Annotated in this window: 91 protein-coding genes, 1 other RNA gene and 2 pseudogenes (2 of these 94 cut by a window edge); 48 read left to right on the top strand and 46 right to left on the bottom strand. The window is 56.7% G+C overall.

Features of this window, described 5'->3' with window-relative positions; genetic code table 11:
- On the bottom strand, window positions 1–3,140 hold the 5' portion of the coding sequence (locus ACP7EE_RS13130) for an RHS repeat-associated core domain-containing protein (RefSeq protein WP_426234838.1). Its footprint begins 1,648 nt before the window's first position; 3,140 of the gene's 4,788 nt are visible here — the first part of the coding sequence; its start codon is at window positions 3,138–3,140; the stop codon falls past the left edge of the window.
- A 249-nt stretch (window positions 3,141–3,389) separates the two neighbouring features.
- On the opposite strand from ACP7EE_RS13130, the gene ACP7EE_RS13125 reads away from it, so the two are divergent.
- Window positions 3,390–4,085 carry an HAD-IA family hydrolase gene (locus ACP7EE_RS13125; RefSeq protein WP_426234907.1) on the top strand — a complete coding sequence of 232 codons (696 nt, stop codon included), beginning with the start codon at window positions 3,390–3,392 and terminating at the stop codon, window positions 4,083–4,085.
- A gap of 76 nt (window positions 4,086–4,161) precedes the next feature.
- Here ACP7EE_RS13125 and ACP7EE_RS13120 read toward each other — a convergent pair whose 3' ends face one another.
- Window positions 4,162–4,908, bottom strand: coding sequence for a 3-oxoacyl-ACP reductase family protein (locus tag ACP7EE_RS13120; protein WP_420648828.1), 747 nt, complete (start codon window positions 4,906–4,908; stop codon window positions 4,162–4,164).
- A 126-nt stretch (window positions 4,909–5,034) separates the two neighbouring features.
- Here ACP7EE_RS13120 and ACP7EE_RS13115 point away from each other — a divergent pair, with 126 nt between their 5' ends.
- The gene (locus ACP7EE_RS13115; protein ID WP_426234837.1) at window positions 5,035–5,958 is read left to right on the top strand and encodes a LysR family transcriptional regulator; all 924 of its coding nucleotides are present in this window, start codon (window positions 5,035–5,037) and stop codon (window positions 5,956–5,958) included.
- Between the two features lie 24 nt (window positions 5,959–5,982).
- Here the strand turns inward: ACP7EE_RS13115 and ACP7EE_RS13110 are convergent, their stop codons facing one another.
- Entirely contained in the window at window positions 5,983–6,723 is a 741-nt protein-coding gene (locus ACP7EE_RS13110) for a phosphoadenylyl-sulfate reductase (RefSeq protein ID WP_426234836.1), read from the bottom strand.
- A 162-nt stretch (window positions 6,724–6,885) separates the two neighbouring features.
- Here ACP7EE_RS13110 and thrH point away from each other — a divergent pair, with 162 nt between their 5' ends.
- Window positions 6,886–7,503, top strand: coding sequence for a bifunctional phosphoserine phosphatase/homoserine phosphotransferase ThrH (gene thrH, locus ACP7EE_RS13105; RefSeq protein ID WP_420648825.1), 618 nt, complete (start codon window positions 6,886–6,888; stop codon window positions 7,501–7,503).
- 101 nt (window positions 7,504–7,604) lie between these two features.
- On the opposite strand, the gene pabB is transcribed toward thrH, so the two are convergent.
- From pabB to ACP7EE_RS13085, 4 genes are read right to left on the bottom strand one after another with little or no spacing between them, the layout of a single operon-like run.
- Window positions 7,605–8,948, bottom strand: a complete 1,344-nt coding sequence (gene pabB / locus ACP7EE_RS13100; protein ID WP_426234835.1) for an aminodeoxychorismate synthase component I — start codon at window positions 8,946–8,948, stop codon at window positions 7,605–7,607.
- A gap of 8 nt (window positions 8,949–8,956) precedes the next feature.
- A complete protein-coding gene (locus tag ACP7EE_RS13095; RefSeq protein ID WP_420648823.1) occupies window positions 8,957–9,943 on the bottom strand; it encodes an alpha-L-glutamate ligase-like protein in 987 nt (328 codons plus the stop codon).
- The gene (locus tag ACP7EE_RS13090; protein WP_426234834.1) at window positions 9,943–11,478 is read right to left on the bottom strand and encodes an inactive transglutaminase family protein; all 1,536 of its coding nucleotides are present in this window, start codon (window positions 11,476–11,478) and stop codon (window positions 9,943–9,945) included. Before ACP7EE_RS13090 ends, ACP7EE_RS13095 begins: the two co-directional genes overlap by 1 nt.
- Before the next feature lie 5 nt (window positions 11,479–11,483).
- Entirely contained in the window at window positions 11,484–12,020 is a 537-nt protein-coding gene (locus ACP7EE_RS13085) for an ATP-dependent zinc protease (protein ID WP_426234833.1), read from the bottom strand.
- Between the two features lie 292 nt (window positions 12,021–12,312).
- On the opposite strand from ACP7EE_RS13085, the gene ACP7EE_RS13080 reads away from it, so the two are divergent.
- From ACP7EE_RS13080 to prpD, 6 genes and pseudogenes are all read left to right on the top strand, one after another.
- The gene (locus tag ACP7EE_RS13080; protein WP_426205204.1) at window positions 12,313–13,032 is read left to right on the top strand and encodes a GntR family transcriptional regulator; all 720 of its coding nucleotides are present in this window, start codon (window positions 12,313–12,315) and stop codon (window positions 13,030–13,032) included.
- Window positions 13,029–13,919 (top strand): methylisocitrate lyase, encoded by an 891-nt coding sequence (gene prpB, locus ACP7EE_RS13075; protein WP_426234832.1) that lies wholly within the window; start codon window positions 13,029–13,031, stop codon window positions 13,917–13,919. Before ACP7EE_RS13080 ends, prpB begins: the two co-directional genes overlap by 4 nt.
- 42 nt (window positions 13,920–13,961) lie before the next feature.
- Window positions 13,962–15,089 carry a bifunctional 2-methylcitrate synthase/citrate synthase gene (prpC, locus tag ACP7EE_RS13070; RefSeq protein WP_426234831.1) on the top strand — a complete coding sequence of 376 codons (1,128 nt, stop codon included), beginning with the start codon at window positions 13,962–13,964 and terminating at the stop codon, window positions 15,087–15,089.
- A gap of 207 nt (window positions 15,090–15,296) precedes the next feature.
- Complete coding sequence (gene acnD, locus ACP7EE_RS13065) at window positions 15,297–17,891, top strand: Fe/S-dependent 2-methylisocitrate dehydratase AcnD (RefSeq protein ID WP_426234830.1); 2,595 nt, start codon at window positions 15,297–15,299, stop codon at window positions 17,889–17,891.
- Window positions 17,892–17,947: 56 nt separating this feature from the next.
- Window positions 17,948–19,138 (top strand): 2-methylaconitate cis-trans isomerase PrpF, encoded by a 1,191-nt coding sequence (prpF, locus tag ACP7EE_RS13060; protein WP_426234829.1) that lies wholly within the window; start codon window positions 17,948–17,950, stop codon window positions 19,136–19,138.
- 125 nt (window positions 19,139–19,263) lie between these two features.
- A pseudogene (gene prpD, locus ACP7EE_RS13055) lies at window positions 19,264–19,479 on the top strand (2-methylcitrate dehydratase); the annotation flags it as partial.
- A 134-nt stretch (window positions 19,480–19,613) separates the two neighbouring features.
- Here prpD and ppsR read toward each other — a convergent pair.
- Window positions 19,614–20,432, bottom strand: coding sequence for a posphoenolpyruvate synthetase regulatory kinase/phosphorylase PpsR (ppsR, locus tag ACP7EE_RS13050; RefSeq protein ID WP_007951980.1), 819 nt, complete (start codon window positions 20,430–20,432; stop codon window positions 19,614–19,616).
- Window positions 20,433–20,606: 174 nt separating this feature from the next.
- Here ppsR and ppsA point away from each other — a divergent pair, with 174 nt between their 5' ends.
- The 8 genes from ppsA (at window position 20,607) to ACP7EE_RS13010 (ending at window position 28,733) form a co-directional block, all read left to right on the top strand.
- Complete coding sequence (ppsA, locus tag ACP7EE_RS13045) at window positions 20,607–22,982, top strand: phosphoenolpyruvate synthase (RefSeq protein ID WP_426234828.1); 2,376 nt, start codon at window positions 20,607–20,609, stop codon at window positions 22,980–22,982.
- A 94-nt stretch (window positions 22,983–23,076) separates the two neighbouring features.
- Window positions 23,077–24,066, top strand: coding sequence for an alpha/beta fold hydrolase (locus ACP7EE_RS13040; RefSeq protein WP_426234827.1), 990 nt, complete (start codon window positions 23,077–23,079; stop codon window positions 24,064–24,066).
- Between the two features lie 192 nt (window positions 24,067–24,258).
- Window positions 24,259–24,750, top strand: coding sequence for a ribonuclease E activity regulator RraA (rraA, locus tag ACP7EE_RS13035; RefSeq protein WP_426234826.1), 492 nt, complete (start codon window positions 24,259–24,261; stop codon window positions 24,748–24,750).
- Between the two features lie 25 nt (window positions 24,751–24,775).
- Entirely contained in the window at window positions 24,776–25,771 is a 996-nt protein-coding gene (locus tag ACP7EE_RS13030) for a zinc transporter ZntB (protein WP_426234825.1), read from the top strand.
- A 63-nt stretch (window positions 25,772–25,834) separates the two neighbouring features.
- Window positions 25,835–26,083: a CrfX protein gene (locus ACP7EE_RS13025; RefSeq protein ID WP_426234824.1), complete on the top strand. Its 249-nt coding sequence runs from the start codon at window positions 25,835–25,837 to the stop codon at window positions 26,081–26,083.
- Window positions 26,084–26,085: 2 nt separating this feature from the next.
- The gene (locus ACP7EE_RS13020) at window positions 26,086–26,910 is read left to right on the top strand and encodes a mechanosensitive ion channel family protein (RefSeq protein WP_007916401.1); all 825 of its coding nucleotides are present in this window, start codon (window positions 26,086–26,088) and stop codon (window positions 26,908–26,910) included.
- A 90-nt stretch (window positions 26,911–27,000) separates the two neighbouring features.
- Window positions 27,001–27,591 carry an RNA polymerase sigma factor SigX gene (gene sigX / locus ACP7EE_RS13015; RefSeq protein WP_420648811.1) on the top strand — a complete coding sequence of 197 codons (591 nt, stop codon included), beginning with the start codon at window positions 27,001–27,003 and terminating at the stop codon, window positions 27,589–27,591.
- Between the two features lie 107 nt (window positions 27,592–27,698).
- Complete coding sequence (locus ACP7EE_RS13010) at window positions 27,699–28,733, top strand: OmpA family protein (RefSeq protein ID WP_420648810.1); 1,035 nt, start codon at window positions 27,699–27,701, stop codon at window positions 28,731–28,733.
- 73 nt (window positions 28,734–28,806) lie between these two features.
- Here the strand turns inward: ACP7EE_RS13010 and cobA are convergent, their stop codons facing one another.
- The 8 genes from cobA to ACP7EE_RS12970 form a co-directional block, all read right to left on the bottom strand.
- On the bottom strand, window positions 28,807–29,586 hold the full coding sequence (gene cobA / locus ACP7EE_RS13005) for a uroporphyrinogen-III C-methyltransferase (RefSeq protein WP_426234823.1): 780 nt from the start codon (window positions 29,584–29,586) through the stop codon (window positions 28,807–28,809).
- 12 nt (window positions 29,587–29,598) lie between these two features.
- Window positions 29,599–32,313, bottom strand: coding sequence for a molybdopterin-dependent oxidoreductase (locus ACP7EE_RS13000; RefSeq protein WP_426234822.1), 2,715 nt, complete (start codon window positions 32,311–32,313; stop codon window positions 29,599–29,601).
- Complete coding sequence (nirD, locus tag ACP7EE_RS12995) at window positions 32,313–32,630, bottom strand: nitrite reductase small subunit NirD (protein WP_426234821.1); 318 nt, start codon at window positions 32,628–32,630, stop codon at window positions 32,313–32,315. Before nirD ends, ACP7EE_RS13000 begins: the two co-directional genes overlap by 1 nt.
- Window positions 32,627–35,080, bottom strand: coding sequence for a nitrite reductase large subunit NirB (gene nirB, locus ACP7EE_RS12990; RefSeq protein WP_426234820.1), 2,454 nt, complete (start codon window positions 35,078–35,080; stop codon window positions 32,627–32,629). Before nirB ends, nirD begins: the two co-directional genes overlap by 4 nt.
- 299 nt (window positions 35,081–35,379) lie before the next feature.
- The gene (locus ACP7EE_RS12985) at window positions 35,380–37,053 is read right to left on the bottom strand and encodes a protein kinase domain-containing protein (protein WP_426234819.1); all 1,674 of its coding nucleotides are present in this window, start codon (window positions 37,051–37,053) and stop codon (window positions 35,380–35,382) included.
- 7 nt (window positions 37,054–37,060) lie between these two features.
- A complete protein-coding gene (locus ACP7EE_RS12980) occupies window positions 37,061–38,272 on the bottom strand; it encodes a nitrate/nitrite transporter (RefSeq protein WP_426234818.1) in 1,212 nt (403 codons plus the stop codon).
- Window positions 38,273–38,587: 315 nt separating this feature from the next.
- A complete protein-coding gene (locus ACP7EE_RS12975) occupies window positions 38,588–39,163 on the bottom strand; it encodes an ANTAR domain-containing response regulator (RefSeq protein WP_420648804.1) in 576 nt (191 codons plus the stop codon).
- Window positions 39,164–39,178: 15 nt separating this feature from the next.
- The gene (locus ACP7EE_RS12970) at window positions 39,179–40,390 is read right to left on the bottom strand and encodes a CmpA/NrtA family ABC transporter substrate-binding protein (protein WP_426234817.1); all 1,212 of its coding nucleotides are present in this window, start codon (window positions 40,388–40,390) and stop codon (window positions 39,179–39,181) included.
- A gap of 143 nt (window positions 40,391–40,533) precedes the next feature.
- Between ACP7EE_RS12970 and ACP7EE_RS12965 the strand changes: the two genes are divergently transcribed.
- Window positions 40,534–41,562: a quinone-dependent dihydroorotate dehydrogenase gene (locus ACP7EE_RS12965; protein ID WP_426205120.1), complete on the top strand. Its 1,029-nt coding sequence runs from the start codon at window positions 40,534–40,536 to the stop codon at window positions 41,560–41,562.
- 285 nt (window positions 41,563–41,847) lie between these two features.
- On the opposite strand, the gene rmf is transcribed toward ACP7EE_RS12965, so the two are convergent.
- Complete coding sequence (gene rmf / locus ACP7EE_RS12960) at window positions 41,848–42,063, bottom strand: ribosome modulation factor (RefSeq protein WP_003223300.1); 216 nt, start codon at window positions 42,061–42,063, stop codon at window positions 41,848–41,850.
- A 533-nt stretch (window positions 42,064–42,596) separates the two neighbouring features.
- Here rmf and rlmKL point away from each other — a divergent pair.
- A complete protein-coding gene (gene rlmKL, locus ACP7EE_RS12955; RefSeq protein ID WP_426234816.1) occupies window positions 42,597–44,867 on the top strand; it encodes a bifunctional 23S rRNA (guanine(2069)-N(7))-methyltransferase RlmK/23S rRNA (guanine(2445)-N(2))-methyltransferase RlmL in 2,271 nt (756 codons plus the stop codon).
- A gap of 145 nt (window positions 44,868–45,012) precedes the next feature.
- Window positions 45,013–47,397 carry a sensor domain-containing diguanylate cyclase gene (locus tag ACP7EE_RS12950; protein WP_426234815.1) on the top strand — a complete coding sequence of 795 codons (2,385 nt, stop codon included), beginning with the start codon at window positions 45,013–45,015 and terminating at the stop codon, window positions 47,395–47,397.
- Between the two features lie 127 nt (window positions 47,398–47,524).
- On the opposite strand, the gene dacB is transcribed toward ACP7EE_RS12950, so the two are convergent.
- Both dacB and ACP7EE_RS12940 read right to left on the bottom strand, forming a co-directional pair.
- The gene (gene dacB, locus ACP7EE_RS12945; protein ID WP_426234814.1) at window positions 47,525–48,985 is read right to left on the bottom strand and encodes a D-alanyl-D-alanine carboxypeptidase/D-alanyl-D-alanine endopeptidase; all 1,461 of its coding nucleotides are present in this window, start codon (window positions 48,983–48,985) and stop codon (window positions 47,525–47,527) included.
- Between the two features lie 880 nt (window positions 48,986–49,865).
- Window positions 49,866–50,210: a YggL family protein gene (locus tag ACP7EE_RS12940; RefSeq protein WP_258696764.1), complete on the bottom strand. Its 345-nt coding sequence runs from the start codon at window positions 50,208–50,210 to the stop codon at window positions 49,866–49,868.
- Window positions 50,211–50,523: 313 nt separating this feature from the next.
- Here ACP7EE_RS12940 and ACP7EE_RS12935 point away from each other — a divergent pair, with 313 nt between their 5' ends.
- Window positions 50,524–51,066, top strand: a complete 543-nt coding sequence (locus tag ACP7EE_RS12935; protein WP_426234813.1) for a hypothetical protein — start codon at window positions 50,524–50,526, stop codon at window positions 51,064–51,066.
- Window positions 51,067–51,133: 67 nt separating this feature from the next.
- Here ACP7EE_RS12935 and ACP7EE_RS12930 read toward each other — a convergent pair whose 3' ends face one another.
- Complete coding sequence (locus ACP7EE_RS12930; RefSeq protein WP_426234812.1) at window positions 51,134–51,652, bottom strand: hypothetical protein; 519 nt, start codon at window positions 51,650–51,652, stop codon at window positions 51,134–51,136.
- Between the two features lie 176 nt (window positions 51,653–51,828).
- On the opposite strand from ACP7EE_RS12930, the gene ACP7EE_RS12925 reads away from it, so the two are divergent.
- Window positions 51,829–52,791, top strand: a complete 963-nt coding sequence (locus tag ACP7EE_RS12925; protein ID WP_426234811.1) for a hypothetical protein — start codon at window positions 51,829–51,831, stop codon at window positions 52,789–52,791.
- Here ACP7EE_RS12925 and ACP7EE_RS12920 read toward each other — a convergent pair.
- The 3 genes and pseudogenes from ACP7EE_RS12920 to ACP7EE_RS12910 all read right to left on the bottom strand — a co-directional run bounded on the left by ACP7EE_RS12920 (window position 52,765) and on the right by ACP7EE_RS12910 (window position 54,641).
- Window positions 52,765–53,087 (bottom strand): annotated as a pseudogene (locus ACP7EE_RS12920) (epoxide hydrolase N-terminal domain-containing protein). The gene ACP7EE_RS12925 and the pseudogene ACP7EE_RS12920 sit on opposite strands and share 27 nt — an antisense overlap.
- Window positions 53,088–53,684: 597 nt before the next feature.
- Complete coding sequence (locus ACP7EE_RS12915) at window positions 53,685–54,038, bottom strand: hypothetical protein (RefSeq protein ID WP_426234810.1); 354 nt, start codon at window positions 54,036–54,038, stop codon at window positions 53,685–53,687.
- A 147-nt stretch (window positions 54,039–54,185) separates the two neighbouring features.
- On the bottom strand, window positions 54,186–54,641 hold the full coding sequence (locus ACP7EE_RS12910; RefSeq protein WP_426234809.1) for a helix-turn-helix domain-containing protein: 456 nt from the start codon (window positions 54,639–54,641) through the stop codon (window positions 54,186–54,188).
- Between the two features lie 174 nt (window positions 54,642–54,815).
- Here ACP7EE_RS12910 and ACP7EE_RS12905 point away from each other — a divergent pair, with 174 nt between their 5' ends.
- From ACP7EE_RS12905 to ACP7EE_RS12890, 4 genes are all read left to right on the top strand, one after another.
- Window positions 54,816–55,547, top strand: a complete 732-nt coding sequence (locus ACP7EE_RS12905; RefSeq protein ID WP_426234906.1) for a metallophosphoesterase family protein — start codon at window positions 54,816–54,818, stop codon at window positions 55,545–55,547.
- Window positions 55,548–55,674: 127 nt separating this feature from the next.
- The gene (locus ACP7EE_RS12900; protein ID WP_426234808.1) at window positions 55,675–55,983 is read left to right on the top strand and encodes a hypothetical protein; all 309 of its coding nucleotides are present in this window, start codon (window positions 55,675–55,677) and stop codon (window positions 55,981–55,983) included.
- Between the two features lie 119 nt (window positions 55,984–56,102).
- Window positions 56,103–56,543, top strand: a complete 441-nt coding sequence (locus tag ACP7EE_RS12895) for a DUF6957 family protein (protein ID WP_426234807.1) — start codon at window positions 56,103–56,105, stop codon at window positions 56,541–56,543.
- Complete coding sequence (locus ACP7EE_RS12890; protein ID WP_426234806.1) at window positions 56,536–56,913, top strand: hypothetical protein; 378 nt, start codon at window positions 56,536–56,538, stop codon at window positions 56,911–56,913. Before ACP7EE_RS12895 ends, ACP7EE_RS12890 begins: the two co-directional genes overlap by 8 nt.
- Window positions 56,914–57,161: 248 nt before the next feature.
- Here the strand turns inward: ACP7EE_RS12890 and ACP7EE_RS12885 are convergent, their stop codons facing one another.
- From ACP7EE_RS12885 to ACP7EE_RS12870, 4 genes are read right to left on the bottom strand one after another with little or no spacing between them, the layout of a single operon-like run.
- Window positions 57,162–57,695 (bottom strand): SH3 domain-containing protein, encoded by a 534-nt coding sequence (locus tag ACP7EE_RS12885; RefSeq protein ID WP_426234805.1) that lies wholly within the window; start codon window positions 57,693–57,695, stop codon window positions 57,162–57,164.
- A gap of 59 nt (window positions 57,696–57,754) precedes the next feature.
- The gene (locus ACP7EE_RS12880; protein WP_426234804.1) at window positions 57,755–58,231 is read right to left on the bottom strand and encodes a hypothetical protein; all 477 of its coding nucleotides are present in this window, start codon (window positions 58,229–58,231) and stop codon (window positions 57,755–57,757) included.
- Window positions 58,228–58,437 (bottom strand): hypothetical protein, encoded by a 210-nt coding sequence (locus tag ACP7EE_RS12875; protein WP_426234803.1) that lies wholly within the window; start codon window positions 58,435–58,437, stop codon window positions 58,228–58,230. The genes ACP7EE_RS12880 and ACP7EE_RS12875 overlap by 4 nt, the downstream gene beginning before the upstream one ends.
- 51 nt (window positions 58,438–58,488) lie before the next feature.
- Window positions 58,489–59,550, bottom strand: a complete 1,062-nt coding sequence (locus ACP7EE_RS12870) for an SDR family oxidoreductase (RefSeq protein WP_426234802.1) — start codon at window positions 59,548–59,550, stop codon at window positions 58,489–58,491.
- 444 nt (window positions 59,551–59,994) lie between these two features.
- Between ACP7EE_RS12870 and ACP7EE_RS12865 the strand changes: the two genes are divergently transcribed.
- The 4 genes from ACP7EE_RS12865 (at window position 59,995) to ACP7EE_RS12850 (ending at window position 65,471) form a co-directional block, all read left to right on the top strand.
- Window positions 59,995–61,545 (top strand): TIGR04141 family sporadically distributed protein, encoded by a 1,551-nt coding sequence (locus tag ACP7EE_RS12865; protein WP_426234801.1) that lies wholly within the window; start codon window positions 59,995–59,997, stop codon window positions 61,543–61,545.
- Between the two features lie 592 nt (window positions 61,546–62,137).
- Window positions 62,138–63,658 carry a recombinase family protein gene (locus ACP7EE_RS12860; protein ID WP_426234800.1) on the top strand — a complete coding sequence of 507 codons (1,521 nt, stop codon included), beginning with the start codon at window positions 62,138–62,140 and terminating at the stop codon, window positions 63,656–63,658.
- Between the two features lie 29 nt (window positions 63,659–63,687).
- On the top strand, window positions 63,688–64,566 hold the full coding sequence (locus ACP7EE_RS12855; protein ID WP_426234905.1) for a ParB/RepB/Spo0J family partition protein: 879 nt from the start codon (window positions 63,688–63,690) through the stop codon (window positions 64,564–64,566).
- Window positions 64,566–65,471 carry a plasmid partitioning protein RepB C-terminal domain-containing protein gene (locus ACP7EE_RS12850; RefSeq protein ID WP_065614949.1) on the top strand — a complete coding sequence of 302 codons (906 nt, stop codon included), beginning with the start codon at window positions 64,566–64,568 and terminating at the stop codon, window positions 65,469–65,471. The genes ACP7EE_RS12855 and ACP7EE_RS12850 overlap by 1 nt, the downstream gene beginning before the upstream one ends.
- A 502-nt stretch (window positions 65,472–65,973) precedes the next feature.
- Here ACP7EE_RS12850 and ACP7EE_RS12845 read toward each other — a convergent pair.
- From ACP7EE_RS12845 to ACP7EE_RS12815, 7 genes are all read right to left on the bottom strand, one after another.
- Window positions 65,974–66,153, bottom strand: coding sequence for a hypothetical protein (locus ACP7EE_RS12845; protein WP_426234799.1), 180 nt, complete (start codon window positions 66,151–66,153; stop codon window positions 65,974–65,976).
- Between the two features lie 24 nt (window positions 66,154–66,177).
- Window positions 66,178–66,399, bottom strand: coding sequence for an antitoxin Xre/MbcA/ParS toxin-binding domain-containing protein (locus ACP7EE_RS12840; protein WP_426234798.1), 222 nt, complete (start codon window positions 66,397–66,399; stop codon window positions 66,178–66,180).
- 399 nt (window positions 66,400–66,798) lie between these two features.
- The gene (locus ACP7EE_RS12835; protein ID WP_426234797.1) at window positions 66,799–67,152 is read right to left on the bottom strand and encodes a hypothetical protein; all 354 of its coding nucleotides are present in this window, start codon (window positions 67,150–67,152) and stop codon (window positions 66,799–66,801) included.
- A gap of 103 nt (window positions 67,153–67,255) precedes the next feature.
- Window positions 67,256–68,152 carry a bacteriophage abortive infection AbiH family protein gene (locus ACP7EE_RS12830; protein ID WP_426234796.1) on the bottom strand — a complete coding sequence of 299 codons (897 nt, stop codon included), beginning with the start codon at window positions 68,150–68,152 and terminating at the stop codon, window positions 67,256–67,258.
- Window positions 68,153–68,294: 142 nt separating this feature from the next.
- Window positions 68,295–69,224 carry a hypothetical protein gene (locus tag ACP7EE_RS12825; RefSeq protein ID WP_426234795.1) on the bottom strand — a complete coding sequence of 310 codons (930 nt, stop codon included), beginning with the start codon at window positions 69,222–69,224 and terminating at the stop codon, window positions 68,295–68,297.
- A 95-nt stretch (window positions 69,225–69,319) separates the two neighbouring features.
- Window positions 69,320–71,464, bottom strand: coding sequence for a DEAD/DEAH box helicase (locus ACP7EE_RS12820; RefSeq protein WP_426234794.1), 2,145 nt, complete (start codon window positions 71,462–71,464; stop codon window positions 69,320–69,322).
- A 1-nt stretch (window position 71,465) separates the two neighbouring features.
- Window positions 71,466–73,085, bottom strand: a complete 1,620-nt coding sequence (locus ACP7EE_RS12815; RefSeq protein ID WP_426234793.1) for a dsDNA nuclease domain-containing protein — start codon at window positions 73,083–73,085, stop codon at window positions 71,466–71,468.
- Between the two features lie 369 nt (window positions 73,086–73,454).
- Between ACP7EE_RS12815 and ACP7EE_RS12810 the strand changes: the two genes are divergently transcribed.
- From ACP7EE_RS12810 to ACP7EE_RS12800, 3 genes are all read left to right on the top strand, one after another.
- Window positions 73,455–74,597: an HNH endonuclease signature motif containing protein gene (locus ACP7EE_RS12810; RefSeq protein WP_426234792.1), complete on the top strand. Its 1,143-nt coding sequence runs from the start codon at window positions 73,455–73,457 to the stop codon at window positions 74,595–74,597.
- Between the two features lie 483 nt (window positions 74,598–75,080).
- Entirely contained in the window at window positions 75,081–76,133 is a 1,053-nt protein-coding gene (locus tag ACP7EE_RS12805) for a DUF4062 domain-containing protein (protein WP_426234791.1), read from the top strand.
- A gap of 116 nt (window positions 76,134–76,249) precedes the next feature.
- Entirely contained in the window at window positions 76,250–76,696 is a 447-nt protein-coding gene (locus tag ACP7EE_RS12800; protein ID WP_426234790.1) for a hypothetical protein, read from the top strand.
- Between the two features lie 50 nt (window positions 76,697–76,746).
- Here ACP7EE_RS12800 and ACP7EE_RS12795 read toward each other — a convergent pair whose 3' ends face one another.
- The 3 genes from ACP7EE_RS12795 to ACP7EE_RS12785 form a co-directional block, all read right to left on the bottom strand.
- Window positions 76,747–77,928 (bottom strand): hypothetical protein, encoded by a 1,182-nt coding sequence (locus ACP7EE_RS12795; protein ID WP_426234789.1) that lies wholly within the window; start codon window positions 77,926–77,928, stop codon window positions 76,747–76,749.
- A gap of 55 nt (window positions 77,929–77,983) precedes the next feature.
- The gene (locus tag ACP7EE_RS12790; RefSeq protein ID WP_426234788.1) at window positions 77,984–78,682 is read right to left on the bottom strand and encodes a helix-turn-helix domain-containing protein; all 699 of its coding nucleotides are present in this window, start codon (window positions 78,680–78,682) and stop codon (window positions 77,984–77,986) included.
- 115 nt (window positions 78,683–78,797) lie between these two features.
- Window positions 78,798–80,567, bottom strand: coding sequence for an SIR2 family protein (locus ACP7EE_RS12785; RefSeq protein WP_426234787.1), 1,770 nt, complete (start codon window positions 80,565–80,567; stop codon window positions 78,798–78,800).
- Window positions 80,568–80,925: 358 nt separating this feature from the next.
- Here ACP7EE_RS12785 and ACP7EE_RS12780 point away from each other — a divergent pair, with 358 nt between their 5' ends.
- Window positions 80,926–82,224 (top strand): tetratricopeptide repeat protein, encoded by a 1,299-nt coding sequence (locus ACP7EE_RS12780; protein ID WP_426234786.1) that lies wholly within the window; start codon window positions 80,926–80,928, stop codon window positions 82,222–82,224.
- A 325-nt stretch (window positions 82,225–82,549) separates the two neighbouring features.
- Here the strand turns inward: ACP7EE_RS12780 and ACP7EE_RS12775 are convergent, their stop codons facing one another.
- From ACP7EE_RS12775 to ACP7EE_RS12760, 4 genes are read right to left on the bottom strand one after another with little or no spacing between them, the layout of a single operon-like run.
- The gene (locus ACP7EE_RS12775) at window positions 82,550–83,977 is read right to left on the bottom strand and encodes a tyrosine-type recombinase/integrase (RefSeq protein WP_426234785.1); all 1,428 of its coding nucleotides are present in this window, start codon (window positions 83,975–83,977) and stop codon (window positions 82,550–82,552) included.
- Window positions 83,974–84,579 (bottom strand): hypothetical protein, encoded by a 606-nt coding sequence (locus tag ACP7EE_RS12770; protein WP_426234784.1) that lies wholly within the window; start codon window positions 84,577–84,579, stop codon window positions 83,974–83,976. The genes ACP7EE_RS12775 and ACP7EE_RS12770 overlap by 4 nt, the downstream gene beginning before the upstream one ends.
- A 13-nt stretch (window positions 84,580–84,592) precedes the next feature.
- Window positions 84,593–86,689, bottom strand: a complete 2,097-nt coding sequence (locus tag ACP7EE_RS12765; protein ID WP_426234783.1) for a hypothetical protein — start codon at window positions 86,687–86,689, stop codon at window positions 84,593–84,595.
- Window positions 86,673–89,012: a hypothetical protein gene (locus tag ACP7EE_RS12760; protein ID WP_426234782.1), complete on the bottom strand. Its 2,340-nt coding sequence runs from the start codon at window positions 89,010–89,012 to the stop codon at window positions 86,673–86,675. Before ACP7EE_RS12760 ends, ACP7EE_RS12765 begins: the two co-directional genes overlap by 17 nt.
- Window positions 89,013–89,097: 85 nt before the next feature.
- Between ACP7EE_RS12760 and ACP7EE_RS12755 the strand changes: the two genes are divergently transcribed.
- Entirely contained in the window at window positions 89,098–89,388 is a 291-nt protein-coding gene (locus ACP7EE_RS12755) for a 50S ribosome-binding protein YggL (protein WP_426234781.1), read from the top strand.
- A 139-nt stretch (window positions 89,389–89,527) separates the two neighbouring features.
- Here the strand turns inward: ACP7EE_RS12755 and ACP7EE_RS12750 are convergent, their stop codons facing one another.
- Entirely contained in the window at window positions 89,528–90,718 is a 1,191-nt protein-coding gene (locus tag ACP7EE_RS12750; RefSeq protein WP_426234780.1) for a benzoate/H(+) symporter BenE family transporter, read from the bottom strand.
- Between the two features lie 407 nt (window positions 90,719–91,125).
- Between ACP7EE_RS12750 and ACP7EE_RS12745 the strand changes: the two genes are divergently transcribed.
- Window positions 91,126–91,890 carry a GntR family transcriptional regulator gene (locus tag ACP7EE_RS12745; RefSeq protein WP_426234779.1) on the top strand — a complete coding sequence of 255 codons (765 nt, stop codon included), beginning with the start codon at window positions 91,126–91,128 and terminating at the stop codon, window positions 91,888–91,890.
- A gap of 93 nt (window positions 91,891–91,983) precedes the next feature.
- Here the strand turns inward: ACP7EE_RS12745 and guaD are convergent, their stop codons facing one another.
- From guaD to xdhA, 4 genes are all read right to left on the bottom strand, one after another.
- Entirely contained in the window at window positions 91,984–93,288 is a 1,305-nt protein-coding gene (guaD, locus tag ACP7EE_RS12740) for a guanine deaminase (protein WP_426234778.1), read from the bottom strand.
- A 24-nt stretch (window positions 93,289–93,312) separates the two neighbouring features.
- Entirely contained in the window at window positions 93,313–94,170 is an 858-nt protein-coding gene (xdhC, locus tag ACP7EE_RS12735; RefSeq protein WP_426234777.1) for a xanthine dehydrogenase accessory protein XdhC, read from the bottom strand.
- 139 nt (window positions 94,171–94,309) lie between these two features.
- Window positions 94,310–96,709: a xanthine dehydrogenase molybdopterin binding subunit gene (gene xdhB / locus ACP7EE_RS12730; protein ID WP_426234776.1), complete on the bottom strand. Its 2,400-nt coding sequence runs from the start codon at window positions 96,707–96,709 to the stop codon at window positions 94,310–94,312.
- Window positions 96,702–98,156: a xanthine dehydrogenase small subunit gene (gene xdhA, locus ACP7EE_RS12725; RefSeq protein WP_426234775.1), complete on the bottom strand. Its 1,455-nt coding sequence runs from the start codon at window positions 98,154–98,156 to the stop codon at window positions 96,702–96,704. The genes xdhB and xdhA overlap by 8 nt, the downstream gene beginning before the upstream one ends.
- Before the next feature lie 266 nt (window positions 98,157–98,422).
- Here xdhA and ACP7EE_RS12720 point away from each other — a divergent pair, with 266 nt between their 5' ends.
- The 12 genes from ACP7EE_RS12720 to ACP7EE_RS12665 all read left to right on the top strand — a co-directional run.
- Window positions 98,423–99,082, top strand: coding sequence for a GntR family transcriptional regulator (locus ACP7EE_RS12720; protein ID WP_420648791.1), 660 nt, complete (start codon window positions 98,423–98,425; stop codon window positions 99,080–99,082).
- Window positions 99,083–99,084: 2 nt separating this feature from the next.
- Window positions 99,085–102,573: a chromosome segregation protein SMC gene (gene smc, locus ACP7EE_RS12715; protein WP_426234774.1), complete on the top strand. Its 3,489-nt coding sequence runs from the start codon at window positions 99,085–99,087 to the stop codon at window positions 102,571–102,573.
- A gap of 259 nt (window positions 102,574–102,832) precedes the next feature.
- Window positions 102,833–103,696 carry a cell division protein ZipA gene (zipA, locus tag ACP7EE_RS12710; protein WP_426205131.1) on the top strand — a complete coding sequence of 288 codons (864 nt, stop codon included), beginning with the start codon at window positions 102,833–102,835 and terminating at the stop codon, window positions 103,694–103,696.
- Between the two features lie 118 nt (window positions 103,697–103,814).
- On the top strand, window positions 103,815–106,172 hold the full coding sequence (gene ligA / locus ACP7EE_RS12705; protein WP_426234773.1) for an NAD-dependent DNA ligase LigA: 2,358 nt from the start codon (window positions 103,815–103,817) through the stop codon (window positions 106,170–106,172).
- Window positions 106,173–106,379: 207 nt separating this feature from the next.
- Window positions 106,380–107,546: a zinc-binding metallopeptidase family protein gene (locus tag ACP7EE_RS12700; RefSeq protein ID WP_426234772.1), complete on the top strand. Its 1,167-nt coding sequence runs from the start codon at window positions 106,380–106,382 to the stop codon at window positions 107,544–107,546.
- 111 nt (window positions 107,547–107,657) lie between these two features.
- An RNA gene (gene ffs / locus ACP7EE_RS12695) (signal recognition particle sRNA small type) lies at window positions 107,658–107,754 on the top strand.
- Between the two features lie 139 nt (window positions 107,755–107,893).
- Window positions 107,894–109,861: a hypothetical protein gene (locus ACP7EE_RS12690; protein ID WP_426234771.1), complete on the top strand. Its 1,968-nt coding sequence runs from the start codon at window positions 107,894–107,896 to the stop codon at window positions 109,859–109,861.
- 186 nt (window positions 109,862–110,047) lie between these two features.
- Complete coding sequence (gene dnaX / locus ACP7EE_RS12685) at window positions 110,048–112,120, top strand: DNA polymerase III subunit gamma/tau (RefSeq protein WP_426234770.1); 2,073 nt, start codon at window positions 110,048–110,050, stop codon at window positions 112,118–112,120.
- 67 nt (window positions 112,121–112,187) lie between these two features.
- Window positions 112,188–112,526: a YbaB/EbfC family nucleoid-associated protein gene (locus ACP7EE_RS12680; RefSeq protein ID WP_426205136.1), complete on the top strand. Its 339-nt coding sequence runs from the start codon at window positions 112,188–112,190 to the stop codon at window positions 112,524–112,526.
- Window positions 112,527–112,813: 287 nt separating this feature from the next.
- On the top strand, window positions 112,814–113,848 hold the full coding sequence (locus ACP7EE_RS12675) for an NADP-dependent oxidoreductase (protein ID WP_426234769.1): 1,035 nt from the start codon (window positions 112,814–112,816) through the stop codon (window positions 113,846–113,848).
- A gap of 66 nt (window positions 113,849–113,914) precedes the next feature.
- Window positions 113,915–114,517 (top strand): recombination mediator RecR, encoded by a 603-nt coding sequence (recR, locus tag ACP7EE_RS12670; protein ID WP_420648782.1) that lies wholly within the window; start codon window positions 113,915–113,917, stop codon window positions 114,515–114,517.
- Window positions 114,518–114,740: 223 nt separating this feature from the next.
- A protein-coding gene (locus ACP7EE_RS12665) for an acyl-CoA dehydrogenase family protein (protein ID WP_426234768.1) crosses the window boundary here: on the top strand, window positions 114,741–115,343 show its 5' portion. 546 nt of this gene lie beyond the right edge of the window; the window shows 603 of its 1,149 coding nt (coding positions 1–603); the start codon lies at window positions 114,741–114,743; its stop codon lies beyond the right edge, outside the window.

The following is a 115,343-nucleotide window of genomic DNA, read 5'->3' as shown; positions in this document are numbered from 1 at the left end:
ACGCCGCTGAGTCGGCCGAGGCGGTCGTAGCGGTATTCCACACGCACGCCATCGGGCAGGGTCTTGACCAGCAGGCGCCCGGCCGCATCACGCTCGTAAGCGGTGACCAGCGTCGAACCGTCATCGCCAAACTCGGTTTTCTCCAGCAGGTGCCCATTACGGTCGTAGACGTAAGCCGTGCGCCGGCCGTCGAAGCCGGTTTCCTGTCGGATCAATCCGGTCGGCGTGTAGTCCAGCCGATATTGTTCGCCGGACTCGTTCTCGATCTGTGTGAGCAGCAGCTGCGCATGATCGTAGCGATACTGCACCTGCGTGCCGTCGGGATTGATCCGGCGGCTGACCAGGTGCAGATCGTCGTCGTACTCGTAGCGGGTGATGCGACCCAGTTCATCGCGCTCGGCGGTGATCTGGTTGTAGGGGCTGTAGCTGAAAGTACGGCTGGCGCCGGTCGGAGCGATCGTCTGCAGCAGTCGGCCGACGGCGTCCCAAGTCTGCCGAGTAAGCGCGCCGTGTTCGTCGCGGGTGGTAATCCGCCGCCCCAAAGCGTCGTAGGAAAACTGGCGTACGCCGCCATCGGGCAGGGTTTCCTCGACCAACTGCCCTAGGTCGTTCCACACCAGCACATGGCGGCTGGTGTCCGGATAACGGATCGACAGCAACCGACCTTGCGGGTCGTAGTGGTAATGCGTGACATGCCCGTCCGGATCGACCAACTCGGTCACATCGCCCTGAGCATTGCGCCGGTAAGTCCAGACCGCCTCACCCCGCGAACGGGTGTGCAGGAAACCGTGGCGATACTCGTAGGACGTGGGCGCATCTTCCGGCGGAATCAGCGCAATCAGCCGTCCCACCTCGTCATAGCGGTACTCGGTGACCGCGCCCAACGCATCCTGCTCGGCGATCAACCGGCCCGCATCGTCGTAAGCCTTGAGCTGCTCACCCCCATCCGCCGCGACCTTGCGCACCAGCCGCGCACGGTCGTCATGGACGTAAACCTCTTCCGTGCCATCGACGTACTGCACCGTGACACTGCCGGCATCGTCCCAGACATAGCGCGTGTCCATCTGCGAAAACGACGCCCAATGCCGCACGCAGCGCGCGGCTTTGCCAGAGCGTTCCCACGCCCAGTAAAAACTTGCCCCACCGCTGAGTTGCCGCTGCAGGATGACGTGCTGGTCGTCGTAGTCGTAACGCTCGCTGTCGCCGACCGCGTTGGTCGCTTCGATCAGCCGCTGGCGGGCGTCGTAGCGATATCTGACGAGGGTCTGCTGGCTGCGCCAGACCGCCTCGCGCAACACCTGGTAATCCACCGCCACCAGATGCGTGCGCTCATAACGCAGAAACAGCGAACGCCCGGCGCCGTTATCCAGCCGCTGAATCCGATCCTGACGATCACGCGACACCAGCAAGCGGTTGTCGTAGGCATCACTGACCGCCGTCAGCCGCCCCGCGCGAAAGTGATAAAACCGCGCGGAATCCCCGGCCAGCGCAACAATCAGCTCCTCCGGCTCATCCCCGAGAAAAATCGCCGCACGCGACAAGCTGTTGTGAATCGCCGGCCGCGCGACACTCGGCAACGGAAAGCGCGTGCGCCGGTTCTCGTGATCGACCCAGACAACCCCGTCGCCCTCGATCTCCAGCCGATGCGCCAGCGAATGGCTCCAGCCAAAGCCCAGGCCGACGTCGATTTCGGCAGCGCTGTTGCGATACAAGCGGGTGAACTCGAACGGCAGCAATCCATCGAGCGAACCATCGGTCAGCGTCAGCAATTCCTCGCCAGTGACCATCGACACCGGACAACCGTTGGTGCAGGTCAGCGGCGCACAATCCGCGCTGTCACCGTTGGGGTTCTTAGCCTGATCCGAAGCCTCATCCCGAGGCTCGTGCCGCTCCAGCCGCGTCATGTCTTGTGACTTGTTGCGCGATATCGCGGCGGGATTGGGCACCGTCAAGACCGGTCCCTCGCCCTGACGAATCTCCAGCGGCACGGTCGGCGTCGGCTTCAACGGTGCCTGCCGCGCATTGACCGCCAGCGGCCTCAGCGCATTAGCATGTCGGGTCAGATCGGCCTCAGAGGTCAGCTCAGCCAAACGCAACGCCGCAGCCGCCAGCCACTCCCGCGCGCGCGGCGATTTGATCTTGGAGAGGACCTTGGCGCTCAACAGCAGCTTCACGCCCATGCCGCGCCCAACGCACATCAGCAGAAAGCCAATCAGCAACTCGGCGCGAACTTCCGCTACCACCTCGGCCAGATACTGCGGCGGCAGCATCTTCAACCAACTGGTAAACGCCGCCAGATGAATAAACAGCAGCGGCTCGTCACTGAGCATCAACAACCCGTTGGCGATGGTCTCGGCCGAGGCGCTCAACAGGGCGTCCAGTTCAAGCGCCGATAGATACGCCAGGAGTTTTTCGCTGTTGGCCTGCAAATCCGCAAGCAGCGCAAACACTTGCTTCACGTCGTCCCAGACGCCGTTTAACGCGCTCTCAAAACCGCGCCAGTCAGTCTGTTGCAACAAGCCATAACGCTCACTGAACCCGGCACTGGAAAACTCCTTCCACTGCGGCTCAAACCCTGCCCATTCCCCACGCAGCCAGACCTCAAGTCCATCGATGAGACCTTGATAAGACGCGTACAGCGTTTTGACATGCTCGGAGGAAACATCAGGAAAGAAGGTGATGCGATAACGCTGGCCCCGATTGCAGTCGGACACCTCGAGAATGCCGCTGGGGCCGATGGTGTGATGCAGCGGTTCGCCATAGCTGAGGACGCCATCAACCTCGGCAACCACCGGTTCCAGCATCACCGGCGTATTACCAATCGGCACATACCGTGCGGCTTCGAACATATGCACCAAGGTCAGCGGACCTTGAGCAGGGCACATGAACACCGAAGAACTGAGCGCTTTACGCGACTTGATCGGCGCAGTCAGCGACACATCGTTGCCGACCTTGAACACCTGCTCGACATCCAGCGCCGTGCCAGTCCAGAACTGCTCGGCCCAGGCGTCGTAGTTGTTCAAACACAGGCGAAATTCGCCGAACAGCGCTTCGGCGTCGGGCTGCTCGGGATTCAGCGCCGCGACCACCAGCAAACCAATGGTGTTATTGAGTTTCAGCAGAGGATCGGGTGGAAGCATTCGCAGTCGCTCGCGCAATTCGATGGAAGGCGCGCAACTGTGCGGGGGATCAAACGGGAAAGAAGTCAGCCAAGTAGGCGGTGGCTGTAGGGTATTTCGCTAATTGCCTGCGACTGGTTTAAACCAAACAGCAGAGATTGCCCGTTGCCCAATGGCGATCACGCTCGTTATGCTGCTGAACCCTTTAATCAGATCCGTGCTGCTGCCTCAACGGCGCGGGGCTGGATGACATTGCTGACGGATCCGATGATGAATGCACCGCTGATGGCGTTCGGCCCGATCAAGGCCGTGATTTTCGATATGGACGGTTTGCTGCTGGACACCGAGGGCATCTACACCGAGGTCACGTCGATGATTGCGGCGCGGTACGGACGCACCTTCGACTGGAGCATCAAGCAGAACATCATTGGCCGTGGCGCAGGTGATCTGGCGCGCTACGTGGTTGAGGCGCTGGATCTGCCGATCACGGCTGAAGAGTTTCTGGTGATCCGCGAACCGTTGATGCGCGAGCGTTTCCCCACTGCCCAGGCGATGGCGGGGGCAGAGGAACTGGTGCGTCACCTCAAGGCGCATAACATTCCGATTGCGGTCGGCACCAGTTCTTCGCGTCAGTCATTCGCTCAGAAAACCACGTTGCACCGCGAGTGGTTTGCGCTGTTCGACTTCATCGTGACGGCGGATGACCCGGAGGTTGGCGCAGCCAAACCGGCGCCGGATATCTTCCTGACGGCTGCCCGGCGTTTGGGTGTGGCGCCGGAAGATTGTCTGGTGTTCGAGGACTCGCCATTCGGCGTGACGGCGGCCAAAGCGGCAGGCATGACCGCCATCGCGATTCCTGATGCGGCGATGGCCGATGAAAAATACGCACACGCCGACGGGATTCTTCGTACGTTGAAAGCGTTCACCCCAGCTGCTTGCGGATTGCCGGCGCTGGATTGGGCCTGACGTAACCGCAGGCAAAAAAACGCCGCCCCTCCATTAAGGAAGGGCGGCGTTTTTCGTTCAGAGTATTTCAGCCGTATCAGGCGCCGAAACCGCCGTCGATGGTCAGGCTGGCACCGGTGATGTAGCCGGCTTCAGGGCCTGCCAGGTAGGCGACGAAGCTGGCGATTTCTTCAGCCTTGCCGTAACGGCCGACCGCCATCAGCGGTATCAGGCTGTCGGCGAACTCGCCGTGGGCCGGGTTCATGTCGGTGTCGACCGGGCCGGGCTGCACGTTGTTGATGGTGATGCCGCGTGGGCCGAGATCGCGCGCCAGGCCTTTGGTCAGGCCAACCAGTGCCGATTTGCTCATCGCATACACACTGCCACCACCGAAGGGCATGCGATCGGCGTTGGTGCTGCCGATATTGATGATGCGCGCGCCTTCGCCCATGTGCTTGGCGGCCTCCTGGGAAGCGATGAACACGCTGCGTACGTTGATCGCCAGGGTCTGATCGAAGTCTTCCAGTTTGAAATCTTCCAGCGGCGCGATGGCGAGGATCCCGGCGTTGTTGACCAGGATATCGAGGCGGCCAAAGGCTTCAACGGTGGCAGCCACGGCGCTGCGGATGGCATCGGCGTTGGCACTGTCGGCCTTGATTGCGAGGGCTTTGCCGCCGTTGCCGGTGATGCTGTTCTGCAGTTCCTGAGCCTTGGCGTCGGAGCTTACATAAGTGAAGGCGACTGCTGCGCCTTCAGCGGCCAGACGTTTGACGATGGCGGCGCCGATGCCGCGAGAGCCGCCTTGAATCAGAGCGACTTTACCGCTGAGGTTTTGAGTGGTCATGTGCGATCTCCAGAAATTTCAAGGCAGGCTGCCTTGGTGTCGGAGTCGAGTATCTGCCGCCAGCCAGCAACCGTGTAGCCCGAGGTTGCTATAGTCTGTGTAAACCAGAAGTTTATAGTGGCGACCATGGAAACATTCAGTAGTATCGAATCCTTCGTCCGCAGTGCCGAGGTCGGCAGCTTCGCCGAAGCCGCCAGACGCCTCAGTCTGACCCCGGCAGCGGTCGGCAAAAGCGTGGCGAAACTCGAAGCACGTCTTGGCGTAAGGCTGTTTCAGCGCAGCACCCGCAGTTTGACGCTGACCGAGGCCGGGCAACTGTTTTTGAGCGAGGTCAGCGCCAGCCTCACCACAATCCAGAATGCCGTAGCGAATCTGGCCAGCGCCGAAGGGCAACCGGCGGGTACGTTGAAGGTCAGCATGGGCACGGTGTTTGGGCGGCTGTACATCGTGCCGTTGCTGGGTGAGTTTCTGCATCGGTTCCCGGCGATCAATCCAGACTGGCATTTCGATAATCGTCAGGTCGATCTGATCGGGCAGGGCTTTGATGCGGCGATTGGCGGCGGTTTTGAACTGCCGCAAGGCGTGGTCGCGCGCAAGCTGACTCCGGCGCATAGGGTATTGGTGGCGTCTCGCGAATATCTGGATAGCCACTCGGCAATTAATCAGCCGGAGGACCTGAAGGATCACGACGGAATCCTGATCCGCTCACCGCAAACCGGTCGCGTGCGCTCGTGGCAGTTGAGCGATCGCAAGCAACAACACAGCCCCTTGATTCTGCGCGTGCGAATGACCATGAGCGATTCCGAGGCCGCTTGCGCCACGGCGGCGCAGGGCTTGGGCATTGCGTTAGTAAGCATGCCGTTTGCCGTTGGTTATCTGGACACCGGGCGTTTACAGCGAGTGTTGCCGGACTGGTACGTCGACGATGGCAACATCTCGATCTATTACGCGGAGCACAAATTGCTGCCCGGCAAAACTCGAGCATTTGTCGATTTCGTCATCGAGCAGTTTGCCGAGCAGGGACTGGCCAAGCGCTTCAGTGCAGTTTGAACCCGGTTTGAAACCGGGTTCCGACTAAGCTCTGGATTTGCCGATGATATTGCCGGCGTGCAAGCCGCACTCTTTCTGCGTAGCTTCTTCCCACCACCAGCGACCTTCGCGCTCGTGCTGGTTTGGCAGCACCGGGCGGGTGCAGGGTTCGCAGCCGATGCTGATGAAGCCGCGCTCATGCAGGCTGTTATACGGCAGCTCGAGCATGCGGATGTAGCCCCAGATTTCCTCGCTGGTCATCTGTGCCAACGGGTTGAACTTGTACAGCGTGCGCTCCGGAGTCGAGAACGCAGTGTCGATTTCCAGTACCGCTACCGCGCTGCGGGTGCCCGGGCTCTGGTCACGGCGCTGGCCAGTAGCCCAGGCTTTGACGCCGGACAGTTTACGGCGTAGCGGCTCGATCTTGCGGATCCCGCAGCATTCGCCGTGGCCGTCCTTGTAGAAACTGAACAGGCCTTTTTCCTTCACGAACGGTTCGAGTTTTGTGTAGTCCGGCGATACCAGTTCGATGTCGATCTTGTAGTGCTCGCGCACCTGATCGATGAAGCGGTAGGTCTCCGGGTGCAGGCGCCCGGTGTCGAGACTGAAGACTTTGACGTTCTTGTTGAGCTTCCAGGCCATGTCCACCAGCACCACATCCTCGGCGCCGCTGAAAGATATCCACAGCTCGTCACCGAACTCGGCGAAAGCGAGTTTGAGGATGTCTTGCGCGGATTTGTTGGCATAGGTCGTGGCGAGTTCCACGACGTCGAACGTTGGGCTCATCAGGGCGGCTTCCTACAGGTCGGTGGCGCTGGGCGCTCTATATGGCGGCGATGTTAACAAAAAGTCGCGTTGGCCGGGGCGTGCTGTGCGTTGCACGGGCCGGGTCGAGCCGCTAGAGTTCGGGCTCGCTCGACTCAATAAACATTACAAACGGAGTGTCCTGTGGAAATTGCCTGTCTTGATCTTGAAGGGGTGTTGGTGCCGGAAATCTGGATCGCCTTCGCCGAGAAAACCGGAATCGAATCCCTCAAGGCCACCACCCGGGACATTCCCGATTACGACGTGCTGATGCAGCAGCGCCTGCGCATCCTCGACGAGCACGGCTTGAAACTCTCGGACATTCAGGAAGTGATCGCCACGCTCAAGCCGCTGGATGGCGCAGTGGAGTTCGTCAATTGGCTACGCGAACGCTTCCAGGTGGTGATTCTATCGGACACCTTCTACGAATTTTCCCAACCGCTGATGCGTCAGCTGGGCTTCCCGACCTTGCTTTGTCATCGTCTGATTACGGACGACAGCGGGCGGGTCACCAGCTATCAACTGCGTCAGAAAGATCCGAAGCGCCAGTCAGTGTTGGCGTTCAAAAGCCTGTATTACCGGGTGATTGCCGCGGGCGATTCCTACAACGACACGAGCATGCTCGGTGAAGCGGATGCGGGGATTCTGTTTCATGCGCCGGACAATGTGATTCGCGAGTTTCCACAGTTCCCGGCGGTGCATACCTTTGCCGAGTTGAAGCAGGAATTCATCAAAGCCTCGAACCGCAATCTAAGCCTGTAATCCGATCATGTAGGAGCTGCGGCACGCTGCGATCTTTTGATCTTGTTTTTTTCAAGATCAAGATCAAAAGATCGCAGCGTGCCGCAGCTCCTACAGGGGTATCAGAGGGTTTGCAGGGTTTCGAGCAGGATCTTCACTTTGGTGATCGACTCCTGATACTCAGCCTGCCAATCCGAATCGGCAACAATTCCGCCGCCACCCCAGCAACACACTTGCCCATCCTTGACCAGCAAACTGCGAATCGCGATGGAGCTGTCCATCTCGCCGCGCACGTCCAGATACAGTAACGAACCGCAGTACAACCCGCGCCGGGTCGGCTCTAGCTCGTCGATGATCTGCATCGCCCGAATTTTCGGTGCGCCGGTGATCGAGCCACCGGGAAAGCTGCCGGCGATCAGGTCAAGCGCATCGCGGTCATCCGCCAGTTCGCCGGTCACGCTGCTGACCAAGTGATGCACATTCGGATAGCTTTCCAGACTGAACAACTCCGGAACTCGCACCGAACCGATGCGGCAAGTGCGACCGAGGTCGTTGCGCAGCAGATCGACAATCATCAGGTTTTCTGCGCGATCTTTGGGGCTCGCCAGCAGCTCGGCGGCATTGGCGGCGTCTTCGGCAGGCGTCCGGCCGCGTGGACGAGTGCCCTTGATTGGGCGGGTTTCGACCTGGCGCTGGCTGACTTTGACGAAGCGTTCGGGGGACAGGCTCAACACTGCGCCGCCGTCGGGCAGGCTCTGGAAACCGGAAAACGGGGTAGGGCACGCTTCGCGCAAGGCGCAATAGGCCAGCCAAGGGTCACCTTGGTACGGCGCGCGAAAACGTTGAGCGAAGTTGACCTGGTAGCAATCGCCGGCCTGAATGTAATGCTGAATACGTTCGAAGGCCTGGCGGTATTCATCGGCCGACAAATCGGCCGTCATCGGACTATTTAACGAAAAAGGCGCCGAAGCCTCTGTCGTCAGTTCAGTGAACAAATCAATCAGCCGGCGCTGCTCGTCGGCACTCACTGAAGGGTGAAACACCAACTGGCTAGTGCCCAAAAGATGATCCGAGATCAACGCCCAGTCATACAGACCAAACCGCGCATCCGGCAAATTCAGATCATCCCGCGCCTGACTCGGCAGGTGTTCTAGATGCCGGCCGAAGTCGTAGCTCAAATAACCGATCAGGCCGCCGGCGAACGGCAATTCGTAACCGTCAGGCAAATTCGCTTCGCCCAAACGGGCCAGATTATCGCGCAGGCGTTGCAGGAAAAGACTGCCGCTTTCATCTGGCAGAACTGCGAGCTGTTCCAGCGGCCAGGCGCTGAGCAAATCATAGCGGCCACGTTCTGCGCTCGGCCGGCCGCTGTCGAGCAGCACTGCGCCAGGGGCATGACGGATTGCCGCGAAGTACTCGGCGGGGTTGGCGCGATAGGGCAGGGGGTGTACACAACAGGTCGGCATGTTCGGGATCAACCCTCGACCGCCGGAATATGCCCAAACAATTCCTGCGCAAACGCCACCCGCTCTTCGACCGTCTCCGTCACCCCACGTGCTTTGAGCTCTTCCAGACGCGCTTCAACCGCATGCGTACGCAACGTCAGTCCGCAATCATTGGCAATCTGAATATTCAGCCCCGGCCGCGCATTAAGCTCAAGAATCAGCGGGCCTTTTTCCTGATCCAGCACCATGTCCACGCCGATATACCCCAACCCGCACAGCTCGTAACAGCCCGCAGCGAGTTTCATGAAACCGTCCCAGTAGGGCAGTTGCACGCCGTCCACCGCGTTGGTGGTGTCCGGGTGTTTGGTGATGATGTTGTTCAGCCAGGTGCCGCGCAGCGTCAGGCCAGTAGCCAAGTCGACACCGACGCCGATGGCGCCTTGATGCAAATTGGCCTTGCCGCCGGACTGGCGAGTCGGCAAGCGCAGCATGGCCATCACCGGATAGCCCATCAGCACGATGATGCGGATGTCCGGCACGCCTTCATAGCTGATGCTTTTGAAGATCTGGTCCGGGGTCACGCGGTATTCGATCAGCGCGCGGTCGCGGTGTCCGCCCAGCGAATACAGGCCGGTAAGGATGCTTGAGATGTGATGCTCAAGCTCTTCGTGGGCAAGGATTTTGCCGGAGATCGTGCGATAGCGGCCCTCGAAACGGTCGGCGATCACGATGATGCCGTCGCCGCCCGCGCCTTGGGCCGGTTTGATCACGAAGTCGCTGCGCGCGCCGATGATCTCGTCGAGCTTGTCGATTTCCTTCTCGGTGGAAATCACGCCGTACAGTTCCGGCACATGAATGCCGGCCTTGATCGCGCGCTCTTTGGTGATGATCTTGTCATCGACAATCGGGTACAGACTGCGCTTGTTGTACTTGAGCACGTAGTCCGCGTTACGCCGATTGATGCCCATGATGCCCCGGGCTTCCAGGGCCTTCCAGGTCTTCCAGAAACCGAACATCAGGCGTCAGCCTTCTTCAGGAAAGCCTTGAAACGCACCAGTTCGGTCAGGCGATAACCGCGATAGCGACCCATTGCCAGCATGAAGCCCACCAGAATCAGCAAGATCGCCGGGAAGGTAAACACGAAGTACACCAGTTCCGGCACGCTCATGATGAGGTGCGCCAGGGACGCTGCGAACAGCGTGCCGATCGCCACTTTCATCGCATGTCCGGCACCGCGTTCTTCCCAGGTGATCGACAGGCGTTCGATGGTCATGGTCAGAATCACCATCGGGAACAGCGCCACCGACAGACCGCGTTCCAGACCAAGCTTGTGACTAAAGAGACTGATCGCCGCGATCAACACCACGACAAAGGTCAACACCACCGAGAGTCGCGGCAGCATTTGCAGCTTCAGATGTTCCAGATACGAACGTAACGACAGCCCCAGTGCGGTAATGACGGTAAACAGCAGAATGCCGAACCCGAGTTGCGTCTCGCGGAAGGCCAATGCGATCAGCACCGGCGTAAAGGTGCCGAGGGTCTGCAAGCCGATCAGGTTGCGCAGGATCAGGATCACCAGCACGCCAATCGGGATCATCACCATGATCATGAAGGTCTGCTGGGTTTGCAGCGGCAGGCCGTACAGCGAGTAATCGAGGAAGTTGGCGTCGGTGTTTTCGTCGGTCAGCTTGGCCAGACGAATCGCGTTCATCTCACTGTTGTTCAGGCTGAAGGTCACGTTGGCTTTCTTGCCGCCATCGACGGTGATCAGGTTTTCATCGCCGGTCCACCACAGCAGGCGGTCGGTCGGCAGGCCCTGTTCGCCGGTTTCCGGGTTGAAGTACAACCAGTCGGCGCCATTGAAGCTGCGCAACCACAGTTCCGGGGTTTGTGGCTGATCGGCAACCAGACGCAGGGTATGGACTTTTTCTACCGGTACGTGGGCAATCGACAGCAGCAATTCGACGATCTTGGCTTTGTGCGCGGTGGACGGGTCGCCGGCCAGCAGCAGTTTCACGTTGTCATCGTTGAGATTGTTAACGCGTTTGATCGCTTCGCCGATGAAGGTTTCGACGTCGGCCGAGTGCTGGCGGATCGGTGCGAGCAGGGCTTCGGCGGCGATTTTCTCCGCGCCTTCGATGACCATGCTGTCGCGGAAGGTCGGGCCTTTGACTTTGGTTTTTTCAGCGGTGTAGCGCTTGGTCAGCACCAGACGGTAATACAGCGTCTGATTGCCCTTGGCGCGGCGCGCCGACCACGTCACCTTGCGGTTGCCGTCAACCCGGTTGACCGCTACCCCGTAGTTGTTCGAGATGAAGCTTTCATTGAGGCTGACGTAGTCGCGGCTCAGGGGCGGCACGAACATCTGGATCTTGACTGGATCCTTGGTGCTGGCGACGAACTCGACTTTGGCGTCGATGTTCCACAAGTCGTCGGTGGCGTCTTCGGTCACCGGGATGCCGAGCACGAAAATCTGATAGGCCGTAACCGAAACGCCGAGCAGCACCAGAATGGTGATCAGGATTTTCAGGTGGAAGGTTAGAGAACGCATGGAAATTACTCGGCGGTATGAGCGGCGATGGCGCAGGCAGGTTTGCCGGCAGCGTATTTAAGACTGGGATCGACCAGCGCGTCGAAGCGTTTCAACGCTTCGGAGCCGATCAAAAGCGGGTATTGGAACGCACTTCGGTCGGTCAGGTTCACTTCTATGCTGCGCATTGCCGAACCCATGCAGATATCCAGCTCGATCACCGGACGAGCGGTGTACTTCTTGCCCTCTTCCGGATCGTAGTCGCCGGCGCGGCGCTTGATTTTGCTGACCCGTGCCAGCGGCCGTTCGAGCGGGTGCGAATGCGCGGTGTCGATGGCCAGATAGAAGCGTACCCACGACTCGCCGTTGCGTTTGAAGCGTTTGATGTCGCGGGCGCTCAGTGAGGCGGTTTTGGCGCCGGTGTCGAGTTTGGCCGCGACTTGCAGATTGATACCGTCCAGCGCTGCGTATTCATTGAGGCCGTACACGGTTTTTTCCCCCGCCGAGGCGAGGCCGGGCAGGCAGAGCATATAAAAGAAGGTGGAGAAGGGCTTGAGTCTCATAAATCCTGGTGCGCAGCGTTCCGTTTTTCGGTGCAAGGCGTTGGGCAATGACTGCGCAAGCGCCTACGTGTGCCTATCAGCTTTTTATGACAAGCCGTGCAAATGACTGGCAAATGCGGGCGGCATTCTAGCACGGTGGTTTTATGGCGCCAGCCGCCGAGCGGGTCTATAACTCTTGGGGCTGAATCAGTGGCTTATTAGACGATTGTCGACAATGTGTATTTATCCTTTGACTGATTGGCATTGATTCGCTAGTTTTTGCCGCATTGGATTTCAAGGTGTCGACAATATGCTGGATCAACTCGATCCCCCGGTGATCAGCGGTGACGATTCCGAGACACTTTCGGAAAACGTCTTTCGGCGCATTCAGGCGGCCATCGTCAAAGGTGAAATCGCCCCGGGCAGCAAGATCTCCGAGCCGGAGCTGGCGCGTACCTACGGCATCAGCCGTGGGCCGCTGCGTGAGGCGATCCATCGTCTGGAAGGCCAGCGCTTGCTGGTGCGCGTACCGCACGTCGGCGCACGCGTGGTCTCGCTGAGCCATGCCGAATTGCTCGAACTCTACGAAATCCGCGAATCCCTTGAAGGCATGGCCTGCCGTCTGGCGGCGGAACGCATGACCGTCGAAGAAATCGACGAACTGCGCCGGGTCCTCGAAACCCATGAGCGCGACGCGGCGTTTCAGGCTGGCGTCGGCTACTACCAGCAGGAAGGCGATTTCGACTTTCATTACCGAATCATCCAGGGCAGCGGCAACCGCACCCTGACGCAGATGCTCTGCGGCGAGCTGTATCAACTGGTGCGCATGTACCGCATCCAGTTTTCCACCACGCCCAACCGTCCGCGCCAGGCGTTTGCCGAGCACCACCGGATTCTCGATGCCATCGCCGACCGTGACGGCGAACTGGCCGAATTGTTGATGCGCCGGCACATCGGCGCCTCGAAACGCAATATCGCCCGTCATTATCAGGACGGCGCCAACCCGACAGTCACTGAACGAGGTGAGTCATGAGTTCCAACCAGAACACTCCAGGCCAGCGTTTTCGCGATGCGGTCGCCAGCGAGCATCCGCTGCAAGTGGTCGGCGCGATCAACGCCAACCACGCCCTGCTGGCCAAGCGCGCCGGTTTCAAGGCGATCTACCTGTCCGGTGGCGGGGTGGCCGCAGGCTCTCTCGGGGTGCCGGATCTGGGCATCACCGGTCTGGATGACGTGCTGACCGACGTGCGCCGCATCACCGACGTCTGCGACCTGCCATTGTTGGTGGATGTCGATACCGGTTTCGGTTCCTCGGCGTTCAACGTCGCGCGCACTGTGAAGTCGATGATCAAGTTCGGCGCGGCGGCGATTCACATCGAGGATCAGGTCGGCGCCAAGCGTTGCGGCCACCGTCCTGGTAAAGAAATCGTCTCGCAGCAGGAAATGGTCGACCGGATCAAGGCTGCGGTCGATGCGCGCACCGATGACAGCTTCGTGATCATGGCCCGCACCGATGCGCTGGCGGTTGAAGGTCTCGAATCGGCACTCGATCGCGCTGCTGCGTGCATCGAGGCGGGCGCCGACATGATCTTCCCGGAAGCCATCACTGAACTTGAGATGTACAAGCTGTTCGCCAGCCGCGTGAAAGCGCCGATTCTTGCCAATATCACCGAATTTGGCGCGACGCCGCTGTACACCACCGAGCAACTGGCCGGGGCCGATGTATCGCTGGTGCTGTATCCGCTGTCGGCGTTCCGCGCGATGAACAAGGCTGCGGAAAACGTCTACACCGCGATCCGCCGCGACGGTACGCAGCAGAATGTCATCGACACCATGCAGACTCGCATGGAGCTCTACGATCGCATCGATTACCACACGTTCGAGCAGAAGCTCGATGCGTTGTTTGCGGCGAAAAAATAAACGCCGCCAGCCTCCCTAACAAATTCAAGATTGGAGAAAACAATGGCCGAAGCAAAAGTACTTAGTGGCGCCGGACTCCGGGGCCAGGTTGCCGGGCAAACCGCACTGTCCACCGTAGGCCAGGCCGGTGCCGGGCTGACCTATCGCGGCTATGACGTGCGCGAACTGGCGGCGGATGCGCAGTTTGAAGAAGTGGCGTACCTGTTGCTGTACGGCGAACTGCCGAGCAAGACTCAACTCGCCGACTACCAGCAAAAGCTGAGCAAGCTGCGCGACCTGCCGCAAGCGCTGAAAGAAGTGCTGGAGCGCATCCCCGCCGACGCCCATCCGATGGATGTGATGCGCACCGGTTGCTCCTTTCTTGGCAACATCGAGCCGGAGCAAGACTTCTCCGAGCAACTCGACAAGACCGACCGGCTGCTGGCCGCCTTCCCGGCGATCATGTGCTACTGGTATCGCTTCAGCCACGACGGCAAACGCATCAATTGCGTGAGCGATGAGCAAACCATCGGCGGCCATTTTCTGCACCTGTTGCACGACAAGAAGCCCAGCGAACTGCACGTCAAAGTCATGAACGTGTCGCTGATCCTCTACGCCGAACACGAATTCAACGCTTCGACCTTCACTGCCCGCGTTTGCGCTTCGACGTTGTCTGATCTGTATTCCTGCGTAACGGCGGCCATCGGTTCGCTGCGCGGCCCGCTGCATGGCGGCGCCAACGAAGCGGCGATGGAAATGATCGAGCGCTTTTCGTCGCCGGAAGAGGCGATCAAAGGCACCCTCGGCATGCTCGAGCGCAAAGACAAGATCATGGGCTTCGGCCACGCGATCTATAAGGACAGCGATCCACGCAACGAAGTGATCAAAGGCTGGGCGAAAAAGCTTTCCGATGAAGTCGGGGACAAGGTGCTGTTCGCGGTTTCCGAAGCGATCGACAAGACCATGTGGGAACAGAAAAAACTCTTTCCCAACGCCGATTTCTACCACGCCTCGACGTACCACTTCATGGGCATCCCGACCAAGCTGTTCACGCCGATCTTCGTCTGCTCGCGCCTGACTGGCTGGGCGGCGCACGTGTTCGAACAGCGCGCCAACAACCGCATCATCCGCCCGAGCGCCGAGTACGTCGGCGTCGAACAGCGCAAGTTCGTGCCAATCGAACGTCGCTGAATGGTGAGGGCCCAGCACTGATCTCGAAGTTCACCGAGAAAAACTGTGGGAGCTGGCTTGCCAGCGATAGCGGTGGGTCAGTCAGCATCGATGCTGGATGTGACTCAGTCATCGCTGGCAAGCCAGCTCCCACAGGGTTCGATGGGAATTTCAGGATTGGCGTCAGGCCCCAACCTTTTTGTTATCACCGTGACCGAGTCCCGACCGATGAACACAGAATTCCGCAAGAACCTGCCCGGTACCCCTCTGGATTACTTCGACGTCCGTGCGGCGGTCGAGGCGATCCAGCCAGGCGCCTACGACACCCTGCCGTACACCTCGCGCGTGCTGGCGGAAAACCTCGTGCGTCGCTGCGACCCGGCCACGCTGACCGAGTCCCTCAAACAATTCATCGAACGTAAACGTGACCTGGATTTTCCGTGGTTCCCGGCGCGCGTGGTGTGCCACGACATTCTCGGCCAGACCGCATTGGTCGACCTCGCCGGTCTGCGCGATGCCATCGCCTCGCAGGGCGGTGACCCGGCGCAAGTCAACCCGGTGGTGCCAACGCAGTTGATCGTCGACCACTCGCTGGCCGTCGAAGCGGGTGGTTTTGACGCGCAAGCCTTCGAGAAGAACCGCGCCATCGAAGACCGCCGTAACGAAGACCGTTTCCACTTCATCAACTGGACCAAAAAAGCCTTCAAGAATGTCGATGTGATCCCGCCGGGCAACGGCATCATGCACCAGATCAACCTGGAGAAAATGTCTCCGGTGATCCAGGTGCGCGACGGGGTGGCCTTTCCGGATACCTGCGTCGGCACTGACAGCCACACCCCGCACGTCGATGCACTGGGCGTAATCGCGATTGGTGTCGGCGGCCTCGAAGCCGAGAGCGTGATGCTCGGCCGCGCGTCGTGGATGCGTCTGCCGGAAAGCGTCGGCGTCGAACTGACCGGCAAGCTGCAACCGGGCATCACCGCCACCGACATGGTGCTGGCGCTGACTGAATACTTACGCAAACAGAAAGTCGTCGGCGCATGGCTGGAATTCTTCGGCGAAGGCGCCGCCGCGCTGACCCTCGGCGACCGCGCGACCATCTCCAACATGGCCCCGGAATACGGCGCCACCGCGGCGATGTTCTACATTGACCAGCAAACCATCGACTACCTGAAACTTACCGGTCGCGAAGACCAGCAAGTGCAGCTCGTCGAGCATTACGCGAAGACTACTGGCCTGTGGGCCGACAGCCTGAAAGGCGCGCAATACGAGCGCGGCCTGACGTTCGATCTGTCGTCGGTCGTGCGCAACATGGCCGGCCCGAGCAACCCGCACGCCCGCGTGGCGACTTCGGATCTGGCCGCCAAAGGCATCTCCGGTCAATGGGAAGAAGTGCCGGGGCAAATGCCCGACGGCGCGGTGATCATCGCCGCCATCACCAGTTGCACCAACACCAGCAACCCGCGCAACGTGATCGCCGCCGGCCTGATCGCGCGTAACGCCAACCGACTCGGACTGACGCGCAAACCGTGGGTCAAGTCGTCGCTGGCGCCGGGTTCGAAAACCGTGGCGCTGTACCTTGATGAAGCGCGGCTGACCACTGAGCTGGAGCAGCTTGGTTTCGGCATCGTCGCGTTTGCCTGCACCACTTGCAACGGCATGTCCGGTGCTCTGGACCCTTTGATCCAGCAAGAGATTATCGACCGCGATCTGTACGCCACCGCCGTACTCTCGGGTAACCGCAACTTCGACGGGCGGATTCATCCGTACGCCAAGCAAGCGTTCCTCGCTTCGCCGCCGCTGGTGGTGGCTTACGCCATCGCCGGGACCATCCGTTTCGACATCGAGAAAGACGTACTTGGCGTGGTCGATGGCAAGGAAATCCGCCTGAAAGACATCTGGCCGAGCGACGAAGAAATCGACGCGGTGGTCAAATCCTCGGTCAAGCCGGAGCAGTTCCGTCAGGTCTACATCCCGATGTTTGCCATCCACGAAGACACCGGCCCGAAAGTCGCGCCGCTGTACGATTGGCGCGAAATGAGCACCTACATCCGCCGTCCGCCGTACTGGGAAGGCGCGCTGGCCGGCGCGCGTCCGCTCAAGGGCATGCGCCCGCTGGCGGTGCTGCCGGACAACATCACCACCGATCACCTGTCGCCGTCCAACGCGATCATGCTCGACAGCGCCGCCGGCGAATACCTGGCGAAAATGGGCCTGCCGGAAGAGGACTTCAACTCTTACGCAACGCACCGCGGCGACCACCTGACCGCGCAGCGTGCCACTTTTGCTAACCCGAAACTGTTCAATGAAATGGTCGTGGAAAACGGCAAGGTCAAACAGGGTTCGCTGGCCCGCGTCGAGCCGGAAGGCCAGGTAATGCGCATGTGGGAAGCCATCGAAACCTACATGGAGCGCAAGCAGCCGCTGATCATTATCGCCGGCGCTGACTACGGCCAGGGTTCCTCGCGCGACTGGGCGGCCAAAGGCGTGCGCCTGGCCGGGGTTGAAGCGATTGCCGCCGAAGGTTTCGAGCGCATTCACCGCACCAATCTGGTGGGCATGGGCGTGTTGCCGCTGGAGTTCAAAGCGGGCACCGACCGTCACACGTTGGCAATTGATGGCAGCGAAACCTATGACGTGATCGGCGAGCGCAAACCGCGTGCCGATTTGACGTTGGTGATCCACCGCAAGAACGGCGAACGCGTTGATGTGCCGGTGACCTGCCGCCTCGATACCGCTGAAGAAGTGTCGATCTACGAGGCCGGCGGCGTGTTGCAACGCTTTGCTCAGGACTTCCTCGAAGAATCGGCGGTTGCCGTTTAAAACAAGTTAAGCGACCAAAGGATGATCAGTCCTTTGGTCGCTTTGAAGGAGCAGTCATGGCTCACGCAGCACAAATCAAAATCCCCGCCACTTATATGCGTGGCGGCACCAGCAAAGGCGTGATTTTCAGCCTGAAAGACTTGCCTGAAAGCGCACAGGTTGCAGGCCCGGCCCGCGATGCTTTGTTATTGCGCGTGATCGGCAGCCCCGACCCGTACGACAAACAGATCGACGGCATGGGCGGCGCGACATCGAGCACCAGCAAAACCGTGATCCTGTCGAAAAGCACCAAGGCTGATCACGATGTCGATTACCTGTTCGGTCAGGTCTCCATCGACAAGCCGTTCGTGGACTGGAGCGGCAACTGCGGCAACCTGTCGGCGGCGGTCGGTTCGTTCGCCATCAGCAACGGTCTGGTGGATGCCGAGCGCATTCCGCACAACGGCGTCGCCGTGGTCCGGGTGTGGCAGGCCAACATTGGGAAAACCATCATTGCGCACGTGCCGATCACCAACGGCGAAGTGCAGGAAACCGGCGATTTCGAACTGGATGGCGTGACCTTTCCAGCGGCTGAAGTGCAGGTCGAATTCATGGACCCGGCGGCGGAAGAAGAGGGCGGCGCTGGTTCGATGTTTCCCACTGGCAACCTGATCGATGATCTCGACGTGCCTGGTGTCGGCACCTTCAAAGCGACCATGATCAACGCGGGCATTCCGACGATTTTCGTCAACGCTGAAGACATTGGCTACACCGGCACCGAGCTGCAAGGCGCGATCAACGGTGACCTGAAAGCGCTGGCGATGTTTGAAAGTATTCGGGCTCACGGCGCATTGCGCATGGGCCTGATTTCCGATCTCAACGAAGCGGCCAAGCGGCAACACACGCCGAAAGTCGCATTCGTCGCCAAACCTGCGGATTACGTGGCCTCCAGCGGCAAAGCGATTGGGGCGGGTGATGTTGATTTGCTGGTGCGCGCGTTGTCGATGGGCAAGCTGCACCACGCGATGATGGGCACGGCGGCGGTGGCGATTGGTACTGCTGCGGCTATCTCCGGCACCTTGGTGAACCTCGCTGCCGGTGGTGTTGAGCGTAATGCGGTGCGGTTCGGGCATCCGTCCGGAACCCTACGCGTCGGGGCTGAGGCCAGTCTGGAGAACGGCGAATGGGTGGTGAAGAAAGCCATCATGAGCCGTAGTGCGCGCGTTTTGATGGAAGGCTACGTCCGCGTTCCGGGTGACTCGTTTTAAGGAACATCAGAAACCCTGTGGGATTCAGCCTGCTGGCGATTGCTGCCTGAAATTTAACATTGATGGCGGCTGACACAACGCTATCGCTAGCAGGCTGGCGCTCAAATCGGAAGACAAACGGGTAGGACGGAACCAGCACTGAGAACGTGTTGGTGGAGTACCCGATCGGGCACCGTCGACGCCGGGTCGAAGGCATTCCCTTGCTGGAAGACAAGTTCAAGGCAAACTTGGCAACGCGCTTCACCGGACAGCGTAGCGCCAAGATTTTCGCGCTGTGCAAGGATCAGGCGCGGCTTGAGGCCGCGCCCGTGCATCGGTTTGTCGATTTGTTTGGTATCTGAAGGACCGCGTTATCGTTCATCGCGGGCAAGCCACGCTCCCACAGGGTTTTGTGTCGGATGCAATTTTTGCAAACACCACAACACCTGTGGGAGCCGGGCTTGCCCGCGATGGCGTCAGATCAGACACCGCAGAGTTATTTGAAGCGCCGTTCGACGCCTTTCTCCACCAGAATCTTTGCCGATATCTCCTCCACCGAAAAATGCGTGGAATTGATGTTCGGGATGTTCTCGCGGCGGAACAGGTTTTCCACTTCGCGCACTTCGAATTCGCACTGGGCGTAGCTCGAGTAGCGGCTGTTGGGTTTGCGTTCGTTGCGGATCGCGGTCAGGCGATCCGGGTCGATGGTCAGGCCGAACAGTTTGTGTTGGTGCGCGCGCAGGGCGGCCGGCAGTTGCAGGCGTTCCATGTCGTCTTCGGTCAGCGGGTAGTTGGCCGCGCGGATGCCGAATTGCATGGCCATGTACAGGCACGTCGGCGTCTTACCACAACGCGACACGCCCACTAGTATCAGGTCGGCCTTGTCGTAATAGTGGGTGCGGGCACCGTCATCGTTGTCCAGGGCGAAGTTAACCGCCTCGATGCGCTCCATATAGTTGGAGTTGTGGCCGATCGAATGCGACTTGCCGACGGTGTAGGAAGAATGCTCGGTCAGTTCCTGCTCGAGCGGGGCGAGGAAGGTCGAGAAGATGTCGATCATGAAACCATTGGACGTGGCGAGAATCTCACGAATGTCCTGATTGACGATGGTGTCGAAGATGATCGGCCGGAAGCCGTCGGTTTCGGCGGCTTTGTTGATTTGTTGTACCATGGCCCGCGCTTTTTCCACGCTGTCGATGTACGGTCGCGTGAATTTGCTGAAGGTAATGTTTTCGAACTGCGCCAGGAGGCTTTGACCCAGGGTTTCGGCAGTAATGCCGGTGCCATCGGAGATAAAGAAAGCAGATCGTTTCATTTGCACCTTGGGCCTTAAGCTAATAGTCATTCTTGGATATGATAGGCGCGATTTGCCGGCCGCCATTGGCCAGCATTCTCACTTATTTTCCAGGTCCAGGCCATACAACCGGCCAACGCTCCCCCGAGCAGCCGGTTTCTGAGCTTTTCCAACACAGTTAGTGGAGAGATCACCTTGGTAGAGTACGTAGTTTCCCTCGATAAGCTCGGCAAACACGATGTTGAGCATGTGGGGGGCAAGAACGCATCCCTGGGCGAGATGATCAGCAACCTGGCCGGCGCCGGTGTTTCGGTCCCCGGCGGCTTCGCCACCACCGCGCAGGCCTATCGTGACTTCCTGGAACTGAGCGGTCTGAACCAGCAGATCCACGACGCGCTCGACGCCCTCGACGTTGACGACGTCAACGCCCTGGCCAAGACCGGTGCGCAGATCCGTCAATGGATCATGGACGCCGAATTCCCTGAAAAGCTCAACGCCGAGATCCGCACCGCGTTCGCCGTGCTGTCGGCCGGCAATCCTGACATGGCCGTGGCCGTGCGCTCTTCCGCTACCGCCGAAGACTTGCCGGACGCTTCGTTCGCCGGCCAGCAGGAAACTTTCCTGAACATTCGTGGCGTGGAAAACGTTATCCGCGCTGCCAAAGAAGTATTCGCCTCCTTGTTCAACGACCGTGCGATTTCCTACCGCGTGCATCAGGGCTTCGACCACAAACTGGTCGCCCTGTCTGCCGGCGTGCAGCGCATGGTGCGTTCGGAAACCGGCACTGCCGGCGTTATGTTCACCCTCGACACCGAATCCGGTTTCCGTGACGTGGTGTTCATTACCGGCGCTTACGGTCTGGGCGAAACCGTTGTGCAAGGCGCGGTGAACCCGGATGAATTCTATGTCCACAAGGGCACGCTGGAAGCCGGTCGTCCGGCGATCCTGCGCCGTAACCTGGGCAGCAAAGCGATCAAGATGATCTACGGCGAAGTCGCTACGGCCGGCAAGTCGGTCAAGACCATCGACGTCGACAAGGCTGATCGCGCACGTTTCTGTCTGTCCGACGCTGAAGTCAGCGAGCTGGCCAAGCAGGCGATGATCATCGAGAAGCACTACCAGTGCCCGATGGACATCGAGTGGGCCAAGGACGGTGATGACGGCAAGCTGTACATCGTGCAGGCGCGTCCGGAAACCGTGAAAAGCCGCACTCAGGCCAACGTCATGGAACGTTACCTGCTGAAAGAAACCGGCACTGTGCTGGTGGAAGGTCGGGCGATCGGCCAGCGCATCGGTGCGGGCAAGGTGCGGATCATCAAGGACGTCTCGGAAATGGACAAAGTCCAGCCGGGCGACGTGCTGGTTTCCGACATGACCGACCCGGACTGGGAACCGGTGATGAAGCGCGCCAGCGCCATCGTCACCAACCGTGGCGGCCGTACCTGCCACGCGGCGATCATCGCCCGTGAACTGGGCATCCCGGCAGTCGTGGGTTGCGGCAACGCCACTCAGTTGCTCAAAGATGGCCAGGGCGTGACTGTTTCCTGCGCTGAAGGCGACACCGGTTACATCTTCGAAGGCGAGCTGGGCTTCGACATCAAGAAAAACTCCGTGGACGCCATGCCGGATCTGCCGTTCAAGATCATGATGAACGTCGGCAACCCGGACCGCGCCTTCGACTTCGCGCAACTGCCGAACGCCGGTGTGGGCCTGGCCCGTCTGGAGTTCATCATCAACCGCATGATCGGCGTGCACCCGAAAGCACTGCTGAACTACGACGGTCTGCCGCAGGAAATCAAGGACAGCGTCGACAAGCGCATCGCCGGTTACGACGATCCGGTCGGCTTCTATGTCGATAAACTGGTCGAAGGTATTAGCACCCTGGCCGCTGCGTTCACCCCGAAAAAGGTCATCGTGCGTCTGTCGGACTTCAAGTCCAACGAATACGCCAACCTGATCGGCGGCAAGCTGTACGAGCCGGAAGAAGAAAACCCGATGCTGGGTTTCCGTGGCGCTTCGCGTTACATCAGCGAATCGTTCCGTGACTGCTTCGAACTCGAGTGCCGTGCGCTGAAACGCGTGCGCAACGAGATGGGCCTGACCAACGTCGAAATCATGGTGCCGTTCGTTCGAACCTTGGGCGAAGCCAGCCAGGTTGTGGATCTGCTCGCAGAGAACGGCTTGAAGCGCGGCGAGAACGGTCTGCGCGTGATCATGATGTGCGAGCTGCCATCCAACGCGATTCTGGCGGAAGAATTCCTCGAATTCTTCGACGGTTTCTCGATCGGCTCCAACGACCTGACTCAGCTGACGCTGGGCCTGGATCGTGACTCCGGGATCATCGCGCACCTGTTCGACGAGCGTAATCCAGCGGTCAAGAAGCTGCTGTCGAACGCGATTCAGGCGTGCAACAAGGCTGGCAAGTACATCGGCATCTGCGGTCAGGGTCCTTCGGACCACCCGGATCTGGCGCGCTGGCTGATGGAGCAGGGCATCGAAAGCGTGTCGCTGAACCCGGATTCCGTGCTGGAAACCTGGTTCTTCCTGGCTGAGGGTCAGGCGCAGGCCTGATCGGTGAGTGAAGCGGCCGGTCAATGACCGGTCGCTTTATGATTGAAACAGGGCGGGCTCCTCTGGACGCCGCCCTTTTTTGTGCAAGAGCATTATGCAAAGCAGCAGCAACCTATTTCCTGTCGCCCTGATCAGCGCCGAGCGGCGCGGCGATCTGAGCGAAGACGTGTATCGCCTGAAACCGGGCAACAGCCCCGACTGGTCGGTGGAAATCGCCGTGACCCGTCTGGGCATGGCCGATGAATCGCTGGCGCGCGGCGTGCCGGTGATTCTGCTGCACGGTAGTTTTTCCAATCGACGCTTCTGGTTTTCGCCCAAAGGCTTGGGTCTCGGCGCTTATCTGGCGCGGCTGGGCTACGACGTGTGGATTCCGGAAATGCGCGGGCATGGCTTGTCCCAGCGCAACCAGAACTACCGCAAAAACCGCGTCGCCGATTACGCGCGCTACGATCTGCCGGCGATTGCTGCGTTTGTGCGCGAGCAGAGTGGGCAGATTCCGCACTGGATCGGTCACTCGCTGGGCGGCATCACGCTGGCTGCGGCGCTTGGCGGGGAATACCTCGGTGAGCCTGCGGTGGCGTCAGCGGCATTTTTCGGAACGCAGGTCAGCCGGACCTATTGGCCGCTGAAAATACCGCCGGTGGAGTGGAGCGGGCGCTTCATTCTCAAGCGCTTTGCGCAACTCTCAGGTTCGCGGCTCAAGCGTGGCCCGGAGGACGAGCCGATCGGTCTGGCGCTGGAAAGCATGCGCTGGTACGGCCTGTTCGGGCGTTTCGGCGACAAGGACAAGGACTGGTGGGCGGGTCTGGCCGAGGTTCAGGTGCCGGTACTGGCAGTGAGCGCGGCGGGCGATCATCAGGATCCGACGTGGGCCTGCCAGAAACTGTTCGAGCAGATCGGCTCCGAGCACAAGCAGTTCATCAATCTTGGGCTCGAGCAGGGCTTCAAAGATAATTTTGGCCACGTCGAAATGCTGGTCAGCAAAGTCGCGCAGGCTGAGGTCTGGCCGTTGGTGGCGCGTTGGTTGGCTGATCAGCAGACACCGCTGTTGGCTGAGGCGGCCGGCCTGGCGAAAGCTGTTTGAACTGACAAGGGCATTTCGTTCGGATCGGCTTGCGGCTAAGATATGACGGATTCGGCGGTTCTGGTCACTTTTGGTGGCCATTTGGCTATTACGTTTCAGCGTTTGTTCAGGTGCTGTCGGTGACCATGGCATGGGCTAAGGTGAACAGCGACTCGACATCCTTGAGCGTCTTCCTTTGACAGGAGTTTTTCGATGAACCATTACCTTACGCCTGACCTGTGCGATGCCTATCCGGAGCTGGTGCAGGTGCTGGAACCGATGTTCAGCAATTTCGGCGGCCGTGATTCGTTCGGCGGCGAGATCGTGACCATCAAATGCTTCGAGGATAACTCGCTGGTCAAAGAACAAGCGGAACTCAAGGGCAACGGCAAGGTGCTGGTGGTCGATGGCGGCGGTTCCCTGCGTCGCGCGCTGCTCGGCGACATTATCGCCGAGAAAGCCGCGAAAAACGGCTGGGAAGGGCTGGTGATCTACGGTTGTATCCGCGATGTCGATGTCATCGCTCAGACCGATCTGGGCGTGCAGGCACTGGCCAGCCACCCGATGAAAACTGACAAGCGCGGGATCGGCGACCTGAATGTCGCCGTGACTTTCGCCGGTGTGACATTCCATCCGGGCCACTACATCTATGCGGACAACAATGGCGTGATCATCTCGCCAAGCCCGCTGCAAATGCCTGAATAAATCGCGGTAATCATTAGGGGTGAGGATGTTCGAGGAAGAAAACGCGCAATGGGGGCTGGTGCATGCCCTGGTGCTTGACGGTAAAGGCGGCGCGCGTTCGATAGCCCGGACTGATCTCGACGATTTGCAACTGCAGGCCCACGAGAGCCTGTGGTTGCATTGGGATCGCAGTCACCCGCAAACCCAGACCTGGTTGCGTAAATCCAGTGGCCTCAACGAGTTCACTTGCGACCTGTTGCTGGAAGAAAACACCCGGCCACGTCTGTTGCCTTTGCCGGATTCCGAGCTGCTGCTGTTCTTGCGCGGGGTCAATCTGAACCCCGGGGCTGAGCCGGAAGACATGGTCTCGGTGCGCATTTTTGCCTCGGCACAGCGAGTTATTTCCCTGCGGTTGCGCCCGTTGCGCGCAACCGATGAGTTGTTGGCGGATTTGGCAGAGGGCAAAGGCCCGAAAACCTCGTCTGAACTGATCCTGTATCTGGCGCAGTTCCTCACCAATAAAGTGCAGGACCTGGTGACTTGCCTCTCGGAAATCGCCGATGAGGAAGAAGAAAAGATGGATGCCGACGAACGGTATACCCCCGAGCACGGCTCGATTTTGCACATCCGCCGTCGGGCTGCCGGACTGAAGCGTTTTCTTGCTCCACAGCGGGATATTTTTGGGCAAATGACGCGGATAAAACTGCCATGGTTTGTCGATGATGATGCCGACTACTGGAACGAATTGAACAACAGCCTGACGCGCTATCTCGAAGAGCTCGAATTGACTCGAGAGCGCGTGGGGCTTGTGCTGGAGGCCGAAGACCGGCGCTTGAGCGTGCGTATGAACCGCACCATGTACCGCTTCGGGATCATCACCGGGATCTTTTTGCCGATGAGTTTTCTCACCGGTCTGCTGGGTATAAATGTCGGCGGTATTCCGTTTTCCGAAAGTCCCTACGGATTCATGGTGGCATGCCTGCTGATGGCCTCGGTGGCGCTCGGACAATGGTGGTTGTTCCGCCGTTTGCGCTGGGTCTGAACATGCGCCATGTGACCCGACCAAATCTGCCCGCGTCTTTCACAGACATCACGAGAGGTGCGTATGCACGATCCGTTTGAACAGTCTCTGCGCGACATGCTCAACGCCTCGCCGTCCGCTCGCGACGACGATGCGGCCCTTGGGCGTGTGCTTAAAACCGCCAACCGCCAGGTCGGCGCCGGCGATCTGTTCAGCCTGCTGGGCCGCTGGCTGCCCGCGCTGATGATCGCTTTGAATAATGGATCGGCGCATGTCTCGCCGGTTTCCCGTCTTCGTAAACCTGCTGTTCACACCGCTGATAAGGCTGATTGAATATGGAACTTGATCTCTGGACTCAGAGCCTCGTCACTGCAATGACTGCGTTGTGGACCAAAGTCGCCAATTTCATCCCGAACCTGTTCGGCGCACTGGTGGTGCTGCTGTTGGGCTTCGTGGTTGCCAAGTTGCTCGACACGTTGCTGTCCAAATTGCTGGCCAAACTCGGTCTTGACCGCTTGATGGGCGGCACCGGTTTGACTAAATTAATGTCCCGTGCGGGGCTGCAAGTACCGATCTCGACGTTGATCGGAAAAATTGTGTATTGGTTCGTTCTGCTGATATTTTTGGTTTCTGCGGCAGAATCCCTTGGCCTTGAGCGAGTTTCAGCTACGCTCGACATGCTGGCGCTGTATTTGCCGAAAGTATTCGGCGCCGCGCTGGTGTTGTTGGTGGGTGTTCTGCTCGCACAATTGGCCAACGGGCTGGTGCGCGGGGCGGCAGAAGGCGTAGGGCTGGACTACGCTTCAGGACTTGGGCGAATTGCCCAGGGCCTGGTTATCATCATCAGCATCTCGGTCGCGATCAGTCAGCTTGAGGTCAAGACCGACCTGCTGAACCATGTGATTGTCATCGTATTGATTACCGTTGGTCTGGCAGTTGCGCTGGCCATGGGCTTGGGAAGCCGGGAAATTGCCGGTCAGATTCTTGCGGGAATCTATGTGCGTGAGTTGTATCAGGTTGGGCAACAAGTGCGTGTTGGCGAGGTCGAAGGCCAGATCGAAGAGATCGGCACGGTTAAAACCACATTGCTGACCGATGAGGGTGAGCTAGTCTCTCTTTCCAATCGGATCCTGCTGGAACAGCATGTGAGTAGCCGCTAACCCGGCAAACCCTGCTAATGTATGCCGCCGCGAAATGCCAGCTGATGCTGGTTGCGGCGGACATTGACCTGACTGTCGGCACGACTTGTTTTGAATAAAGCCCATACGCTATCTACGCGCTACGACCCCCGCGAGCTCTCTGATGAGGAGTTGGTCGCGCGCTCGCACACCGAGCTGTTTCACGTGACGCGCGCCTATGAAGAGCTGATGCGGCGTTACCAACGAACATTATTTAACGTTTGTGCGCGATATCTTGGGAACGATCGCGACGCAGACGATGTCTGTCAGGAAGTGATGTTGAAGGTGCTGTACGGCTTGAAGAACTTCGAGGGGAAATCGAAGTTCAAAACCTGGCTGTACAGCATCACTTACAACGAATGCATCACGCAGTATCGGAAGGAACGGCGAAAGCGTCGCTTGATGGACGCATTGAGTCTTGACCCCCTCGAGGAAGCGTCTGAAGAGAAGACGCCGAACCCCGAGGACAAGGGCGGGCTCGATCGCTGGCTGGTGTATGTGAACCCGATTGACCGCGAAATTCTGGTGCTACGATTTGTCGCAGAGCTGGAGTTTCAGGAGATCGCAGACATCATGCACATGGGTTTGAGTGCGACAAAAATGCGTTACAAACGTGCTCTAGATAAATTGCGTGAGAAATTTGCAGGCATTGCTGAAACTTAGTTCGGCGCAAATATCTCTTACGTGTAGGCAAGTTCTGATAGACTTGCCGCCGAGTTGTCCCCCGGTTTGCGGGACTGCTTCACAATCACCAGATGGGGATTTAACGGATGAAACTGAAAAACACCTTGGGCTTGGCCATTGGTTCTTTGATTGCCGCCACTTCGTTCGGCGCTCTGGCACAAGGCCAAGGCGCAGTTGAAATCGAAGGCTTCGCTAAGAAAGAACAATTCGACAGCGCTCGTAACTTCAAGAACAACGGCAACCTGTTCGGCGGCTCTGTTGGTTACTTCCTGACCGACGACGTTGAACTGCGTCTGGGCTACGACGAAGTGCACAACGTACGTGCCAACGACGGCAAGAACGTAAAGGGCGCTAACACCGCTCTGGACGCTCTGTACCACTTCAACAACCCGGGCGACATGCTGCGTCCGTACGTTTCGGCCGGTTTCTCTGACCAGAGCATCGACCAGAACGGTTCGAACGGTCGCAACCGTTCCACCTTCGCCAACGTTGGCGGCGGTGCCAAGCTGTACTTCACCGAGAACTTCTACGCCCGTGCTGGCGTTGAAGCTCAATACAATATCGACCAGGGCGACACCGAGTGGGCTCCTAGCGTTGGTATCGGTGTGAACTTCGGTGGCGGCTCCAAGCCTGCTGCTGCTCCAGTTCCAGCACCAGCTGAAGTCTGCTCCGACAGCGACAACGACGGCGTATGCGACAACGTTGACAAGTGCCCGGACACCCCAGCCAACGTAACTGTTGACGCTGATGGCTGCCCAGCAGTTGCTGAAGTTGTACGTGTAGAGCTGGACGTTAAATTTGACTTCGACAAATCTGTTGTTAAAACCAACAGCTACGGCGACATCAAAAACCTGGCTGACTTCATGAAGCAGTACCCATCCACCACCACTACTGTTGAAGGTCACACTGACTCCGTCGGTCCTGACGCTTACAACCAGAAACTGTCCGAGCGTCGTGCAAACGCCGTTAAGCAAGTTCTGACCAACCAGTACGGTGTTGAATCGTCCCGCGTTCAGTCTGTTGGCTACGGCGAAACTCGCCCAGTTGCTGACAACAAAACTGACGCTGGCCGCGCTGTAAACCGTCGCGTAGAAGCGCAGGTTGAAGCTCAAGCTAAGTAATTAGCTGCCGCTCTGAGAAAAGCCCGGCTTAGGCCGGGCTTTTCTTTGTCTGCGATTTGACTGCCGGGATTTGCTACCGGGCGACCGCGCTCTGAATGTAGGAGCTGCCGCAGGCTCGGGCCGCGATCGGACGATCTTTTGATCCTGCCCGACCGGCAACGGCACCGATCACCAGAATTGCCGGGCTCTTCAATTCAAATGCACGTGCATCCTCCTCCATAGCCGTCAGATCACTGCGACATTCGCGCTGCTCCGGCAGGGAAGCGTTTTCGATCATCGCCACCGGCGTAGCCGCCGCCATGCCGCCAGCCAACAGCTGCTCACGAATTTCGCTGAGCTTGGCCACACCCATGTAAATCACCAGTGTCGTCCCGCCCTGCGCCAGCGCCTGCCAGTTCAACTGACTGTCGTCCTGCGTGTGCGCCGTGACCAGCGTCACACCACGCGCCACGCCGCGTAACGTCAGCGGAATATCGCACTGCGTCGCCCCGGCCAGCCCGGCGGTGATGCCATTCACCAGTTCCACTTCAATCTCACGCTCACGCAGCCACTGCGCTTCCTCACCACCACGGCCGAAAATACACGGATCGCCGCCCTTGAGCCGCACCACGCATTTGCCCTGGCGCGCGTAACGCAGCATCAGTCGATGAATGAATGCCTGTGGCGTTGAACGACAGCCACCGCGCTTGCCGACGGCAATGATCCGCGCGCCGGGGCAGTGTTCCAGCACTGCTGCGTTGACCAGATCATCAATCAGCACCACATCTGCCTCGCGCAGCGCACGCACGGCTTTGAGCGTGAGCAATTCCGGATCGCCAGGGCCTGCGCCCACCAGCCAGACTTTCGCATTCATGGTGTTTCCTCTTCAGATGACGGCAACCGGCTGCACATTGGCCGCCAGCAAACGCTTGATTTCCGGGACGCAGGAGCCGCATTGCGTGCCGCAGCCCAATTCTTGTTTCAGCCCCGGCAAGTCCAGACCCCGGCGGATGCCGGCGCAGACCGCGCTTTGACTGACGTTCTGGCAGTTGCACAGGGTTTTATCCGCAGCGAGCTGCGTTCCGGCGCTCCCCGGTGGGGCACTCATCGGTGCCAGCAGCCAGCGCCGCAACTGCTCGTCCGCACGGCCCTCCAGCCACAGGCCTTGCAACCAATGTTGCGCAAGGGTTTCGCCAGCGAGGCGAATTGCAGTGATCCGGCCGTTTTCGATGCGTACTCGTTTGCCGATGGCGCGCCGTGGGTCGTCGTAAGCCAGTACAGGACCATCGATCAGGCCCAGACACTCGTCGATCTGCCGCAGTAACTGCGGATCTGGCGCAACCGCGCTGGCGGCGCGTATCAGCAATGCAGGGCGTTCCCGGCCGACAAGGCTGAGGCTGACGTAGGAAAACGCCTCGCACAGCGGTCGAAGCGTCTCGAAATGCCGTTGAACATCGCCCTCTATCAGAGCGAAAAGCTGCCAGGGCAAATCCACCGTTTCGAGGCGTACGCCGCTGTGCTTGAGTTCGGGTTGTTTCGACAGAGGATCAAACGTGGGCAACGTCAAAACGTTCACGCCGCCCTTGAGAAACCGGTCACCCCAGTGCATAGGCAGAAAAGCCTGGCCCGGACGCACACTGTCATCGCTGCCCACGGCGACAATCACCGCGCCCCGGCGACTTTTCAGATTGACCAGATCACCCGGCTGCAGGCGATGCCGACGCAATTCGTCAGGATGCAGACTCAACACGGCTTCGCTGACATGCCCGAACAACTGCGCGGCAGTGCCAGTGCGACTCATGCCGTGCCATTGATCGCGCAGACGGCCGGTGATCAGGGTCAACGGAAAACGTGCATCGCGTTGTTCCTTGGCCGCGCGATACGGATCGGCAATGAACTGCGCGCGACCGCTGGTCGTAGGAAATATGCCGTCGACGTACAGGCGCGTCGTGCCTTGCCGTGCTCCGGCAGGAAACGGCCACTGCTGCGGCCCAAGCTCATCGATCAGCGCATGGCTGATGCCCGATAAGTCCAGATCGCGGCCACGGGTCAGCGCTTTGAACTCATCGAACAGCTGCGTCGGGTGATCAAAGGCAAACAGGCTCGGCTGCTGCGGACGCAGACGTTTCTCCAGGCGTTGTGCGAAATCCACCGTGATCGCCCAGTCCGGCCGTGCTTCACCCGGTGCGACAATGGCCTGGCGCACGTGGGAAATCCGCCGTTCGGAGTTGGTCACCGAGCCTTCCTTTTCGCCCCAACTGGCGGCAGGCAGCAGCAGGTCGGCAAACGCGGCGGTTTCAGTTGTACGGAAAGCTTCCTGCAACACCACGAACGGGCAAGCCTCCAGCGCCGCGCGCACAGCGGTTTGATCCGGCATCGATTGCGCGGGGTTGGTGCAGGCGATCCACAACGCCTTAATCTTGCCGCTGCGCACTTGCTCGAACAGCTCAATCGCACTGAGGCCGGAATTTTCTGGCAACGAATCCACGCCCCAATACTCGGCCACTTCGGCGCGATGTTCAGGGTTGGTCGCATCGCGATGGCCGGGCAGCAGATTGGACAAACTGCCGGTTTCCCGTCCGCCCATGGCATTCGGCTGACCGGTCAGCGAGAAAGGTCCTGCGCCGGGCCGGCCGATTTGTCCGGTGGCCAGGTGCAGATTGATCAGCGCGCTGTTCTTCGCGCTGCCAGCGGTGGACTGATTCAGGCCCATGCACCACAACGACAAAAAACTGGGTGAGGTGCCGACCCACTCGGCGCACTGCTGCAATTGCTCGACACTGATCCCGCACAGCTGGGAAACCATGGTCGGGGTGTAATCGCGCACCAGACTTTTCAGCTCGGCAAGGCCTTCGGTATGCGCGTTGACGAAGTCGCGGTCGATCCAGTCTTCCCACAGCAGCAGATGCAAAATCCCATGGAACAAGGCGACGTCTGTGCCCGGCAGGATCGCCAGATGCAGATCGGCGAGGTCGCAAGTGTCGGTGCGCCGTGGATCGATAACGATGACTTTCATCTGCGGGCGGCGCGATTTGGCTTCTTCGAGGCGACGAAAAAGTACCGGATGCGCGTAGGCCATGTTACTGCCGACGATCATCACGCAATCGCTCAGCTCCAGGTCCTCGTAACTGCAAGGCGGCGCATCGGCGCCGAGGCTGCGCTTGTAGCCGACCACTGCCGATGACATGCACAGCCGCGAATTGCTGTCGATGTTGTTGGTGCCCACCAGCCCCCGCGCGAGTTTGTTGAAGGCATAGTAGTCCTCGGTCAGCAACTGCCCGGAGATGTAGAACGCCACGCTGTCCGGGCCGTGCTCGGCAATGGTTTCGGCGAACACCTGAGTGGCGTGATCGAGCGCGGTGTCCCAGTCACAACGGCTGCGCGCCATGCCCTTGCCCAGCCGCAGTTCCGGGTACAACGCACGCGCCGCCAGGTCGCCGGTCAGGTGCAGGGTCGAGCCTTTGCTGCACAGTTTGCCGAAGTTGGCCGGGTGCGCCGGATCGCCGCTGACGCCGAGGATGCGCTCGCCGTCATGCTCGATCAGGACGCCACAGCCGACCCCGCAATAGCAGCAGGTCGAGGCGGTCGTCTGGCGGTTCATCAGACGGCGTCCCGTAGGGCCAGCTGCACGCGGCCATTTTCTACTCGAGCCGGGTGATGGTGCGCGCAGCCGATATCCGGGGCCTGGGCTTCGCCGGACTCCAGGTCGATCTGCCAGTTGTGCAGCGGGCAGGCCACGCGTTTGCCGTAGATCAAGCCTTGTGACAGCGGCCCGCCCTTGTGCGGGCAGCGGTCATCGAGTGCGAAAACCTCATCGTTGCTTGTGCGAAAAATCGCGATGTCACCCTTCGGCCCGGCAATGATCCGCGAACCGAGGGCGTTGATCTCTTCGAGGGCACAGATATCCAGCCAGTTCATGCCGGCACCTCCAGGTTTTTCACAGGAATGACGTCGAATTCTTTCTTTAATTGCGGCTGCGCGAGGCGCTCTTTCCAAGGGTCCTGTTCGAACGACAGGGAGAATTGCAGGCGCTCGTTCAGCGCTTTACGCCGCTCGGGATCTTCCAGCACAGCCTTCTTGATGTGCTCCATGCCAACGCGCTGCATGTAATGCACGGTGCGTTCGAGGTAGAAGGCTTCTTCGCGGTACAGCTGCAAAAACGCGCCGTTGTATTCGCGCACTTCCTCGGCGGTCTTGAGCTTGACGAAGAACTCGGCGACTTCGGTTTTGATCCCGCCGTTGCCACCGATGTACATCTCCCAGCCGGAGTCGACGCCGATGATTCCTACGTCCTTGATTCCCGCTTCCGAGCAGTTGCGTGGGCAACCGGAGACGGCCAGTTTCACTTTGTGCGGCGACCACATGTTGAACAGGTCGTGCTCAAGCTCAATGCCCAGTTGCGTCGAGTTTTGCGTGCCGAAGCGGCAGAACTCGCTGCCGACACAGGTTTTCACGGTGCGGATGGATTTGCCGTAGGCGTGGCCGGACGGCATATCGAGGTCTTTCCACACGCCGGGCAAGTCCTGCTTTTTGATCCCGAGCAAGTCGATGCGTTGGCCACCGGTGACCTTGACCATCGGCACGTTGTATTTGTCGGCGACGTCGGCAATCCGCCGCAGCTCGGACGGATTGGTCACACCGCCCCACATGCGTGGCACCACCGAGTAGGTGCCGTCTTTCTGAATGTTGGCGTGTGCACGTTCGTTGATCAGGCGCGATTGCGGATCGTCCTTGGCCTCGCCCGGCCAGGTCGAGATCAGGTAGTAGTTGAGCGCCGGGCGGCAGGTGGCGCAGCCGTTCGGGGTGCGCCAGTTCAGGTAGCTCATGCTGCCGGCGATGGTCAGCAGGTGTTGTTCGCGGATGGCTTTGCGGATCTGCCCGTGGTTGAGGTCGCTGCAACCGCAGATGGCTTTTTCACTTTTCGGTTTGACGTCGGCCGCGCCACCGACGGTGTTGATCAGGATCTGCTCGACCAGTCCGGCGCAGGAGCCGCAGGAGCTGGCAGCCTTGGTGTGCTTCTTCACTTCATCGACGCTGAACAGCCCGTGTTCTTGAATCGCCTTGACGATGGTGCCTTTGCACACGCCGTTGCAGCCGCAGACTTCGGCGTTGTCGGCCATGCTCATGGCTTTGTCCTGGCCTTGGTGTCCTACGTCGCCCAAAGCGTTTTCGCCGAACATGAGGTGATCGCGGATCTCGCCGATGGTGTGATTCTCACGAATCTGTCGGAAATACCAACCGCCATCCGCCGTATCGCCGTACAGACAGGCGCCGACCAGCACGTCATCCTTGATCACCAGTTTTTTGTACACCCCGCCGATCGGGTCGGAGAGGGTGATGGTTTCGGTGCCTTCACCGCCCATGAAATCGCCGGCGGAAAACAGGTCGATGCCGGTGACTTTCAATTTGGTCGAAGTCACCGAACCTTGATAACGCGCGAAGCCCAATTGTGCGAGGTGATTGGCGCAGACCTTGGCCTGTTCGAACAGCGGCGCGACCAGGCCGTAAGCGATGCCACGGTGGCTGGCGCATTCGCCGATGGCGTAGATGCGTGGGTCGTAGGTTTGCAGGGTGTCGTTGACCAGAATCCCGCGATTGCACGGGATGCCGGATTTCTCCGCGAGTTCGGTATTGGGACGGATGCCTGCGGCCATGACCACCAGATCGGCGGGGATGATGTCGCCGTTGTTGAACTGCACCGAGCCGACCCGGCCATTGCCGGCGTCGTGCAGGGCTTGAGTCTGTTCGCACAGGCGAAAGTGCAGGCCACGGGATTCGAGGGCGGTTTGCAGGAGTTGGCCGCTGGTCTTGTCCAGTTGCCGCTCCAGTAGCCATTCACCCAGATGCACCACGGTAACGTGCATGCCGCGCAGCATCAGGCCGTTGGCCGCTTCGAGCCCGAGCAGGCCGCCGCCGATCACCACGGCGTGCTTGTGAGTTTTTGCGGTGTCGATCATCGCCTGGGTGTCGGCGATGTCGCGATAACCGATCACGCCCTGCAAAGTGTTGCCGGGGATTGGCAGGATGAACGGGGTCGAACCGGTGGCGATCAGCAGGCGATCGTATTCCGCTTCTGTGCCGTCTTCTGCGATCACCCGGCGCTTGACCCGGTCGATCTCGACCACTTTGCGGTTGAGCAATAACTTGATGTTGTTTTCCAGGTACCAGTCGAGATCGTTGAGCACGATTTCTTCGAAGGTTTGCTCACCGGCCAGCACCGGTGACAGCAGGATGCGGTTGTAGTTGGTGTGCGGTTCGGCGCCGAAGACTGTGATGTCGTACAGCTCGTCGCTCAGCTTGAGCAGTTCTTCGAGGGTGCGGACCCCGGCCATGCCGTTGCCGATCATCACCAGTTTGAGTTTTTTCATCAGGTTCTCCGGGAGCTTGGGGCTTGCCTCTTGTGGGCAGTCAGGCCTTGCTCGACAAATAATGCGCAAACAAAAAAAGGCGTCCCGCTAGTTGCCTAGCGAGGACGCCTTTGTCCTGGTCCCGTTCTCTCGGGAAGCCCGGCCTTCGTCGTTGAAGGTTGGGCTTTATGTAAGTTGAAACAGGTAATGCAGTGGTTGTGCCAAGTGGCGCAAGCGCCGTGATTAAAGGGCTTCCGTTGTGGGAGCAGGGTTTTCGATGCACCATCGCGAGGCATCGCGCTCGGTTTTGAAGCGTTGGATCAAGGCTGATGAAACAGCAAATACAGCAGCACCAGATTCCCCAATAACGCCACCAGCGCCAATGTCCGCCAGACCTTCAGCGGCTCCCGCTCCAGCAATGGCCGTGGTCGCACAGTCAAGCTGCGGCGCTCGCCTTGCTCCAGCACCAGCAACCATTCCTCCGCCGTTTCAAAACGCTGCAAAGGGTCCGCCGCGACGCCGTGCTCCAGACTTTGCGCCAGCCACTCTGGCAGATCCGGCCGATAGCGACTGGCACTCACCGGCACCCCGAATCGCGGACGCTGAAACGCCTCAATCTCGCCGTAGGGAAAGTGTCCTGTGAGCAGGAAATACAAGGTCACGCCCAGCGCATACAAATCCTGCTGCGCAGCGGGCGCATCCCCGAGAAAGGCTTCCGGCGCGATGAAGCTCGGCGTGCCCGGCAAAGTTGACGGCGTGTCTTCGGACAATCCTTGGCAATACGCCAGACCAAAATCCAGCAGCCGCAACTCGCCGTCATCTCCCAGCAGCAGATTCTCCGGTTTGATGTCGCGGTGCAGGATCTGCCGCCGATGCAGCAGGCCAACCGCGCGCAGCAGCCGTTCAGCCAAATCCTGCCATTGCGCCAACGGCAGCGGACCGCTTTGCTCGAACAGTTGCGCGAGAGTCGAGCCGGAATATTCACGCATCACGTAGTACAAATGCTGACGCTGAGTCAGTGCGTGCACTTCAGGAAAATGTCGCCCGGCTACACGCTTGAGAAACCATTCTTCAGACAGTAACGCCTGACCCGCGCGGGGATCGTCAGCCAGGCGCGCCGGCAAGGTTTTCAGCAGCCACGCCAGACCTTGTCCATCAACAACCCGATACAGCAGCGACTGCTGGCTCTGCCCGACGACGCTCTGCACCTGCCAGCCTTCAAAGTTCTGGCCCGGTTTCAAGGGCGGCGGCAACGGCCATTGCTGCAGATGCATCAACGCATCGCCAATATTTGCCTCACCCAGCGCATCAACCCGCACCAGCAAAGCGCTGGCGTTGTCCTGACTGCCCGCCAGATGCGCGGCGCTCACCAGTGTTTGCGCTGCCGCGTTCAGATCTGGCTGATCTCGCAGAACCGCCGCAATCGCCGTATCCCCCAGCGTCGACCACACGCCATCGCTGAGCAACACAAAGCTCTCGCCCTCACGCAATTCACCGTCGAGAAAATCCAGCACCAGGTGTTGATCCAGGCCCAGGGCGCGTTTGAGCACATGCTGCATGCCCGGCTGATCCCAGACGTGATCGTCGGTGATGCGCTGCAAAGTGTCGGCATGCCAGCGGTAAACCCGACAATCGCCCACATGCGCCAGGGTGAAACGCCTGCCGCGCATGACCAGAGCGCTGACCGTGGTCAGTAACGGCTGACCGCCGCCGTTGGCCTGCAACCAGCGATTTTGCGCGAGCAGCAGGCGATCCAGCGACTGCGCCACGCTCCAGGTCTCCGGGGTGGCGTAGTAGTCCAGCGCCAGTGCCTGCAAGGTCGAGCGCGCGGCGAGTCCGCCATCGGCGCACTGGCTGACACCGTCGGCGATGGCGAACAGAAAGCCCTTGCTCGCTGCCAGCGCCGGGGCTGGAGTGACCAGACGCAAAGCGTCCTGGTTCTCCGCCCGTGGGCCGGTGGCGCTGGCGTCGGCGAAACTCAGTTGCAGAGCCACTTGGTCCTCAGACCCGCGCAGCGGTCACGGCCGCCGAACCCCAAGTGGTTCTCCAGCGACGTTTGACGCCATGCAAACCGAACCAGGCCAGCACACCCAGACTGGCGAACAACCAAAGGGCCAGTTGATAGCTGCCGGTGCTCTGCTTGATCGCGCCCATGCCGGCCGCCAAGGCAAAACCGCCGATGCCGCCGGCCATGCCGATCAGCCCGGTCATCACGCCGATCTCGCGGCGAAACCGCTGTGGCACCAGTTGGAACACTGCGCCGTTGCCTGCGCCTAAACCGAGCATGGTGCAGACGAAAAGTGCCAGTGCGGCGTAGGAGCTTGGCAAGTTGAAACCGACCGCAGCAATGCAGATCGCCGCGACGGTGTACATCGCCAGCAGGGTGCGAATACCGCCGAAACGATCAGCCAGCGCGCCACCCAACGGACGCATCAGGCTGCCGCCGAACACGCAGGCAGCGGTGTAGTAACCGGCCGTCACCGGGCTCAGACCGTATTGATCGTTGAAGTAGCCGGGCAGGGCGCTGGCCAGACCGATGAAGCCGCCGAAGGTCACGCTGTAGAAAAACATGAACCACCAACTGTCGCGGTCGCCCAAGGCCTTGAAGTAGTCGGCCATGGATTTGGCTTTCGGCCGCTCAGGAGCGTTTTTCGCCATCCATGCGAAGAGCACCAGCGTCAGGATCAATGGAATCACGGCGAAACCGAAGACGTTGCTCCAGCCGAACGCGGCAGCCAGCACGGGTGCGATCAACGCGGCGAGCACGGTGCCAGAGTTACCGGCGCCGGCAATGCCCAGCGCCTTGCCTTGATGCTCTGGCGGGTACCACTGCGACGCGAGCGGCAGGGCCACGGCGAACGACGCCCCAGCCATGCCGAGGAACAGCCCGAGGATCAGTGCCTGTTCGTAGCTGTGAATTCCCAGTTTCCACGCGCCGAACAGTGCGCAGATGACGATCACCTGGCCGATCAGCCCGGCGGTTTTTGGCGACAGGCGATCCGCGAGCATGCCCATCGCAAAGCGCAGCACGGCGCCAGCCAGGATTGGCGTTGCGACTACGAGGCCGCGCTGTTGCGTGGTCAGGTGCAGGTCAGCGGCGATTTGCACCGCCAGTGGACCGAGCAGATACCAGACCATGAAGCTCAGGTCGAAATAGAGGAAGGCCGCGAACAGGGTCGGGGTATGGCCGGATTTCCAGAAGCTTTTATTCATCGCGCACCTCAGCTGTAAAGAATCTCGAGAAGGAGTCATTGACCAGCAAGTGGAGCGCCGCCACGGCCGCACCACCGGCCCCGGGCTGTGGGGCCAAAACGCAAAAACGCCGCTACCCGGATCGCCAGTTGGGCGAGGAGGGTGAGCGACGTCTTTGTCGTAGGTGGGGCAACCGCCGTTGGTTACCTGTAGCGATTACTTAGCGAGAACTGTGCCAAGGCTTGAAAGCTCGCAGCCTCGTTGCACTCGACAGCTCCTACAGGGGGACGCTGATCTCATGTAGGAGCTGCCGAAGGCTGCGAGCTCTTGCTTTTCTCAGCCAAGCAACTCGCTCATGGCGATGATCTGCTCCGCGACCTGAATCAGTTTCTGCTGGCGGCTCATGGCCTGACGGCGCATCAGGGTGTAAGCCTCTTCCTCATTGCAGTCTTTCATCTTCATCAACAAGCCCTTGGCCAGTTCGATGCGCTTGCGCTCGGCCAATTGCTGGTCGCGGGCATGCAGCTGGGCGCGCAGGGCCTGGTCGCTTTCGAAGCGCGCCATCGCCACGTCGAGAATCGGCTGCAAACGTTGGGCGTGAATGCCTTCGACGATGTAGGCACTGACCCCGGACTTGATTGCCTGACGCATCACGCCGGGATCATGTTCGTCGGTGAACATCACGATCGGCCGTGGCTGGTCGCGGCTGACCAGCACCACTTGTTCCAGCACATCGCGGCTCGGTGACTCGGTATCGATCAGGATCACGTCCGGGCGCACCGTTTCGACGCGCGCGGGCAGGTCGATGGTCAATCCCGATTCATCGATAACCTCAAAACCGGCCTCGGTCAACGCGGCTTTCAAGCGCCCGACCTTTTTCGCGGTGTCGTTGATCAGCAGAATGCGCAGCATATTGGCGATCTCCTGTCAGCGGCGGGCGAGAAGGGCAGCGCTGTCGCTCAGCGCATGCAATTTGAAACTGCGGGCGTAGCCGGCTGGATCGCTGCCGTCCCAGATTTTGCCGTCGATCAACTGGCTGCTGCGCATATCGTCCACGCCCAGCGGCACACCGATGGCCGTCGCCGCGTCGCGGTATAAGGCCAGTTGCTGCACCTGACGGGCAACGCCGAGGTAATCCGGGTCATCACGCAGCAAACCCCAGCGGCGGAACTGGGTCATGAACCACATGCCGTCCGACAGGTACGGCAGATTGACTGAGCCGTCGCCATGAAAGCGCAGCGCGTGCGGGTCTTGCCAGCGATTGCCGAGACCGTCGGCGTAGTCGCCGGTAAACCGCGGTTCGATACAGGCAACCGGCGCGTCGAGATATTCCGGCGCACTTAACAGCTGCGCAGTGCTGCGACAGTTTTCCGGATTGGCTTCGATGAAACGGCTGGCTTCGAGAATCGCCATCACCAGCGCCCGTGCGGTATTCGGATACTGCTCGACGAAGGCGCGGGTGCAGCCGAGGACTTTTTCCGGGTGATCGGGCCAGATGGTCTGGCTGGTCGCCAAGGTAAAACCGAGATCCTGTTGCACCGCGCTGGCTGCCCATGGCTCGCCGACGCAGAAACCGTCGATACGTCCGGCCTGCAAGTGCGCGACCATTTGCGGCGGCGGCACCACCACGCTGTCGACATCGCGCAATGGATGAATGCCTTGGCTCGCCAGCCAGTAATACAGCCACATCGCGTGAGTGCCGGTGGGGAAGGTCTGCGCGAAGGTGAGTTTTGCGCGCGAATGGTGCACATGGCGGTCGAGCGCTTCAGGACTGGTCACACCGAGCCGTTGCAAGCCGTGGGACAGGTTGAGGCTCTGACCGTTCTGGTTGAGGCCCATCAACACCGCCATGTCGGTCGGCGCCACGCCGCCGATGCCCAGATGCACCGCGTAGATCAGGCCATACAGGCTGTGCGCGGCGTCGAGTTCGCCGCTGACCAGTTTGTCGCGCAGGTTGGCCCACGAGGTCTGACGCTTGAGGTTGAGGGTCAGGCCATAAGGTTGAGCGAAGCCCTGCGTGGCGGCGACCACCAGCGAGGCGCAGTCGCTCAGGGCCATGAAGCCAAGATTGATTGCGCTTTTTTCCGGGGCGTCGCTGCCGTTGACCCAGGCCAGCGGCCCGGCAGAAGGTTGAGTCATTGCGTGCACCTGCAAAAGCCATCGTGAAAATGCAGGGTGCAAGGCATATGCCACGCACAAGGATTTGCGCGTGCGCCTCGCGCCGCAGGATCATGCCCGGCTATAATCGCCGCCTCTTTTCGCCGCCCGAGTCCTCGCCGCCCATGTACACCCTGGCCCGTCAGCTGTTGTTCAAACTTTCCCCGGAAACCTCCCACGACCTGTCGCTGGATCTGATCGGCGCGGGCGGTCGTTTGGGCCTCAACGGCTTGCTGTGCAAGGCCCCGGCGCACGTGCCGGTGAATGTCATGGGGCTGGACTTTCCGAACCCGGTGGGTCTGGCCGCAGGTCTGGACAAGAACGGCGCGGCCATCGACGGCTTTGCACAGTTGGGTTTCGGTTTCGTCGAAATCGGCACCATCACTCCGCGTCCGCAGCCGGGCAACCCGAAACCGCGGATCTTCCGCTTGCCGGAAGCCGAGGCGATCATCAATCGCATGGGGTTCAACAACCTTGGCGTTGATCACCTGTTGGCGCGGGTTGCTGCCGCCAAATATAAAGGCGTGCTTGGGATCAATATCGGCAAGAATTTCGACACCCCGGTCGAGCGCGCAGTCGACGACTACCTGATCTGCCTGGACAAGGTTTACGCCCACGCCAGTTACATCACGGTCAACGTCAGCTCGCCGAACACCCCGGGCCTGCGCAGCCTGCAATTCGGTGATTCGCTCAAGCAGTTGCTGGCGGACTTGGCCCAGCGTCGCGCCGAACTGGCGCTGCGTCACGGCAAGCATGTGCCGCTGGCGATCAAGATCGCTCCGGACATGACCGACGAAGAAACCGTGCAGGTTGCCCAGGCACTGATCGAAACCGGGATGGATGCGGTGATCGCCACCAACACCACCCTGAGTCGCGTTGGCGTCGAAGGCATGGAACATGGCGACGAGATGGGCGGTCTGTCCGGTGCGCCGGTGCGTGAGAAGAGCACGCACACGGTGAAAGTGCTGGCGGCGGAGCTGGGCGGTCGTCTGCCGATCATCGCGGCGGGCGGGATTACCGAAGGCAAGCATGCGGCCGAGAAGATTGCTGCCGGCGCGAGCCTGGTGCAGATCTACTCCGGCTTCATCTATAAAGGCCCGGCGCTGATTCGTGAATCGGTGGACGCCATCGCGGCAATGAAAGTCGGACGCTGAATCTGGCAAGGGGCTCTTGTGGCGAGGGGATTTATCCCCGCTCGGCTGCGCAGCAGTCGTCGTTTCTGATCTTTTGATTTATCTGCGGCACCGAGGTGACAGGTTTTGGGGCCGCTGCGCGACCCAACGGGGATAAATCCCCTCGCCACAGAAATAGTGTTGAATGTGATGCATAAAAAAGGGCTCCTCGAAGGAGCCCCTGGGCCGCAGCCCGCCGTCCGGGAGGGACGTGCGTGGTTAAGGTGTAACGTATTCAGATTGTCGTGTCGGAATTAATGCCCTGTGTCAGCCGACGGCGTGAAGTTCGTTGAGTCTGTGGATTCCCGCAGTGCCGGTCATACCGTCCCAGTTGTCGCCGCGTCCTTCTCGCCAGCCGTTGATCCAGGCTTGACGTACCGACGGTAGAGTAAATGGGCAAAGCTCACGGGATTTGCCACCAACGCCATATTGATATCCGCGCAAAAATGCTCTTTCCAACGGATCACGCTTAAGTCTTCTCATAGGGTGTTTCCCTCACTTGTTGACTGTCTATGTCGCGTCGACCTCAATTGAGGTCTGGCAGAAAAAAACATCTGCCGTTGGCGGCTCGCTGCCGGCGTGGCGAGCCAAGGTGTTGACGCCGTTGGGACGTCAACCTGAGACAAGTTCTAACCAAAGCGTCACATCGAGGGAATGACCGTTTTGTCATAAGGACGTAACGAAAAAGATGCTATGGCCATAAGTAACAGCGTATTTGCTGAGCGCTTCGTGGCCAAACCCCGGTATGATCGGCACCGCGCTGCATGATGAGGTTAATCCTTTAGTGAGAATGACCCACGTTTACACTGGGGCATTATTCGACGAAGGGTTGCTTTGAGTCATTTTGTTGCTTCAACTTTTTTCTCTGTCCCGGCATCTAAGCTCTTTAATTCGAGCAGCAGGGATGGAACGGCACACCTTCGTGCCACGCGGGCGCTCTCACAGAAAAGCGCCTGATTGAAAACCGGATCGGCAATGCGTTGCCGGTTCACTCAGCCAAAGGCTCTGAAATTCCAATGTCCGATCAATTCGAAATCTTCCTCACATGCCCCAAAGGCCTTGAAGGCCTTCTCATCGAGGAAGCCGTCGGGCTTGGCCTTGAAGACGCACGCGAGCACACCTCCGCCGTGCGTGGCATGGCGACCATGGAAACCGCCTATCGCCTGTGCCTCTGGTCGCGCCTGGCCAACCGCGTGTTGCTGGTGCTCAAGCGCTTCGCGATGAAAGACGCAGAAGACCTGTACCACGGCGTGCTCGACGTCGAGTGGCAGGACCACATGCTCAGCGACGGCACCCTGGCCGTCGAGTTCAGCGGCCACGGCTCGGGCATCGACAACACGCACTTCGGCGCGTTGAAAGTCAAAGACGCCATCGTCGACAAACTGCGCACCCCGCAAGGCGACCGTCCGTCGATTGACAAGCTCAATCCGGACCTGCGGATTCACCTGCGTCTGGATCGCGGCGAAGCGATTCTGTCCCTCGACCTGTCCGGCCACAGCCTGCACCAGCGCGGTTACCGCTTGCAGCAGGGCGCTGCGCCGCTGAAGGAAAACCTTGCGGCCGCGATCCTGATCCGTTCCGGCTGGCCGCGCATTGCTGCCGATGGCGGCGCGCTGGCTGACCCGATGTGCGGTGTCGGTACGTTCCTCGTCGAAGCCGGCATGATTGCCGCCGACATGGCACCGAACCTGCGTCGCGAGCAGTGGGGCTTCACCGCATGGCTGGGTCACGTGCCGGCGCTGTGGAAAAAGCTGCACGAAGAAGCGAGCGAGCGCGCCGCTGCCGGTCTGGCCAAGCCACCGCTGTGGATTCGCGGTTATGAAGCCGACCCACGCCTGATTCAGCCGGGCCGCAACAACGTTGAACGTGCCGGCCTGAGCGAGTGGATCAAGATCTACCAGGGCGAAGTCGCGACCTTCGAGCCGCGCCCGGATCAGAACCAGAAAGGTCTGGTGATCTGCAACCCGCCGTACGGCGAGCGTCTCGGTGACGAAGCCAGCCTGCTGTATCTCTACCAGAACCTCGGCGAGCGCCTGCGTCAGGCCTGCCTGAACTGGGAAGCGGCGGTGTTCACCGGCGCGCCGGAGCTGGGCAAGCGCATGGGCATTCGCAGCCACAAACAGTATTCGTTCTGGAACGGCGCGTTGCCGTGCAAGTTGCTGCTGATCAAAGTCACGCCTGATCAGTTCGTCACTGGCGAGCGTCGCACTGCGGAGCAACGTCAGGCCGAACGCGAGCAAGCGGTTTACGATCAACTGCCGGACGAGCCGCAAGAGCGCAAATTCAACAAGAACGGCAACCCGATCAAACCTGTGCCGGCCCCGGCGCCCGTGGTCGAGCAGGCGCGTTTGAGCGAAGGCGGGCAGATGTTTGCCAACCGTCTGCAGAAAAACCTCAAGGCACTGGGCAAGTGGGTCAAGCGCGAAGGCATCGATTGCTACCGCGTCTACGATGCGGACATGCCGGAATACGCCATGGCCATCGACCTGTACCACGACTGGGTGCATGTGCAGGAATACGCTGCGCCGAAGTCGATTGATCCGGAAAAAGCTTCGATTCGCATGTTCGATGCACTGGCGGCTATTCCGCAGGCGCTGAACATCGACAAGAGCCGCGTCGTGGTCAAGCGCCGCGAGCGTCAGAGCGGCACCAAGCAGTACGAGCGCCAGGCGGCGCAGGGCAAGTTCAATGAAGTGACCGAGGGCGGCGTCAAGCTGCTGGTCAACCTCACCGACTACCTCGACACCGGCCTGTTCCTCGACCACCGTGCGATGCGTCTGCGCATTCAGAAAGAGGCGGCCGGCAAGCGCTTCCTTAATCTGTATTGCTACACCGCGACCGCCAGCGTGCACGCGGCCAAGGGTGGCGCGCGCAGCACCACCAGCGTCGACCTGTCGAAAACCTACCTCGACTGGGCGCGCCGCAACCTGTCGCTGAACGGTTTCTCCGACAAGAACCGTCTGGAGCAGGGCGACGTGATGGCGTGGCTGGAAAGCTGCCGCGAAGAGTACGACCTGATCTTCATCGATCCGCCGACCTTCTCCAACTCCAAGCGCATGGAAGGCATTTTCGATGTGCAGCGCGATCAGGTGCAGTTGATCGATCTGGCGATGGCGCGCCTGGCGGCGGGCGGGGTGTTGTACTTCTCCAACAACTTCCGCAAGTTCCAGCTCGAAGAAAACCTCGCCGAGCGTTACGCGGTCGAGGAAATCAGCGCCCAGACCATTGATCCGGATTTCGCGCGCAACACCAAGATCCACCGCGCCTGGAAAATCACGGCTCGTTGACACTCTGAGCACCTGGATCCACAGAGCCTTGATTCTTATAGGCTCGTGGAGCCGTTCAGTGCTAGCAAAGTTAGTGGCTAATAGCTATAAATCTACTCACGGCCTAGGGGGTTTCTCCGAAACTCTGGCGTAGTGAGTTGCCTTTATGTCGTTGCACCCCGTACGCCCGAAGATTCTGGGTTTTATCAGTGAAGATGTCTCGGCCTGGCTGGTCGCGCTGCTGGTATTGCTCGCCGGCGGGATTCTTACGGGGCTGCTCGCCTGGGCCACGCTCAATCAATTCAATCAACAATTGCGTCAGCGCTTTCAGCTACTGGCGAATGAGCGTTACAGCCGCATCGAAGAGCGTTTTCAGGATCAGGAGCAGCGGCTCGACAGCCTGCGCCGGTTCTTCGCCAACTCCAAATCGGTGTCCCGCGCCGAGTTCGACGGTTATACCCATCCTTTATTACTGCGTACCCAAGCCTATTCGTTCGCGCTGCGAGTGAGCGGTGCCGAGCGCGCGCAATTCGAGCAGCAGGTGCGCGACGAAGGTTTGAGCAACTTCAGCGTGCGTGAGCTCGACGCTCAAGGGGCGCTGCAAATTGCAGCTGCCCGTGATGAATACGTGGTCGTGCTGTACAGCCAGACCCAGAGTCGGCTCGGCTCGCCGCTGGGTTATGACCTGCTGGCGCAGCCGCTGAGGCGCTCGACCCTGGAACGCGCCGATCACCTCGGTAGCCTGGCGGTGTCGCAACCGATGCATCTGGTGAGCATCGAACCGGCCTACGCGCGCGGCGTGCTGCTGGTGGCGCCGGTGATTCGCGAAGGCGAGCAGAAGTCGTTCGGCTATGTGATGGCGGTGATCAGCATGCGTCAGTTGCTCGCCGATGGACTGCCGGATGCGTTCCACGATTACCTGTCGGTGCGCATTCTCGATCTGTCCACCAGCGACGAGCATGAAGCGCTGTTCGAATCGAGCAACGCGCCGGCCCCGAGTGATCTGTCGGCCACGCGCCTGTTGCGCATGGCCGATCACGACTATCAGGTGGATATCGCGCCGAGCGAGGCGTTTGTTCAGGCCAATCATTCGTCGATCAGCAGTGTGGTGGTGCTCGGCGCGCTTCTGAGTCTGCTGCTCAGCGCGCTGTTATATGTGCTGGTCAGCCAGCGTCAGCGCGCCTTGCGGCTGGTCGAGCAGCGCACGCAAGAGCTGCACGCCAGCGAACAGGAACTGCGCGGCACCCACGGCCAACTACGCGGCGTGCTGAACGCGGCGACCCAAGTGGCAATCATCGCCACCGACCTGCGCGGGGTGATCAGCACCTTCAATCCCGGCGCCGAACAGATGCTCGGCTATCGCAGCGAAGAAGTGGTCGGCCGCATGACCCTGGAGAACCTGCATTTTCCCCGTGAGCTGATTGCGCGCGCGGCGGAGTTGAGCGCGCGTTATGGCAAGAACATTCCGACCTGTCAGGCGATGCTGGTCGAGGGCGGCGAAGTCGGCGGCCATGAGGCGCGCGAGTGGACGCTGATCTGCAGTGACGGCAGCCATCTGCCGGTGAACATGCTCGCCACTCCGCTGCTGGATGAGCAGGGTTTGTGGGTCGGGCATCTGGCGATCTGCATCGACATCACCGAGCGCAAGCGCGTACACGAAGCCCTGGCGGCGCGCGATGTGCTGCTGAAAAAGCTCAGCGCTCACGTGCCGGGCGGCATCTACCAGTTCAAAATGGAGTTCGACGGGCGGTTCAGCGTGATCTACGCCAGCGACGGCATCCGCGAGATCTACGAGCTGGAACCGGACGTGTTGCTGTTCGACGCCGAGGCGATCTTCACTCGCATTCATCCGCAGGACACCGTTCGCGTGCGTTCCTCGATCCGCACTTCGGCGGCGAACCTCAGCCCGTGGCGCGAGGAATATCGCGTGCAACTACCGAGTCGCGGTCTGCGCTGGGTGCGCGGCGAGGCGACGCCGGAAGAACTGCCGGGTGGCGGCGTGTTGTGGCATGGCTATATCTCGGACATCTCCGACCTGAAACGCGTGGAAGAAGAACTGCGCGCGTTGTCGGTGACTGATTCGCTGACCGGGATTCACAACCGCCGGTATTTTCAGGAGCGCCTGACCACGGAGATGGCGCGGGTCGAGCGTGGTGGCGGTGAATTGTCGGTGATCATGCTCGATATCGACCACTTCAAACGCATCAACGATCAGTACGGACATGCCGTGGGCGACCGCGTGTTGCAAGCGGTGTGCGAGCGCATTGGCCATCGGCTGCGCCGGACCGATGTGTTCTGCCGCTTGGGTGGCGAGGAATTCATGGTGTTGTGCCCGGATATCGATGGCGAGCATGCATACATGTTGGCGGTGGAGTTGTGGCAGGGGTTACGCAGCGAGCCGGTCGATGTGGTCGGGGTGGTGACGGCGAGTTTTGGCATCGCCAGTTGGCGAGTGGGCGAGGGCGCGGATGCGTTGTTGCTGCGCGCCGACTCCGGCGTGTATGCCGCCAAGCAGCACGGGCGGGATCGGGTTGAGCGGGAGATGAATTGAAATTGAGCACGGCGCAAATCCTGTGGGAGCTGGCTTGCCAGCGATAGCGTCCGTCCAGCCAGCACATGTAGTGACTGACAAACCGCCATCGCGGGCAAGCCCGCTCCCACAGTGTTGTGTGGTGTGGTTACAAAACTGACGCAGTCTGTGCCAATCGCGGCTGTTTATACAGATCCAGCAGCACCTGATCCAGCACCGACGATGCGCCAAACGGGGCCTTGTCGTTGAGGATCGCCACCACCGCCCAGGTGTTGCCATTCACATCACGGCTGAAACCGGCAATCGCCCGCACGGTGTTCAAAGTGCCGGTCTTGACGTGGGCTTCGCCGCGCATCGCCGTGGTCTTCAGACGTTTGCGCATGGTGCCGTCAGTGCCGGCAATCGGCAGCGAGCTGATGTACTCGGCGGCGTACGGGCTGTGCCACGCGGCTTGCAGCATGGCTGCCATCTCACGGGCGCTGACGCGTTCGGCACGGGACAGCCCGGAACCGTTTTCCATCACCAGATGCGGCGCAGTGATGCCTTTCTTCGCCAGCCACTGACGCACGACGCGTTGCGCAGCCTTGGCATCATCGCCATCGGCATCGTTGCGGAATTTCTGGCCGAGGCTGAGGAACAGCTGCTGGGCCATGGTGTTGTTACTGTATTTGTTGATGTCGCGGATGATCTCCGCCAGATCCGGCGAGAACGCGCGAGCCAGCACTTTGGCGCTGCTCGGGGTTGGCGCCAGACGATCGCGGCCCTGAATGCTGCCGCCCAGTTCCTTCCAGATCGCGCGCACGGCACCAGCGGTGTAGGTCGCGTGGTCGAGCAGCGACAGATAAGTCTGCGAGCTGCAGCCATCGCCCAACTGGCCGGCCACGGTCACCGTCACGCTGCCATCGGCCTGCGGCACCGGGTTGTAGCGCACGCCACCGGTGCATTGCTTGGAGTTGATCGCTTTGACGGTGTTTTCGATTTTGATGCTGGCAATCGGTGGCTCGACCGAAATCAGCACCCGACCGCCGTCGTTGCGTGCAACAAAGCGCAGGGCCTTGAGGTTGACCAGCAGCGAATCCGGTTTGACCAGGAACGGTTTGTTCTCGTCATTGCCGTCGTCGTTGAATTCCGGCAGTTGCGGCTGCACGAAGAAGCCGCGATCCAGCACCAGATCCCCGGTGATCTGAGTTACGCCGTTGGCGCGCAGGTCGCGCATCAGCAGCCAGAGTTTTTCCATGTTCAGCTTCGGATCGCCGCCACCCTTGAGGTAGAGGTTGCCGTTGAGGATGCCGCCGCTCAGGTCGCCGTCGGTGTAAAACTCGGTTTTCCACTGGTGATTGGGGCCGAGCATTTCCAGCGCTGCGTAAGTCGTGACCAGTTTCATGGTCGAGGCCGGGTTGACCGAAACATCGGCGTTGTACACGGTCGGGTTGCCCGGACCATCGAGTGGCACCATCACCAGCGACAGCGCATTGGGCTGCAGCTTGCTGGCTTTCAGGGCTTTTTCGACGTTGGGGGTCAGGGCAGTATTGATAGTGGCAGCGGAGACAGACAGGGCCAGCGGCAGAAGAAGGCCGGCGAGGAGCAGAGGACGCAACGATTTGATCATATGAAATAAAACCCTACAGCCGAGGGGAAAAAAGACGAGGACATGGATGAAAAAGCCCTCAGTGGTCATGAAAGTGTCGGCATTATGCCCCAAGGTGTTACCGCTTGTGCCCGATCTGGGGCGGCTAATCGGCGATTTTTTTACCGGCGGTCACACGCACGTCCCACAGAGACGGGCAAAACGCGGCTTAAACTGCTAAAGTGCCGGCCGTTATTACTTAAGAGGATTGTTCCAATGGCGACTAACCGTTCCCAGCGTCTGCGCAAAAAACTGTGCGTCGATGAATTTCAAGTTTTGCTAATTTGCGCGTAATCCCCAAAATCTTGCCAAAAATGCACCTGACTTTCTGCCCCTTCTTCTGAGCTCCCATCTCGGCAGTTCACTCCCCCGCAACGACATCAAGCTCAAACTCAATTTCACCTCCGGTAGATGCCGCTATGGTAGTCACGCCTCCGAGTGACCTGTGCCAGCCTCTCGCTAATTCTTCTAGCTTTGCCCCCCAGTTCCTCAGATGCACTTCAAATCCTGAGCCCAAGGTATTTCATACCGCCAATGCTTGGTGGGTTAGTTGCAATTGCTTCTGACATGCGGGCCGAGATTGATCGTACGATACTCAGAGAACCCATTTTCTAAGCGCAGGCTATCTTCCGTAGATCAAGATTTCGTATAGACGGATCAAAATTTCAGTCACGGTGACTCCAATCGAGGAGGGCTGGTGATTCTGGGTGGCGTTTTTCTAGGCTAGGCGACAGGGGTTGTAATAGTGATCGCAGCAGGAAGCTTGGGAAGCTTAGGGGGGGGCTACGATTTGGGTACAAAACAACGGATTGTCCTGAGCCAGAATCAAAAAGGGCCATCACGATGGATGGCCCTTTGAACATCAAGCTACCGGATTGATCGGCTTTTCCGGGTACCAGACGTCGATCAGCGGGCTGACGGTTGCTTCAGTCAGTTCGCTGCGGCCCTTGAGCCAGGTTTCTACAGCAGCACGCTGCTCTTCAGAGACCGAGCCGCGCTTCTGCAGGCAAACCAGACCGAAGTCGTCGCCGCCAACATAGCCCAGGCCATTGGCTTCCATGGCTTCTTTCAGGAACGCGTCGAGGAATGCATCGATTGCCTCGTCAGCCAAATCTTCCTTGAAGTCCAGGTTCAGCTCGAAGCCCAATTCCTGGAACTCGTCTACACAGAGCTTTTTGCGCAGACGCTGGGAGCGGTTAGTGGCCATGAAACAATCCTCTTAAGTAATATCGCCGCGCATCTTACCAGCTAAGAGACATGCCTGCCTGACTGAGTGCGGCTGTACGTGTGGCGAAGCGAGGTAAAGCGACCGTCGTGGCAATATTCCTGTGAATTCTGTTTTCGACTGTCAAGCTTAGGTGCGAATGCAGATGTGGAGCGATTGAAAAGTGCAGTGGGCGAAAGGTACATTCCAAGCGATGATGACCATTATCGCTGAAGTAGACTGACGACATTATGGAACGTTTAGCAAATGGATTGATTCCTCTGGGGGGATAATGAGGGGGTTAGGAAAGCGCCTGATGGCCGGGCGTCTGGAAGTACATTACCAAACGGGTGTAACGGTTCTGAATGAGAGCGGCGAAGCGACAGACCTGATCCCCGTCCAAGACATGGCGTTGTCGGATTGGGGCTTCGTATACGAGCGATGGGTAGGACTGGAGCTTGAGCAGCAAGGATGGGAGGTGGACTATCGTGGTCTCACTCTGGGTCTCCTCGACAAAGGTATCGACCTTGTTGCGTTTAGCGAGGGTAGAACTCGATTCCTGCAATGCAAATTTATACACACGCCATTTGGAAAGCAGACGATTGAGCAGGTTCTGTACAACGGTTCGCAGTATCTGCACAAGCAACAGCTCAATCGAAGCGATGTTTATGAATTGGTTGTGCCCTACCTAGAGAAGGCTTTTCCACCGATACGAAAAAAGAATAAGCCGCTTACGGAAAATTTCCAGATGCGCCGATTTTTAGGGCACAACCAAATTCAGAGCCGGATCCGGCTTTCGATCACCGAGGTTGCAATGGATATAAAGTGCCCTGTCAGAGGTGCTCCAAGGCTAAAATAAGTAGTACCAATCACGAGCTGATGGGTTTATATACATTTTTCAATCTCGCCCCGGTATGACATTTTACTCAGAGAGGGATTTGGATGTTTTTCTTGAAATTGTATTCGAATCTGTCTCCATAAATTGACTTCACAATAACTGTAAAATCCAAACCGTCCGTAAAAGCCGTTCTCATTTTTAGAGCACTGAACGCGCATATTGGAGGGGCATTTTTGCTCAGTTCGATGAGGGCAATTTCTTCGCCTACTTTGAATGAGTCATTTGGGCGAGGCCCCCCGATTGTAAGGCAGCCAGAGCTTAACCCTAAGGGGTGCAAAGCAGCTCCGAATTTCCCCATATCTCCTTCGGAGACGGTTTTTCCATCAACAGTGACTTCAAGTTTTTCCACAAATGCTGGCCCCATCCCATTGTTGATAAGGTAAAGCCCCTCTCGATCTGCCTTCTGGTCATTGCTGTAGTACGCGTTTATACGAGGCTCCAGCGATACATGATTGTGCGTACGCTGTACGTCCCCCTGCCAGATAGAAAAGCCTAGCGCGAATAGTGCAATTGAAACAGTAGCTATATTTGCAGTGTGTTGTTTCATGTGGAAATTCATAGTTAAGTGGGTGGAGCCTATATTATCGGACAGTCTTCGCCATTCTTGAATTTTAGCGTGTCAAAAGAGGCGTTAAGATGAGAGATCATATCTGTGTCTAGCAAAAAATTTCCTATACTATCCACAATGTAGAGCAGCAGCACCAAAAGGAAGGAGGCAGTAGTATGAAACAATATCAAGGAGCTGTTTTTTTCGTAGACATGTTGGGGGTGGGGGCGTTAACTCAGAATCTGATCCCTTTGGATGAGCAAGATTTTAACGCCTGGCGAATGGAAACATCTCCACTTCCTTCAGCTAATCTGTTTTGTGGGAGGCTTTTGACTGAATTTCGTTCTTGCTTGGCCAAAGTCAAGGGCTCTCATCGACAGGTCAAAATCGCTCAGCTTTCTGATTGCGCATATATGTGGTCAGACAACGTTCTTGATGTTCTTGAGGCTGCTCGTACCTTTATGTGGGGATCAGTTAGCGCTGGGCTGCTGTCCAGAGGGGGATTATCTTATGGGGAAATTGTTGAACCGGATAAGATTAACCGAGCGATAGGTCAATTTGTACTAGGTGGTGCGGTGACGCGAGCAGTTGGTTTAGAAAAAGCGGGTAAGGGATGTAGGGTTTTTATCGATGATGGCATATTGGAGCACTTGTTGAATTTACCTGGCAGTCCGTTCAAGAATGGAGCTGTTAAATCACTAAAAAACCCACTGGATGGATCGGTCGTTAAAGAGTTTTGCTGGTATGCGACGGGCGGGAAAACTGCGGATTGGAAAGTTGAGCAACATGAAGGGGCCAAACAGATCCTTAGGCTAGTAACTTTGCTCCAATACTCGCCACGTTTTTTCTGGAATGAAGCAAACTTTCATGGGCGCATCCAGCTGGCGTGTAGCATTGATTCAATTTCTGAAATCACATCTGATTTCATTGGTAATGCTAATTACATATTCAAAGGTGATGACTATCTTTCGGAAATTCAAAGCATGACGGGCAAAAAAAACCGGTCTAATGATTTATGTCGGAAAGTAATTGTTGAGCGATCAAAAGATATCGAACGATTTTTTCTGGATGGGAAACAGCATTTTAGTATGGATCTGTGGTTAGAAAGACGATTATCTCAGCTTCCGGCCACGGACTAACATCGTAGTACAGGACAGACGCGAGCAGCATGCACTGATCCATTGCGGCCTGCTCCTACCCAGGCCGTCAATTTCGGTCTTGAACTTAAGATAGCCGTGCAGCCGAGTTTCCTGGCGGCGCCAGTGGTACTGGGTACGCCAGTATTCGACCAGGTTGTGTACTTTGGCCAGCTGTGCGGGTCGACGACGGTCTCGCGATCCGGCCAGCGAATAGCCTCCAGGCGACGCTTCAAGTCGTCGAGTTCAGCCTGCGGAAACTCAATTCTGAAAGCATTCAATTGGGTGGTATCGGACATGGTCGGTTACTGCTTTCACCGCTACATCAACAGCAACTGCGCCGTCGATTGATATGAGATCACTATGCCGTGGCTCTCCGCGAAGATAAGTCAGCAAAAGGGCAACGCTCTGTCGCCCTGACGGAGACAAAACTGACGAGGTTCGATACTTCATTTGCACATGTCACATACTATTTTGCGGTTGGTGTACATCTCCCCTGAAGTGCTATGAGCGTCATGGATTTGGTGGGGGTGATAGTGACGTTTGATGCATTCTGGTGGGATATTCTGACCAATCACATAACACGGCGCTGATCCCAAACTGAGCGCTCGTCTCGTTCGCAATTGTCCCCACGCAGCCAGGATGGTTCTGGCCAGAGACAACTGTTGGCGGTGAGTAAGGTAAGACACAGGAATATCAACTTCCAAAACGGTCGGGATACCAATGGTGCGCAGACGCTGCCTGTAATCTTCATCCGGATTGGAGCGGGTAAGCTTTGTAGCGAGGCCTAACAGGTATTCACTTCCATGGATGACATAGTGGCCAAATCCATTGATCATTTTGCCGTCGTCAGCAGTGAGAAAGATTTTTCCTGGTTCACCTCCAGATTGACTCTGCTAGATAGCTCGGTCGATTTCAGCAGGATCAACATCAGCGAAAATCTCCCTGAATTTACTAGCAATACGCTTGCTGTCTTGCCCTAGAAGCCCATGCGAATAATAAAGCGCGAGGCTTTCAGGGCGACAGCCGTGGAAAGCTTTCACGTGGGTGTAATACTTGGATATTCGTTCGCAAAACGCTGGCACGAGAACTTCATGATCTGGCAACCAGGCCGGATTGTCAGCCCAACATTTTGGTCGTTCGCGTTGCAAGAATTCGCGGGTTTGTTCCGTCAGTAGATCCTGAGCGTAAAAGCGAATCGAGTTGAGCCAACTGCGCCGATTGCGCCAGTCGAGTGTTCGTTCCTTCATTCATCAAGTCCTAGTAAATTCTGTACGCGGGATGCTGAGCCTTTGCGGAGAAGTGTGAGAGTAGGGCGCGGTTCCGCGATGACCCCGAAAGCGGCCGGCGCGATGGCAAGTGTCAGAACAGAGGGTTTTGCAGCCGCACGAGTTGGCTTAATCCTCACGATGCCAATGACGCCGAACCGTCGATTCCGCCATCTCCAGTTCCCGCGCGATATCCGCCTGCGAGAAGCCTTTTTTCTTCAACGCTTGGACTTTCTCTCGGGTTTTTGCCGCTGCAGTGACACCGGGGTGCGGTTTTGCTTCGACATCCATTGGAATGGCGACCTTGAGTAGCGAGATTGACTGAAGATCTTTTTTGGCGAACTCCAGGACTTCGCTGGCAGTCAGCTCATCCTGCGCCGCGCACACGAGGGCCATAAGCGCGACAGGGCTGAGCTCCATCACTCTGGCGAGCTCGATGATAGCTTCGAGGCTGGGCGAGGTTTTTCCATTTTCGATTTGGCTCACATGGGACTGAGTGATATTTCCACTCATTGCTTCCTGAGTGAGTCCTCGCTTTTTCCTCAAGACCTTTAGCGCTGCGGCGAATGCGGTGCGCACAAACATTTTTCCGTTCCGTTAAAACAGAGTTGTATGCCCCGTTTGCTATCCGTCACTCAAATCTATATATTTATATTGATGGCGGTATGGGTTCGGTGAGCCCGTTGATGGCTCGCGAAATCCGACCATACCTCTGGGTTTGCTCTTTCAATTTAGCTGTAAATCGAGATCAGGCCATTGATCAAGCTTCACGTGCTGTCAGATCTGCACAACGAATTTTCGTCCTATCAGCCCGTATCCCATGGCTATGACGTGGTGATTTTGGCCGGTGACATCGACGTGAAAGGACGGGGAGTGGAGTGGGCGAATGAGACGTTTGATCTCCCTGTGATTTACGTGTGTGGAAATCATGAGTTTTACAAAGGACACATCGATCACACTCTTCACAAGATGAAGGAAGCCGCCTTACCGCACGTTCACGTCCTGGAAAATGAGACCTTTATTTGGAATCAAACGCGGTTCCTTTGCACCACTGGCTGGACTGATTTTTCCTCGACTGAAAACGTAACTGCGGCTACCCAAACAGCATGGGATTGGATGAATGATTTTCGTGTCATTCGCACTGGAGAAAACTATCGCCGGCTGCGCCCGTCCGACCTCATCAGCAGGAATCACGATTCCTTCGCTTGGCTTTCCAAGGAGCTCTGTGAGCCCTTCGATGGCAAAACTGTCGTCGTGACGCATCACGCACCTATACCCGAAGTAATGGGTGATAAACACGAGGGACATTTGAGTGCTGCCTACTCAAACCGTTGGCACGCGCTTCTGGATAAAGCGGATCTATGGATTTTTGGGCATACACACCGCGCAGTCGATATCGCGATGGGTAGCTGTCGTGTGGTCTCTAACCCTAGAGGTTATCCAGGTGAGCGGACGGGCTTTAATCACGGCTTTGTAATTGATCTTCAGTGAGAGCGCTCATCCCTCTGGGGGGTTATGGCGTCTGGCGCAGCTATGTTGATCGTTTAGGAGGACTGAAAGATGTGTGGAGTAGAGAACGAAACACGATCCCTGGCTGGCAGTTCAAGCGAGCTACTTGATGACTGAGCGACAGCTCGCATTGTCTCTTCCGGCAGAGGTCGCGGCGGCTATGGAAAAGGATTTTGGTGTGAGCATCACGGCGTTCCTCTTCGCAGCCGTCGACAGTCCACCCGTCATCATGGGAACGATTTATGGCGATACCTCTGGCCGTTTTCGAGAGGGTGCGAGCATGCGAACGTCCCGCATATCGGGCGTCACCTTCATTGACGGTTATGCATTATTTCAAACCGTGGCAGGTAGCAGATACGTGATCGTCAGTTGGGCGTTTGGCGGCGGCAATCTCTACATGAATCGCATCTATCACTGAGCGAACTGCGGGTACGGATACGCGGATCGAAAAGACTCTCGGGCTCTCCAGATGGCAACGGGTATAGGGAAAAAAATCCCTGTCTGGTACTCATGGGAAGAGCAGGTTAAAGCGAAATTATGAATACAAGCGTTACGGATATAGACCTGCTAGGCGATCTACTTTTTGGGCCTGCGCAGCCTCTTAGTGGATCAAATCTGAGCAACGATGAGTTGATCGAACTAGCCGCTGAGAGCTTCACAGAAAAGCCATTTTGCATCGTCAGACGATGGATGATTTTGGATGTGATGCTCCCAGAGTTTCAGGAGCGAGAAATCAAAGCTCAGGGGCTTGAGGCAACGCGTTTGTACGCTCAATCATCTGAGTTCGACAGCGAAAACACTTACCTGCCTGGCGACAGCATTCTCAGTGATTTCCAATGTGAATTTGATGGCTTCATTTTTGAAAGCAAACACAGGATCTTCATCTTGGCCGGCCGAGGCGCGCGCAAGCATGTGAGTTTGCCCACTGTCGAGGCATTGGCCGCTGACATAATGCGAGCAGAGAAAACCTATGGTTGAACATCTATTGCCGATCCTGCGCGATCGCTATCCGGAGTTTTTCTCCCACGCACCCCTGCGCGAGATCGGATGTCTGCCAGGCTGGCTGGGTTTGCTAGATGAACTGTGTGGCGCGCTGACAACCTACCTGAAAGCTCTCCCCGAGGTGCCTCAAGTGCGGGCGCGTCAGGTGACGGAAAAGTTCGGGGGATTGCGGTTTTATTACTCGGGTGGTGATGCGACGTGCCGTGAGTTGATCGCTCGTGCAGAAGAAAGGTCGTTGGCTATCTGCGAGGTCTGTGGCGGGGCTGGGAAGTTAGGAGGGGAGGACTGGCTCCGCGTACGGTGCCTTGATCTCGTCAATTGGTTACCGCCAAGCGACTGCGCATGAACTCTCGGAAAGCTCCTTGTTGAATCCATGAAAACAGACCTTTGGGACACTGTGAATTCGCCTTCGCCAAGCATTGAACTTCACGACATCGTTCGGAGCAGTATGCCTTCTCCCTCATTTCAATCTCTTGCCGAGATGTTGTGTATCGATGAAGAAAGGAATGTGATGTATAGACGCGTTATGGTGTGAGGCCAGTGTCTTGCGTGATTCTGATGGTGCTACTCATAACAGTGCCTTCGCGCATAAGGCTAAACGCCGTAACGCTTGTTGCCACCTGACGTAATGCAGTACCGACCGCCTCTAGGCCCGATACAGACGGTTCCAGAAGAACAAGGGCAAGAGGATCCATAACCCGGCGCTTGCCGAGAAGTAGGCTGAGGAGCAGGTCTCGCCTGAAGGGCGGGTTCCGGCTTGGAAACTGCGTAGCAGTTAGCCCCGTAGCACAGGCTTTTGGACGATAGCCATTTAGCTGGCTGGCCATCTAAGCTGATGCGAACCCAATCATTCATCTTTTCGAATACTTGTACCTTCTCGCCGCGTTTTAAGGTGGAGATGACCTTGCCACCTGGCTGGTTGCGCAAGTTCAACTTATCCGCGTTTACGAACTGATCGACTGGTGGGGTCTGTGCTGGCTGGGTTGCTGGTAATGGAGCAGAAACTAACGTGTTCGGCGTGGTCTGTTGGCTAAGAGGAGCTGGACGCGTATCTTTTTTCCCAATGGCCCAGAGGACTGCGAACAGAATCAAAAGCGGGATAAACCATGACTGAGATTTTTTACGCATATCCTTTGCCCTCGTTCAGCTCGCTCCAGGCGGCTGCTTTCCAACGTGCGGTAGTGACGTTACTGCGAGCTTAGCCAAGCCTCCACTTTGCGCAGCCTGCCAACCTTGAAGAACTTCGGCTTTGCCGCGTCTAGTATCTCGAGTATTCGTTGTTTCTCTGATGGGGATGGGAACCACTCATCAATCTCGACATTGCAGTGAGCAGAGTCGCTTAGTGCCCATTTCAAGATCATGTCCGCTGCAGCCCTGTAGTGATCCGCCATGTACAGCCGCCGTCCTTCAAAAGACCAGCCAGGCTCAGCTAACTGATCAGTGACGTCAGTGATACCAAGGTCGCCAAAGTAGTCGGTGGTGTCGGGATAATGAATGCCTGCCAATGACACCTTGGCCACCCCGGATTCCCGATCAAAATAGGAAAAGAAATGCCATCCGCCCGTGGTGCTTCCAAGGTTTGGGAAATTGATAGCGGATTTTCCAGTTATGTAGTGCTGGCGAGAGACGCGTTTGAGATCTAGATCGAAAAGAGGCTGGGTCACGGCAGCTTGTTGAGCCGGGCTAAGCCTTGTTTGATATGGCCGGCATTTTCACCAATGCCCCACAGTGCGCCTCGCACATTTTCTCCGACCTCCCCAAGGCCCTGAGCTTCGACATGGAGCGTTAACTCCATCAAAGCCGCCTCCAGGGCGAGCTGATTCTGATACATCCTTTCCAGCACATCTGATAACGAGTATTCGTTTGCCATTTTCCTTCTCCTCTCCGTGGAATCATCTGAGCATATCCGTTCTGGAACGACCTAGGGTATCAAGCGCATCTCGCGTAGTTTGTCGAACACATCGAAAAATGCTTGATCGCTCGCCTGGTAGGCAGTGAAGCCCATGGCACGGCTTTTCGACATATCCGTGACAACTTCGATTGGTCGACCAAGGTCTGCATCGGTGTGCCATGGGGACACCAGGCGACCAATATCGGATTCTTTCAAGCCGTGCTCCGCGACTATTTGCGCCCATACGGCTTGGTCGTCAGCCATCTGCTTCTCAAGTGGGGATAGTGAAGCGGGATAATCGGCGGCAGGTAAGTCGAAGTATTCGGCAATTCGGCTCCACATCCATTTCCAACGAAATACATCGCCATTAGTGACGTTGAATGCCTGGTTGGCTGCAGCCGGCGTGGTGGCCGCCCACAGTTGTTGTTTCGCCAACTGCCGGGCATCCGTCATATCGGTAAGGCTGTCCCACTGCACTCTTGATCCTGGAAACACAAAAGGGCGATTGGTTTGTTTGCAAATCGAGGCATAGACGGCGAGGGTGGTTGCCATATTCATCGCATTGCCTACAGCAACCCCAGTAACGGTATGCGGGCGATGAACGCTCCAAGTGAAGCCGTCCTTCTCAGCAGCGGCGAAGAGTTCGTCCTCCTGGGCGTAATAGAAATTCTCGACATCCAGACGACCCTGCTCTTCGCGGAACGGTGTTTGCGGAAGGCTGCCTTTACCATAGGCTTCGAATGGGCCGAGGTAGTGTTTCAGACCAGTAACCAGCGCTACGTGCTGAACGCTCCTAGCTGGGCGAATGGCAGTGAGCACGTTGCGTACCATGGCGGCATTGACGCGAATGTTCTCGGCTTCTGTGGCTTGCCGTGACCATGTTGTAATGAACACATTAGTAGGTTTAAAACCCGCCAGCGCTTGTTCCTGCGAAGCAGGATCCTGGAGGTCTGCCGCGACCGGAATCACGCCTTGCGCTTGCGACGGGTGCCTGGACAGCGCGGCGACCTGCCACTGGTTGTCGATGAGTAACTGTGTGATGGCGCTGCCGACGATGCCGCTGGCGCCCACGACCAAAGCTGTCTGGGTCATACGTTTCTCCTGGATTTAGGTTTGGGAGTCCTCCTAAGCAATGGAGGTTCAACCTAACCGGATCTCCATTGGCGTACCTTGTATGCCAAGCGTTTCACTCGCATCGAATCCGCTTGGTCATCTACCTTCGCACCTTGGATGATTACTTGGTGTTTCAATTTTTTCTCAAACAGGCGAGAGGCTGAAAAAGTGAGATCAGGCGTACGCTCGCCAGCGCAGCCCTTTGTTCTCTTCTCGGGTGACAATGGCAAGGCTCATCCTCAATGTTTTTCTCCATCACGGTGATTCAATGACGCGGAAATTGAGCCTTTAAAAATATATGCGACTAAACTGCGTGCAGTTGTTATAGAAAACGGCTATACATTAAAAACCTAGCATATACGGACTTAACCTGCGGCATCTGGACGATAGGTTGTGTTTGAGGCGAAAGGTCAAGGAGGGCGTATGAAGCTAACCATTAATGTCTTTCTCCTTAAGGCAGGTCGTAGCCTTCGCGACGCGCTCTCCGATGAAGTTAGACTAGACCCGATTCCATTCTCACTACCCGGAGTGGAGTGCCTTTTCTATCACCAAACAAACGCATCCCATCCCAAGTGGACGCAGCTTTTCAATGATATTGAACAAGTTGCGGAGCTAGACCTCCACGGTCGCTCGCTCAAGGCGCTGATGGTGATGGCTGTACGTGATCGCATTTTTTGTTTCACATTTGGGCATGCGCGGCACCTTATCGACGGTGCCGGGATTGAGCGCTATTTTGGCCTTCGTACCGCACTAAGCCTTACAGACCCGCTGTTAATAAAATCTGTGGAAAAGTCAAATATTGATCGGACACCTCTGCGCTCGAAAGCCCAATCTTCGAAACATATGACGATATCAGAGTTCGACTTCAAATTTGACTCGGAAATTCTAAAGTCGCTCACGGGAGTCATTGAAGGTGAGAACGATGAAAGCGAATACGTGAGCGGTTCGGATTCGTTGGCCTTGCATTCGGATGTCAGACTGGAACAATTTCCGGACATTGCCTCAAGATTACTGGTTGCCTATGAGGACGAGCGCTGCAAGGAAAAATATCCCTGGATGGACTATATAGTTCCGGTACGAGACGCTGCCCTTATGTCTCAGCTTGATGGGTTGTTGGTTGATGCCATTAACGCAGAGGATTTCGATCGGGTTCGTGCCGCTGCGCCCATGCTTTTAACAGATGACGTTAGCGGTTTCGGCTACGTTCGACGTGGAGCGCGCTCTAAAAATGGGCCCGCGCTAAGCTTTGACTTAGATCTTCGACAAGCACTCGTTTCCAAACACATTTTAGGCGCTGTAACGCTACAGTCGCTGCATTCGGAGCGTATCTACCTCTACGGTGGGGATGAGCAGCGACGCGAGTGTTGGCCTTTATACATATGCATTGAAGGTGAAATTGCGTTTCAGGAGAAGGTGTATCTATTAAGCGAAGGGGATTGGTACCAAATTGATCGTGAGTACACTGATCAGGTCAATCGGTATTTTGCAGCAGCTACTCCATCCGAACTGCATTTCCCTCCCTATCGCACTGATCTTGAGGGGCCCTACCTGAGGCGAATTGCAGACAACATCAATTTCCATCTGCTTGATCAGAAACTGGTGCGACTGAACGGGGCCTCAAGCCCCTTTGAATTCTGTGACTTGGTTACACCTGATCACCACATCATCCATGTGAAAAAATACTCATCATCAAGCGTACTCAGTCATCTATTTTCTCAAGCTTATGTGTCCGCCGAAGCGTTGATTAACTCTCCAGACGTTGCGGTTCAGGTGAATGCACATCTTGCGCTGGACGGTGACTTTCGCTTTGTCTTTGATCCGTCTAACCAGCCACGTAACCGCATTGTTTTCGCAATCATGCAGCCCCATGACGTCTTGCACATGCCATTTTTTTCTAAGGTTAACTTCCGACAGTTTTCACAGAGGCTGACTGCCATGGGGTACCAGGTGCAGGTGTGCCGGATACCCAGTTGATTGACTCACCCTCGTCTTGCCGTGGTGTGCAGCTGCGATCACATCGAATTGTCGGAAATGAAAAAGAGGGTGTGATTTGCTTAAGACGAGGGAAATCCGTCCCGGCAGTCACACGAGTCAATACTATCTATTGCAGATTGGAGTTTCTGTCTAAGCTGAGGCAGCTGCGATGCAGTCAGGGCGTGAGGCCTTTTCGCCATGCTTAGGAAGGCTGCTAGAGCAAAATCGGAATGCTTAACCAAGGCAACCAAATGCTCACCCCTTGGGCCGTTACTCCCAGACATCCAGTTTTTCACAGTCCTCTCATCCGCATTCGTCCAGCGCATCAAAGTCTTTGTCGCCTGATGAGTTTCACCAAGCTCTCTATGCAGGGCCAAGGCAATCTCAGCGGCGTATTGTTTTTGGGGCAGAAAAGAATTGCCTGTTTTAGTGAACATATTTCGCTCCTCGGTCTTCTACCTTCTTAAGGGCTATTTTCGAAGAAACGCATTGACTGTTCGCGGCTTGTGACAAGTTAGGTCGGCCGTAGATCAGGACGAGGGTAACGCCCGTGCGGACGCTAATTGAGAGTGCGGATGACATTGACTCGCCTATGGCCTTGGCTGCGGCGTATGTCCGCATGTCCACGGAGCACCAGCAATACTCAACAGAAAACCAGCTCGACACCATCCGACTATACGCGGTAACGCATGGGTTAGAGATCAGCAAGGTCTATACCGATGCCGGCAAAAGCGGCCTGCGCCTGGAAGGTCGAGATGGGCTAAAACAGCTGTTTTCCGATGTGGAGAACGGACGTGCTCAATACTCTACGGTGTTGGTCTACGACGTGAGCCGGTGGGGGCGATTCCAAGATCCTGATGTCAGTGCAAGTTATGAAGTGAGATGTCGCCAAGCTGGCGTATCAGTCCAATATTGCGCCGAGCAATTCACAAACGACGGCTCGCCGGTATCGAATATCGTCAAAAGCGTCAAACGCATGATGGCAGGAGAATATAGTAGAGAGTTGTCGGTTAAGGTCTTTGCTGGGCAATCACGTTTGATCGAGATGGGCTTTCGGCAGGGCGGGCCCGCAGGATTTGGACTTAGGCGTCAATTGGTGGACGCGAGTGGACAGCCCAAAAATGAACTGAGTATCGGAGAACACAAAAGCATCCAAACAGATCGGGTCATCCTGATACCTGGCCCTGCGAGTGAAATCGCGATAGTCCAGCGCGTTTATCAGCTGTTTGTAGAAGAGGGTAGAAGTGAACGGGAAATCGCAGACTGGCTCAATTCGAGTGGTGTAGTCAACGACCGGGGCTCAGCGTGGTCACGCGGCACCGTTCACCAGATACTGATCAATGAAAAGTACATAGGAAACAACGTTTGGAACCACAGCTCCTTCAAATTGAAGCAGACGCGTGAGCGCAATCGTCCAGAAGATTGGGTAAGGGCCAACGGAGTCTTCCAGCCAATTATCAGTGTGATTCTTTTCCAAGCCGCTCAAGCCGTCATCCAGACGCGCTCATACCGTATGCCTGATGATGAGATGCTTTGCGTGCTCAAGGCTATCTACGAACAGAAGGGATATCTGTCGGGACTGGTGATTGATGAGTCAGAAGGGTGTCCGTCCAGTAGCGCCTATCAACACCGATTTGGGAGCTTGCTCCGGTGTTATTCATTGATCGGTTACACGCCTGAGAGGGACTATCAATACATAGAAGCCAATAGGCGCCTTCGACATTTGCACCCGGTCTTGCTGGGGAAAACCACAGACAGAATCTCGGAGGTGGGCGGGCAGGTAATCATCGATCCCAACACAGACCTTATGCTGGTTAACCAGGAATTAGTTATATCGCTGGTGCTCTGCCGTTGCCAAATATCGATCACCGGCTATAAGCGTTGGAAAATTCGATTCGACGTTGGTCTGAATCCAGACATCACCGTCGCCGTGCGTATGAAAGAGCAAGAAGAAGCCGCGCTGGACTATTACATCTTGCCGACCGTGGAAATGGAAGCACCCTCATTGCGTCTGGCCGAAAGTAATCAGTCCAATCTCGAAATCTATAGGTTCGACTCATTGGATATCCTTGCGCAGCTGTCTCGGCGGTCTGCTCATCGGAGGGTGGCATGACGGCAATTCAAAACCATCGTAAAGCGTTGATGCATGTCGCAGAAGAATCATTGATTCGGCTCATTCCGTTGGATGATATTCGCGTGCTCAACCCTAGAATGCGTAACCGCCAGATTTTTGCGAAGTTGGTGGAGAATATCTCTGCATTGGGTTTAAAACGTCCAATCACTGTTACCCCTACCGCCATTGGCGCCGAGACATTTGAAATCGTTTGTGGGCAGGGTCGCTTTGAAGCCTACCAAGCTTTGGGGGAGAAAAGGATTCCGTGCATCGTAGTGAGTGCCAGCGAAACTGACCGTTATCTCATCAGTCTTGTCGAGAATTTGGCCCGCCGCAAACACTCGAATAAAGAACTGCTGTTATCGATTCAAATCCTCTCTGATCGAGGCTATACGCCTCAACAGATTGCCAGTAAAACGTGCTTGGATGTCACTTACATACACGGAATTCTCCTGCTTCTGCGGCAAGGAGAGGAGCGGTTGATCGCCGCCGTAGAAAAGGGGTGGGTTTCAATCTCCATGGCGACGGAAATTGCGCGCTCCGATGATGGAGAAGTCCAGCATGCCATGATGGAGGCATACGAGACCGGTGTGTTGAAGGGCGAGCAACTGATGAAGGTACGACGCCTGGTTGAAAGGCGTAAAGCGTTGGGCAAGCGTTACGGGCAGCAGCCTCACAGTGATAAACCGACAACTCCGCAAAAGCTTTTGAACGTTTATCAAGCGGAGGTGCGTCGTCAAAGAGTGATGATCAAAAAAGCGGATATCAGCGAGCAGCGTCTGCTTATTATCGTTACGACAATGCGTCGGCTGCTATCAGATGAGTACTTCGTCACCTTGTTGCGCACTGAGGAGATCTCGGACATGCCTAAGCCATTGGCAGATCGGGTATTCGGGGAGACTCAATAATGGCCGAGATAAAACAGGCTTTCGAGCAGCGCATCATTGCTATTCCGATTGAACGGATTCTCCCTACTCGCAAGATCGAAAAAATCATTCAGGGTAGTAAAAAATACGCCAGCATTCTCAGTTCGATCAAGGAACTAGGAATAATCGAGCCCTTGGCCGTGCACCCCAAACCAGTGGTGAGTGGTGGGGTGTCAATGTATATGCTCTTGGACGGGCATCTTCGCCTGGAGGCACTGAAGACATTAGGAGGAACGGAAGCTCTATGCTTGATTTCTACTGATGATGAAGGGTTTACCTACAACCGACAGATCAACCGGCTGACACCGATCCAAGAGCATAAGATGATTATTGCGGCGCTGAAGAAAGGAATTGAGGCCACGCGCATTGCCCAAGTGCTGGGGATCAACGTGGATCGAATCCATGAGAGAGAGAACCTGCTCAACGGCATCGCGCCTGAAGTGGTGGAGATGCTCAAGGTTCGAATGGTCGCTCAGGACGTTTTTCGCGCTCTTAGACAGATGAAGCCCATTCGGCAGATCGAGACTGTGGAAATGATGATCTCGGCTAACTGCTTTACTCAAAATTATGCTCGGATGGTGTTGGCCGCGACTCGCCCAGAGATGCTCGTGGAGAAGAAGAAAAAACAGGGGGCGGATGTCAGCTCTGTGGATATTGCTCGCATGGAGCGTGAAATGGAAAACCTGCAGCATGATTACAAGCAGGTTGAGGACACGTTGGGTGAAACGATGCTGGTCTTGGTCGTCGCAAAAGGCTACCTGGCACGCCTGCTTCGCGATGAAGCCATTTCCGCTTACCTGAAGCGGCATTACGCAGAACTGCTTGAAGAACTGCAATCCATCATGGACGCAGTCACTTCAGATGCCCGTCATCTTGAAAGAGAATGACGGTACCTCACCATCACACCGCCAGATCTAGTTGCAGCCTCCATTTAAGCAAATCCTCGGGTAATCGCTCTGCAGGAATCGTCTGAATGATTCCCCTTCAACAGGTGGGGACGATGTCCGTTCACAAGTGCAACTTTCGTCGGGTCTGCTTCAAACAGTACTGACGTTTTACCTGCAAGACGCTGCCCTTCACGTAGTACCCCTGAAGCATCAGCGCCCAATCATTACGGGCGCAAGAACCCGACACTGTCGACCTTGCGGGTTCTTACGTGACTTTGTTAAAGCTGTTCTACGAGGATCTGGAGGGCGATCGTTCCCAGTGTCTCTAAGGCAAGCTTCCAAATTTTCCTTCCTCGGGCACTGTCATTGGCGCCCGCCCTTCTGGCTGACGCTTTCATTGCAAAGGCAGTTTTTTCAGACGAAATTCTTGCAGTGCCGCACAGCGACACCTGTCGATAAGGCCTTTCTGCTCGATCCTTCTTCGTCTGTAAGGTTGGTCAGGCTAAGAGCGGGTTTTGTCATCTACCTGCTCCTTCAAGTGCGATAAAAGGGCGTCTCTCAGATCGAGCAGTGCCTCGCGCAGTCGCCGATCTTCACGAGCATCGCCCGAATCCGGTTCGAATGTTTGCGCATGCCAAAGCAAAGCCTCGGCGTCGTTTGTGTTGAGATCAAAGGTGATCATGTCGATCCTTCAAGAACAGTGGCATTAGCAGGCGAACCCATGATTGAGCCTATCGAGTTCTGCTTTCACGACTTCATATCCCACTCGACTGTGAGCCATTTGCAACCGAGAGCAATCACCGGTTTCAACTGTCGGCTGGCTCAGCCAATGATCGGCTTTCACTTTGTTGCCAAAGACCTGCTCAGCTAGACGACGGATCAGTTCTGGCGTCGTTGCGTCTTGGCCGTGATTTTGTTTTGAGTTCAAGAAATGGCCCCTTGAGCAAGCCGTTCGCTTATTGTTTGAAGAATTCCAGCCATCAGCGCCAGGACGTTTTGTTGTAGTTTTGAAACATACTTAGAAGATGGTGTGCATTCGTTCAGCGCATTTTAATGCGCTGTAATCCATCATTCATAAGGTATTGGCGCATTATAATGCGCTGATATCTGTTTTCATTATGGCCAGAGCGGACTTCCAATTGTTCGCTGATGGCGCCTGGATAGACGCGTACAGCCAAAAATCGAGTATTCCTTTCCTCGTGAGGGAGCATGTATTACTGGTTGCCTCGGCTTTGGCTTTGTTGCCAAAGACAGGCTCTGCTTGATGTTGAATCAGCTCAGCGTTGTTCACTTTTTGCTCCCTGGCTACTTTTGCTGCTAGCTCTTTTCAATTGGCCGGCGAAATGGAAGCAGGGGCCTTGGCGCAATATTCGCGAAACGCCTTGATGCCACGCGTGATGATTAATATTGGCTTAACCATGTAGCGGTAGCTGACGAACAAATTGAGCGCGATCCAGGCTAGCTGGTAGGACGAGCCGTGAAAGCTTCGGTGGTTGGCGCTGTTTTCCCAGAAACCATAAGCCACAAAAATAGTAAAGATGGCGACCGCCAGAGGCAGGATACCGAGCCTTCCCAGAGAGACGCCAATGAAGGGGATCGTGACCACCGAGCGAACAGACTCTTCTGCCACCTGAATTGCCCAGATTCTGTTGACCTTGTCCTTACCCAGCTGTGCTGTCACTCGAACTCGATCCCCCGCTTTGACGTGAGCGTCTAGCACATGTGGGATTTCAGATGCCAGGAGCCAACAGGTATATGCGAAGGCAATCGCTTCACAAGTCTACCTACAGTTGCGACCAGAGTTTGAAGTCAATGGAATCGGAAGGAACACCAAATCCCGCCAGACACGCAGCCTTGTTTACATCTTCGTCGTGGGATCTCACTGCCACCATCCATTTAGGGCTCGCCTGCAAGGCTTCAACGAGCGCTACGAAATATGCCTCGTCCACCTTGGAAAGAGAGTGGCCGAGGACGACGACCTGTGTGACCGATTTCAGACTAGAAAAGTATTGCGCGTTCCGCTCAATGATTTTTGCGCTCGGCTTGAACGTTTTCTCAAAGTAATCATCCAGGATTCCCATTGCCTCCATGAACCGGGTATCAGCGTCTTCATCCAACCCACGTTGGAGCGAGGGACGAACCTGAGCCGACCATGCGTGGCCCAGAACCAGCTCAGAGCTTTCGTCCTCGCCCTCGCCATGAATGTGCAGAATGTTCTCTGAAGCAATGTCGTAGAGCTTGGTTAGCGTGTTGGTGTAGTTGAATGTTAGGTAAGCTGCTTCCCTTTCCAGAGACGTCAATAACCCCGGAATTTGATTGCGCTCAGGAATCGCGATGGATCTGATCCAGTCTGCGAAGTGTTGCTGCAACGTCCCCGACAATCCAGTCGCGACATTTTCGACCTCGAATTGAAAGTCGTGGTGGCCGGAGTCTCTCCAGTTTTCATCAGAATAGGAGACGAGGAACTGCTCCAAATCGGAGACGATGTTTGCGATATCCAAGTCGGCAAGCGAGAGCTCAAGCTCTGCCCAATCCTCGTCTATGGCTATGTAGTTGTCGACCCAGTCGTACACCTCGCGATCTGTCTTTTCCAGATACTCTTTGAACCGCCAATACTGTGTGGGAAGCCCGTGGTGAAGATCAAAGCCATTGCCGATGATGTAGAGGGTCTGACTGGTCATGATAATTCCTTAGAGGTTCACGGAACCTTGAAGCCAAAATTTGCTTAAACCGGGGGCCGTCCTTATGGCGCGCTCTACGCAGAGGCGGGCACTTGGTGAGCACGTTGCCTGAGTCTGCGCAGTGCGCTCGGTGGCGCGTTCATTATTTGATTTTGGAGACTTGAGCCTTCAAGACTAAGGTCAGCGTCAATCTGCGTTTCGTTAGTGTTTTGAAGCGTCCCTCTCTTGGGGCTTTCTCGGGCGCCATGGTGGCCGGCTTCCACATACCCAGGACGACGACCTCATCGTCTTTCTCGATGCCTTTGAACCATGCTGGATCTCTGGCCCAAACGCTCACCTCCAGTCCAACGCCGTTGTCCGAATCGTTCGGGTCTGCACGGAATTTGTTCATTTGCAGATTGAGGACGTTCTTGGTCTTGTCCCCCTTCATTTCAGTCCTGACGCTGCTCACTGCTCCCTGGATCGCAATGGGGTGTTGAACAGTATTGTGCGATACCGTATGGAACGCCTCTGCGTGGCGTTCCGGCTCAAAATAGAACTGGTTCCAAGCGACCTTCACGTTGCCCTCAAAAACCAGCTCTAGATGCTGTTCGATGTCATGGTCGTTTTCACAGTGCGCGCGTAGCTTCAAGGCTCGTTTGGCGGAGTTGATGTAGGCAGGAAGAAGGCCCGGGTTATGCGTGAAAGTCCGAGCCGCTTTGGCTCGAAGCCCCCCAGTGTCCTCAGGAGTGCGTCCACCTTTTTCCAGTGCTTCCTTGATCATGACCAGACGCATCCTGTATCGATTGTGCTGGATGCTCTCGATCAAGTCTTCGGAGGTGTTCGCAATTTCGTTAATCTCCTCGTCTACTCCGAATCGGCAATTGGCGGCGTGGGCCGATTTGGGATAGAGACGAAAATAACCCTGGACGAAGACAGGCTTGTCATACATTTCCCGAGTGTATGGAGGGTTGTGAGCGACAGGAGTACCGCATTTGCACAGTAGCGGCTCGGCGCCCGTGCCTTTCACATAAGTGGCTGCCTCCCATCTAACACCACTCTGGTCGAAGGCGTGATCGATCTTGATGCCCATACAACTTCCTCATTCGGTGCCATGCGCGGTGTCGGTAATGGTGTCGTCAATCACCTCACCTAAATCAGCGCACCAGTTTGTCTACGGCCATTTGGTCAGATTTCCTCAACTGCCCACTGGACGATGTTTTTTTCGAAAGGTGTCAGAGGTGCTGAGTTGATTTTCAATGCCCATACACGCAGCTTCTCCAGCAACTGAGTCAGGTTTTCTGACGGTAAAATAGCTGCTTTGAACTTGGTCGATATTTGAGTGGGTATCCCATATTCATCCAGTGCGGTAAGCAGCGGATCATGGAACAAATTCTCCAGTTGCTCGGCGAAGAACCCGAAATTTCCAGGTTCAATACCTTTTTTAATGAAGACGTCCGCTTGGATTTTGCTTAGCGCCATGATGTCGCGGGGAAGGCGGTAGGAGATGACATTGCGGATGAGCTTGAGCCTCTGCCCGATAGACTCACTCGGGGTTCGGTCGGAGTTATCCTCGTCAATGGCCTGCTGTAGGTACGCCTGAAAGTTCTTCTGCGCCCTGAGCGCATTGATATGCCACGCGAGCTGTAGGCCCGAATGTATTCCGTACTCCGGAAGCTTGTGGGGTAGATGCTCATAAATCAGTGTGCAAAGGTATTCAAGCTGCTTTTGCTCGGGGTTGCCTTTCCACGTGAGCCATGCACGACTCAGGTTCAGTTCCCGCAGAATCCTATCCGCAACCTCTACTTGTCGATCAACCGGCAAGTGCCTGTTTTCGATCAATGTTGATACCGACAGCTGAGGGGTAGCGTACGCGGCGTCCAATCGTTGTCGCGACTGGTCTGTTAGGTATTCAGGTTCCAGCTTCATCAGCAGTCCCATCGGAGAGCCTTCGTTCTGCAGACCAATAGGGTAATCGACTGTCAGGCTTTTTTCTTCGGGCGGTTCCTCCAGCATGAACACTTTGCCGATGAAATACTGATTCATGCGCCCGGCGCGGCCAGAAATGTTTTTGTAGGTGAAAAAATCAAAGGTGTTTTTGTTGATTCGGCGGTCATAGATGATGACGTTTTCCGCCGAAGTGTTAACACCCTCGATCATGGTGGACGTACAGATGATGTAGCGGATTGTTCGCTCGTTGAACAGTTTCACGAAGTATTGCTGGATCGCTCTGGGCACGCCGCCATGGTGGATGCCTATGCCCAGAGAAATCGCCTTGGCCACGTTCCAGGCCGGGTGGTAATTCTCCGCGATCCACTCCGAGATCTCTCGGGTGGCTTTGAGCGCAGGAAAATCCCCCTTGTCGATCAGAAGTTGGGCGACCCGATTGGCGCTTGCAGGCGACTGGCAGTAGATCAAGGTGGGGGAGGTGATCTGCGCGCACAGTTCCAGGAGTTTATCTTTGCGTTCGTCTCCTCGGGTGTGCAGGTTGTAATGAATGACATCCACAGCCACTGTTGAGAAATTAGAGGGGATGAAGTTGTATTCATACCCATCCAGGCCTTGGATATTCTGAATGTTGGGGCCAAGCAAATAGAACTGGGCACCCTGTTTCGCGAGCTTGTGGAAGGCAAGGCTCAGGTCGATTGATCTGTTTTTTTCGTCCGAGTCGCTGGCGAGGTCAAGCTTGTAAAACTCATCAATGACGACGAAGTCCACGTCGCCCAAGTCGTCACGCTGTAGCACACGTTCCTGTGTGAGCAGGTACACATTTATGGGTGAGTCATTCGCCTTTTGGCTAGGGTGGGTAATGACGTTGCAGGACTGCCTGAAGCGCCGCACGAGTCGGCGGCGCGTCTCATCGATGAGTGCGATCGTCGGCACGATCACCACGATCTTTCGAAATTTGCCTTGAGCCAGCACCGCATCGATGACCAGACTTTTACCGACACTGGTCGAAGCGCTGAGTACAACGTTCCTTCCCTGCATCAATAAATGGAAAACGTGTGCCTGCAGGCGATGAAAAACCATTCCTTTTTCAACGCCTTCCACCCGATGAACCTCATAGGCTAGTCGATCGGAAAATGAAACGTTCTCCAAGTGCGGGGTGATATAGGGGAAGAGGCCAACAGTACGAACCAGACTGAGCAAAAGCGACTGCTCCACCTCGTCGAACATCTCGAATTTATCGAGAGATCGGATGACAAGATCTCGGCCTTCCCACTCGGGGTGGCCTCTGTTCACAATGTGGCTCAGCCCCATAAGTAAACCAGTTTTGTCGCTGGTTTGATCGCAAAGCATTTCCAACTGTTGTTTGATGAGGTCGTATTTCATATCAGCTGGCCGCCTTGCAGAGCGTGTTGAATTTCTGAACGAGCTGATGGATGTTCTCGATCGGCACCAGGAAGACGACGATCCTGACCTGTTTGATCTTCGGCGGTAACGTACTGGCCAGCGCGTTGTAATGCAGGGTGACCTCTGCTTTGAGGTTGGCCAGGTAATCCGATAAGTAACCTCCAGACAACGCGTCGCTGTCGTAGGCCAGCAAGATCGGAAAGCACAAGACGTTGAGCATGTCCTGTGCGGGAGCGTTGCGGTGCAGGGCCTTGTTGAATGCCTCGGCAGTGGGGAGGTGATGATGAGGCTCACGCAGTGCAATGATTATCTCACGTTCCTCTGATAGCGCCGCCCTGGAGATTGTGGCATCCAGCACATCGCAGATTTCTTTAAGCGTCTGATCCATCGTTCCAGTGGAAATCATCCGCGATAAGCCAAGCCACAGCTGATCTGCCTGCCCTGTCTGTTGGACAATGTGGGCGTTGCCGAACTCGGAAAGCTTGCCATTGACCGCATAGAAAACTTTGCATGCGATTGGCTCGCTGTTTTCCCGATTTCGCAATATGGTGTGCAGAATAAGCTCTGCAATCAGGCGATCACGGGGGACAGCTGCGTGGTTCAACGCGTTGATGGATTTCGCCAGTACCATGGGTGTGTGGTGTACCTGAAAATTAGCGATTTCACTGGCCCGCAGACAGAATTCAGGTAGCCATTGCATCAGATGTTCGGCCAGTTGGTGGCCGCGCCATTCTTCAAAATCGTACTCGACGTCAAAGCTTGAAAGTGACCGCAGTAAGCCGTCTTCCGTGGTCGTGTGAAACTCCACCAGGAAAGGGTCGGGTTTGGACTTGTAAGGTTTGGCGAAAGCGGCGGAGTGCTTCGCTGCCACATCGAGCAGCGCTTTTAGTCTTACCAAGGCCGCAATACGGGTGATGATTTTTTGCTCGGGCACAGTTTTGACATCGGCAGTCGCTGCGTCATCTGCCCAGCTCAGGAACGCCTCGTAAATGTCCTTCTGCTGGCGATGAGAAGGACTCTCACCGTAGAGATCAATTACCTCCGCGAGCATGCGCAGATTAGTTGCTTCCAGCGACGCCACGTCACCGCAGACCTGCCAAACGAAGTGGTCTGCCCAATAGGTGAAATCTCGGCCTCTGTCGGAGACTGACTTGGGGAATTTTTTAGCCAGTTTCTGGCCCCGATCGGTAGCAGAGTCAGGTTTGACCCGTTTGTCCAACGCCTTGGTGAAATATTCCAGCGCTTTAGCGATGTCTCGCTTCGATACAATCCTGAAGCAGGCCAAACCAGGTCGGACGTCGCATTTCAACGACTTCTGAAAAAGAGAGGAGTCAGCCTTTTGCTTGTCCGAAGCAATGCTTTCCGTCAGGTTCCACTTTTTGTCGTTTTCCGTGGTCTTGACCTGGATGTACTCGTTGACGGTCTCTCCCGCCTGTTGCGAGATCGCGACGATGTCATCGGCAGTTTCACACTCCACCTGCAGGTAGGTGCTGTCGCGAAGCATTTTCAATATAAACGTTACGGCAACGTGATCCTGGTATTTGAAACCCTGCCGAGCCGCAGGCCCACCTTTGTTTGACGGGCTGGGAATACTCACCATGACATCCTTGTATCGACGGAAGAAGGTTGACGGCCTGGCTTTGCTGAGACGGCGCAGAAGCTTGCTGGCACATCGACTGATGGCGTCAAGCTACCATTATTGGCAATTGTCCGACTATCCCCAATTCGGTGAAGACAGCGCAGATAAAGCTACTTTGATCGGAGTCACGATTTTAGGCCTCAGAGCAAATTGGCTGTCGAACAGGAACGGCATTTTGTGGAAGTCGTTGTCTAAAACGGCCCTGTCGTTACGTGCCGCTAGTTCAACGTTACAATGCACGGACTCTGAGTGTTGATTCGCACCACTCTACCAAGGGGCACGCTATCATTTTTTCCGAGCCGCAGATCTAACACCCAGAGAGTGGCAGTCATGAATTCAAACCGAACAGAGCTCGCGCTCATTGCTCGTGGCGTCAACAGCGAACTTGCAAAGCAGCTGCGCAAGAAGGGCATGACGTTGTCAAAACTCAGGTCATTGAAGGACGACGACTTCAAGGACTTGGCGCTAAGCGCGCTGGAAATTGCCTCTATTCGAAAGGGCGCAAGGCCTCCTGTTCCGACTGCTGACCTGGTCAAAGTGCTCTTTGCCAATCGTTGGCTTTGTTGCGTCTGTCGGGACTCCAGTCTCCCCATCGTCGTACACCATATTCGGCCTTGGGCAGAGAGCCGAGACCATTCCCCGGAGAACCTGGCAGTTGTGTGCTCTATGCACCATAGCGAGGCACATACGGCGCGCGCCCTCGATATGGTGCTTTCGCCTGACCGCCTACGTAGTCTCAAGATAGCTTGGGAACAGAGAGTTGAGCACCTAGATCGGCTGGATGTTCACAAGTCCACTCAGATTCAGGGATGTCACTGGTGGTACTTCAATCATCTACGGCTTTTTGAGGTTGCCCAAGAGGCGGGAGTGGAATTTTCGAAGCTTGCAGGCTTTCAGGAGGCGCGCAAGTCAGGATTCTGTGCGAAGGATGGTGCCGTGGTAAGGGAGCGAGGCGAGGGGGTACTGCACAGTGGTGCCAGCGCTCGGTACCTCTACCTTTATATGACTGAAATGCTGAGCGCCGCGCTCCAATCAAATGTCGTCAGGCACATCTCTGATGATCTAGACCGGGGCAAACTCACAGGCATGCTCATTGAGGGCGATCTCATCTTTGTCCAAGGCTGGTACTCCTTGACCGAGCTGACCCCTGATGCACCCGGGACAGGGCCGGTGATGGGCAAGCGTTCAGTGAACAATGTTGAAATCAGGTTCGTATTTGATCGCAATGAAGGTACTTCGAACTCTGCCAGGGCTTTATGGCTACGGGGCTCGCAAGACTTGGGATGCCTCTTACTGATCAATCGTCTAGAGCGATCAATGGGGAAAGTGGTCATTTCCGGTACCGTATTGGCTATCCGCAACGCTCATCCTGATATCAAACAGCGCAGTTACGATATCGGGCTATACACTTCTGGGCTGATACGGGGTTTTGAGGTCGAATCCGAAGAAGATGACATTGAGTGGATTACGTAACCTGAGGGCTGATTGGTGGCCGCTATAAGGTGTCTGTGTCGCGCAAGCAGCAGCCTTACAAATGGGTAAATTGGGCTGCGTGATTTCAGTGGGTATTCATGCGCAATGCCTTTGCGATGAAACCCATTGATATTTCCATCCTCTTGACCCAGCGATAGGTGAGCGTCGGATTTGTAACCAGAAGGTAACGATCGTTGAGATCCTGAATTCGAACTAGGATCTGCTGGAGTTCGATAGCGGAAAGATCCTGTTGCATCAGTTGTGCTGTCGTTTTTTTGCATGGGCTTTGCCTGCGTCGATAATCGTGTCTGCCGTTCCGTTTAAATATGCACCTCGGCGCATCGAAGTTAAATGAGGTCGGCGCGAGGCAGCGTCATTGCAGGCAGGCGTGGGAATCTGGAGTGACACGACTCGTTACCCAAACAGTATGATGAACGACGCTTCTAAAAATCCGGACGCGGAAGCATTGATTGGGGAATCTCTATGAAGGTGTTCGTCAGCTCCGTTGTACGCAATTTTGAGCCGTATCGTGCGGCAGCCAAAAAGGCTGTTTCACTGCTAGGTCATACCCCAGTGATGTGCGAGGACTTTGGCGCAAGGCCTTATTCATCCCAGGAAGCCTGCATGACGGAGGTCGACCAGGCAGATGTGGTGGTGCTCATTCTTGGATCGGATTTTGGCTTTCAAATGAGCAGTGGGGAATCGGTGACGCAACAGGAGTTTCGTCGAGCCAAAGCTGGCGGGAAGCCGATTCTGGCATTTTTGCAGGACACTCCTGCTGAAGGCCCCCAAGCAGACTTCCGCTGGGAAGTTTCCGACTATGTTGATGGTCTGTTCCGAGCAACCTTTACGAACGAACATGAGCTTTCGGACTCAATCATTTGGGCCCTCAATCAGCTGACTGTCAGCCGTCAAGCCATTACAGAGCAAGACTTCGTTCAGCGGCTACAACAGCGAAATGGTGACGGACGCAGGGGCTATCGAAATGAAGAGGCGCGCCTTGAACTTGCCTTCCTGCCGCAACCTGTGATGACGGGAACTTTGCGCGTCGTACATACCCAGCATGACGCCTTCTTTTTGAAGCTCTGCCAAGCTGGACTGAGCACGCTCAAGGCAGGTTATGAAGATTTTGATAACGCCGAAGTCACGGGCCTGGACACGAAAGGAGTGGTGTGGAGGCACCATGATACCGGCATGAGCTGGTTGTCGATTTCCCTGGTCAACCCCGATACATCCAGCAACCCCTTCAACTCCTACTACATCTCTCCCTCTTTTGTGAGGAAGGCGGCGCAGGCAGCTTTTGATGTTTTAAACGAAGGGAAGGGCGGGTGGTTCCAGCTCGGTTTGTATGGTGTGGCCCATAAGCAGTTTGCTGAGCCACCAACGGGCTCCAGCAGCAGCTTTTCGATGCCCCATCGTCCGGAACAGAGCCTTGAGGAGCGCCAGTTAATGATTCCGGCTTCACAGGCTGCCTTTAGTCGCTGGCTTGAGGATGTGATGTTCCAGTTCGGCCGAAAGCTTAACTCCTCTCCATGAAAGGCTTCAGTCACAACGTTCGCACCGTGGCGATTTTCCAGCACTGTTTTTGACTTGGCCCTCTGCGAAGTATCTGTAATTCTGTCAGTCGGCCATTCATAGGGAGCGAAACAAAGATGATCAAATACCATCCGTTCGGCCAGGCGCTCATTGGTGTACCTGGGAGGGCGCAATTCGCTGTTGCCTGCGCCTCGATGCCCGTCATGTCGCTGCTCGCACTCAATCACCAGGGGATTTTGACCGTCGACACCGCGTGTCTCGCTTTGCAGGTCAATTTAGGCGTTTTGGCCGTCATGCCGTTTGTTCATGCCATGCTCCGTAATAAGTGGAAAGCGCAATACGAAGAACGTTGCTTGGACGTTACCCTCAAGCTACTCAACCCTGACTTGAACGAGAGGAAGCGCCGGAGACTGGAGGGATACCGTGAGAATCTTAAGCATCAATACCATTTGGCGCTGGACTGGGTACCGACATACAAGGCCATCGATAAGATCAAGTGGAGCCTAGGCTTGGCGATATCGGGCTTACGAGGAAGCCACCCCACAGCGCTGGCGAAACAGTGAGCCGGTCGAACAAGCTGTCCACTAGCTGAGCGTCATCTTCAAATCTTTGGTTAAGGCTGCCGAGCTTCTAAAGCCTTAATCAAAGAACCGGTTGATGAATGAACCTGTGTCCCAAAACGCTTGGCGAGCGGCTGCAGTATGCTGGCCATGTACGCATCAGCTCGGAAGAATGAAACGTAGGGCACGTAGAGCGCGTGGATAACGTCGACAAAATCGCTGTGCTTCATTACCCGAGTTCCCGTTCCGAAGGAGTTGCGTACCGAGCTATAGAGCCCTCGCAAGCATGTCGACAAACCCGGACAGTACTCGTCGACAAGGGAAATATCTTTGCAGGGTGGAGCGTCTGGTAGCCAAGTTGAGAGCAGTTGATTGACGATGTCTAGAATGCCCTCGTTCTGAACTTTGACCCAGAAGCCATTATTGAAACTGCTCAATATGGCTGCCCGCTCGTCTGCAGGCATACAGGCCAGCAAGGTTCGAAGCTGTTTTAGGTTCGCTTCCATCGTTGTGATCAGGTTTTGCGCGGGGTACCTCACCCACTCACCGATTGCTCCCAGCTTATGGTGGTGCTCCCGAAACCACTGTGCCATGTAGGTCGGGTCACGGAGGCTTTCCAGAAATGCCTCATCAGCTTTTTTCCGACTCGCTTTTCCAATCACATAATTATGAAGCACCTGAGCGTCCTTGGCCCGCATCGGAAACGTTTGAACCAGCTCGTCAATATCTGGCTTACCCAAGTGGCTCAAGTTCGGTCGGAAATGACCTTTCTTGGTTAATGTGGTCGCCTTGAGCATACGGCGCTCCTTTCGATTGAGCGATGCGTCTTGAGCCTGTTTATCCAAGGTGCCGGAGATATCCAGGCTGTCCAGCGGACTTACCAGTGCGCCGAGTTCGGGGAACCATTGGCCATTCGCGTCCATGACCTGGATCCGGTCAGAACGAAGGGCCACCAGACTCTCAAGTTCTGCCTTGATCAATCTGTCGAACGAGATCATTGCGTTTCGTTCACAGAGATCTCTCAAGAGTCCTGTACGCCGAATGGCGGCATCGGCGTACGGCTGATCCATCGGCGCCATTTCTGAAATATGTGCTCCTGAAAAAGCGAAGACAGCATCGCCCGAAGCTTTGAGCGACAGGAGTTTTGATCGAACCTGTGCTTCTGACTCCGTCAGATGCGTTTTGCTGAGCACTGAATAGTCATTGCTGTCCAGATAAATGATGCTTTCAGGCATAGCACGTCTCTTTCTTGGGTTCGGGATAACGATTTAGGCCTCGGAACGAAGCAAGTTAGCCAGGAAAATTCATTTTTTTCGACACTGCGAATTCCGTTGGGGCACTACCGCGTTCGAAAGCTATCAAGTACGACACGTTGACGTTCAACGGCTTTGCGTCTTTCTGATCTGGGGCAAATTTTAGATGCACCTCGCGAGTTGCATACTGGAGTGAAACCTGGAGTCGTTGCAGCTCATCGAGCAAAGTTTGCATCTCGTCGTAAACCGCAAACTTGCTGCTTTCCGAGTACTCGCTAGCACAATCTCGATAGTCACGAAAATAATCTACTAGAGCCGCGAAAACCTCGTGCGCCTCACGCTTCATCTCAAACCCAGGCTGGGAAATGTCCATCGTGGAGGTCTCAGCAAGCTGCGCTAGTTGATTCCCAGTAGTCAGGGGGAGCGCTGGCAGTGTGATGTAGTCACATTCGAGCCTAGCCTTCTCTTTCTCAATTTCTTCTTCAGCAGGAATGATGAAAGGCTTGTTGAAAGCGTCGATATCCTCTATTTCGAAAGCTCTGGCTAGCGCGCGGCGGGTGTCGATGCTTGCGGATTTTGCGTTTTCAACACGCTGGATAGTCCGTACATTGAGGCCCGCCAGCTCCGCGAGGGTTTCCTGTGACCATTGGAAAATCTCCCGCATTTTCCGGACGAGGGCAGCAAACTCGTCAAGGTTGAGCATGCGTGGTTGGCCGGTGGTGTTGGTCGTATCCATTGTTCAGCTCCATCAGGTAGTTGGTGTGTGGATGATGAAGAAAACGGGAATTACGCAACACGACAGGTGCCCGACAGGGTAGTGGTGCGTTGACTGATCTTGATGAAGGTTCCATTTACCAGGGAATATTAGATTTCAGGGTATCTAGGAAGTCATTCAGATATTGTTCGCTACCGAAAGCAAAGCCCGCTTCGAGTAACGGCTGTCGGTATTCATCCGTTGAGTACTCGTGAGCTAATCGTGTAATCGTCTCCTCCAGTAACGAAATTCGCCCCAAGAGTATTTGGCTGGTTCTGCCTTGCGGAGTCATGCCGGTCAGTACTTCCTGGGTTATCCCCCGCATTTTGGCGAAATGAAGCAGGCAGAAGAATTCGAAGCGTTCATACAGAAATTCTGGTGACTCAATGCCTGCAAAATCAACTGCCCACCTTGGGGTCAGTTCACAAGCGAGCCTGTTACTGAAAGGTGCCCTCGCGCGCTCTTGGCCATTGAAGGCGTTCCAGGTTTGGCGGTGGTTACTTTCTATAAGGAATGGCGATAGCTCCTCACCCATCGATAGGTTGCGGCTACGGCGTCGGTTAAGCAGCGGCGCGTTAAACAGCTTGAATAGATCGTCGAGCCGACCAGATTTTGTTAACCCCAACCCATACCCATAGAAAACCAAAGCGGCGGGGTAGTGTTTTTGATCCATCCAGCTCACATAGCCGCCTTGGACTTTTTGAGCTTCAGCAAACAGGCCATTGATCGAATCCAATACGAGCTTCTGCTCGTTGTGTGATCCCCAGCGGCCCATTACAGTTGCTAGCCGCACTAATGGCTCGGTTGCTGACTCGTATGCGTAAACCCAGTCGGTGAGGTTCTGTTGAGAGCGAGTCTGGTCACTGGTAAACGCCGGCCCGAAGTGGGCGATAACCCTTTTTGTTTCGCCTGTGAACAGGTCGTCGAGTTGAATTTGATATTCGGGGCGCGCCAAAAAGCGTTTAGCCATTGCGATGGTTAGATCAGCGCCTATTGGATTCAACTGCCTGGACTGCTGGATTGTTTCCAGTTTCTGACTGAGCCCGACGAAAAAGGCGTCGGCATCGCCAGATTGAACGACCACTGCTTTACGGTGCGCAATGAGTTCCTCGCCACGCTCCGACAAGCGTCCGCGAGACAACCAGAAGGTCGGGTAGCGACGGCTCGGCGATCTGAGAAATGCGGCTCGTAGTGCGTGATCCCACTCACCAGACCAGCCTGCAACGATCAATCCAAACTCATCGATGATCCTGTCGAGTAGCCCGTTGAAGGCTACTGGGTACTCGCCCAGCTCTGAGTCAGTATTTAAAATTCTGGCATCTTTGTAATCACCATGAATCTTGAAGATATAGCACTGAGTGTGGGTAATGGGTTCTGCGCCAGATAGCGCGTCCTCGGAGCCCACTACGGTGGGTTCGATCCCCAGATCACGCAGTGCATTTTCCATCAACCGGTCAAAGTTAGTGGTGACGATCACACGGATATGACCTGACTTCACCATGGCGGCAATCGAACGATGAGCCAAGGTGGGCATCTTCAGACCATCCTCCAGCTCCTGTGCGGTGGGCTCAAGAAAACCCTGAATGATCGCTCGCCGTTCTGTCTGGGTAATGGCCAGCTCTTCCAGCAGGTTGGAATAATTAGGCTGTTGACCAGTGTGTTCCACATACCACTTGAGCCAGTCATCCTGTGCGCCCGCCCCAGCGGCGATACCCGCGCGCTCAACAAGCGCCATTGTGATTTCCCAGCCAGTAGGAATGCCGGCCGCACGAGATACGCCAGAACCCAGCAAAACGGCATAAACACCTTTGTTCTCGAACATTGAGAATGCGAGTTGAGTTGTCGGATCCCCGGATATGACGGTCATTGCATTGTCCTTAGTGATAATGGCGACTCACAGCGGAGATGCTGCATGAGGATTCACCGAAGCCGATCAATGTAAGCATGGCGCTGCAGAACGTCGAGGTCTTATAGGCGGTTTGAGTGATCACCTTCGACTGAGGGCAATGTGATTTGGGGTTGCGGTTGCGGTTGCGGTTGCCGATGGCAGTATTTTGTTGGCGGCGATGGGATACCGTAGAACCCTCTGACCAGACACGCAGATGATCATCTGAAGCTGTGGCCGAGAGTAATCTCTCATTTCGTAGTGTCGCTGATCGACAATAGGAGGTGACGCATTGACTTTCCCCTTGGCGGATCTAGGCTCATAGCAGCTGAGAAATACAATGGCTGAAGCTGCTAACGCCACATCAAGCCATGATTTCACGGCCAGACAATTCAATCCGACCCAGCCCAATCTGGTGGGCAGTTCGTTTTCTATTGTCTGGAGCACAGCCATGACCCGAAATTCTCTCTATGCCTCCCCCGAAAAATATCGTGCTACGACAGTGGCAACGGCCTATCAGTACGACAAGTTTCTGTTTCCAAATGGTCAGATTCTCTGTGATGTAGGGCCCCTAGGGCCTGATCTGGACGCCTATTGCAAAACGCATTTTCAGCGTTCCTGGCCTGCGGTAATTCTCGAAATAGAATGTAGTCTTGCAGAGAGATTACGCGGCGTTGAAAAACGCTTGCCCGCGTTGGAAGCGTTGCTCATTGATGGACAGGCCCCTGAAACACTGCGCCCAGTTTTTCAGGACATCATTGATACATTGAGTGAGCTTGTCGAACACGGTTGCCTTAATGCTCAGATGCGACTTGGGCTATTGTACCTCTCAATAGGAAGATACTTTGAGCCAGACGACAAAGCTCAAAGGCGGGGAGTGGAGGCGATTCTGGGTGCTCAGCGCAATGGTCACCCGAACGCCGCATTTACCCTGGGCGATCATTATGTCGAAAAGGGCAGTCTGGAGGACGCGTTCCGTTTTTATAAAATGGGCGATCAACAAGGGTGCGCGGTGTGCTGTTACCAGCTTGGGCAGTTCGCCGAGTATGGATTTGGAGAGGGGGCGGAAAATCTGCACGCGGCCTTCGAGTTTTACAAGCGTTCCTCTAAAAATTTCTACCCACCGGCAACCGTTCGCATGATCGAGATGATCATGGAAAACGAAGACTCATTCATGATCGCCCAGTCACCGATTCATTTACTCACGCAGGCGATGGATATGGGGTGCGCCGAGGCTATGCTATTGTTGGCGCAGATCTATGAACGTGGAGGGATGTTCGGTAGAGAGCCGTGGCTGGCCGCTTCGCTATTCCGCCGTGCTGCAGTGGCTGGAAATCCATCGGCCCAATTGAAACTGGGTCAGATACTCGACGGGAGTGATTTACTTGCTCTTCCGTTAGCTGAGGACATCGAAGAATCAATCGAGTGGTACTACAGAGTAATAACAGACCAAAACAAATCAGAGGTGCGTGGACTGGCCCATATGTACTTAGGTCGCATCTACTTCAGAATGCGAGATTTTGGCAGTGCCCAGCTGCAATATGAGGCCGCCGCCGCGCTAGGTGTGACCGACGCGGAGGTCATGGTGAAGCTTGTGCGGGATGCTGATGACGAGTTTTTTGGACAGGAGCTCGACTGACTGTGAGCGGTCGGAGAATGATTCGTTCTTTTTTCTGGGGAAGGGGTATCTATGTGGCTAATTCTTTTAGCTCCTCAATCTCCCCACTCCCGAGTTGTGGGCTTCGAGCGGGGTGAAGGGGGGCGTAGAAGAGCTGCTTTGACATTTGGTGGCACCTAATCACGCTAGTTGGACACCAGTAGTGGGGGATTTTTATTGAACTGCTGGTGGTTTTGTTGTTGTGAGATTTGCTCTCGGTAAATGTTGCTGAAGATAGGTAGGTTACGCAGTTTTAAATGGGTTGAAAGGTTCGATTGGCAGTGAAAAGAGAGTTTGGATGCAGTGATTATATCTTGGGCAAGCTTTGAATAATGCCGACATCCTCATTCTTAAGGTCTAATAACTCATATACCTCCTTCAAGTACTCTTTGATAGTTAACCCATTTTCCAATTGCTTGCATAGCTGTAGAAGATGTGATTCGAATTCTTGTTGAAGAATTAAAATGTGTGCGGAGCTAATGGTTTCGTCAATTTTATTGAGTCGTGTATATGCGGTTTTCAAATATGGCAGTAAACCTATGATTGAACTGTGGCCGGTATATTGCAGGACTTCTTCTAGAAATAAGTGATCACTCAATAGGCGGATTTCGAATTCCTTGCTGTCGCTGAATTTATACCGCTGGTACAGGATTACGAAGAGGTTGGTACAGAATGCGTGCCTGAACATGTGTGGGCATGCCTTCGCATCAATTCGAGCAAATTTTGCAAGACTATTGATTTCATTGGTGATTGTGGTATCTGCGAGAGGCTTTCCCGTCGTCTCTGATATGAACAGAAAATCATGATCCGGTCTGCCGGATTTAGTGAATTTACAAATCACCTTCGAACGTGCAAATTTTATATACTTTCGAGCTTCATTAAGAAGCATCTTGGATACCGGCACCTGCCGCGTAGTAGAAATGCCTTTTTTTAGTGTTGTAAGCTCTAGCATCGGATGTTTCATAGAAAAAGCTTTGTTGATAGAGCTGACTTTGAGCTCTGCTAGTTCTCCTCTTCTCGGGCCCGTGTGCTCAAGAAATAGCATATGTATATGTCGGCGTAAGTTGAGGAAGCGAGATGTACCAGCCTCGTCGGCCGCGTTTTTTAATGCTGTGATTGATCTGTCTGAAATGGGGTTTCGAGTGTCAGCAGCATCGCCTCCAACAGAAAAGCTGTGATGGTATATAGATGTGGTTTTGAAGGTGCGCCCATTTGTACTTTTGTGTAGGAACTCTCGATATGAGATGTTTATGGCCCCGTTGGGCGCAACAAAATCTGGTCGCCCCGCGATATTCCCAATGTGCTGTAAAAACTTAAGGCATACCTGGCCCGTTAGATTTACGCCTTTGGAATTTTTCTGCCGTTGTCTAATATTATTTTTGAAACGCTGCATCCTAATTTCTGAGATGAAATCTGCGAACTGCGAGTCTGTGAGCTCTAAAAAATCTACCTTTTTTTGGTAGCAAAATCTAATAAGCTGACTGATTTTAGCGGCATGATCTCCAATGGTTCCACCTTTACTCCCCCGTCTTGATAGCGGAGCTCCGTGACGACCCGGGGTGTCACGCAAGGCCAACATATATAAATTGGCAGGTATGCATGGTCTACAGTTTGGCCAGACAAGAAATGGTAAGTTTGCTCCATCTTTTATTTCCACTCTGCCGAGCGCGTGATGACCAAATAATTTTAGATTAGGAAGGGGTGTATAGAGTTGTTTGCCACCTGCAAGATTCATGATTTTGCATCCGTGTTCAATGCAAGGACAATCGCCGGGCGCTCCACTTTATTGAAAGGATATTCATTTAGAGTTAGGATTTTTGCAATGGTGTCGGATTCGTCCCTGGCACGCTTGGCTCTCAAGTCAAAGTCGGTAATGTTGCGAACGCTTTCAATCGCAGCGAGGGCCCTAGAGAGAGCTTGTAATAATCTGAAGTTTGTCTCTCGATGTTGCTCAAGTTGAATTTTCATTTGTTCTAGTTCACGGCGAATCCCTATCTTCGTCTGTTTTTTGGGCTCGTCTTTGATTAGGGATGCATGATCCAGTGCATCAAGCGCTTGGATCCGCATGCGGTCGAAACTTTCGAAGGTCTGTCCATCACTTACGGTAGATATTTTTGATTTTAAAGTCGTCAGGCTCATCGGGCTTATGGACATCAAAGTAGCTCCTGATCCACTAGTGAGATGTAGCTTGGCGATGCCGCCTTGACTCTTCAAAGCATTGCGGATTGTCTGGTCATTAACGTAGTCCTTAGGCGCTGTAATTATTTTTTCAAATAAAATTATCAGCGATGCAATAGAGGTTTCGATCTGCTGTGCTTTGTTTTTTAAGGGCCTCATCGCTATGCCTCCATTAGTCAACGATGTTCAGAATTTTCACCACGATTTTCATACGTTTGCCAGTTTCATCTTCGAAAAAAACAGGTTCTATAGAAATGTTGCCTTTCTCCAATTCGTCTTGAATATAAGAGTCCGCCTCTTCTTCGTCTACCAACATGAAGGTGTCAACCCCGAATTTTAACATTAGCATCTTCGCAAGATTGTTATAGCTTGAGCCGTTGCTTTTCATCATCTCTTCGATTATATATTGGGATCGTGCTCCGCGTAGAGCCGCACCATCGATTGTCTCAGTAATGTAATGCCAAATATGTTCAATGTCTGCATGACCCAGCATCCACCGAATTGCATTAACTCCTCCCTCGCCATAAAAATGAAAGAACAAAAGGGTAAAAAAACGCCTAAGCTGATGTTGGCGAATATAATATCGATTGCCATTTGAGTCGGTAGGTATTTCGAAGTAATCAAACATTAGGTCGAGATTTCGGTAGAATGAAGCGACCGTTACCTCCGGCAATCCTCTCTCCCCTCCCTGAGAGGGGGCAGCAAACAGTGAATAATACTTCTCTATATACCCAATTCGTTTGAGGTAACGCTGCATTCGTTGTAATTCTCGGATCATCTTTACACCAAGCCTGTCAATCGGACGCGCTTGGGTGTCCCTCTCACCGAACAATCCCTTGGACATTTTAGCGAGATCCAAGATCAACCATTCTTGTGTCTTATCTAAGCAGAATGGGGGAAGTGATATAAGCTCCGAACTTCTTCTCGACATAAGGGCGCCAACGACAAACTCTACACACCCTACATATATTTCTACTAGTTCAATGAGGCCATGATTCGCTCGAAGTCTAGTAAAAAAAGTTTCTTTGGTCTGCTTACGCGGTTTTCTGCCTGTCTTGTCGCATTGGCTTATGTTGTTGCAGGCTAGTCCTAGCTGTTTTACACCTAAAGAGGTGAGCTCTGGGCCGATAACGCGTTGTACTTCTCGGTGTGATATCTCGATCATGTCTATGTTGTTTAAAATACAATGTTTTGCTAGGCGGCAAAAGCCGTCTATGATGAGTCGGCCGTATTTGAAATGAAACTCAACGGCCTCTTTAAACTGATCAAATATAATATCAGAGGGCACTAATCTGAATCGCTGACACGGAACGAGGTTGATCATATAGTTTTCGATAGTTTGTATATCAACTATTAATGGCGCGTCAGCTCCGACCGTATGAAGAACGCCCATTGAATAAAGTCGTCTGCGAAAGCTAAAATATGTAGCCTTGGTGATACCTTCATTTCCAGTGCCTGCGACCGGTACGCCAGGAAACTCTCTGCGGTAGGCGCGTTCTTGAGGGTAAAAGGAAAGAATATAGATGCGGGCTTTGTTGAGGTGCTTTTTTAAGGTGTTTTTGTAGAGTTTGTGAGTTAGCCGGCTCATGCGAATGTGAAAACCGCCTGCGCTATACCCTTTATAGAACCCATGGTGAAACAGCGCAGCTCGGATCGATGGGATTAGCAAAGGAGAAACGTCGAGTTGGCAATTTTCTAAATCGGCAATGCTGACGTCAGCGATACTAGGTTTGTCAATTAATATTTGCCTTATAATTTCTGGTGGGGTTTCACTGACAAGCTTCAAACAAAACTCGGCTGCTCTAGATGGAAGGGTATATATTGAGTCAGCAACCGATTGGGTGCTTGCGAATTGATGCAGGATAGATTTCAAGTCGCCTTCATTTAATCCTGCTAGACCGTATCGAGCTAGTTCAAATCGTTCAGCGTTCAAAAGGAGGTAGTCTAGTATATAGATGCTATTCGTTAAGCGACCTCTATCGGTTGTCACTGCTACCCTTGCTGCTCGTGTTTTCTGCCCAGGATATTCGGTAGAGCCCGTCAGGAAATACTTAAAGCTTTTGAGTATATGATGGTTTTTGGGATCTGTTAGTAAGCTGTTGTCGTTCAGTCGTACTCGCCAATCCAGAGTCTTGGGTTTCTTGTACTGTAGGGATATAGTCCAAACTGGGGCGTCAAAGTCAGAGAGGAGCCACCACGCCTTTCTTAACAGCTCGCCGGGATCTATAAATAGGTCATCAAGAAACTTCAGGCTATTTTGGCTTTCCATAGATCAAGTTCACCATGCGTGCAGGGTTCACGTTTTTCCTGGCGGTTGCCAAGTGCTTTTTTAACAGTGGATCAATACTGTTCTCGATCTCTTTCTCAATAAGTCTTGTCAGCATTGCCCATTCCAGCGCTGCTTCTGATACGAGTCTTTGATCTTTCTCCAAGTCCACTGCGACTTTCAGTGAAAGCAATGCGCTAAGGCTTCCTTCACCAATTAAAACTAATAATTCATTGATTTCGCTGGAAAGGCGAGTTTCATTTAAGCCCTCAGGATCGGTCAAGAATGCGGGAATATCCTTAAGGACATAGTTTTTTAAAAACTGATCAAGAAGCTCCATGCTCTCAAAGTTTGCTCCTTGGACAAGAAATGGACTATTTCTTAAGGAGTGGCAGATAAGAGCCTTTTGGACAATTTTTACCCCTCGCCCTTCAATGAAGCGCACGAATGCTTCGGGAAGGTAAGAGGTTAGAAGCTTGGAGTCTTCAATATGATGGCCCAGGCTTTCTCGCATTGTATTGGTGCTGCCAGTGTCGATATAAACTTCTACTCCTTTCGATGCTCTAATCGCGTCAGGGCAAACTCGCCAAATAAGCTGCTTTAGTTCATTTTCACGTTTTGCCGTAAACGGAGAAAATTGTCCAATCGTGCGAGTAACTAACCGTTTGCGCCCCGGCCGTTCGAAAGTTGGCTTGTTCCAGCGAGGGATGGTTGCACCTCTCGGTAGTGTTGCGCCTGTAGGGCTTGCAATGAAGAGTTTTCGCCAGTTTTCATCGTTGCGGGATTTTAAGTGATGTCGTGCCTGATTCGTTATCGTAATGACATCGGATATTACTGCAGCGGCTGTGCTGCTGATTTCAAACTTTTGCCTGCCAAGCCTCTCGCCTTTTCTTCCTTTAATACCGGAAATAAATTTTGCATCGTCGTGTACTGCAAGATAAGACTTTCCTCCCTCATCAAAAAACCCTGTTTGCTTTCCGTTTTTGTCGAAAAGCTCGAATCTGGTAAGGAAGCTATTCGTGATACAAGGATGTTCAATAATCAACAGGCATTGAAATGGATAGAGGTCATGGGTGGTTGGTATTCCCAGTTTTTCACCTAGATCTGCCGAGCCGATATTCTTATCACAATATTTTTTGTAGTCCTTTACAGCTGCGCTCCAGTCTATATCGTATGTGACTTTCTCAAAGTGAGCGGCTAGATTGCTTAGAGTGTTATTTTCCCAGAAAGCATAGGTGTGTCTATGAGCAGATGTCGCCGAGGAGGCTAGTTCCTTGCGCCTATTGAACGCTTTTATGGTCTTGAGTGACTGGGCAGTCGCCCACTCTCTAACAATGCGTAAGTCTTCTTTAATTTGAAGGATTAGTAGTTTGATGGCTTCTGTTTGTGTGATGTGTAGTGGAATTGGGGTAAGAAGTTTGTTTCGGACTTCTTTTCCGTCCGGTGTGACGACTACATGTGTTGAATTGCCTGAGGGCCTTTCTGCACCTATTATGGGGAGTTCTCGGAAAGGCGTGGCCCAAACTCTGGAGTGGATAAACATACTGTATATTTGGTTTATGTGTTTATCCCATTTTATCATCAGGTTAGGAAGCGTAGGATCGGTCGGTTTTCTATTTGTGAAAATATGTTGCATGAACGCTGCAAAAAAATCATAAATTTTAATTGGGTCTTTAAAAATTTCCGTTGGCCAGCTAGATTGATTCGAATGTAAAAATTTAAACATTTTTTTGAAATTTTCATGCACAAAACCTGCGCGCCCCTCCATGTGTATGCGGACTTCTCTATGAATTTCTTCAACAAACTCTTGGCCATGGGAGTTCCACAGATCAGCCAAATGCATGTCCTTAGTTGACCCTGCGCGATTCTCCACTGGCCAACCAGTCCAATAGAGCCGTTTGTCGATGGGAATTAAGCTGTCTTGCACATCCCACCAATCCACATAACGATCAAAGTTTTTGGGGTTCCAGGTAATTATCGGTATGCGCGGAAGGTCAGTTTTTAACTCTTGAAAAACTTTTGCCAATAGAACGCATAGAGAATGTCTTCGTTTAAGTCGAAGCATGCAGAATTTCTCCGATGCCATCGCGCCGCAAAAGCGATCGTAGAGATTCTGGACAGAGGGGGAAGTAAGTACTTTTTCAGTGACCTGTATGCCAGCGAGGTCGCAGAAGCATTCAAATAGAGATAGCGCCGTAGCAGGGTAGTCACCGCCGACGTCACCTAACCGATCTACTGCCGCCTGCATTAGCTCCGCCGCTCTGCCTGTGATGGCACGGAAGGGGTAAAATCGGAGCCGTCGAAGCTTGTTTTTGACAATTGCCATTTTGGTAATGTCTCCAAAATTGCCTTTGCCCCCAGTAATCATTGGGTTTAGATCAAAATGGTAAGATTGTCAAATTAGCAAAATCATGGAGCTGGGTTTCGAACTGAACCTGGACTTCAAAGAAGACTTGTCCGAAGAAGCCATTGACGCTTTCCTCGAAGCATTCATCAAAGAAGCCATGGAAGCCAACGGTCTGGGTTATGTTGGCGGCGATGACTTCGGTCTGGTTTGCCTGCAGAAGCGTGGCTCGGTCAACGAAGAGCAGCGCGCTGCTGTTGAAGCCTGGCTGAAATCCCGCACTGAGCTGACCGGTATGACCGTCAGCCCGCTGCTGGACGTGTGGTACCCGGAAACACCGGTCAACGCGGCAAAGTGATGTAATGAAAAACGGCGACCCAAGGGTCGCCGTTTTTTTTTGCAGATCAAAAGATCGCAGCCTCGTGTTACTCGACAGCTCCTACAGGATCTCCGCAATCCCTTGTAGGAGCTGTCGAGTGCAACGAGGCTGCGATCTTTTAGCCTTTACGCCAATTCAATATCAGTAACGTCAACACCCCCGCCACAATCCCCCAGAACGCCGAACCGATGGAAAACAGCGTCAGCCCCGACGCCGTGACCATGAACGTGATCAGCGCCGCTTCGCGCTCCTTGACCTCGGTCATGGCAATGCTCAAGCCATTGATGATCGAACCGAACAGCGCCAGCGCGGCAATCGACAGCACCAGTTCTTTCGGCAGCGCAGCAAACAGCGCCGCCAATGTTGCGCCGAACACCCCGGCGATCCCGTAGAAAATCCCGCACCACACCGCAGCGGTGTAACGCTTGTTGCGATCCTCATGCGCATGCGGCCCGGTGCAGATCGCCGCGCTGATTGCCGCCAGGTTAATACCGTGGGAGCCGAACGGCGCCAGCAGCAGCGAGGCGATACCGGTGGTGGTGATCAGCGGCGAGGCCGGGACGTTGTAACCGTCGGCGCGCAATACGGCGATGCCGGGCATGTTTTGCGAGGTCATCGCCACCACGAACAGCGGGATGCCGATGCTGATGGTCGCCGCGAGCGAGAAGTGCGGCGTGGTCCACACCGGCGTCGCCACTTCCAGATGAAAAGCGCTGAAGTCCAGCAGCCCCATGAAGCCCGACAGCGCGGAGCCGATCAGCAACGCGGCGAGCACTGCATAGCGCGGCGACAGACGCTTGACCACCAGATAAGTGAAGAACATCCCCAGCACCAGCCCGGTGCGGTGCTGCGCGGCAACGAAGATTTCACTGCCGATCTTGAACAGAATCCCCGCCAGTAACGCGGCCGCCAGCGATGCCGGAATCTTTTTCACCAGCCGTTCGAAACTACCGGTCATGCCGCAAATGGTCACCAGCACCGCGCAGGTGACATAGGCACCAATCGCTTCGCCATAGCTCACGCCGCCGAGGCTGGTGATCAGCAATGCAGCGCCAGGTGTCGACCAGGCAATCGTGATCGGCGTGCGGTAGCGCAGCGACAGGCCGATCGAGCACACCGCCATGCCAATAGAGATCGCCCAGATCCACGAGGAAATCTGCCCGCTGCTCAGGCCCGCCGCTTGCCCGGCCTGGAACATCAGCACCAGCGAGCTGGTGTAGCCGGTCATCATCGCAATGAACCCGGCGACGATGGCCGAGGGCGAAGTGTCCGCGAAAGGGCGCAGGCGCGTGTGGGTGATGTCGTTCATGACAGCGGTGTTCCTTGTTTATAGAAGCAGTGAATCCAACAGGTTTTTATGCCTGGCTCAGCTTTTGTGGCGAGGGAGCTTGCTCCCGCTGGGTTGCGAAGCAGCCCCAATGCAGGCATCGCCGTAGTGTCAGCCAGACCGCGTCAAAGGTTTACGACTGCTGCGCAGCCGTGCGGGAGCAAGCTCCCTCGCCACAATGTTCCGTGGCGGCAGTTTTGGTTTTCAAGCCTAAACTCAAACGTAACGGAGCGTTGCGATACAGCGGAAGTCACAAACAGCCGTACAGTCGTGTTGCCACCATCCATTGTGTACAATCGCTGTGTTTTTTACGCGATACTTGCCAGCGACCGACTGTGCCGTATTACAGTCACGGTCTATTCGCCGCAGTTCTTCCGACTCGAGTGCCCATGAACGAACAGTTGCAACCCCTCAAGAAACAACCGCGAGCAGGCAAAGCCGGCCGCACCGGCACCCAGGACGATATTGTCTATGCGCATATCTTCGAGGCCATTCTCGAACAGCGCCTGGCACCCGGCACCAAGTTGAGCGAAGAAGCGCTGGGGGAAATTTTCGGGGTCAGCCGCACCATCATTCGCCGCGCACTCTCGCGTCTGGCCCATGAAGGCGTGGTGTTGTTGCGGCCCAATCGTGGCGCGGTGGTTGCCAGTCCGAGTGTCGACGAGGCGCGCCAAGTGTTCCTCGCCCGCCGTCTGGTAGAGCGCGCGATCACTGAACTGGCGGTGCAACACGCGACGGCTGAAGAAATTGCCGAACTGCGGCAGATGGTCAACGACGAGCGCGACAGCTTCTCTCGTGGTGATCGCGGCGCCGGCATCCGTCTGTCGGGCGAATTTCACCTGAAGCTGGCCGAAGCGGCGAAGAACGCACCGCTGATCAGCTTTCAGCGCAGCCTGGTGTCGCAGACTTCGTTGATCATCGCGCAGTATGAAAGTGGCAACCGCTCGCACTGTTCCTACGACGAACACACCCAGCTCATCGACGCGATTGAAGCGCGCAACGGCGAGCTGGCGGTGGATCTGATGATGCATCACATGGATCACATCGACAGCAAACTCAACCTCGATGAGGAAAGTGCGTCGGATGATCTGCATGCGGTGTTCTCGCATTTGTTGCAGACCAAGAAGCCGGGGCGCCCTGCCGCCAAGCTTTAAAGTAGACCGACTTGCCAGCGATGACTTTCTGACAGGCAACAAAAAATCCCCCGGGGCTGAACACCACCGGGGGATTTTTTTGTCCGCAGAAAACTAGCGCTGATGCACCAACGCACCCGCCGCATAGGTCTGGGCAACCGTCCGGTCATCGCCCAGCGTCATCAACACAAACAACGTCTCGGCAATGTTGTTGGCCTGCTTCAAGCGATAGCTCAGCAGCGGCGTAGCGTTGTAATCGAGCACCAGGAAGTCGGCGTCGCTGCCCGGCTGCAGATTACCGATCTTGTCCTCCAGACGCAGCGCACGCGCACCGCCCAAAGTCGCCAGATACAGCGACTTGAACGGGCTCAAACGCGCACCCTGCAACTGCATCACTTTGTACGCTTCATTCAAGGTTTGCAGCAGCGAGAAACTGGTGCCGCCGCCAACGTCAGTCCCGAGGCCGACATTGACTTTATGCTTCTCGGCCATCGGCAGATTGAACAAACCGCTGCCGAGGAACAGGTTCGAGGTCGGGCAGAAGGCGATCGCCGAACCGGTCTCTGCAAGGCGCGCGCATTCGTCGTCGCACAGATGTACGCCGTGGGCAAACACCGAGCGCTCGCCGAGCAATTTGTAGTGATCGTAGACGTCGAGATAACCCTTGCGCTCCGGGAACAGCTCCTTGACCCACTCGACCTCTTTGAGGTTTTCGCTGATGTGGGTCTGCATGTACAGATCCGGGTACTCGCCGAGCAATTGACCAGCGAGGGTCAACTGTTCCGGGGTGCTGGTCGGGGCGAAGCGCGGCGTCACTGCGTAGTGCAGACGACCTTTGCCGTGCCAGCGCTCGATCAACGCCTTGCTGTCGACATAGCTCGATTCCGGCGTGTCGGTCAGATAGTCCGGCGCATTGCGATCCATCATCACCTTGCCAGCGATCATGCGCAGGTCGAGCTTCTCGGCGGCTTCGAAGAACGCGTTCACTGACTGCGGATGCACGCTGCCGAACACCAGCGCGGTGGTGGTGCCGTTGCGCAGCAGTTCCTTGACAAAAATGTCGGCAACTTCGTCGGCGTGGGCCTTGTCGGCGAACTGGCTTTCGCACGGAAAGGTGTAGGTGTTCAGCCAATCGAGCAGTTGCTCGCCGTAGGCACCGACCATGCCGGTTTGCGGAAAATGGATATGCGTGTCGATGAAGCCGGGGGTGATCAGTGCGTCTTGGTAGTGGTTGATCTCAATATCCGCCGCCAGGGTCGGCAGCAGTTCGCTGGCGTGGCCGAGGGCGCTGATCTTGCCGTCATCGACCACCAGCAGACCGTCCTCGAAATATTCGTAGGAGGCTTCGATGCCGACCTCGGCGGGGTCGGCGATGCTGTGCAGGATGGCGGCGCGGTAGGCTTTACGAGTCAGAGGCATGTCGTTCTCTATATGTGAGGCTAATCAATTTGAGGCTTTGAGTTGGGTGGCCTGACTGCGCCGGGACACCGGCAGCAGTTTGGCAATCGGTTCGGCGCTGGCGCTGTGCTGGCCGAAATTGGCGTTGTAGGTGGCGATGATTTCGCCGGCGATGGAGATGGCGATTTCCACCGGCAACTTGCCTTTGACTTCGCCTATGCCCATCGGGCAACGCATGCGCTGCACGACGCTGGCGTCGAAGCCACGGTCACGCAAACGGTGTTCGAACTTGGCGCGTTTGGTCTTCGAGCCGATCAGGCCGAACCAGGTGAAGTCGTTGCGTTTGAGGATCGCGGCAGTAAGTTCCAGATCCAGTTGATGGTTGTGGGTCATGACGATGCAATAGCTGCCGGCGGGCAGGTCGTCGACTTCGTCTACCGGTTCTTCGCTGACGATTTTGCGCACGCCGTGGGGGATCTGCGCGGGGAATTCTTCTTCGCGCGAATCGATCCAGCGCACCCGGCATGGCAGGCTGGCGAGCAAGGGTACCAGCGCGCGGCCGACGTGGCCCGCACCGAATACCGCGATTTGCGCCTGTACCTGGCCCATCGGTTCGAACAGCAACACCGTGGCGCCGCCGCAGCACTGGCCAAGGCTGGCGCCGAGGCTGAAGCGTTCCAGATGCGTGTCCTGCTTGCCGCTGGCGAGCATCTCGCGGGCGATTTGCATGGCTTTGTATTCCAGGTGCCCGCCACCGATGGTGTCGAAAGTCTGGCGAGCGCTGACGACCATCTTCGAGCCGGCGTTGCGCGGCGTCGAGCCGAGCTCTTCGATGATCGTCACCAGAACACAGGGCTCGCCCTGGTTCTGCAGGTCGGCGAGGGCGTCGATCCAGTTGTACATATTCACCTCGACATCTTCGTTGTCTGTTCGGGCCTCATCGCTGGCAAGCCAGCTCCCACAAGGTCCGCGTGGAATCCAGATTTAGCGAACACCACAAAACCTGTGGGAGCTGGCTTGCCAGCGATGGCCGCACCTCGGTCTAGAGCGAAGCCAACTCGGTTTCGGCCTCGACGGCTTTCGCCACCTTCAACTGCCGCATCTGCTCACACCCCCACAACACTCGCTCCGGTGTCGCCGGCGCATCAATCTTCGGCTGATGCTTATAGTCAGCGAGACTCGCCACCGCATCCTTGAGCGCACACCACGCCGCAATGCCGAGCATGAACGGCGGCTCACCGACAGCCTTGGAATGGAACACCGTGTCTTCCGGGTTCTTGCGGTTCTCCACCAGCTTCACCCGCAGGTCCAGCGGCATGTCCGCCACCGCCGGGATCTTGTAGCTGGCCGGGCCGTTGGTCATCAGCTTGCCCTTGTTGTTCCACACCAGTTCTTCCATGGTCAGCCAGCCCATGCCCTGCACGAAACCGCCCTCGACCTGACCGATATCGATGGCCGGGTTCAGCGAAGCGCCGACGTCGTGCAGGATGTCGGTGCGCAGCATTTTGTACTCGCCGGTCAGGGTGTCGACGATCACTTCACAGCACGCCGCGCCGAAGGCGAAATAGTAGAACGGCCGACCACGCGCCTGGCTGCGGTCGTAGTAGATTTTCGGGGTCTTGTAGAACCCGGTGCTCGACAGCGAAACCTGATTGAAATACGCCAACTGGATCAGCGCTTCAAAGGTCAGGATGTGATCGCGAACCCTTACATGGCCATTGTGAAATTCCACATCTTCTTCGCTGACCTTGAAGTGGCGGGCGGCGAATTCGATCAGCCGTTGCTTGATGATTTCTGCCGCATTCTGCGCAGCCTTACCGTTAAGGTCAGCACCGCTGGAAGCCGCGGTCGGTGAGGTGTTAGGCACCTTGTCAGTGTTAGTCGCGGTGATCTGCACCCGATCCATTTCCACCTGGAAAACTTCGGCCACAACTTGCGCGACTTTGGTGTTCAGACCCTGGCCCATTTCGGTGCCGCCGTGGTTCAGATGGATGCTGCCGTCGGTGTAGACGTGGATCAGCGCGCCGGCCTGATTGAGAAAACTCGCAGTGAAGGAAATGCCGAATTTCACCGGGGTCAGCGCGAGGCCTTTTTTCAGAATCGGGCTGTTGGCGTTGTAGCGACGGATCGCTTCGCGGCGCTCGTGGTACTGGCTGCTTTCTTCGAGTTCGGCGGTCATTTCTTCGAGCATGTTGTGCTCGACGGTCTGGTAATAGTGCGTGACGTTGCGCTCGGTCTTGCCGTAGTAGTTGGCCTTGCGCACCGCCAGTGGGTCGAGGTTCAAGTGGCGGGCAATTGCGTCCATCACTTCTTCGATGGCGACCATGCCTTGCGGGCCGCCGAAGCCGCGGTAAGCGGTGTTCGACGCGGTGTTGGTCTTGCAGCGATGACCGTTAATGGTCGCGTCGCCGAGGTAGTACGAGTTGTCCGAGTGGAACATCGCGCGGTCGACAATCGATGCCGACAAGTCCGGCGAGCAGCCGCAGTTGCCGGCCAGATCCATGTTGATCCCGTGCAGGCGCCCGGTGCTGTCGAAGCCGACGTCGTACTCGACGTAGAACGGGTGACGCTTGCCAGTCATCAGCATGTCTTCGACGCGTGGCAGGCGCATCTTGGTCGGCTGGCCAGTGAGGTGCGCGACCACCGCGCACAGGCACGCCGGGCTGGCGGCCTGAGTTTCCTTGCCACCGAAACCGCCGCCCATGCGGCGCATGTCGACGACGATTTTATTCATGGATACGTCGAGGACTTCGGCCACCAGTTTCTGCACTTCAGTGGGGTTCTGTGTGGAGCAGTAGACGATCATGCCGCCGTCTTCGGTCGGCATCACCGAAGAGATCTGCGTCTCCAGATAAAAGTGTTCCTGGCCGCCTATGTGCAGCGTGCCCTGGATGCGATGTTCGGCAGTCGCTAAAGCCGTGGCCGAGTCGCCGCGCTGATGGGTGTGGCTGTCGAGCACGAAATGGCGTTTGCGCAGGGCTTCGACCACGTCGAGCACTGGCTCCAGATCTTCGTATTCGATGATCGCGGCCATCGCGGCTTTGCGCGCGGTCTCCAGATCTTTCGCGGCCACGGCGAGTACCGGTTGACCGACGAATTGCACGTCGTCAATCGCCAGCAGCGGATCGCCCGGCAGCAGCGGGCCGATGTCTTTCAGACCCGGCACGTCTTTGTGGGTGATGGCGATGCGCACGCCTTCGAAGGCGTAGCACGGCGTGGTGTCGATGCTGATGATTTTCGCGTGGGCGCGATCCGACATGCGTGCATAAAGGTGCAACTGGTTCGGAAATTCGAGCCGATCATCGATGTACTGCGCTTCACCGGACACATGCTTGGCCGCGCTGTCGTGCTTGACGCTGCGGCCGACACCGCTGGTCAGATCCTTGGCGAACAGTTCGGCCAGTTCAGCTTGAGTTTTCTCTACGCCGTGATGATTAGACATAAGCGGTCACCCGAGTCTCGATGTGCGGTGTTTGCAGTTCGATGAAGTATTTGCGCAGCAGGTTCTGCGCGCTGAGCAGGCGATATTCCTTGCTGGCGCGGAAGTCCGAGAGCGGGGTGAAATCTTCTGCCAGAGCGGCGCAGGCGCGTTCGATCACGGCGTTGTTGAATGGCTGGCCGAGCAGCACGGCTTCGCAATGTGCGGCGCGTTTCGGAATTGCTGCCATGCCACCGTAGGCGATGCGCGCATCGGCGATCACGCCGTTTTCGATGCGCAGATTGAACGCGGCGCACACCGCAGAAATGTCATCGTCCAGACGCTTGGAAACCTTGTAGGCACGGAACAGTTGTTCAGCGCTGGCACGCGGCACGATGATCTTCTCGATGAACTCGCTTTCCTGACGCGCAGTCACGCGGTAGTCGATGAAATAGTCTTCGAGGTTGAGCGTGCGGCGGACTTCGCCCTTGCACAGCACGATCTGCGCGCCGAGGGCGATCAGCAGCGGCGGTGAGTCACCGATCGGCGAGGCGTTGCCGATGTTGCCGCCGAGGGTGCCTTGGTTGCGGATCTGCAGCGAGGCGAAGCGATGCAGCAATTCGCCGAAATCCGGGTACTCGGCGTTCAACGCTTCGTAGCAGTCGGAGAGGGCGGCAGCGGCGCCGATTTCGATGCGATCATCGAAGGTCTCGATGCGCTTCATTTCGGCGACGTTGCCGACGTAGATCATCACCGGCAACGTGCGGTGAAACTGGGTGACTTCCAGCGCGAGGTCGGTGCCGCCCGCCAGCAGGCGGGCTTGTGGATAGGCGTCGTAGAGGTCAGCCAGATCGGCGACGGTCAGGGGCACCAGGCAGCGCTTGTCGCCGCTGTTGAGTTCGCCGATGTCGGTCGGGGCGATGGCTTTGAGGCGGGCGATGGTCTCGGCTTCGCGAGCATCGAATTGATCGGGTTGCTTGCCGCAGCAGGATTGTTCGGCGGCGGCCAGAATCGGCCGGTAGCCGGTGCAGCGGCAGAGGTTGCCGGCCAGCGCTTCGTGAGCCTTGGCATGATCCGGCGCATCGCTGTTCTTTTGCAGCGCGAACAGCGACATCACAAAACCCGGAGTGCAGAAGCCGCACTGCGAGCCGTGGCACTCGACCATGGCTTTCTGCACGCTGTGCAGTTCGCCCTGATGTTTGAGGTCTTCGACGCTGATCAATTGCTTGCCGTGCAGCGACGAAACGAAGGTCAGGCACGAATTGAGGCTGCGATAGCGAATGTGCTCGCGACCGTCGTCATCCGTTTGCAACTCGCCGACCACCACGGTGCAAGCGCCGCAATCACCGCTGGCGCAGCCTTCTTTGGTACCGGATTTGCCCACGTGTTCACGCAGGTAATTGAGCACGGTCAGGTTCGGGTCCAGGGCGTGCTCGCTACGGAGTTCCTGGTTTAGTAAAAACTGGATCACGGAAGGCCTCGCAAACTCATTATTGTTGTTAAGCGACTTGAACCGAATTTAGCAGCTCTGACTTTTCGGTCAATTGTTTTCTGACTTAAAGGTCAAGAAAATCGGCTTTGTCGATAAACAACCTGTCTATTCAGTATTGACCTTGTATCGATCCCCTGCTTTTTTGCGGAATTCGTGCCAAAAACCGCTGTGCGGGCACTCCGCCATGACCGCGCATTGCGCTACACTGCGCCGCTTGTGCAGATCGAAGAGTTTGAAGGACAACCATGACGTTCAAGGCGCCGGACAGCCTCGCCGAGCAAATTGCTCACCACCTCGCCGAACGAATCATTCGTGGCGAAATGAAGCCGGGAGAGCGCATCCAGGAACAGAAGGTCACGCTGGCGCTCAACGTCAGTCGCGGTTCGGTCCGTGAAGCCTTGCTGATCCTCGAACGCCGGCACCTGATCGCGATCCTGCCGCGCCGTGGCGCGCACGTTACCGAACTCACGGCGCACAAGGTGCAGAGCCTGTGCACGCTGATGAGCGAGTTGTACATCCTGCTCGGTAACTCGGTGGCCAACGGCTGGCAAGTCCAGTCCGACATGGCGCCGTTCGTGCAGATCCAGCAGCGTCTGGCCGCCAGCTACGAGCGTCAGGACATCCGCACCTTCGTTGACGACAGTTTCAACGTCATGCGCGCCGCGTACCCGTTCGCCAACAATCCGTACCTGCAAGAAACCGTCGAGAATCTGCAACCGGCGATGAGCCGTGCGTACTTCCTCGCCCTCGAACAGCGCAAAGCCGAGATGAGCGAATTTCTCGAACTGTTCGAGCGCTTGCTCGCCGCCGTCCTCGCCCGTGATTTGCCGCAGATCCGCATCGTGTTGACGGCTTACGCCCAGCGCAGTTGCGATCTGGTGGTGTCCGCCCTGACGGTTGCCTGACCTTGCGGCTCAAGTGCATCAAACTGGCGGGATTCAAATCCTTCGTCGATCCGACCACGGTGAACTTCCCCAGTAACATGGCGGCGGTCGTCGGGCCGAACGGTTGCGGCAAGTCGAACATCATCGACGCCGTACGTTGGGTGATGGGCGAAAGTTCGGCGAAAAACCTGCGTGGCGAATCGATGACCGACGTCATCTTCAACGGTTCGACCAGTCGCAAACCGGTGAGCCAGGCGAGCATTGAACTGGTCTTCGATAACTCCGACGGCACGCTGATCGGCGCCTACGCGGCATACGCCGAGATCTCGATCCGGCGTAAAGTCACTCGCGACAGCCAGACCACCTATTACCTGAACGGCACCAAATGCCGGCGCCGCGACATCACTGACATTTTCCTCGGCACCGGCCTCGGCCCGCGCAGCTACTCGATCATCGAGCAGGGGATGATCTCCAAGCTGATCGAATCCAAACCGGAAGACTTGCGCAACTTCATCGAAGAAGCGGCGGGGATCTCCAAGTACAAAGAGCGGCGGCGCGAGACTGAAAACCGTATCCGCCGCACTCACGAAAACCTCGCTCGTCTGACTGACCTGCGCGATGAACTTGAGCGTCAACTCGAGCGCTTGCACCGCCAGGCCGAGGCCGCGAAGAAGTATCAGGAATTCAAGGGCGAAGAGCGTCAGCTCAAGGCGCAACTGTCGGCGCTGCGCTGGCAGGATCTGAACGATCAGGTCGGTCAGCGCGAAGCGATCATCGGCACCCAGGAAATCAGTTTCGAAGCGCTGGTCGCCGAGCAACGCAACGCCGATGCGGCCATCGAACGCCTGCGCGACGGGCACCATGATCTGTCGGAGCGCTTCAATCTGGTGCAGGGCCGCTTTTATTCGGTCGGCGGCGACATCGCCCGGGTTGAGCAGAGCATCCAGCACGGCCAGCAGCGTTTGCGCCAGTTGCAGGACGATCTGAAAGAAGCCGAGCGCGCGCGACTCGAAACCGAATCGCACCTGGGCCACGACCGCACGTTGCTGCTGACCCTCGGCGAAGAGCTCGACCAGTTGACTCCCGAGCAGGAAATCACCAACGCCGCTGCTGAAGAAGCCGCCGCCGCGCTGGAAGATGCAGAAACCACCATGCATGGCTGGCAGGAGCAATGGGACACGTTCAACCTGACCGCCGCCGAACCACGGCGTCAGGCCGAAGTGCAGCAGTCGCGGATCCAGCAGCTGGAAACCAGCATGGAGCGTCTGGCCGATCGGCAGAAACGTCTCGGCGAAGAACGCGCGTTGCTTTCGGCCGATCCGGAAGACGCGGCGATCATGGAGCTCAGCGAACAACTCGCCGAGTCGGAAGCCACCCTTGAAGATTTGCAGACCAGCGAAGAAGCGCAGGTCGAAAAACTCGAACAACTGCGTCAGGAATTGCAACAAGCGCTGACCGCGCAGCAGCAGGCGCAAGGCGATTTGCAGCGGCTTAACGGTCGCCTCGCATCGCTCGAAGCCTTGCAGCAAGCCGCGCTTGATCCGGGCACCGGCACCGCCGAATGGCTGAAGGAACACAACCTCGCCGAGCGTCCGCGTCTGGCTGAAGGTCTGAAGGTCGAGGCCGGTTGGGAGCTGGCGGTGGAAACCGTGCTCGGCGCCGATCTGCAAGCGGTGCTGGTGGATGATTTCGACGGCTTCGATTTGTCCGGTTTTGCGCAGGGCGATTTGCGCCTGCTCAGCCCGGGCAACGACGGTGTGCGCGTGCCCGGCAGTCTGCTCGACAAGGTCGAAGCACAGATCGACCTGTCGCCGTGGCTGGGCCAGGTCAAACCGGTCGACAGTCTTGAGCAGGCGTTGGCCCTGCGCGGGCAATTAGCGGCCGGACAAAGCTTGATCAGCCGCGACGGTTACTGGATCGGCCGGCACTTTCTGCGGGTGCGCCGTGCCAGCGAAGCCGAAAGCGGCATGCTCGCCCGCGGTCAGGAAATCCAGGATCTGCATCTGGAGCGTGAAGAGCGCGAAGCCACGGTCGAGGCCATGGAAAACCGCTTGCAGACCCTGCGCGCGCAACAGCGTCAGCAGGAAAACGGTCGCGAACATTTGCGCCGCTTGCTGCAAGACGAAGCGCGTCAGCAGGGTGAATTGAAAGCCCAGTTGTCCGCCGGCAAAGCCAAGGCTGAGCAACTGACGCTGCGTCGCAAACGTCTCGATGAAGAGCTTGTCGAGCTGGGTGAACAGCGCGCGCTGGAACACGAAAACGTCGGCGAAGCGCGCATTCAATTGCAGGACGCCCTCGACGCCATGGCGCTGGATACCGAGCAGCGCGAATTGCTGCTGGCCCAGCGTGACAGCCTGCGCGAACGCCTCGACCGCGTGCGGCAGGAAGCGCGCCAGCACAAGGATCACGCCCATCAATTGGCTGTGCGTCTCGGCTCGCTACGCGCGCAACACGACTCCACGCGTCAGGCGCTTGAGCGTCTGGAAATGCAGGCTGAGCGCCTCACCGAAAAACGTGAACAACTCAGTCTGAACCTGGAGGAGGGCGAGGCTCCGCTGGAAGAGCTGCGCCTGAAACTGGAAGAGTTGCTCGACAAACGCATGAGCGTCGACGAAGAACTCAAGACCGCGCAAATTGCCATGGAAGATGCCGATCGCGAATTGCGCGACGCGGAAAAACGCCGGACTCAGGCCGAACAACAATCGCAATTGATCCGTGGCCAGCTCGAACAGCAGCGCATGGAATGGCAAGCCCTGACCGTGCGTCGCAAGGCCTTGCAGGATCAACTGCTGGAAGACGGTTATGACTTGCACGGCGTGCTCAATACCCTGACCGCCGAGGTCAGTGAAAAGGACGCCGAAGAAGAACTTGAGCGGATCAATGCGCGGATTCAACGGCTGGGCGCGATCAACCTCGCGGCCATCGACGAATACACGCAACAGTCCGAGCGTAAACGTTATCTGGATGCGCAAAACGCCGATCTGGTGGAGGCGCTGGAAACGCTGGAAAACGTCATTCGCAAGATCGACAAGGAAACGCGTAACCGTTTCAAAGATACCTTTGATCAGATCAATGGCGGATTACAGGCGCTTTTCCCAAAAGTTTTCGGTGGTGGCCGCGCGTATTTGGAACTGACGGGCGAAGATCTACTCGATACAGGGGTGACGATCATGGCGCAGCCGCCCGGAAAGAAGAACAGCACCATCCATTTGCTCTCCGGCGGCGAAAAAGCCCTGACCGCATTGGCCTTGGTATTTGCCATCTTCAAATTGAATCCGGCACCGTTCTGCATGCTCGACGAAGTTGACGCACCGCTGGATGACGCTAACGTTGGACGCTACGCACGCTTGGTCAAAGAGATGTCGCAGACCGTGCAGTTTATCTACATCACCCACAACAAGATCGCCATGGAAATGGCTGATCAATTGATGGGTGTAACGATGCACGAACCGGGTTGTTCGCGGCTGGTAGCAGTGGATGTCGAGGAGGCGATGGCGATGGTGGATGCCTGAGCCGGCGCGCTGTCGGAAAGGTAATTGAAGGTTGTAGGACTTTTTTACCGCCTTCGACTTGCTGGCCAATCGACATATTCGCGCAAGCCAATGAGACAGACGGTGTAAAGTTGCCTTTGGTCGTGCTAGTTTAATGTCAATTTTTCGTATACGTGGGCAAAACGCCTGTCAGAACATAGAGTTGGCGCCACGTTTTAAAGCGGTTTGCGCAGTGTAAACCCCTTATTTTTCAGCATTTTTTATAGAGGCACGGGATTAAATGGAAATCGGTCTGCGCGAGTGGCTGATCGTCATCGGCATCATAGTGATTGCCGGTATTCTTTTCGATGGCTGGCGCCGTATGCGCGGCGGCAAGGGAAAACTGAAGTTCCGTCTTGACCGAAGTCTGTCCAATTTGCCGGACGAGGACACCAGCGCCGAGCTGTTGGGCCCGTCTCGCGTACTGGATAACCATAAAGAGCCGCAACTGGACGAGCATGATCTGCCGTCGGTGAGCATGCCGGCCCGTGAAGCGCGTGAGCCGCGTGAATCCGCTTCCAAGCGCGGCAAGCGTGGCGCCAACGGCCCGGCGCAGGGTGACCTGAACCTTGATCTGGATCTGAACGACGGCCCGAGCTTCAGCAGCCGTGATGACGACTTTGTCCACGACGCCAAGCCAGCACCGGCAGCTGTGGAAAAAGATCAGCCACAAGCCGAAGAAGTCTTGGTGATCAGCGTGATCTGCCGCGACGCCGCCGGCTTCAGAGGCCCGGCGCTGTTGCAGAACATTCTGGAAAGCGGTCTGCGTTTCGGCGAGATGGATATTTTCCACCGTCACGAAAGCATGGCCGGCAACGGCGAAGTGCTGTTCTCCATGGCCAATGCGGTCAAGCCGGGTATTTTCGATCTGGACGACATCGACCATTTCAGCACCCCGGCAGTGAGCTTCTTCCTCGGCCTGCCAGGCCCGCGGCATCCGAAGCAAGCCTTCGACGTGATGGTCGCTGCAGCGCGCAAGCTGTCGCAGGAACTCAACGGCGAGTTGAAAGATGACCAGCGCAGTGTTCTGACCGCGCAGACCATCGAGCACTACCGCCAGCGCATCGTCGAATTCGAACGCCGCGCCTTGACCCAGAAGCGTTAAGACCAAAGGATCGCAACCGCAGCTCCTGTAGGAGCTGTCGAGTGCAACGAGGCTGCGATCTTTTACTGTTGAAATTGGAGCAGCCTCGGCTGCTCTTTTGCTTTATGAGAGAACACCCATGACCGCCGCCAAAAACCGCATTCTAGAGCTGCGCGCTGAGCTGGATCAGCACAACTACCGATACCACGTCCTCGACGAGCCGAGCATTCCGGACGCCGAGTACGACCGGTTGTTCCACGAGCTCAAGGCGCTGGAAGCGGCCAATCCGGAGTTGATCACCAGTGACTCGCCGACCCAGCGCGTCGGCAGCGTGGCGCTGACCGCATTCACTCAAGTGCGTCACGAAGTGCCGATGCTCAGCCTCGGCAACGCCTTCGAAGAAACCGACATGCGCGAGTTCGACCGGCGGGTGACCGAAGGTCTGGATCTGCCGGTCGGCGATCTGTTTGGCGGCAGCGCGGCAGTGGAATACAGCTGCGAACCGAAACTCGATGGCCTGGCGGTCAGCCTGCTGTATCAGGACGGCGTATTGGTGCGCGGCGCCACACGCGGCGACGGCACCACCGGCGAGGACATCAGCGTCAACGTGCGCACCGTGCGCAATATTCCGCTGAAGTTGCATGGCACAGGCTGGCCCGCGACCCTCGAAGTGCGTGGCGAAGTGTTCATGTCCAAGGCCGGTTTCGAGCGGCTCAACGCCTCGCAACTGGAAGTCGGCGGCAAGACTTTCGCCAACCCGCGCAACGCTGCTGCCGGCAGCCTGCGTCAGCTGGATTCGAAGATCACCGCCAACCGTCCTCTGGAATTCTGCTGCTACGGCATCGGCCAGATCTCCGCCGATATCGCCGACACGCACATTGGCAATCTCAAGCAACTGCAAGCCTGGGGCATGCCGATCAGTCATGAGTTGAAACTGGCCAAAGGCATCGACGAATGCCTCGACTACTACCGCGACATCGGCGCTCGGCGTAACGCGCTGACCTACGAAATCGACGGTGTGGTGTTCAAGGTCAACAGCATTGCCGACCAGCGCGAATTGGGCTTCCGTGCGCGCGAACCACGCTGGGCTATCGCGCACAAATTTCCGGCGATGGAAGAACTCACCGAACTGCTCGATGTGGAATTCCAGGTCGGTCGCACCGGCGCGGTCACCCCGGTTGCACGGCTGAAACCGGTCAAGGTGGCTGGCGTCACCGTGGCCAATGCCACGCTGCACAACATGGACGAAGTCGCGCGTCTGGGTCTGATGATTGGCGACACGGTGATCATTCGCCGCGCCGGTGACGTGATCCCGCAAGTGGTGCAAGTGGTCACCGAGCGCCGTCCCGAAGATGCGCGCCCCGTGCAGATTCCCGAAAGCTGCCCGGTCTGTGGCTCGCACGTCGAGCGCACGCAACTGGTCAAGCGCAGTAAGGGCAAGGAAACCATCAGCGAAGGCGCGGTGTATCGCTGCGTCGGGCGCCTGGCGTGCGGTGCGCAGCTCAAGCAAGCGATCATTCACTTCGTGTCGCGGCGTGCGATGGACATCGAAGGTCTCGGCGACAAGAGCGTCGAGCAACTGGTGGACGAAGGTCTGGTCAGTTCGCCCGCCGATCTGTATGCGCTGAAGTTTGACGACATCGTCGACCTGGAAGGCTTTGCCGAGGTCTCGAGCAACAAACTGCTCGCTGCGATTGAAGACAGTAAAAAGCCGGGGCTGGCGCGTTTCATCTATGCGCTGGGGATTCCCGATGTCGGCGAGGAGACGGCCAAGGTGCTGGCGCGCTCGCTGGGTTCGCTGGAGCGCGTGCAGCAGGCTTTGCCACAGGTGCTGACGTATCTGCCGGACGTCGGCCTGGAAGTGGCGCGCGAGATTCACAGCTTCTTCGAAGATGCGCACAACCAGCAGGTGATCACCGAGCTGCTCGGTCACGGTTTGCAGATTCAGGATCAGGGCGAGTTGGGCGCGGAGTTTGCGGCCAGCACCACGCTCGGCGGCTTCCTCGACAAGCTGCATATTCCTTCGGTCGGGCCGGGCGGGGCGCAGAAGCTGGCGGACAAGTTTGGCTCGCTGCAAGGCGTGATGGACGCCGATTGGCTGGACATGCGCCAGGCGCTGCCGGAGAAACAGGCCAATTCGGTTCGCGAGTTTTTCGCTGTGCCCGAGCATCGTCAGCTTGCCGAGTCTGCTGAAAAGCAACTGCGTGATTTCGGCATGCACTGGGAAAGCGAAAAGAAAGTCGTCGAAGGCTTGCCGCTGGCCGGGGAGACTTGGGTGCTGACCGGCAAGGTCGAATTGATGAGTCGCGATGTGGCCAAGGACCATCTGGAAAGCCTTGGCGCCAAAGTTGCCGGTTCCGTTTCCGCCAAAACCCATTGCGTGGTCGCGGGGCCGGGCGCCGGGTCGAAGTTGACCAAAGCCAATGAGCTGGGCGTGAAAGTCATGGATGAAGAAGCGTTTATCGCATTCCTCAAGCAGCACGGTCTCTCGGTATAACGCAAATCCCCTGTGGCGAGGGAGCTTGCTCCCGCTGGGTTGCGGAGCGACCCCAAAAACGTCGGCTTCGCCGCCGTGCGGGACGGTGCGACGACTCGACAAGCTCCCTCGCCACAACAGCGTTGTCATCCTGAATGGTTGTTGTGTCATGGAACGTTGTTGTCTTGCGAATGATCTAGTCTTGGCCAGCCCCAGGGAGAGATCGCCATGTACCGCTTTTTCGAGCAGCTCAGTTCTCGCATCGTCGCGCCGTTCATGGGCGAGCCTTCGCGCAACAGCAAAATCTGGTCGTGCCGCTGCGGCCAGTCGTTGTTCTTCCGTAACAGCCAATGTCTGGCGTGCAACGCAGTGCTCGGTTATCAACCGGAACACAGTCGCCTGACATCGCTGCAACTTGGCCCACAGGAAGGCACCTGGACGCTCGATGTCGCGCCTGACGCCGGGCTGTTCCGTCGCTGCGCCAATCTCGACACTGCGGCCGCCTGCAACTGGCTGCTGCCAGCCAACGAGCACGCCACACTGTGCGCCGCGTGCAGCCTGAATCGCACCATTCCTGATCTGACCGTCCCGGAAAACCCCGAGCGCTGGCGCAAGGTCGAGATCGCCAAGCGCCGACTGGTTGCACAACTGATCAGTCTGGGCTTGCCGGTCATCCCGAAAACCGAAGATGAAGACGCCGGCCTGGCTTTCGATTTCATCGGCGTCGACCTCGAAGGCAACGCGCCGATGACCGGCCACGCCAACGGCCTGATCACCCTCGATATCAAAGAAGCCGACGACGCCCACCGCGAACAGGTGCGTGCGCAGATGCACGAGCCCTATCGCACGCTGCTCGGGCACTTCCGGCATGAAGTCGGGCATTACTATTGGGATCGCCTGATCGACAACGGCCCGTGGCTCGGCGCCTTCCGTAATCTGTTCGGCGACGAGCGCGCCAGTTACGCCGAAGCGCTGGATCGGCATTATCAACAGGGTGCGCCCGTCGACTGGCCGCAGCACTACGTCAGCGCCTACGCCACCATGCACCCGTGGGAAGACTGGGCGGAAACCTGGGCGCATTACCTGCACATGATGGATGCGGTCGACACCGCGCTGGGGTTCGGCATGAGTGCGCGCGAGATGGATCTCGACTACCAGCCGTTTCCGCCAAGCACCCTTTACGATCCGGAGCATCCGGGCGGCGCGGCGTTCCTGTCGTTCGTCAACGCGTGGATCGAACTGGCCGGTATGCTCAACGAACTGTCACGCAGCATGGGTCAGCCGGATTTCTATCCGTTCGTGCTGCCGCCGGCGGCGATTGCCAAGCTGCACTTCATTCATCTGGTGATCCAGCAAGAGGGTGGCCGGGCGGACGAGGTGTTGCAAGCGCAATAGCAAGTGTTTGAGTCGCTTCATATTTTTAATCTGAAACCAACGGTTGTAACTTCGTCTCAGATAGGTACAATGGCGCGGCTCGCCGACAGGCAAGCGTCGTTATGGTGACCCCATCGGTCCCCCCGCAACGATTACCCGTGAACCTGGTCAGATCCGGAAGGAAGCAGCCACAGCGGGAACATTGTGTGCCGGGGTGTGGCTGGTGGGGTCGCCACCTTAACGAAAAATCGCACCAAACCTGAACTGCATGGGTTTCGCCCACTGCAGTTTTTTTGTGTCTGCGATTTCTCACTCGATACGAAATGCCCTATGGTAGCCGGCCTGTCCTCCCGCGGCTGCGAGGTTGTATGCACCCGGAACATCTCGAATTATCCAATCCCGTTTTTTTGCCCGTCACCGACGAAGTCTGCGCGAGCCTGCTGCTGCCCGATGGCGCAGCTGCGCTCGACGCCCTGACAGACCCGGAGCTGGCGGCGGTGTTGGTCATTCAGAATCTGGAGCAAGCGACGGAGGCCGACCAGAACGCCGCTGCGGCTGAAAAGGTTCTGGCGAAGCTTATTGGTTGGGCGGTCGATACCCAGCGTTCAACCGGTGCAGGATTGTTGGCCGAGGCGCGTCGGCTGTTCGATCAGCGCAAACTGTACTTCGGCCTGCAGGCGATCAAAGGTTTGAACCTGCGTTTTCTGCTGGCCGATGAGGTGGCGGCGCGCGATTATCTGTTGCCCGATGGCAAGTGGGATGTCGGGTATAAGTTTCGCCATCATATCGGCAACAATCCATTCAGCCAGCAGATGGTCACGCCCAAACATCGCGAGCGCTGGTTGAGCGCTGCGCAAGACAAACTGGTCAGAACCTTTCGCGCCAATCTCGATGAAGACCTGCACGTTCAGGGTTACGCGGGCATCGGCAAGAGTCATCTGCTGGTCGCGTTGCTCGAGCACTTGCGCCCCGAGCGCACGTTGTTGCTGGCGCACACCGATGCAAAACTGGACAACCTGCGCAAACGCATGAAGGGCGTGATCGAGAAGAAGGCCGGCCGGACTTTTCAGCAATTTGCTCAATCGCTATTGCTTGGCCGCCGCCCGCAGTTCGCCAATACCCCGGCGCGGGTTGCGAGCAAGCAAGCTGTGGCACAGGAACTGAACATCTTCGGGTTTCGTCACCACGACGGGCAGGCAACTCTGGATGTCTGTCTGCAAGTGATCGAGCGCTATTGCCGCTCGCGCGAACACAGTTTCTCGACCAACCATCTGCCGCATTTCACTCAGGCATTGTCCCGTTCGGACGCCAGCGTGCTGCTCGAATATTCCAGTCGCCTGTGGGGTTACCTTGAGCTGAATCCGGCATGGGGCAGCCAGACTGGATTCGACGCGTTGTTGCTGTTGAAACGCGCAAACTTGGCCGATTGTCTGGTGCCGCCGCGCTACACGCATGTGCTGATCGACGAAAGCCAGGACATTCCCGCGCCGCTGCTGCAGATCATCGAGCGCGGCCGTCAGGTGCTGATCACCCTCGGCGATGAATACCAGCAGGCCAGCGGCGTGGTGGTCAAACGCAAGCGTGAAGTTCGTCAGAGCGATATCAGCTTCTCCGTACGTTCCGGCCGCGCTGTCGAGCGTCTGGTCAATCCGCTGATCTCACGCCATTCGCAGAAGAGCAAAATCCCCTTCGAAGGCGCGCGTGATGCCGACGTCGCTATCGAGGAATACCCGACGGGTTTCGTTCCGCCCGAGGGCTGTGTGGTGCTGACGGCGTCGCGCTGGGACACGATGAAGTGGGTTATCGAGCTACACAAAACCAACTGTGCGTTCAGTTTTCCGGACAAAACGGCGCAGGAAGATTTCAAGCAGTTCATGGGTTCGGCCATCGCCATGTTCAAGCCGGACTTCTATAGCACTGAATACAGCGAAAAAGGCTTGCACCCGTATTTCAGCGACATGCCCGACTGGCAAGCCGTATGCGACGCCAATCATTTTGATGAGTCGTTTCACTGGGTCAGGGAGGAGCTGGAAAAAGGCTTCAAAGTTGCCGATCTGACGCTGCTTAACCGGATGCTCGGCAACCCGGCTAATCCCTGCGTACTGATGCTGGCTGAGGACGCGGGCGGAATGGAGTTCGATCAGGCGCTGCTGACTCCCGAGTTGCTCACCACTGTGATGTTCAAGGACGCCTATGAGTTCGACCAGCGGATCTGCGCGGTGTACATCGCCATCTCCCGCGCCAAGCGCAAGCTGTACGTTCCGATCGATGTGGTGGAGTGGGTTGACTATCACCAAAGCCGAGAACCGAAATTCCGCGAATCGCATGGGCACTGACTGGCCGCTTTCGCGCTCATGCCTCCACAGCCCCACTGCATAAACGCTTCGGTCATTAGCGCTCCCGAGCCGTTAACAGCCCCCGCTGATGCAGCTTAGCCAGATTAGACGACTACACCGGATGCAATTTTGCCCTTGCTCCGCTAGCATTAGCCGCTTCTGCTTCCCTTGCCGCGACGGTTTTCGATGAGTTATCAGGTTCTTGCACGTAAATGGCGTCCGCGCTCGTTCCGCGAAATGGTCGGCCAGACCCATGTGCTCAAGGCTCTGATCAATGCCTTGGACAGCCAGCGCCTGCACCACGCCTACCTTTTCACCGGTACGCGCGGCGTCGGCAAGACCACGATTGCGCGGATCATCGCCAAATGCCTGAACTGTGAGACAGGTATCACTTCCACCCCGTGTGGCGAGTGTTCGGTGTGCCGCGAGATCGACGAAGGGCGTTTTGTCGACCTGATCGAGATCGACGCCGCCAGCCGCACCAAGGTCGAAGACACCCGCGAGCTGCTCGACAACGTGCAGTACGCGCCGAGCCGCGGGCGTTTCAAGGTCTACCTGATCGACGAAGTGCACATGCTCTCCAGCCATTCCTTCAATGCGCTGCTGAAAACCCTCGAAGAGCCGCCGCCGTACGTCAAGTTCATCCTGGCGACCACTGACCCGCAGAAACTTCCGGCAACGATTCTTTCGCGCTGCCTGCAATTCTCCCTGAAGAACATGACCCCGGAACGCGTGGTCGAGCATTTGACCCACGTACTCGGCGCGGAAAACGTTCCGTTCGAAGACGACGCGCTGTGGTTGCTCGGTCGCGCGGCTGACGGTTCGATGCGTGACGCCATGAGCCTGACCGATCAGGCCATCGCCTTCGGTGAAGGCAAGGTGTTGGCGGCGGATGTGCGGGCAATGCTCGGCACCCTCGATCATGGTCAAGTCTTCGATGTGCTGCACCGACTGATCGAAGGCGACGCCAAAGGCTTGCTCGAAGCCGTGCGCCATCTGGCCGAGCAAGGCCCGGACTGGAACGGCGTGCTCTCGGAAATTCTCAATGTGCTGCACCGTGTGGCCATCGCTCAGGCGCTGCCGGACGGTGTCGACAACGGCCACGGCGACCGCGACCGGGTATTGGCACTGGCTCAGGCGCTGCCGGCCGAAGACGTGCAGTTCTACTACCAGATGGGCCTGATCGGTCGTCGCGACTTGCCGCTGGCGCCAGACCCGCGCGGCGGTTTCGAAATGGTCTTGCTGCGCATGCTGGCGTTCCGGCCGGCAGACACGACGGACGCCCCGAGGCAACCGCTAAAGCCAGTGGGGATCAGCCAGGCCACAGTTGATTCCGCAAACTCAGTGGCTGCCGCGCCGAAACCTGCGCCGGTGGTCGATGCTGTAGTCGAGCCGACGCCTGCGCCAGAGGTTGCTCCAGCACCGGCGCCTGAGCCAGCAGCTGTGGTTGTCGCTGAGCCTGAACCGACGCCCGAACCCGAGCCAGTCGCCATCGAAGCCGTCGTCGACCTGCCATGGAACGACCCGATCGAGCCTGCGCCGGTGCAGCAGCCGGCCGTCGAACCCGTGCTGGAAACCGCCGCCGAGCAGCCAGAACTGCCGCCGATGCCGCTGCCGATCCCTGACAGCGTGGTGCCGGACGCACCGGAGTGGGCCGCCGCGCCGATTCCCGAGCCGTCCGTGGCCGACGTCGATGCCGCGACTCCGGGCAGCGACGACGATGAGCCGCCGCTGGACGAGGATTACATCGAGCCGGACATGGATTCGGCCTACAGCTATCTCGACGAACTGGCCAGCGAACACGCCGCCGACCCTGAGCCGGAACCCGAGCCTGAACCGGCGGCAATGCCGGCCATCGGTCTGGCCCTGCAATGGCTGGAGCTGTTCCCGAAATTGCCGATCTCCGGCATGACCGGCAGCATCGCTGCCAACTGCACGCTGATTGCGGTCGATGGCGACCACTGGTTGCTGCACCTCGATCCGGCGCACAGTGCGCTGTTCAACAGCACTCAGCAGCGTCGTCTCAACGATGCGCTGAATCAGTTTCACGGGCGCACGCTGACGCTGACCATGGAGCTGATCAAGCCCGAGCAGGAAACCCCGGCGCAGGCCGCATCGCGCCGCCGCGTCAATCGCCAGCGCGAAGCCGAAGAGTCGATCCACGGCGACCCGTTCATCCAGCAGATGGTGCAGCAGTTTGGCGCGGTCGTGCGAAGCGATACTATTGAACCTGTCGACGCTCTGGTCAGTCAGGGCTAATAACTGAAGGCGCCCGGTTGCAATCGCCGGACGCTGTTTTGATCCAAGTACTTTTGAGGTGATTCCCATGATGAAAGGTGGCATGGCCGGCCTGATGAAGCAGGCACAGCAGATGCAGGAAAAGATGGCCAAGATGCAGGAAGAACTGGCCAGCGCTGAAGTCACCGGCAAGGCTGGCGGTGACTTGGTCAGCGTGGTGATGACCGGTCGTCATGACCTGAAAAAGGTCAATATCGACCCGAGCCTGGTCCCGGGTCTGGACGAAGATGATCGTGAAGTGATCGAAGACCTGGTCGCCGCCGCCATCAACGACGCCGTGCGCAAGATCGAAGCCAACAGTCAGGAAAAAATGGGCGGCATGACCGCCGGCATGGGTCTGCCAGCGGGCATGAAACTGCCATTCTGATTCGCCTTCGGGTGGCAGATGAGCTACAAAAAGTGCCAGGCATTGCGCCTGGCATTTTTTTGTCTGCCTGATCGACGGGGGGGACTGTAAGGACGCCATCGCTGGCAAGCCAGCTCCCACAGGATTCGGAGCTGTTCACATACTTTGTGATCAATACAATTCACTGTGGGAGCTGGCTTGCCAGCGATGAAGTCAACTCGGTGGAACTGAGAAACATCGAACCTGATACCCGCACAAAGGTCTGCTCCCTATACCCCCAGAATTGTTCACTTGAAGGAGACGCTGACATGTCCGACCCTCTGACCCTCAACCAGCGCATCGTGCTGGCCTCACGCCCGGTTGGCGCACCGACCCCGGAAAACTTCCGTCTCGAACGCGAGGCGTTACTAGATCTCGAAGACGGCCAGGTCCTGCTGAAAACCCAATACCTGTCTCTTGATCCCTACATGCGCGGGCGCATGAGTGACGCACCGTCCTACGCCGCGCCGGTAGAAATCGGCGAAGTGATGACCGGTGGCGCTGTCAGCCGCGTCGAGCGCTCGCGTCATCCGAAATTCCACGAAGGTGATCTGGTCGTCGGCGCCACTGGCTGGCAGAGCCACAGCATCAGCGACGGGCGCAACATCATTCCGATCCCGTCCGGGCTGCCGAGTCCGTCGATGGCTCTCGGTGTGCTGGGCATGCCGGGAATGACCGCGTACATGGGCCTGATGGACATCGGTCAGCCGAAAGAAGGCGAGACATTGGTGGTGGCTGCAGCTTCTGGTGCAGTGGGTTCGGTAGTCGGCCAGGTCGCCAAGATCAAAGGCCTGCGCGCGGTCGGCGTGGCCGGGGGTGCCGAGAAGTGCAAATACGTGGTGGAGGAGTTGGGTTTCGACGCGTGTATCGATCACAAAGCGCCTGACTTTGCCGAACAACTGGCCAAAGCTTGCCCCGATGGCATCGACATCTACTACGAAAACGTCGGCGGCCATGTGTTCGACGCGGTGGTGCCGCTGCTCAATCCAAAGGCGCGGATTCCATTGTGCGGTCTGATCGCCGGCTATAACGCTTCCCAAGCGCCGACAGGTCCGGATCGCCTGCCGATGTTGCAGCGCACTCTGCTGACCAAGCGTGTGCGGATTCAGGGCTTTATCGTGTTCGACGACTACGGTGATCGTCAGCCGGAATTCATCAGCGCGATGGTGCCGTATGTACGCGATGGCAAGGTCAAGTTCCGCGAAGACGTGGTCGATGGCCTGGAGCAGGCGCCGGAAGCCTTTATCGGGCTGCTGGAGGGACGCAACTTCGGCAAACTGGTGGTGCGAGTCGCCCTGGATTGAGCATTTGACGCTGGCCGGAGGCGCGGGTATAAACCGCGTCTCGTTGTTTTGTCGGACTTTTTACCCATGAGCTTCAGCCCTTTGATTCGCCAACTGATCGACGCCCTGCGAATTCTGCCGGGTGTGGGTCAGAAAACTGCCCAGCGCATGGCGTTGCAGTTGCTCGAACGCGACCGCAGCGGTGGCACGCGCCTGTCTCAGGCCTTGGGTCAGGCCATGGAAGGGGTCGGACACTGCCGCCAGTGCCGTACGCTGACCGAAGACGACCTCTGCCCGCAATGCGCCGACACCCGCCGCGACGACACGCTGCTGTGCGTGGTGGAAGGGCCGATGGACGTCTACGCGGTCGAGCAGACCGGGTTCCGTGGTCGCTACTTTGTACTCAAGGGGCACTTGTCGCCGCTGGATGGCCTTGGCCCGGAGGCGATCGGCATTCCGCAGTTGCTGGCGCGGATCGAAGAGGCGGGGACTTTCACCGAAGTCATTCTCGCGACCAACCCGACTGTGGAAGGTGAGGCGACGGCGCATTACATCGCGCAGTTGTTGCAGCACAAAGGCCTGATCGCCTCGCGTATCGCTCATGGCGTGCCGTTGGGTGGCGAGCTGGAGCTGGTGGATGGCGGTACGCTGGCGCATTCGTTTGCCGGGCGGAAACCGATATCCCTCTGAATACTTGGGTGTCTGGTCGGACGCTATCGCTGGCAAGCCAGCTCCCACAGTGGGATGTGTCGATTACAAATATGTGCACAACACAGAACCCTGTGGGAGCTGCGGTGCGACGATTCGACTTGCCAGCGATGAAGGCACCTCGGTCTATCTGGCCCACACATTCCAGTTGAAAACCAAGCAAGCGCTCGGTTAACGTCGGCGAACCCCTCAGTGGAGTTCGCCGATGCCTGCCTTCCAGGAATACTTCGATCCCAGCCACCAAATGGTCCGCGACAGCGTCAGACGTTTCGTCGAGCGCGAGATCCTGCCTGACATTGACGCGTGGGAAGAATACGAAAGCTTCCCCCGCGAGCTGTACCTGAAGGCCGGCGCCGCCGGCATTCTCGGCATCGGCTATCCCGAAGCACTCGGTGGCAGCCACGAAGGCGACCTGTTCGCCAAAGTCGCCGCCAGCGAAGAGCTGATGCGCTGCGGCTCCGGCGGGTTGGTCGCGGGGCTGGGGTCACTGGATATCGGCCTGCCACCCATCGTCAAATGGGCGCGCCCGGAAGTGCGTGATCGCGTAGTGCCGCAAGTGCTAAGCGGCGCGAAGATCAGCGCGTTAGCTGTTACCGAGCCAAGCGGCGGCTCCGACGTCGCCAACCTGCAGACCCGCGCCGTGCGTGACGGCGAGCATTACCGGGTCAGCGGCAGCAAAACCTTCATTACCAGCGGCATCCGCGCGGATTACTACACCGTCGCGGTGCGCACCGGCGCGCCGGGTTTCGGCGGCATCAGCCTGCTGCTGATCGAGAAGGGCACGCCGGGTTTCAGCGTCGGCCGGCAA

The organism is Pseudomonas sp. TWP3-2 (genome assembly GCF_049897765.1).
Classification (GTDB): domain Bacteria; phylum Pseudomonadota; class Gammaproteobacteria; order Pseudomonadales; family Pseudomonadaceae; genus Aquipseudomonas.
Note: the sequence above shows the minus strand (reverse complement) of the source record. Positions and strands in the feature narration are given on the sequence as shown.

Bases quoted from the DNA above. Each gene is read 5' to 3' on its own strand.
- ACP7EE_RS13085 (WP_426234833.1), bottom strand. From the start codon at position 12,020: ATGAGACTCAAGCCCTTCTCCACCTTCTTTTATATGCTCTGCCTGCCC.
- ACP7EE_RS13020 (WP_007916401.1), top strand. From the start codon at position 26,086: ATGGAACTTGATCTCTGGACTCAGAGCCTCGTCACTGCAATGACTGCG.
- ACP7EE_RS12925 (WP_426234811.1), top strand. From the start codon at position 51,829: ATGAAACAATATCAAGGAGCTGTTTTTTTCGTAGACATGTTGGGGGTG.
- ACP7EE_RS12700 (WP_426234772.1), top strand. From the start codon at position 106,380: ATGTACCGCTTTTTCGAGCAGCTCAGTTCTCGCATCGTCGCGCCGTTC.
- ACP7EE_RS12930 (WP_426234812.1), bottom strand. From the start codon at position 51,652: ATGAAACAACACACTGCAAATATAGCTACTGTTTCAATTGCACTATTC.
- ACP7EE_RS12765 (WP_426234783.1), bottom strand. From the start codon at position 86,689: ATGGAAAGCCAAAATAGCCTGAAGTTTCTTGATGACCTATTTATAGAT.
- ACP7EE_RS13025 (WP_426234824.1), top strand. From the start codon at position 25,835: ATGCACGATCCGTTTGAACAGTCTCTGCGCGACATGCTCAACGCCTCG.
- ACP7EE_RS12690 (WP_426234771.1), top strand. From the start codon at position 107,894: ATGCACCCGGAACATCTCGAATTATCCAATCCCGTTTTTTTGCCCGTC.
- ACP7EE_RS12770 (WP_426234784.1), bottom strand. From the start codon at position 84,579: ATGAGGCCCTTAAAAAACAAAGCACAGCAGATCGAAACCTCTATTGCA.
- prpF (WP_426234829.1), top strand. From the start codon at position 17,948: ATGGCTCACGCAGCACAAATCAAAATCCCCGCCACTTATATGCGTGGC.
- zipA (WP_426205131.1), top strand. From the start codon at position 102,833: ATGGAAATCGGTCTGCGCGAGTGGCTGATCGTCATCGGCATCATAGTG.
- rlmKL (WP_426234816.1), top strand. From the start codon at position 42,597: ATGTCCGATCAATTCGAAATCTTCCTCACATGCCCCAAAGGCCTTGAA.
- ACP7EE_RS12760 (WP_426234782.1), bottom strand. From the start codon at position 89,012: ATGGCAATTGTCAAAAACAAGCTTCGACGGCTCCGATTTTACCCCTTC.
- guaD (WP_426234778.1), bottom strand. From the start codon at position 93,288: ATGCCTCTGACTCGTAAAGCCTACCGCGCCGCCATCCTGCACAGCATC.
- ACP7EE_RS12935 (WP_426234813.1), top strand. From the start codon at position 50,524: ATGGCCGGGCGTCTGGAAGTACATTACCAAACGGGTGTAACGGTTCTG.
- ACP7EE_RS12680 (WP_426205136.1), top strand. From the start codon at position 112,188: ATGATGAAAGGTGGCATGGCCGGCCTGATGAAGCAGGCACAGCAGATG.
- ACP7EE_RS13120 (WP_420648828.1), bottom strand. From the start codon at position 4,908: ATGACCACTCAAAACCTCAGCGGTAAAGTCGCTCTGATTCAAGGCGGC.
- ACP7EE_RS12755 (WP_426234781.1), top strand. From the start codon at position 89,098: ATGGAGCTGGGTTTCGAACTGAACCTGGACTTCAAAGAAGACTTGTCC.
- xdhB (WP_426234776.1), bottom strand. From the start codon at position 96,709: ATGTCTAATCATCACGGCGTAGAGAAAACTCAAGCTGAACTGGCCGAA.
- ACP7EE_RS12900 (WP_426234808.1), top strand. From the start codon at position 55,675: ATGACTGAGCGACAGCTCGCATTGTCTCTTCCGGCAGAGGTCGCGGCG.
- ACP7EE_RS12775 (WP_426234785.1), bottom strand. From the start codon at position 83,977: ATGAATCTTGCAGGTGGCAAACAACTCTATACACCCCTTCCTAATCTA.
- rmf (WP_003223300.1), bottom strand. From the start codon at position 42,063: ATGAGAAGACTTAAGCGTGATCCGTTGGAAAGAGCATTTTTGCGCGGA.
- ACP7EE_RS12870 (WP_426234802.1), bottom strand. From the start codon at position 59,550: ATGACCCAGACAGCTTTGGTCGTGGGCGCCAGCGGCATCGTCGGCAGC.
- ACP7EE_RS12750 (WP_426234780.1), bottom strand. From the start codon at position 90,718: ATGAACGACATCACCCACACGCGCCTGCGCCCTTTCGCGGACACTTCG.
- recR (WP_420648782.1), top strand. From the start codon at position 113,915: ATGAGCTTCAGCCCTTTGATTCGCCAACTGATCGACGCCCTGCGAATT.
- rraA (WP_426234826.1), top strand. From the start codon at position 24,259: ATGAACCATTACCTTACGCCTGACCTGTGCGATGCCTATCCGGAGCTG.
- ACP7EE_RS12980 (WP_426234818.1), bottom strand. From the start codon at position 38,272: ATGAATAAAAGCTTCTGGAAATCCGGCCATACCCCGACCCTGTTCGCG.
- ACP7EE_RS12745 (WP_426234779.1), top strand. From the start codon at position 91,126: ATGAACGAACAGTTGCAACCCCTCAAGAAACAACCGCGAGCAGGCAAA.
- cobA (WP_426234823.1), bottom strand. From the start codon at position 29,586: ATGAATGCGAAAGTCTGGCTGGTGGGCGCAGGCCCTGGCGATCCGGAA.
- ACP7EE_RS12910 (WP_426234809.1), bottom strand. From the start codon at position 54,641: ATGTTTGTGCGCACCGCATTCGCCGCAGCGCTAAAGGTCTTGAGGAAA.
- ACP7EE_RS13000 (WP_426234822.1), bottom strand. From the start codon at position 32,313: ATGAACCGCCAGACGACCGCCTCGACCTGCTGCTATTGCGGGGTCGGC.
- prpC (WP_426234831.1), top strand. From the start codon at position 13,962: ATGGCCGAAGCAAAAGTACTTAGTGGCGCCGGACTCCGGGGCCAGGTT.
- ACP7EE_RS12785 (WP_426234787.1), bottom strand. From the start codon at position 80,567: ATGACCGTCATATCCGGGGATCCGACAACTCAACTCGCATTCTCAATG.
- ACP7EE_RS12915 (WP_426234810.1), bottom strand. From the start codon at position 54,038: ATGAAGGAACGAACACTCGACTGGCGCAATCGGCGCAGTTGGCTCAAC.
- ACP7EE_RS12970 (WP_426234817.1), bottom strand. From the start codon at position 40,390: ATGACTCAACCTTCTGCCGGGCCGCTGGCCTGGGTCAACGGCAGCGAC.
- ACP7EE_RS12865 (WP_426234801.1), top strand. From the start codon at position 59,995: ATGAAGCTAACCATTAATGTCTTTCTCCTTAAGGCAGGTCGTAGCCTT.
- ACP7EE_RS12720 (WP_420648791.1), top strand. From the start codon at position 98,423: ATGACGTTCAAGGCGCCGGACAGCCTCGCCGAGCAAATTGCTCACCAC.
- ACP7EE_RS12965 (WP_426205120.1), top strand. From the start codon at position 40,534: ATGTACACCCTGGCCCGTCAGCTGTTGTTCAAACTTTCCCCGGAAACC.
- ACP7EE_RS13110 (WP_426234836.1), bottom strand. From the start codon at position 6,723: ATGAGCCCAACGTTCGACGTCGTGGAACTCGCCACGACCTATGCCAAC.
- ACP7EE_RS13090 (WP_426234834.1), bottom strand. From the start codon at position 11,478: ATGCGTTCTCTAACCTTCCACCTGAAAATCCTGATCACCATTCTGGTG.
- ACP7EE_RS12860 (WP_426234800.1), top strand. From the start codon at position 62,138: ATGGCCTTGGCTGCGGCGTATGTCCGCATGTCCACGGAGCACCAGCAA.
- ACP7EE_RS12845 (WP_426234799.1), bottom strand. From the start codon at position 66,153: ATGATCACCTTTGATCTCAACACAAACGACGCCGAGGCTTTGCTTTGG.
- prpB (WP_426234832.1), top strand. From the start codon at position 13,029: ATGAGTTCCAACCAGAACACTCCAGGCCAGCGTTTTCGCGATGCGGTC.
- ACP7EE_RS12975 (WP_420648804.1), bottom strand. From the start codon at position 39,163: ATGCTGCGCATTCTGCTGATCAACGACACCGCGAAAAAGGTCGGGCGC.
- ACP7EE_RS12940 (WP_258696764.1), bottom strand. From the start codon at position 50,210: ATGGCCACTAACCGCTCCCAGCGTCTGCGCAAAAAGCTCTGTGTAGAC.
- dnaX (WP_426234770.1), top strand. From the start codon at position 110,048: ATGAGTTATCAGGTTCTTGCACGTAAATGGCGTCCGCGCTCGTTCCGC.
- ACP7EE_RS13125 (WP_426234907.1), top strand. From the start codon at position 3,390: ATGAATGCACCGCTGATGGCGTTCGGCCCGATCAAGGCCGTGATTTTC.
- pabB (WP_426234835.1), bottom strand. From the start codon at position 8,948: ATGCCGACCTGTTGTGTACACCCCCTGCCCTATCGCGCCAACCCCGCC.
- ACP7EE_RS12890 (WP_426234806.1), top strand. From the start codon at position 56,536: ATGGTTGAACATCTATTGCCGATCCTGCGCGATCGCTATCCGGAGTTT.
- xdhC (WP_426234777.1), bottom strand. From the start codon at position 94,170: ATGTACAACTGGATCGACGCCCTCGCCGACCTGCAGAACCAGGGCGAG.
- ACP7EE_RS13010 (WP_420648810.1), top strand. From the start codon at position 27,699: ATGAAACTGAAAAACACCTTGGGCTTGGCCATTGGTTCTTTGATTGCC.
- acnD (WP_426234830.1), top strand. From the start codon at position 15,297: ATGAACACAGAATTCCGCAAGAACCTGCCCGGTACCCCTCTGGATTAC.
- ACP7EE_RS12885 (WP_426234805.1), bottom strand. From the start codon at position 57,695: ATGCGTAAAAAATCTCAGTCATGGTTTATCCCGCTTTTGATTCTGTTC.
- nirD (WP_426234821.1), bottom strand. From the start codon at position 32,630: ATGAACTGGCTGGATATCTGTGCCCTCGAAGAGATCAACGCCCTCGGT.
- ACP7EE_RS12895 (WP_426234807.1), top strand. From the start codon at position 56,103: ATGAATACAAGCGTTACGGATATAGACCTGCTAGGCGATCTACTTTTT.
- ACP7EE_RS12855 (WP_426234905.1), top strand. From the start codon at position 63,688: ATGCATGTCGCAGAAGAATCATTGATTCGGCTCATTCCGTTGGATGAT.
- ACP7EE_RS12875 (WP_426234803.1), bottom strand. From the start codon at position 58,437: ATGGCAAACGAATACTCGTTATCAGATGTGCTGGAAAGGATGTATCAG.
- ACP7EE_RS12950 (WP_426234815.1), top strand. From the start codon at position 45,013: ATGTCGTTGCACCCCGTACGCCCGAAGATTCTGGGTTTTATCAGTGAA.
- ACP7EE_RS12830 (WP_426234796.1), bottom strand. From the start codon at position 68,152: ATGACCAGTCAGACCCTCTACATCATCGGCAATGGCTTTGATCTTCAC.
- ACP7EE_RS13040 (WP_426234827.1), top strand. From the start codon at position 23,077: ATGCAAAGCAGCAGCAACCTATTTCCTGTCGCCCTGATCAGCGCCGAG.
- ACP7EE_RS12780 (WP_426234786.1), top strand. From the start codon at position 80,926: ATGGCTGAAGCTGCTAACGCCACATCAAGCCATGATTTCACGGCCAGA.
- ACP7EE_RS12675 (WP_426234769.1), top strand. From the start codon at position 112,814: ATGTCCGACCCTCTGACCCTCAACCAGCGCATCGTGCTGGCCTCACGC.
- ACP7EE_RS12790 (WP_426234788.1), bottom strand. From the start codon at position 78,682: ATGGATACGACCAACACCACCGGCCAACCACGCATGCTCAACCTTGAC.
- ACP7EE_RS12800 (WP_426234790.1), top strand. From the start codon at position 76,250: ATGATCAAATACCATCCGTTCGGCCAGGCGCTCATTGGTGTACCTGGG.
- ACP7EE_RS12815 (WP_426234793.1), bottom strand. From the start codon at position 73,085: ATGGTGAGTATTCCCAGCCCGTCAAACAAAGGTGGGCCTGCGGCTCGG.
- ligA (WP_426234773.1), top strand. From the start codon at position 103,815: ATGACCGCCGCCAAAAACCGCATTCTAGAGCTGCGCGCTGAGCTGGAT.
- nirB (WP_426234820.1), bottom strand. From the start codon at position 35,080: ATGAAAAAACTCAAACTGGTGATGATCGGCAACGGCATGGCCGGGGTC.
- ACP7EE_RS12820 (WP_426234794.1), bottom strand. From the start codon at position 71,464: ATGAAATACGACCTCATCAAACAACAGTTGGAAATGCTTTGCGATCAA.
- ACP7EE_RS13095 (WP_420648823.1), bottom strand. From the start codon at position 9,943: ATGTTCGGTTTCTGGAAGACCTGGAAGGCCCTGGAAGCCCGGGGCATC.
- ACP7EE_RS12810 (WP_426234792.1), top strand. From the start codon at position 73,455: ATGAATTCAAACCGAACAGAGCTCGCGCTCATTGCTCGTGGCGTCAAC.
- ACP7EE_RS12825 (WP_426234795.1), bottom strand. From the start codon at position 69,224: ATGGGCATCAAGATCGATCACGCCTTCGACCAGAGTGGTGTTAGATGG.
- ACP7EE_RS13115 (WP_426234837.1), top strand. From the start codon at position 5,035: ATGGAAACATTCAGTAGTATCGAATCCTTCGTCCGCAGTGCCGAGGTC.
- ACP7EE_RS12805 (WP_426234791.1), top strand. From the start codon at position 75,081: ATGAAGGTGTTCGTCAGCTCCGTTGTACGCAATTTTGAGCCGTATCGT.
- ppsR (WP_007951980.1), bottom strand. From the start codon at position 20,432: ATGAAACGATCTGCTTTCTTTATCTCCGATGGCACCGGCATTACTGCC.
- ACP7EE_RS12850 (WP_065614949.1), top strand. From the start codon at position 64,566: ATGGCCGAGATAAAACAGGCTTTCGAGCAGCGCATCATTGCTATTCCG.
- ACP7EE_RS13030 (WP_426234825.1), top strand. From the start codon at position 24,776: ATGTTCGAGGAAGAAAACGCGCAATGGGGGCTGGTGCATGCCCTGGTG.
- ACP7EE_RS12795 (WP_426234789.1), bottom strand. From the start codon at position 77,928: ATGCCTGAAAGCATCATTTATCTGGACAGCAATGACTATTCAGTGCTC.
- dacB (WP_426234814.1), bottom strand. From the start codon at position 48,985: ATGATCAAATCGTTGCGTCCTCTGCTCCTCGCCGGCCTTCTTCTGCCG.